Below are 113,112 nucleotides of genomic sequence, written 5' to 3'. Positions count from 1 at the left end.
GACCTTGTCGGGCAGGTGCAGCTTGTCGTGGATGTCCTGCTGACCGAAGCGAAGCAGCAGACCCGCCGCCGGCAGCACGGCGATCGGGAGCTGGAGACTGCGGCCGACCTTCTGCAGGCCCTGGAACAGACCGGATCCCCACTTCTTTGTGGGAGCCGCCGTTGTGGTGGCGGTTGTCATACTTCCTCCATCGGTGGTGGTCTACACCACTCAGTGGTGTAGACCTGTTGTACACGATGGGGGCGTTATAAGGAACCCGTCAATTCCGCAACAGGAGAATCACGTTTTGTACGCCGTCCGGGAACCGGCCGGCTAAGCCTTGGTGACGTCCTCCACCTCCTCCTCCGGCTCCCTCCCCGGGGTCTTCAGATCGAACCTCGTGATGGCGAACCGGAAGACCACGTAGTAGACCGCCGCGAAGCACAGACCGATCGGGACGATGGCCCAAGGTCTGGTCGCCAGGTTCCAGTTGATGACGTAGTCGATCAGCCCCGCCGAGAAGCTGAACCCGTCGTGCACCCCGAGCCCCCACGTCACCGCCATCGACACCCCCGTCAGCAACGCGTGCACCGCGTACAGCAGCGGGGCGATGAAGAGGAACGAGTACTCGAGCGGCTCGGTGATCCCCGTGACGAACGACGTCAGCGCCACCGACAGCATCAGACCGCCGATCTCCTTGCGCCGGTGCGGCTTCGCACAGTGCGTCATGGCCAGCGCGGCGGCCGGCAGCGCGAACATCATGATCGGGAAGAACCCGGACGTGAACTGCCCCGCGTCCGGATCGCCCGCCAGGAACATGTTGATGTCCCCGTGCACCGTCCGGCCGTCCGGCGTGGTGTAACTGCCGAACTGGAACCAGATGGGCACGTTCAGGAACTGGTGCAGCCCGATGACGAGCAACGCCCGGTTCGCGACCCCGAACACCCCCGCACCCCAGGCGCCGGCATCCCGCAGCCAGTGGCTGAAACTCTCCAGCCCGTCGCCGACCGGCGGCCACACCCACAGGCACAGCACCGCGAAGACGATCGCGACGAACGACATGATGATCGGCACCAGCCGCCGCCCATTGAAGAAACCCAGCCAGTCCACCAGCCTCGTACGGTGGAAACGGGCCCAGAAATACGCGGTCAGCAGCCCCATCGCGATCCCGCCGAAGACACCGGGATTCTGGAACGTGAACGTCGACACCGACCCGTCGCTCACCTGACAGCCGATCCCCGGCAGCGCCCTGGACCCACCCGGGCAACCCTCCGGGAACTGGTGCAGCACCCCGTAATAGACGAGGAAGCCCGCCACCGCCGCCAGCGCCGTCGACCCGTCCGCCTTCTTCGCCATCCCGATCGCGACGCCGACGCAGAACAGCAACGGAAGCCCGACCGACCCGTCGAGCAACGCGCCCCCCGCGCCCTGCATCACCTTGGAGACATCCGTCCAGCCAAGGCCCTGGTCCCCGAACACGTCGGGCTGCCCCAGCCGGTTCAGGATCCCCGCCGCCGGCAGCACCGCGATCGGCAGCTGCAGGCTCCGGCCCATCTTCTGCAGCCCCTGGAAAAGAACGTTCCACCGCTCCCGCGCGGGACTGACCGTGCTGTCGGCGCTCTCGGCACTCATGGGCGCGTCCTCCGGGCCGCTCGGCTCCACCCCAGGGGGTTTGGCGACCGCCCATCCGCTGGTGTAGACCAGTTGACGACGGTTCCGCCGCAGTGCTCGCCATCATTCGGCAGGCGCGGCACGGCCGCTCGAAAAGTTGGGCCAACTGTGGGTTACTGCGACAAAGCGGTTCGGATCAGGGAGAAGGAACATGGCCAGCAAGGCTGAGAAGATCGTCGCCGGCCTCGGCGGAATCGAGAACATCGACGAGATCGAAGGCTGCATCACCCGCCTGCGCACCGAGGTGCACGACGCCTCGAAGGTCGACGACGCCGCCCTGAAGGCCGCCGGCGCCCACGGCGTCGTCAAGATGGGCACCGCCATCCAGGTCGTCATCGGCACCGACGCCGACCCGATCGCCGCGGAGATCGAAGACATGATGTGAGCCTCCCGGCTCGTGCGAAGGGGCTTCTCCCGCCTCGGGACAAGCCCCTTCCGCCGCTCCGGATAGGCTCATGGCCATGTCTCGAATCGACGGCCGCACCCCCGAACAACTCCGCCCGGTCACCATCGAACGCGGCTGGAGCAAGCACGCCGAGGGCTCCGTCCTCGTCTCCTTCGGCGACACCAAGGTCTTCTGCACCGCCTCCGTCACCGAAGGCGTCCCCCGCTGGCGCAAGGGCAGCGGCGAGGGCTGGGTCACCGCGGAGTACTCCATGCTCCCCCGCGCCACCAACACCCGGGGCGACCGCGAGTCCGTCAAGGGCAAGATCGGCGGCCGCACCCACGAGATCTCCCGCCTCATCGGCCGCTCCCTGCGCGCGGTCATCGACTACAAGGCCCTCGGCGAGAACACCGTCGTCCTCGACTGCGACGTCCTCCAGGCCGACGGCGGCACCCGCACCGCCGCGATCACCGGCGCCTACGTGGCCCTGGCCGACGCCGTCACCTGGGCGAAGGAGCGCAAGCTCGTCAAGGCCGGCCGCCAGCCCCTGACCGGCACGGTCTCCGCCGTCTCCGTCGGCATCGTCGGCAAGGTCCCCCTCCTCGACCTCTGCTACGAGGAGGACGTCAGGGCCGAGACCGACATGAACGTCGTCTGCACCGGCGACGGCCGCTTCGTCGAGGTCCAGGGCACCGCCGAGGCCGAACCCTTCGCCCGCGACGAACTCAACGCCCTCCTCGACCTCGCCGTCGCCGGCTGCAACGACCTCGCCGCGATCCAGCGGGCCGCACTCGAAGCCACCCTCCCCGCAAAGTAAAGGGAACCCAAAATGCCGAGGTACGGCGGGGCAACCAGGGCGGGCGGCTCCGCGTCCCCATAGGTACGGGCGCACGGCGTGAAAACCGTGCGCTCGGCCAGTCGTACCCAACGGGAGGGGAACACCGTCATGGCCGCCAGCCGACGCAGAGGCCGTCACCGAGGCCGCAGCACCGCCATCGCCGCCGCAGCCGCGACCGCCGCACTCGCCGCCGCGCTGCTCACCGGCTGCGACGCCGTGAACAAGGCCCTGGACTGCGTCCAGACCGCCGACTCCATCGCCGACAGCGTCACCGACCTCCAGCAGGCCGTGGAGAACGCCGCGAACGACCCCACCCAGGCCGACGCCTCCCTCGACTCGATCCAGAACAACCTGAAGAAGATCGGCGACAAGACCGACGACGCCGACGTCAACAAAGCGGTCGACGACCTCGACAAGGCCGTGGACAACGTCCGCACGTCCATCAGGAACGGCGACTCGACCCCCGACGTCACCCCGGTCACCGACGCGGCCGGCGAACTGACCAAGGTCTGCACGCCGTAACCGCCGGGCCCGGGGCTTGGGATACTTCCTGCCATGACGACCCGCCTGATCCTCGCCACCCGCAACGCCGGAAAAATCACCGAACTCCGCGCCATCCTCGCCGAGGCGGGGCTGCCCCACGAACTGGTGGGCGCCGACGCGTACCCCGACATCCCCGACGTCAAGGAGACGGGCGTCACCTTCGCCGAGAACGCGCTCCTCAAGGCCCACGCCCTGGCTCAGGCGACGGGCCTTCCTGCGGTCGCCGACGACTCCGGCCTCTGCGTCGACGTCCTCAACGGAGCCCCCGGCATCTTCTCCGCCCGCTGGGCCGGCCGCCACGGCGACGACAAGGCCAACCTGGACCTCCTCCTCGCCCAGCTCTCGGACATCGCCGACGAGCACCGCGCCGCGCACTTCGCCTGCGCGGCGGCACTGGCGCTGCCGGACGGCACGGAACGCGTGGTCGAGGGCCAGCTGCGAGGCACCCTCCGCCACACCCCGTCCGGCACGAACGGCTTCGGCTACGACCCGATCCTCCAGCCGGAGGGCGAGACCCGCACCTGCGCGGAACTGACCCCGGACGAGAAGAACACGATCAGCCACCGGGGTAAGGCGTTCCGCGGGCTGGTGCCGGTGGTGCGGGAGCTGTTGGGCTGACGCAGGGCGGAGGGGCCGACCTGACGGACGGCCCCTCCCTGTGGGTGCGGCCGGTGGGACTCGAACCCACACGGGATTTCTCCCACGGGCACCTAAAACCCGCGCGTATCGCCTATTTCGCCACGACCGCCCCAAAACGGACATTCTCTAGAGCTGCCGTTTTGCTTCGCCCAGTGTACGGGGCTACGCCTTTCGACGTGCGCCTCCTCGGCACCAGGTGGCCGTGACCGCATGGCAGTTCGGGCACAGCAACCGCAGGTTGTCCCGTCGGTTGTCGCGCCAGTCTCCGTTGATGTGATCGACTTCCAGCGTCATGGGCTTTGCGAACCATTCGGGGCCTGTGCCGCACTCGGCGCACTCCTCCGGCACGCCGACTTCCAGAAGGGCCCGACGGAGCAGGTGGGTTCTGGTCCGGCGGATGCCGTCATGTTGGACCAGGATGTCCTCGGCGTTCCTGAGCGGTGTGGTGCCCGGCCCGCCGCGTTGATGTGCCTGCCCCAGGAAGTGCGAGGTGTCGATATCGACCTCGGCCACCCAAAGATGGAGCTGAGCGCGCAGCCTCCTGTTGTAGGGCTCCATCCCCAGGGCGCGGAGCGTCTCGGCGATGGAGGTCGCTCCTTCGACCGCTTGGCGCAGTGCGTCGGGGGCCGGTTTGGCAGGTGGTGTCTTCGCTCGCCTCTGACGGGGCATGTGCGCGACGTCGATCCCGAAGTGGTCGAAGCGTCGAAAGAGATGGCGGCGCAGTTGGCCATATGGCCGGGTGCCGAAGAAGGCGATGACCTCGTCGATGTCGGAACACTGCGCGGCTGCTTCGGCCAGCTGCTCTCTGGTGTACCGCACGCCGCTGCTCATGAAGCCCTGCCTTTGCCACGCCCCCGATAACTGTCCGTCGTCGAATGGCAGTTGGGGCACAGCAACCGCAGGTTGTCGATGCGGTTGTCGTGCCAGTTGCCGTCGATGTGGTCGACCTCCAGGGGGAGTGGGTGTCCTCGCCAGGCAGCGTCCGTGCCGCACAAGGCGCAGCGCTCCGGCACCCCCGTCGCCGTCATCGCCCACTTGAGTCGGTCGCTCGGAATGCGTCGGGCGCGATCCTCCGATTGTTCGACGAGCAAGCCCTCTGGGGTTCGCGGACGCCACGGCTTGCCCCGCTGTGTCGGCACCTGGAAATGCGACGTGTCGATCCCGTACGCCTTGATCCGGCGGCTGATGTGCGTGTGATGCCCGCCCACCACCTCCAGCCCCAGCCGGCGCAGCACCTCGCACATGTTCGTTGAGGCTGCCGCCGCCTCCTCCAGCACCTCCCGTGTCCACTTCACCCCCTCCCTCTCGAAGTGCGAGACATCCACTCCCAGCTTCTTCATCCGCCCGAGCACGTACCGCCGCGTCGAACTCCCCGGATCCACCCCCAACCGCCGCAACGCCTCCGACAACGTCCGCGCCCCTCGAGCCGCCTCCTCCAGCCGCTCCCTGGTGTACGCACTCGCTCCCATCGAGCCCCCTCCGATCCGGCCGCGCATTCGCAGCTCGTACGGAGTAACGAACCGGTTATCGGACAGTCACGCTCGGAGAAGGGAAACGGCCCGCGCCGGTCGCTCCCGGGGCGGGCCGTCGGTGGCAGGTGAGGGGGTCAGATGCCGAGGTCCTTGATGATCTTGGCTACGTGGCCGGTGGCCCGGACGTTGTAGAGGGCTCGTTCGACCTTGCCCTGCTCGTCCACGATGACCGTGGAGCGGATGACGCCCAGGTAGGTCTTGCCGTAGTTCATCTTCTCGCCGTACGCGCCGTAGGCGTCCAGGACCTTCTTGTCGGGGTCGGCGACGAGGGTGACCCTGAGGTTCTCCTTGTCGCGGAACTTGCCGAGTTTCTCCGGCTGGTCGGGGGAGACGCCGATGACGTCGTAGCCCGCGCCGGCCAGCAGGTCGAGGTTGTCCGTGAAGTCGCAGGCCTGCTTCGTGCAGCCAGGCGTCAGCGCGGCCGGGTAGAAGTAGACGATGACCTTGCGGCCCTTGTGGGCGGAGAGGGACACCTCGTTGCCGTCGGCGTCGGGGAGGGTGAAGTCGGGGGCTACGTCCCCGGGCTGGAGTCGCTCGCTCATCGGTCCAGCGTAACGGGGGGTCCTGACAGTGCGCGGGCGGCGAGAACTGACAGACTGTCCAGGACAGGGAGCACGGGAGACTTCGGAGGGCCCCACGGTGGCGGACACGTCGGACACCAGAACCCCGGCGCAGATCGAGGCGGACATCAAGCGGCGCCGCGATGTGCTGGCCGAGACGCTGGACGAGATCGGGGTGCGGGTGCACCCGAAGACCATCGTCGGCGATGCGAAGGCCAAGGTCGCGGCCAATGTCGATCACACGCTCGGGCGGGCCTACGTCCAGGTCAACCGGGTGGTGAGCGATGTGCGGGCCCAGTTCGTGGACGAGGAGGGCGCGCCGCGCCTGGAGCGGGTCGTGCCGGTCGCCCTCGTGGCCGTGGGCGTGGTCGGGCTGCTCGTGTTCGGTAGCCGGCGGCGTAGGAGCTGAGCGGAAACAGGTAGGTTCAAGGGCGTGAGCGCCAACAGAAACGACACCCATCACGACAAGCTGCCCATCCGCATGCTGCACGACCGGGTGCTGGTCAAGCAGGACACCGGCGAGGGTGAGCGGCGGTCGGGTGGTGGGATTCTCATTCCCGCGACGGCGGCCGTCGGGCGCCGGCTGGCCTGGGCCGAGGTGGTCGCGGTCGGGCAGAACGTGCGGACCGTGGAGCCGGGTGACCGGGTGCTGTACGACCCGGAGGACCGTGCCGAGGTCGAGGTGCGCGGGGTGGCCTATGTGCTGATGCGTGAGCGTGATCTGCACGCGGTGGCCGCCGACCGGTTCGAGGGCTCGGAGGACTCGACCGGCCTGTATCTGTGATTCAGTGACCGAAAGGGGCCTGGTGACTGCGGTCACCAGGCCCCTTTGTCGTGCCTTTGCTATTTTCGAAGGAGCCAGCCCGACGAGACGCGCCGTACCGGGACCGTGAAGGCAAAGACGACGCACCCCGTTCAGCGAAACGTCTCGGAGGTGCCTGTCATGGCCTGGGTTCTGCTTGTCGTCGCCGGTCTGCTGGAGGTCGGCTGGTCGGTGGGGATGAAGTACACCGACGGCTTCACCCGGCTCGTCCCCAGCCTGTTCACCGGCGGCGGGATCGTCGCCAGCATGCTGCTGCTCTCCTACGCCGCCCGGACCCTGCCCATCGGCACCGCGTACGGCGTCTGGGTGGGGATCGGGGCGGCCGGGGCGGCGGTGTTCGGGATGCTGGTGCTGGGGGAGCCGGCCACCGCCGCGCGGATCTTCTTCGTGTGCCTGCTGCTGGTCGCCGTGGTGGGACTCAAGGCGACCAGCGGTCATTGACCGGGCGGGGCGCCGGGCGGCTACTGGAATCCGAAGCCGCCGCCGTCGTCGCCCGCTGTCGTTCCGGTCGTGGTGCCGCCGTCGGTGGTCCCGTTCGTCGTACCGGTACTGGTGCCGTCGGTGGTGGTGCCGGTGGACGTGCCGGCGTCGGTGCCGGAGGTCGTCGTACCGGCGTCCGTGCCGGAGGTCGTCGTGCCGGACGTGGTGGAGCCGTCGGTGGTGGAGCCGTCCGTGGTGCCCCCGTCGGTGGTGCCCGCGGTGGTGGAGCCGTCCGTGGTCCCGCCGTTGTCCTGGCCGCCGCCGGTGGCGCCGCCGTTGTCCTGGTTCCCGCCGGTGGTGCCGCCGTTGTCCTGGCCGCCGGTGCCCGGGGTGGCCGGGTTCTGGGTGGCCGGGGCGACGGTCTCGGCGCCGGGCTGGAGGTCGAGGTCGAAGGCGGAGGCCACGACGCCCTTGAGGGCGGCCTTGGTGTACTGCGCCCAGATCTCGGTCGGGGCCCCGCCGCCGTTGATGCGTTGCAGGCCGAGCGCGCCGTAGAGCGACTTGTGGGCGGCCGTGACCGGGTCCTGGCCCATCACGGAGACGACGGTGGCGAGGTCGGGGGTGTAGCCCGCGAACCAGGCGGCGGTGTCCTCCTCGGCGGTGCCGGTCTTGCCGGCCGCGGGCCGGCCCGCGGCCTGGGCGGCGGTGGCGGTGCCGTTGTCGACCACGCTCTGCAGGATCGAGGTGGTGGTGTCGGCGGCCTGTCGGCTGACGGCCTGCTTGGTCGTCGACCGCGGCAGCTTGATCTCCTGCGTGCCGTCCTTGGTGACCTTCTCGACCATCGTGTACGCGCCGTGCTTGCCGTGGTTGGCGAGGGTGGCGTACGCCTCCGCCATGTCCAGGACGCTGGCGGTGGCGGTGCCGAGGGCGATGGACGGGTACGGCTGGAGGTCCTTGGTGTCGGAGGGGATGCCCAGGCCGACGGCGGTCTGCTTGACCTTGGACGGGCCGACGTCGACGGCCATCTGTGCGTACACCGCGTTCACCGACAGGTCGGTGGCCTTGCGGACGGTGATCTGGCCGTAGGACTTCTCGTCCTCGTTCTCCGGCGCGTAGGTGCCGCCGGGCCAGCCCTGGACGGCGCGCTTGTTGGTGCCGTCGTAGTAGGTGTTCGGGGTGATGGTCTGGCCGGACTGGGTGGTGGAGGCGTTGTCGACGGCGGAGGCGAAGACGAACGGCTTGAAGGTGGAGCCGACCTGGAAGTCACCGCGGGTCGCGCCGTTGGTGTACTGCTTCACGTAGTCGATGCCGCCGTACATGGCGACGACCTTGCCGGTCTTCGGGTCGACCGAGGCGCCGCCGGCGCGCACGTAGTTGTCGGCCTTGTTGTTCTTCTTGTCCAGCTGGGAGATCAGCTTGTCGTCGACCGCCTTCACGAAGGCGTTCTGCTTGTTCTTCTCGATGGTGGTGGTGATGCGGTAGCCGCCGGCCTCCAGGGAGTCGGCGTCGACGATCTTGTTCTTGATCAGGTAGCTCTTGACGGCCTCGACGAGGTAGCCGCGCTGCCCGGACATGCCGGTGGAGGCGGTCTGCTCCTTGGGCATCGGGAACTTCATGCCGGCCCGCTTCGACTCGCTGAGCCAGCCCTTCTTGACCATGCCGTCCAGGACGTAGTTCCAGCGGGCGACGGCCGCGGGCTTGTTCTCGGGGTGGGCGACGACGTCGTACTCGCTGGGCGCGTTGACGAGGGCCGCGAGGTAGGCGGCGCGGGCCGGGTCGAGGTCGGTGGCGTCCTTGCCGTAGTAGGCCTGGGCGGCGGCCTGGATGCCGTAGGCGTTGCGGCCGAAGTAGCTGGTGTTGAGGTAGCCCTCGAGGATCTCGTCCTTGGACTCGGAGCGGTCCAGCTTGATCGAGATGAAGAACTCCTTCACCTTTCGGGTGACGGTCTGCTCCTGTGCGAGGTAGTAGTTCTTCACGTACTGCTGGGTGATCGTCGAGCCGGACTGGGTGCCCTTGCCGGTCGCGGTGTTCCAGGCGGCCCGCAGCATCGCCTTGGGGTCGACGGCGGACTCGGTGTAGAAGTCGCGGTCCTCGGCGGCGAGCACGGCGTGCTGGGCGTCCTTGGAGACCTGGGCGAGGGTCACGTTCTCCCGGTTGACCTCGCCGTCGCGGGCCAGCTGGGAGCCGTCGGCGTACAGGTAGACGTTGGACTGCTTGGTGGCGAACGCGTTGGCCGTCGGGATCTTCACCATCGAGTAGCCGAGGAAGAACAGGCCGATCAGCAGGAGTATCCCGATCACGAAGGTGCCGAGCAGCATGCGCCAGGTGGGGACGATCCGCCGCCATCCGGTCCGCTTGGGCCGCTTCATCTTCTTCTCGCCCCCCTTCGTCTCCTGGACCGCCGTCGGCGGTTCTGTCGGGCCTTCGCCGCTCTGGTTCGGCTGCTGCGGCTGCGGCTCGTCGCTCATGGTGTGCGCGGACTCCTGTGGTGCGGTGCGTCGTACGTGCCGGCGGGCCGGTACGTCTTCGGCGCTAACGGCGCCTTCGTTACGGGAGGCTACTCATGCCTCCTTTGATGAAGACTGTCCCATCCGTCGATCAGTTCCCTGACCACGGCACGCATCGGGGTCGCCGAAACGTGTCGGGTGCGGGGGACGGGCGCCGTGCGGGCGAACTGGTAGGCGTGGTCACGGAGTTCGACTCCGGATCTGGGGTCTGTGAGCTCGGGCACTGTCCTTTCGGGGCCGGAAAACGGAAGGCGCGGCCACCTCGCCTGCGCATAGGCTGCTGCGCTTCGGGCCGACGGGCTGAGGAGGGCTGTGGCGTGGGTGCGGGACGGTTGTACCTCGCCGTGGCGGCGGGTGGTTTCCGACGGTATGCGACGTATCGGGCGGCCACCGCCGCCGGGGTGTTCACCAACACCGCCTTCGGGATCATTCTCGTGTACACGTACCTGGCGCTGTGGGACGAGAAACCGCACCTCGGAGGCTATGACCAGGCGCAGGCGGTCACCTATGTGTGGCTCGGGCAGTGCCTGTACGCGACGCTCGCCATCCAGGGCGGAGGCGTGGAGAAAGACCTGATGGAGCGTATCCGTACGGGTGAGATCGCGATCGATCTGTACCGTCCGGCCGACCTCCAGCTGTGGTGGCTGGCGACGGACGTGGGCCGGTCGCTGTTCCAGATGCTGGGCCGCGGGGTGATCCCCTTCGCCTTCGGCGCGCTGTTCTTCCCGATGGCCCTGCCGACGGACGTGGCGACCTGGGCGGCCTTCGCCGTCGCCCTGTTCCTGGCCATGGTCGTCAGCTTCGGCATCCGCTACCTGGCCGCGCTGAGCGTGTTCTGGCTGCTGGACGGCATGGGCGTCAACCAGGCCCTGATGGTCCTGGGGATCTTCTGCTCGGGCATGACCCTGCCGCTGAACGTCTTCCCGGGCGCTCTGGGCGACGTCGTACGGACCCTGCCGTGGGCGGCGCAGCTCCAGATGCCGGCGGACGTCCTGCTGGGGGAGACCGCTCCGCTGGGCGCGTACGCCTTCCAGGCGGCGTGGGCGGTGGCGCTGCTGACCGCGGGACGGCTGGTCCAGACGGCGGCGACCCGGCGGGTGGTGGTGCAGGGTGGCTGAGCGGGTCCTGGAAAGCACCGCCGGGCCGCGGGCGTCCCGGTCCGTGGAGGGGGTGCGGGCGTACCGGCTGATCGCCGGGATGTGGATCCGCTCCTCCCTGACCTACCGCGCGTCCTTCTTCCTCACGCTGTTCGGCAACCTGACGGTGACCGGCCTGGACTTCGCCACCATCCTGCTGATGTTCACGCAGGTCGACCGGCTCGGCGGCTGGACCATGCCCGAGGTGGCCTTCCTGTACGGCCTGTCCACGACCGCGTTCGGCTTCGCCGACCTGGTCTTCGGCTCGATGGACGTGCTGGGCACCCGGATCCGGGACGGCTCCTTCGACACCCTGCTGGTGCGGCCGGCTCCGGTGCTCGCCCAGCTCGGCGCGGACCACTTCGCGCTGCGCCGTCTCGGCCGGGTCGTGCAGGGCGGGCTGGTGCTGGGGTACGCGCTGTCCGCCGTGGACGTCGAGTGGACGGCGGCGAAGGTGCTGCTGGTGCCGGTGACCGTGATCAGCGGCGCGGTGATCTTCTGCGCGCTGTTCCTGGCGGGCGCGACCTTCCAGTTCCTGGCGCAGGACGCGGCCGAGGTGCAGAACGCGTTCACCTACGGCGGTACGACGCTGCTGCAGTACCCGCCGACGGTGTTCGGGCGGGACTTCGTGCGCGGGGTGACCTTCCTGCTGCCGCTGGCCTTCGTCAACTGGGTGCCGGCCGCGTATGTGCTGGGGCGGCCGTATCCGCTGCGGCTCCCGGAGTGGACGGCGTGGTCTCCGCCGCTGGTGGCGGCGGTGTGCTGCGTGCTGGCGGGCCTGGCGTGGCGGGCGGGGCTCAGGTCGTATCGGAGCACGGGGAGTTGAACGGAGCGCGGGGAGTTGACGGTGTTCATTGAAGTGGACCGGGTGGAGAAGGTCTTCGAGGTCCGGCGCAAGACCGGCTTCCTGAAGCGGGAACGCCGGCAGGTACGGGCGGTGGACGCGCTCTCCTTCACGGTGGAGCGCGGCGAGATGGTCGGCTACATCGGCCCGAACGGTGCCGGGAAGTCGACGACGATCAAGATGCTGACGGGGATCCTGACGCCGAGCGGCGGCCGGCTGCGGGTGGCGGGCATCGACCCGTCGCGCGAGCGCACGAAACTGGCCCACCGCATCGGTGTCGTCTTCGGTCAGCGCACCACGCTGTGGTGGGACCTTCCGCTGATCGACTCCTACCGGCTGATGCACCGCATGTACCGCATCCCCGACGCGCGGTACCGGGAGAACCTGGACCGGCTGGTCGAACTCCTCTCCCTGGAGAGCCTGTTGGACGTTCCGGTACGGCAGCTCTCGCTCGGCCAGCGGATGCGCGGCGACATCGTGGCGGCGCTGCTGCACGACCCGGAGGTGCTGTACCTGGACGAGCCGACGATCGGCCTGGACGTCATCTCCAAGGCCAAGGTCCGCGAGTTCCTGCGGGAGCTGAACACCGAGCGCGGCACCACGGTCCTGCTGACCACCCACGACCTCCAGGACATCGAGCAGTTGTGCTCGCGGGTGATGGTCATCGACCACGGGCGGCTGGTGTACGACGGTCCGCTCGACGGTCTGCACGAGGCGGGGGAGAGCGAACGGACCCTGGTGGTGGACCTGGAGCGGGAGCTGCCGCCGGTCGAGACGGGCGGGGCGGCGCGGGTGGTGAAGGTGGAGGGACCACGGCAGTGGCTGGCGTTCCCGGCGTCGGAGTCGGCGGCGCCGCTGGTGGCGCGGATCGCGGCGGAGTATCCCTTGGTGGACCTCTCCGTCCGGGAACCGGACATCGAGACGGTGATCGCGAAGATGCTGGGTTCCCTGGAGGCGCCGGGGACCTCCCTCGGGGCGCACGACGCCGTAGTGCCGGGCGACCGGAACTCGTAGTCTGCACTCATGACCGACGATGCCCCGGAGCTGCGTGCCTCCGACGCCGATCGCGAACGAGTCGCCGAGGTCCTCAGGGACGCCCTCGCGGAGGGGCGGCTCGACATGGAGGAGTTCGAGGAGCGGCTGGAGGCGACGTACAAGGCCCGTACGTACGGTGAGCTGACGCCGATCACGAGGGACCTCCCCGCGGTGGCCGGTTCGCCGTCGGTGTCACTCACCAAGCCGCCCGTGGACAGCGGCGGTTGGGGAGGCCGGATAGTCGGCGGCGAGGGCTCGTCCTCCTGGGCGGTGGCCGTGATGTCCGGCTTCCAGCGCAAGGGCCGCTGGACGGCACCCAGACGCTTCAACAGCCTCGTCTTCTGGGGCGGTGGCGAGATCGACCTGCGCGAGGCGAACTTCGCGGACCGCGAGATCGAGATCAACTGCGTCGCGATCATGGGCGGGATGAACGTGATCGTGCCGCCGGGTGTCGAGGTCGTGATGCGCGGCATCGGCATCATGGGCGGCTTCGACCACCGCGAGGAGGGCACCGCGCCGGACCCGGCCGCCCCGCGGGTGATCGTGACCGGCTTCGCCTTCTGGGGCGGCGTCCAGGTGGAACACAAGGTCACCAGGGCGGAACGGCAACGCCTCAAGGAAGAACGCCGCCAGGAGAAACTGGACCGCAAAACCTCCCGCCACGAGCTGCGCGAGGAACGCCGACAAGAACGAAGCCGACGAAGGCACGGCGACTACTGAACCTGTCAACCGGGGCGCATGCACCCGACCCAGGGGCGCGGGGCTGTGTCATCTGCGGCTCCGCCGCGTGGGCGCGAACGGCCCCCACCGGCCCGCGGCGAACCACCGGCAGGTCCGGCACCGCCGGACACCGCCGTCGCGGCTGATCGCCGTCGCGGCGGGATGATAGGCGGGGCGCTTCCTCACAGTTCCGTCGAGCCGCCGCCTCTCAGGTCGGTCAGGGCGAACGTGTCGGCCATCTTCGCGAACCCGCTGTCGTTCGGGTGGAGATGGTCGCCGGAGTCGTAGTAGGGGCGCAGACGGTTCGGCGCGTAGGGGTCCCGCAGCGCCTTGTCGAAGTCGGTCACCGCGTCGTACACCCGCCCCGCCCGGATCCGCTCGTTGATCTCCTGGCGAACCGTTTCCCTCGCCGGCGACCAGCCACGGTGGCCCTGGAAGGGCATCAGCGTCGCCCCCACCACCTTGAGCCCGCGCGCATGCGCCGCCCGGACCAGCCCGCGCAGCCCGGCGACGACCGCGTCGGGGTCGGCCGGCAGGCGGTTGCGCAGGATGTCGTTGATCCCGAGATCGATGACGACGACCTTGACGTTCGGACGGGACAGCACGTCACGGGCGAAGCGCCCGACACCGCTCTGGTTCTCCGCCGGCCGCCCGAGCCCGTCCGTGAGGACCTGGTTGCCGCTGATCCCCTCGTTGACCACGCTGTAGCGCGGGACGTCGTCACCCCCGGCCACGGCCCGCCGCAGCCGCCCCGCGAGCACGTCCGGCCAGCGCCGGTTCGCCCCCGGCGTCGAGGTGATCCCGTCGGTCAGCGAGTCCCCGAACATCACCACCGTGCCCACGGAGTCGTCGCTGAGCACGTCCAGCGCGGTGAGATACCGCCAGTACGGCGTCTGCCCGGTGTACGCGGACGCGCCCGCGTCCTGCGTACGGTCGCCGTCCGCGACGTACGACACCTGACGGGCCCGCGGGTGGTAGGTCACCGGCCCCGACGGCGTCGGGGAGTACGTCGTGACCAGCACGTCCGCGCCCCGCGGCACCCGGATCGCCACCGGGTCGCCGACCACCTGCCCGCCCGCCGGCACGACGACGGACGAGGAGCCGCCGAAGGTGAGCCGCCGCATCGTCCCGGCGTCGGCCGCCGCCGTGTCGTGGCCGGCCGCGAGGGCGATCGAGGCGTGGCCGATGGTGAGCGCCGACTGGCCGTACAGGTTGGAGAGCGTGATCCGGGCGCTGGTACCGGCCGCGGTCGTGTGCACGACGTTGCGCACCGACCGGCCCGCCAGCCCCTCCGTCTCGGTGCCCGGTTCGCCGCCGACCGGGGAGGCCGACCAGGCGCCGACCCAGTTGCCGGCCGATGCGGGCGCCGCCGAGGCGCCGTGGTGGCGGCCCCCGCCGCCCGTGACGGTGGCGCTCCGGGACGAGCCGTCGGCGGCGACGCCGGCGTAGAGGGCGGCGGACAGGGCCACGATCAGCGCGACGACCGCGCTGAGCAGGGCGTAACCGTGGTGACGCCGGGTCATGCGTGTTCAGTTCTCCTCGGACGACGGGCAGGCCGCTGACGGGCGGCCTGCCGGAGTTTTCCGAAGAGACAGACGGTGGGAACTCCTGTTCCGTTCCAGGAGTAGGTCAGGAAGGGACAATATGTGCGGGATCACCATGAGGGTGAGACCGGCTGCGAACGGGTGGAGCAGATGGAGGAACGTACGGAATCGCCGGACACCGACGGCCGCGCGCCCGGTCGGGCGGACGGCCAAGGGGACGGCCTCGGGGACGGCCGGGCGGGGAGCACCGCGTCCGGCACCCCGTCCTACAAGTCCATGAACGCCTTCACGCCCGCCGACGAGGAGCGCCAGCGCGGCGTACGGCGCATGAAGACCACGGCGACCGGCCTGCTGCTGCTCGTCGCCCTGGTGTACGTGCTGGCCAAGTGGGCGTCCGGCGCGGGCGCCGGCTCGTGGGCGGACTACGTGGCCGCGGCGGCCGAGGCGGGCATGGTCGGCGCGCTCGCCGACTGGTTCGCGGTGACCGCCCTGTTCCGGCACCCGCTCGGCCTGCCCATCCCGCACACCGCGATCATCCCGACGAAGAAGGACCAGCTGGGCGTCTCGCTGGGCGAGTTCGTCGGCGAGAACTTCCTCTCCCAGGACGTCGTACGGCAGCGGCTGCACGCCGTCGGCATCGCCGGCCGGCTCGGCGCGTGGCTGGCGGAGCCGAAGAACGCCGACCGGGTGACGGCGGAGCTGGCGACCGCCCTGCGCGGCGCCCTGACCGTGCTGCGCGACTCCGACGTGCAGGCCGTGGTCGGCGAGGCCATCACCCGGCGGGCCGACGCCCAGGAGATCGCCCCCGGCATCGGCAAGATGCTGGACCGGGTCGTCGCCGACGGCGGTCACCGGCGGGTCGTGGACCTGGTCGTCAGCCGGGCGTACGACTGGCTGGTGCAGCACGGGGACTCGGTGATGGACGCCGTGCAGGGCGGGGCACCGGGCTGGACGCCCCGGTTCGTGGACCGGCGGGTCGGCGAGCGTGTCTACAAGGAACTGCTGCGCTTCTGCGCCGAGATGCGGGACATGCCCTCGCACCCGGCGCGCGGCGCCCTCGACCGTTTCCTCTCCGACTTCGCGAACGACCTCCAGTCCGACACCGACACCCGGGCCCGGGTCGAGCGGCTCAAGGGCGAGGTCCTGGGCCGGGGCGAGGTGCAGGACCTGATCGCGTCCGCCTGGACGGCCGTACGGTCCATGATCGTCTCGGCGGCCGAGGACGAACGCAGCGAGCTGCGGCTGCGCGTCCGCGCCTCCCTGATCTCCCTGGGGGCCCGGATGGCCGGCGAGCCCAAGGTCCAGGACAAGGTCGACAGCTGGGTCGAGGGCGCGGCCGTGCACGTCGTGTCGACCTACCGCAAGGAGATCACCTCCCTGATCACCGACACCGTGGCGGGCTGGGACGCCGAGCACACCACCCGGAAGATCGAGGCGCACATCGGCCGCGACCTGCAGTTCATCCGGATCAATGGCACGGTGGTGGGGTCGCTGGCCGGAGTGCTGATCTTCACTGTGTCGCGGGCGCTGGGCGCGTAGGGCGCATCGATCGCCCGGAGCGGGGCACTCGGCCGGGGGTTTCGGTTCTCTCGCCGGCCGAGGAGGCGCGGATGGCTACGGGTGCGGACGTGGGCGTGGACGGGGTGGGCGGCGGCCAAGGCCGCGGCCGGACGATCACCTCCCGGATCCCGGCCCGCCTGGACCGTCTGCCCTGGTCCCGCTGGCACTGGACGATCGTCATCGGCCTGGGCACGGTCTGGATCCTGGACGGGCTCGAGGTCACGGTCGTGGGCAACATCGCGAGCCGCCTGTCGGAGCCGGGCAGCGGGCTCGCGATCTCGTCGTCCCAGGTCACCGGGACGGCGGCGGCGCTGTACGTGGCCGGCGCCTGCGTCGGAGCCCTCTTCTGGGGCCGCCTGACCGACCGCCACGGCCGCAAGAAGCTCTTCATGATCACCCTGGTGGTCTATCTCGCCGCCACCGCCCTGACCTCGCTCTCCTTCGCGCCCTGGTGGTTCTTCATCTTCCGGTTCCTGACCGGCTTCGGCATCGGCGGCGAGTACGCGGCGATCAACTCCGCGATCGACGAACTGATCCCGGCGTACTACCGGGGCCGCGTCGACCTGATCATCAACGGCAGCTTCTGGGTGGGCGCGGTCGGCGGTTCGCTGCTCTCGATCGTCGCGCTGAACACGGACTTCCTGGCGAAGGACGTGGGCTGGCGCCTGACCTTCGCACTGGGGGTGGTCCTGGGCCTGGTCATCCTGCTGGTACGACGCAACGTCCCGGAGAGCCCGCGCTGGCTGCTGATCCACGGCAGGGAACGGGAGGCGGAGGAGATCGTCTCCTCGATCGAGCAGCAGGTGGAGGCCGAGAAGGGCGAGCCGCTGCCCGAACCGGCGGGCGAGCTGGTGATCCACCAGCGCGCCGGCGTCAGCTTCCGCGAGATCGCCCGTACGGTCTTCCACGACTACCGGCGCCGGGCCGTCCTCGGCTTCTCCCTCTTCGTCGGCCAGGCGTTCCTCTACAACGCGATCACCTTCGGCTTCGGCGCGATCCTCACCAAGTTCTTCGACGTGCCGACGGGCGACACGGGTTACTACTTCGTGGTCATCGCGGTCGGCAACTTCCTGGGCCCCCTGCTGCTGGGCAAGCTCTTCGACACGGTGGGCAGGCGGGTGATGATCTCGTCGACGTACCTGCTCTCGGGGGTGCTGCTGTTCCTGACGGCGTGGCTGTTCGACCGGGGCGTGCTGACCGCGGGGACGCTGACGGCGTGCTGGTGCGCGGTGCTGTTCTTCGCGTCGGCGGGAGCGTCCAGCGCGTATCTGACGGTGTCCGAGATCTTCCCGATGGAGACGAGGGCGATGTCGATCGCGTTCTTCTACGCGGTGGGCACGGCGGCGGGCGGCATCAGCGGCCCGCTCCTGTTCGCCGACCTGACGGGGACGGGCAAGGTGGCCGACACCGTCCTGGCCTTCCAGATCGGCGCGGGCCTGATGTGCGCGGCGGGGCTGGTGGCGGTGGTGTGCGCGGTGAAGGCGGAGCGCCGGTCGCTGGAGGACATCGCCACCCCGCTGACGGCGGCGCCGCCGGGCGGGGCGGCGAAGGCCTCCGCGTAGTGGCGGCGGCAGCGGCTTGGGCCGCCCGGTGACCCGGCTGCGCCGCGCAAGGCGCGCGACCGGTGACCCGGCTGCGCCGCGCAAGGCGCGCGACCGGTGACCGGGCTGCGCCGCGCAAGGCGCGCGCCCGGTGACCCGGCGGCACGGCCCAGGGCGCGCGCCCGGTGACCCGGCGGCGCGGCCCAGGGGCGCTCAGCGGCCCAGTGACACCGCCGCCGCCAGGAAGGCGGCGCCCCCGCACACGGCCAGGGCCCAGCCCGCACAGCGCGCCCGCAGCCCGCGGTACCGCCGCTCGTACTCGCCCCGCAGGGAGACACACCGGGCGGCGATCCGTTCGAGGTCCTGCCGGGCGCGCTTGAGACTGTCCTCGACGTAGTGGCGTTCGACCTCGTCACGCTGGGACGTGGTCAGCCAGTCCAGGTGCCCGGTGAACTCCCGGGCCCGCTGTTCGGCCTCCGCGATCCTGGCCTGCCACAGCAGGTAACCCTCCACCTCGTCGGCGAGGTCTCCGTCGGTTCCCCGCTGCGGCCTGCCGCCCACCCGGTGTCCCGCGTCGGTCATGAGTGGACGCCGTGGGCCGCGGCCTCGGCCAGGGCGATGTCGGGGTGGTGCAGGTCGAACGCCGGGGACTCGCTGCGGATCCGCGGCAGGGTGACGAAGTTGTGCCGCGGCGGCGGGCAGGAGGTCGCCCACTCCAGCGAACGGCCGTAGCCCCACGGGTCGTCGACGCCGACCGGCTCGCCGTACCTGGCCGTCTTCCACACGTTGTAGAGGAACGGCACCATCGACAGGCCGAGCAGGAAGGAGCTGATCGACGAGATCGTGTTCAGCGTGGTGAAGCCGTCGGCCGCCAGGTAGTCGGCGTACCGGCGCGGCATGCCCTCGGCGCCCAGCCAGTGCTGGACCAGGAAGGTGCCGTGGAAGCCGATGAACAGCGTCCAGAAGGTGATCTTGCCGAGCCGTTCGTCGAGCATCTTGCCCGTCATCTTCGGCCACCAGAAGTGGAAGCCGGAGAACATCGCGAAGACGACCGTACCGAAGACCACGTAGTGGAAGTGGGCCACCACGAAGTACGAGTCGGAGACGTGGAAGTCCAGCGGCGGCGAGGCCAGGATGACCCCGGTCAGACCGCCGAACAGGAACGTCACTAGGAAGCCCGTCGCCCACAGCATCGGTGTCTCGAACGACACCGAGCCCTGCCACATGGTGCCGATCCAGTTGAAGAACTTCACCCCGGTCGGTACCGCGATCAGGAAGGTCATGAAAGCGAAGAAGGGGAGCAGGACACCGCCGGTGACGTACATGTGGTGCGCCCAGACGGTGATCGACAGGCCGGCGATCGAGATGGTGGCCGCGACCAGACCCATGTAGCCGAAGACCGGCTTGCGGGAGAAGACCGGGAAGACCTCGGTCACGATGCCGAAGAACGGCAGCGCGATGATGTACACCTCCGGGTGGCCGAAGAACCAGAAGAGGTTCTGCCACAGGAGCGCGCCGCCGTTCGCCGCGTCGAAGACGTGGGCGCCGAACTTCCGATCCGCCTCCAGCGCGAACAGCGCCGCGGCGAGGACCGGGAAGGCGAAGAGGACCAGGACGGCGGTCAGCAGCACGTTCCAGGTGAAGATCGGCATGCGGAACATGGTCATGCCGGGCGCGCGCATGCAGATGATCGTGGTGATGAAGTTGACCGCGCCGAGGATGGTGCCGAAGCCGGAGAAGGCCAGACCCATGATCCACATGTCGGAGCCGAGGCCCGGCGAGCGGATCGCGTCCGACAGCGGGGTGTAGGCGAACCAGCCGAAGTCGGCCGCGCCCTGCGGGGTGATGAAACCGCCGACCGCGATGGACGAGCCGAACAGGTAGAGCCAGTAGGCGAACATGTTCAGCCGCGGGAAGGCGACGTCCGGCGCCCCGATCTGCAGCGGCATGATCCAGTTCGTGAAGCCCGCGAACAGGGGTGTCGCGAACATCAGCAGCATGATCGTGCCGTGCATCGTGAACGCCTGGTTGTACTGCTCGTTCGAGATGATCTGCAGACCGGGGCGAGCGAGTTCGGCGCGCATGAGCAGCGCCATCACACCGCCGATCAGGAAGAACGCGAACGACGTGATCAGGTACAGCGTGCCGATCGTCTTGTGGTCGGTGGTGGTGAGCCACTTGATGACCACGTTGCCGGGCTGCCGGCCTCGCAGGGGCACCTCGCTGTCGTAATGCGGGACGGCCGAGTGCTCGGGGTCGTTGAGAACGGTCACCTGTGTGTGTCTCCAGACGCTCGCGGTTCACCCGCACCATGGCTGACTCTCCGGCCATCCTGGCCGCTCGGAGCGGGGAGAGGAGCCCCGAGCCGCCCGCCGTACGGCCGATCGGGCGGTCAGGACCCACGAGTGGAGCAAACCCGGCGCCGGTCCGGCCCCGGCGGACGGCGCCTACTCGGCCGGACGCCCCCGCTCTCGCCCTCGCCTCCGGAGCAGCAGCAGTCCGCCCGCCAGCGCGGTGATCCCGGTGGCCGCGGCCCATCCGACGACGTCACCGGACCCGGTGGCCGCGAGGTCGCCGCCCTTGCCCGGGGCCGACGGGGAGGACGACGCCGACGCCGACGTGGCTGCGGTTGCGGCTGCGGCTGCGGATGCGTCCGCGGATACGGAAGCCGGTGCCGACGCCGATGCCTTCGGAGTCGGGGAGGACGTCGCACCCCCTGCCGCCTCCGTCCGGTCCCGCGTGAACGTCAAAGTCCCGAAGCCCAGTTGGTCGTACCCCCCGCTGTTCGGCCCGTAGTCCCCGCCGCCGCCCTCCGGCGCGGCCTTCGCCGCGATCCGGGTGACGTACGTCGCCGGCAGTCCCCGCCGCTTGGTGTAGTGGTTGGCGATCATCGCCCAGACGGGGCGTGTCATCGACGGATCGACGCCCGCCGCGGCCGTCGCCGTCTCACTCCCCGACCACCCCCCGACCGCTCCCTTCCGCCGCGTGTTCGCGGTGTACGGCACCTGCCCGCCCATGCTCCACTTGGCGACGTACTGCGCCCCCTTGAGGAACCGGCTGTCGTCGTACCCGTACAGGTCGATCCCCTGGTTCCAGGCCATCTCGCAGAACGTGCCCATCAGCCCGACCCCGAGCAGCGCGTGCCCCTGGTCGCGCCCCGCCTCCAGCCACTCGCCCAGCCCGCCGCCCGCCTCCTCGTCGTACACGACGGGAATGGCGTTCCTGATCGCTCCGAGCCCGTCGCCGTGCTTGAAGTAGTCGACCGCGCGGGCGACCTGGGCCCGGTCGTCGCAGAAGATGCCGGTGGCCAGGACGCAGGCCATGGCGGCGAGGTCCCAGTTGGTCCAGTAGTTGGAGACGACGGCGCCGTTGTGCCGGACCAGGAAGTCGTCGCTGGGGGTGGCGAAGAGCTTGCTGAGCATCTCCTGGAACCGGGAGAGCTCGAAGTCCCCGTGGTCGCGGACGAGTTCGGCGGCGTTGGCGAACTGGTAGCCGTACAGCCCGGCGGCCAGGAACCGGTCGGCGGACCCGTTGACCGCGGTGAGGGTGGACGACCAGGCGTTGAGGACGGCGACGGCGGTGTCGGCGTACTCGCTCTCGCCGGTCACGCGGTAGCGCAGGGCGTTCTGGTAGGCGGCGTGGATGTCGTTGTAGAGCAGCGCGTAGTTCTCCGGGGTGCCCGAACCCCGGTAGACCACCGCCTGCGGCCGCGCCTGCCAGCCGCTCTGCGCGTGCCGGTTGGCGGTGAGCCGGGCGAACCCGGCCGTGTAGGGCGCGGCGCCCGCCCGCACCTTGGCGGCCATGCGGTCGAGATCGGTACGGGTGTGCAGCAGGCCGGGGTGGGCGAAGGCCCCGTCGGCCGCCGCGGCGGGCCGGACCGCCGCGGTGATCCCCGTGGCGGCACCCACCGTCGCTCCCGAGGCCTTCAGCAGGCTCCGGCGGCTGATCTGTCGAGTCATGTGCATGCCCTGGGAGACGGGCGGCAACGGCCCCGATAACAGAAACCAGGGGGGCGGATCAGGCGCCGGTCGTCGACCCCGGCCGCACGATCATCAGAACCGTCACGGTGGCCCAGAGGAGATTGAACACCCCGGTGAACATGGCGAGTCGGGCCGTTGCCCGCCGCGTCATGCCCGCCGTGCCGCCCTCCAGCAGCGCGCTCTGGCGAGGCAGTACCAGCGCGGCGAGGACGACCGCCGCGAGTGCGGTGAGCGCGATCGACGTGATCAGCCAGGCGCTGCCCAGCACATGCATATTGCTCGCCGTGGCGAACCCGAAGACGGGGACGACCACGCCGACGACGGCGTACACCCGGCAGATCCGGTACAGCAGCTGAAGGGTCTCGGCGGCGCGGACGTCGTCCGGCGCCTCGATGGCGCGGCGGGCGGCCGGCGGGAACATGCTGGCGGCGACGGTGACGGGACCGATCGCGACGATCGCCGCGAGGACATGGACGGCGAGGAGGAACTTGGTCACGGCCTCGACCGTAGGTGGCCGGAGGATCTTGCAGAAGCGGCGATACTGCCACTACTCGACGGATTCTCGCCAGCCGCACGTACCGCTGCCTCCGAATGTCCGCCCCCGGTTGGCGACAACCCGTCGACCGGGTACGTTCCTGCCATGCACACCGTCGCCGTCCTGGTCCTGGACCAGGTCATCCCGTCCGACTTCACCGTGCCGATCGACACCTTCGGCTGGGCCCGGCTGCCCGACGGCCGGGACGCCTACCGGGTCCGGGTGTGCGGACAGGCGGGCGAGGTGACCGCGGCGGGCGGCGCGTTCACGGTGAAGGCGCCGTACGGGCTGGACACGCTGGCCGAGGCGGACACGATCATCGTCCCGGGCGTCGCGGATCCCGCGTACGTCCTCCCGGCCGAGGTCGCCGACGCCCTGCGCGCGGCGGCGGCGAACGGCACCCGGATCGCGTCGGTCTGTGTCGGGGCGTTCGTCCTCGCGGCCACCGGCCTCCTCGACGGCCTGCGCGCCACCACGCACTGGGCCGCGGCCGACACCCTCGCCGCGCTGCACCCGGACATCGACATCGACCCGAACGTCCTCTACGTCGACAACGGCCAGTTCCTGACCTCGGCGGGCGCGGCCGCGGCCATGGACATGTGCCTGCACATGGTCCGCACGGACTACGGTTCGGCGGTCGCCGCCCACGCGGCCCGGATGTCGGTCATGCCTCTGGAACGGGAGGGCGGCCAGGCCCAGTTCATCGTCCACGACCAGCCGCCGGCGCCGGCCGGTGCCACCATGGAGCCGCTGCTGAGCTGGCTGGAGGACAACTGCGACCGGGACCTGACGCTGGAGGAGGTCGCGGCACGGGCCGGCATGAGCACCCGTACCCTCAACCGCCGCTTCCGCGACCAGACCGGCACGACCCCGCTGCAGTGGCTGCACCGGGCGCGGGTGCGCAGGGCACAGCACCTGCTGGAGACCACCGCACACCCCGTGGAACGCATCGCGACCCAGTCGGGCTTCGGCTCCCCGACGGCCTTCCGGGAACGCTTCCGCAGGGTGGTCGGCACGAGCCCCCAGGCATACCGCCGGGCGTTCCGCAGCGCGGACGCCTCCTAGCGGGAGTCCGCGTTCGGCCGTGCCCCGAAGGGGCGCCGGGGGTACCCCCGGCCGAAGGCTGGGGCAAAAACCGCGCGACCAGCCACGACGGTGCCGCGGTCGGTTGACGGCCAGGCGCGGCACCTCCGGCGGCGCGCCCGGCGCGGACGCCGCTCAGGCGCGTCGGTCGGCGACCGCCCAGGACGCCAGTGCCACCGCACCGGCCACGCCGAGGACGGACGGCCAGGCGCCGACCTTCTTGGCCAGCGGATGCGATCCGGCGAACGCGGCGACATACGCGACGGACAGTGCCCCGGCGGCCTTCCCGCCCGCCCGCTGCCGCCACTGCTGCGCGGCGACGCCCCCGGCGACGGCCAGCACGGCCCCGCCCAGCGGCCGCTTCTTCGTCCACCGGGCCACGCCGTACCCTCCGACGAGCCCGCTCGCGGCGATCACCGAACTGGGAACCCTGGCCATGCCTGTCTCCTTCTGCCACCTTCTGCCTGGTTTCCCGAGGCTAACCCGGCACCGGCCGCACCGACCGAACATGAGTCGACCCGTGTCAACCCGGGTCAACCCCGGTCCTACGAGGCGACGGCCACGGCCCTCATGACGTCCACTTGGGGCTGAGCGCGATGGCGCGCAGCTGCTTCATGGTCAGGGCCGGGGCGGTGCGGGTCGCGGCGGTCTGCTGGGAGCCGGAGTTGAAGGCGCTGATCACCACGCGGAAGCCGTCGGTGCGCATGGTGTCGACGGTCCACATCACCACCCCGTCGCCGCCCTTCTCCCCGGGCGCCTTCCGCTCCGCGACCCGCGTGCCGTCGGGGAGGGTCTCGGAGTCGGCCCCGAACAGCTGACCCGCTACATCGGACATGTTCGGCTGCACGTTGATCTGGACGAGGCTCCTGCCCTTGCCGTCGTCGACGACGACGTAGGTGAACTGGGAGTCGTCATCGGCCCCGTGCGCCACGACCTTCAGCCCCTTGGGGATCAGCGAGGCGAGGGTCTGCCGGATCGCCTTGCCGTTGCCGCCGTCGTCCGGCTCCGTGGACGGCTCCTGGGTCTGCCGGGGATCCTCCGGAATGGCGTCGACCACCCCACGCCAGTCCTCCGCGGCGGCGAGCACCTTCAACTGGGCGGCGGACAGGGGAGGCTGGGCCCGGCTGATCGGCGCGTCCTTCTCGGCGGCGGCGTTCCACTCGCTCACGGTGACGTGATGGCCGTCCGGGGTCACGAGGTTCGCGGTCCAGAGCTTGGTGTCCACCCGCCGGTCGGGATACTCGTACCCCTTCACGACGGTGACGACGGAAGCGTCGGGCAGATGGCTGGTGACACAACTGTCGTACGGGATGTAGACCTTGTCCGGGCACTGGAGGGCCTGCCGGGCGTCGGACCCGCCCGGCAGCACCCGGTTCACGGCGACACTGACGGCGGCGGCGCCGTGACCGTCGTCGTACACGAGCTGCGCGTACGGCGCCACGAGCGGCGCGTTCTCGTCGACGCCCCGCCCCTCCGCCTTGCTGAACCCGCCCTTCGGCAGCAGCCTCTCCAGCGTGCGGATCATGTCGTCCGAGGTGACGGCGCGGCCGGCGGGGGCGGTGGGGGACTGGGTGACGTGCGGGTTGGTGCTCACGGCGGCGGGCGGCCGTATGGACGACGACCCGCCCCAGGGCCCCAGCAGCGCCCCGCCCACGCCGGCCAGCGCGACACCGGCGGCGCCGCCCAGCACGGTGGTCCGCCGCCGTACCCGTAGCCGCCGCCCCCGCGCCGTACCGGCGGCGGCGAGCGCGCCCCGGTCCGTTTCGAAGGTGCCGCCCGCGTCGTGCAGGGCGGCGGAGAGCCGGAGTTCGAAGGGGTCGCTATTGCTGTCGCCGTCGCTGTGCTGCTGCTTCACGGGCATGACGAACCACCGTTTCCACAAGGTTGATGCGCTTGATGTCAGGAGCGGGCGTACTCGGCGAGGTCCTCGCCCAGCAGTTCACGCAACCGCGCGAGGGCGCGTACGCACCGCGTACGGACGGCGGCCGAACTCACGTTGAGGGCGTCCGCGGTCTCGTGTATCGACCGGTCCTCCCAGTACCGCAGGACGACGACGGCCCGGTCCTTGGCGGGCAGCCGCGCGAGCGCGTCGAGGAGGGTCAGCCGCAGCGAGGGATCGGCGCCGGTGTCGGCGAACTCGGGGAACGAGTCCCTGGCCCGCTCGCTGCTGCTGAACCGCCGCCGGTGGGCGAGGAAGGTCCGGGTGAGCACGGTCTGCGCGTACCCGGCGGGATTCCCGACCCGGGAGACCCGGCTCCACCGGAGGTAGATCCGCCCGAGGGCCTCCTGCACCAGGTCCTCCGCGAGATGGGTGTCCCCGGCGGTGAGCAGACAGGCGGACCGGTACATATGGCCCGCCCGCGCCGCGGCGAACTCGGCGAAGTCCTCCCCAGACCCCTGCCCCATCCGCAACCTCCCCCGTCCCCGGCGCTCTGCCGTTCCACTTCACTGATGCGGTGGGCCGGGGAAAATGTTTCAAAGAATTCTCAGGGACAGCTCATTGCTCCACCCCGCGTCCCCCGGGGCTCGGCAGCTCGGGTTCCTCGCGCATCCCGGGGGCGGCCCCGCGCCGCCCCCGGGGCTCGGCACCTCGGGTTCCCCGCGCACCCGGGGCTCGGCAGATCGGGTTCCTCGCGCGCCCTCGGGGCCCGCGCCCTCGGGGCCCCGCGCCCCACGGCCCGGTCACCGGGCCAGTGCCTCCCGTACCGCGTCGACGAGCGCGGACGCGCGCGGGTCCTCCGCCCCCTCCACGATGCTGTTCATGACGTAACCGAAGGCGATGCCGTGCTCCGGGTCGGCGAAGGCGAGCGACCCGCCCCGCCCGGGATGCCCGAACGCGCGCGGACCGGTCAGCGGGTTGGTCTCCACGGGCAGCATGTACCCGGAGGCGAACCTGATCGGGAACATGATGACCCTGTCCACGCCTGCGGCCTGTTCCGCGGTCGCGGACGCGAGCGTCTCCGGCGTGAACAGCCGCACCCCGTCCACCTCCCCGATCAACGCGGCGTACATCCGCGCCAGCCCCCGCGCCGTACCGATCCCGTTGGACGCGGGCAGCTCCGCGGCCTGCACCTCGGCCGAGTTGAAGTCGATCTCGGCCGGATCGGTGACCGCGAACGCCCGGTTGCTCAACGAGTCCGGATCCTGCAACGCCGCGACGAACTCCCGCGCCTCAGGAGGCACCACATCCAGCGGTACGGTGCTCAGATCGAACTCCGGCTTCGGATACACCATCCGGCTCACCCGACCGCGCTCGGCGGCCGGCAGCCCGATGAAGAAGTCCAGCCCGAGCGGCCCGGCGACCTCCTCGGCGAAGAACCGCCCCGGCGTACGCCCGGACACCCGCCGGATCACCTCCCCGACCAGCCACCCGAAGGTCCGCCCGTGATACCCGTGCGCGGTCCCCGGCTCCCACTCGGGCCGCTGAGCGGCGAGCGCGGCCACCATCGCCTCCCACCCCAGCGCCGCCTCCAACGGGACCGGCGGATCGACGGTGACCACCCCGGCCCGGTGCGACAACAACCACCGCACCGGGATCCCGGCCTTGCCGTTCGCGGCGAACTCCGGCCAGTAGGCGGCCACCGGCGCGTCGAGATCCAACTCCCCACGCTGGGCCAGCAGATGCGCGACGGTGGCGGTGGCTCCCTTGGTGGCGGAGTACACGAGCTGCAGGGTGTCCCGCTCCCACTCCCGCCCGGTCTCCGGATCGGCGACCCCGCCCCACAGATCCACCACGGGCCGCCCGTCCCGGTACACACATACGGCGGCCCCGACATCCCCGCGCCGCTCGAAGCCTGCGGCGAACGCCTCCCGCACGCCCTCGAACCCGGCCGCGACTTCCCCGTTGATTGTCGTCATGCCCTCATCCTGGCACCGCGGCCGTGCATGTCCATGCCCCACACGTACGGGTGGTGCCCAGGAGGCCGGGGCCCCTGGGACACCACCCGTACATCGGCGTGCCGTCAGCGGTGCGTCACGAGTCCGTGGCCGTGACGTCCGAGGCGTACACCAGGGAGACCCGGTGGTTGTACTGGATGGTGTACATCGCCTTGGCGCCGGTGACGACCGTGCCGCTGGACGGGAAGAAGTCGTCCGTGAGGGACGGCGCCACGGTGGCCACGTAGGCCTGGCCGGCCGGGACGGAGTACATGCTCAGCGCGGCCTGCGTCGACGGCGACAGGCCCGCCGGGTACTCGGCGGCGTCCGGGTAGCTGGAGCCGTACACCGCCACCGGGGAACTGCCGGCCGCCGTGATCACCTTCACCCCGTGGGCCGGCGCGGTGTTGCAGCCGTGCGGGTTGTAGAACCACACCTTGGCGCCGCTGAACCAGATGGCGGTCCAGTCGCCGTCCTGATCGGCGACCACGAACTGCTGCCCCGCCGCCGCGGTGCTGCCCCAGTCGTTGATCCGGTCGGTGCCGGCCGCACCGGGGTGAATCGCCTGGTCCCCGAAGAGGGGGGCGGTGTCGCTGGGCCCGGTGCGCAGGTAGACGAAGTTCGACGCCTGCTGCGTCTCGGTGCACGCGGTGGTGGCGCCGGTCGGGTCGTCGGAGGGGCAGATCTGGACGGTCTGCAGGTTGTCGGCGAAGCGGGGGGCGATCGTGACCACCGAGCCGACGGGACCGACGCCGTGCCGCCCGGTGTGCACTCCGAGCAGGCTCATGAGGTGGTTCCAGTCCCAGGACGGGCCCGGGTCCCAGTGCATGCCGGAGACGAGGGACGACTTCGGCCCGGCGACGTTGTCATGGCCGATGATGTGCTGCCGGTCCAGCGGTATGTCGAAGCGCGCGGCGAGGTACTTCACCAACTCGGCCGTGGCCTCGTACTGCGCCTCGGTGTACCAGGTGGCACCGTGCGCGGCGTAGCCCTCGTGCTCGATGCCGATCGAGTGCATGTTGGTGGAGTAGTTGCCCGCGTGGAAGGCGAGGTCCTTCGTGGGCACCATCTGCGTCACCGCGCCGTCGGAGGACCGCATGACGTAGTGCGCGGCGGCGCCGCCCGCCTGCTCGAAGGTGGTGATGGCGGCGTCGTACGAGCTCTCGGTGTCGTGGATGACGATGCTGTCGATCCGGATGCCGTTGGCGGGGCGGTTGGAGACCTGGCCGTTGGACGGCGACGCCGGCACGAAGGTGCAGGCGACCGTGGTCGGGCACTCGGTGGCGGTGTCCGCCGCGGACTTCAGATCCAACGAGGCCAGCTGACCGGTCGCCGGCGCGACATCGCTGTCAGCCGCCAGCTTCACGTGCTCGCCGTCGGCCGTGGTGCGGTGGGCGCCCTTCTTCACGGTGGCGAAGACACGGTCGGCGAAGGCCGTGGCGCCCTGCCGCGCGGTGGACTGGCTGTAACGGGCCACGGCCGCATACCAGTTGCCGGGATCAGCGGATACGGCGCCGGTCACGGCCTTCTGGTACGAGGCGAGCAGCGCCGCACCGCCACGGATGTTGGCGGTCGGATCGTCACGCAACTCCTTCACCGACAGCCCGGTCAGCTTCGCGGCGGCCTGAAGGGTGTGCAGGGCCGGATCGCCGGCAAGCTTCGCCAACTCCCCACGGCCCGCCGCGCCCGCGTCACCGCCGGCCATCATCGCCGGGGTGACGTCGGTCAGGTGCATCGGACCGTAGCCGCCGTCCGTGCTGTGCTGCCCGGCGTGCGTGTCCCAGGCGGACTCCTGGTACGCCACCGCAAGGAGCAGCTGACGCGGGACGTGGTACGCGTCCGCGGCGGCCGTGAAGTCCTGCTGCAGCGTGGTCGCCGCGACCGGGGTGCCACCGGCGGCCAGCGCCGGCACCGGCACGGCCGCCCCGCCCGCGACGGCGAGCGCGGCGACGGCGGTCAGCAGGGCCGGACGGCGGCCCTTCGACGCGTCTCCGCGTCTGGGATTGCTTGAGCTCATGAATGGGGCCTCGGACCTCGGAGGATTGAATGGCGGAATGGAGGATGCATGCGACGGGACATCGGTTCATCGACCGGACCGGTATGCGCACGACTCCGCGACCAACGCGGGGCTTCGCCCGTCGGCGCCTGGCAGTGGATGATCCCTCCCTGCGCGAAGGCGCGTCAACTTCACTTCACCAAACGGAACTTGAACGCACCCCAGAACCACGCACCCCGACGGGCCCCTCCAGGACCACGGCCGCAGCCACCGACAAACGCGCCGGAACCCTGCCCTAGCAGGCTCCGGAGCCCTGCCCGAGGGTCCGCCGGAAGAGACCGACATCGCGTCCGGCATCGCCACCCCGAACCGTACGCCCGGGGCGGCCACCCGTGCCGCTTGCCTCTCGCGGTCCCAGACCGAGCCGCCACGTCACCGACGCGACGAAGACCGACTCACCACAAGGCACCGGCCCGTTGGTCGGAACTGGCCCGGGCAACCCCCACCCGGACACCGCCGACCCCGTGAGCCGTGAAGCCTCCCCGGCCAACGGCCCCTCGCAACCCACGCAAGGGCCGTCCAACGCAAGCCCCACCGCATCCTTCCCGGCCGCCCGCTCGCTTCTTCCCCGTGCTGGAGTGAGCTGAGTCAAGGGTCGGCCGAAGGCCGATCGGCGCCAGCCGACGCGGACGCGCAGCGCAGCGGAGCGGGAGCGCCCTTTACTCGGCTCACGGAAGGACGACACTGAGAAAGAAGCGGGCGGCCGGGGGCACCTTGCAGCCGGCGGTTCGCCGCATGACCTTGATGCCCGCCCCTACCTCAGAGGCAGTTCAAGTCCCGGGCAACCCAAGACCGGACACCTGCGCGTGGACCAGCCTCTGCTCCCCACCGGACACCCGCAGTCCGAACGACTCCGGCCCGGGACACCCGGCAGAGTCGAAGGCTTCCACGACCTCCTCGACGCGCTCCCACAACCGCAACGGCCCGGCCTCCCGCACCTCCCATCCACCGTCGTACGGCGTGAGCGACGCGGCAGAGCCATGGACGACGTCGACCAGATGCACGACCTTGCCCACGGTGGTCATCTGAGCCTCGGGCACCGCGCACTGGGCGAGGAAGCGCAACTGGAACGCCTCCGGACCGGCAGCCGTGATCCGCTCCGGGCCGTACCGCGCCGGCCTGGCCTTCTCCGGCAGTCCGGCAGCCCAGTGGGCGGGGTTCCCGAAGACCGGAGCCGCGTGCGCCCGGACCGACATGAAGGAGACGGTGCCCGGCAGCAGCGGCCCCTCCGCCGTACCGTCCTCCGCCACCGTGAGGAGGACGCGCGCATAGCCGTACAACCAGCCCGACAGCGTGAGCAGGATCTTCCCGCCCGGTCGGGTCTGCGCGAGGAGTGCGCCGGGCACGGAACGGAACGAGCAGGCGGCCACGATCCGGTCGAAGCGCCCCTCGGGCCAGTAGCCGTAGCGCCCGTCCGCCACGGCCAGAGTCGGCGAGTAGCCGCAGCCGTACAGGGCGTCGGCCGCCACCGCCAGCCGGTCCGGATCGACGTCGATGCTCGTGACGTCGGCGGACCCGAGGCGCTCGCAGGCCAGCGCGGTGGAGTAGCCGCTGCCGGTGCCGATCTCCAACACCGTGTGCCCTTCACTCAGCTCGGCATCGGCCCACATCCTCAGGACGAGCGAGGGCAGGGTCGAGGACGAGGTGGGGGCCCCACCGTGCCGCACCTCGGGCGCGCCCCAGTCCGGCTCCCTGTCGTCGAACTGGGTGATCAGCGTGACATCGGAGTACGCGGCGGCCAGCCATCTGCCGTGGTCGAGTTCGGCGGTGACGGGCTCCCAGACCGTCAACCCGTGCTCGTCGGTCTTCCCGGCGGACAGATAGAACCCCGGCACGAACCGATGTCGAGGCACCTCTTCGACGGCGGTCAACCACCGGAGATCATCCACCGAGCCGTTCCGTGCGAGTTCCTTCGCCAACTTCCGTCGGAGCAGAACGGCACTGCTCCCGAGGTCGTTCGGTGTCGTCAAGGTCTTCGATGTCCTCTCGGCTCAGGATCTCGGCGAACGCGTCGGCGATGGCCGGGGCGTCCGGAAGCCAGCCCCACTGCCCGTTCGGATTGCACTCGATGGCCCACCAGTCCTCCGGAGCCGTCCCGTCGCCGGTGAGTGCGAAGTCGAAGCAGCCGAAGACCAGCCCGAACGAGGCCAGGTAGCTGTACAGAGCGGCCCGAACGGAGTCGGGCACGGCGACGGGGGTGTGGACGAGACGGTCCCAGTCACCCCGGCGCCAGTCCAGGGCGCCGTCCGGCGTGCTGATCCGTTGGGCGAAGACCCGACGCCCGACCACGGTGACCCGCACATCCCCGCTCTTCGGAATCTCGGCCTGAAAGAGATGCGCGGTCACCGAGACGGAGTCGTCCAGGGCATCGGCCTCGATCCGCTGGGCCCAGATCGCCCCGGCGCACCCGTCCTCCCCCACCGGCAACCCGCGGAAGGACTTGTAGATGACGCGCTCGTGCTCGGCCGCGAACTTCCGAGCCTCCTCCACGTCATTGGTGACCAGTGTCTCCGGAACACGCAGGCCTAGAGCGGCGAACCTCTGGAGCTGGGCGGGCTTGAAGTCGGCGCGGGCCACGGCGGCCGGATGGTTGACGTACAACGCACCCCGCAGACCGTGGAGCACACCGCCGAGCCCATGACGTGCCTCTGCGACGGCGAACTCCCTTGACTGTCGGGGCAGCTGCTGGAAGCGAGCGGTGTACGGGGTCGGCCGGCGACAGTAGACGGCTGTCACGGCCTCCACATCCACCTCCCGGCCGGCAGTACGCAACCGACCGCCCCACGTCGAGCCGCCGCCCTGCCCGAGCCGAAACCCGAAGACAAGGCCCGGCCCGACATCCCCCGGATCAACGCGTACGACGCCCGTGCCGCGCTCATTCAGGGCCTCGATGACCCGGTCCGCGGTGACGTCCTGCAATGCGGTGAGCACCAGAACTGTGCGCCTCACCTTTCAGTCCGACTCGTAGTCGGTCGTGTTGTCGTCCTGCGTCTGAGGCTGCGGCTGCTGGCCGTCCCCACCACCGGAAACCGAAGCCGTACCCGCCGTCTTCGACGTCCCGTGCTTCCCCATCTCGACCACCTGACCGGCGGCGTCCGTGTAGACGGCGGTCTGCGAGGCGGCATCCAGCGCCACGGACACGTACGACGGAGGCCCGACCGGCAGCCGATCGGTCACCAACCGCATGGCCCAGGGCGCCAGAACGGCAGTGGTCGTCATGTGATTGCTCACCATTCCCTTTCGATGTTCTTCGCGTAGGAGGATCAGACTTCCGAGCGCGCGGCCAGTCGTGACCGCCCTTTCCTGACCAGGGCCGTGATGGAACGCGGGGTGCACAGATCGCCCTCGTAGCGCGGCGGGACGAGCCAGTAGGTGCCCGGTGACTGCTGCCGGTCGAGCCGTGGCACGCCGAGGTAGGTGCCTTGCCCCAGACACGTGGCGATGTCGTCGTACGCCCAGACCAGACCGGCGTGCCCCTGGATCAGGGCGTAGTAGGTACCGCCGGCGAATCGGCGGTCGTAGATGATCGAGCCCCCCAGGAGAAGACCGAGGCAGACGGCGACATCGTCCGGGTCGCTCGAATCCACGGCGGCGTGCACCTCCTCGGACGCCATGCGCACCGCCGCGAACCGATCGCCGAGCGGTAACAGGGCGACACCCTGAACCGCCCACTCGTGCCAGGCCTGCGCAGGCGTCGGATGGGCTCGTGCGAGCCATTCGGAGATCGCTCTGTCCAGGGCCTCTTGTGTGTCCACAACCTGCCTCCTGTCTTGGGGACAATGCAAAGCGTCCAGTAACCGGGCGTCAGATTCGAGGACTTGAAAGGGTCACTGAAGGGACTCCATGGGGTCTTTCATGACTCCTTGGGGAGGATGCCCCGCTTGAAACAGGACCCGATGTGGGAGAGTTGAAGCAGCCGTAGCAGGAGGTGCTCCCATGCCGAGGCCCACCGGCAACGTTCGACTCAAGGCAGCTCGCGTAGCCGCGGGCTTCAACTCCCAGCAGCATCTGGCCGACGCACTCACCCAGCACGCCAAAGACATGGGCGTTCGCGGGTTGTCGATCGGTGTACGGCAGGTTCGCCGCTGGGAGTCGGACAACCCGCCTTGGCCGCAACCGGACTGCCAACGCGTTCTTGTGCACCTGCTCGGACAGAGCATGGAGGCGTTGGGGTTCACGCCGCCATGGGGTTCAGATGGGCCGCACCACGCGGAGCAGGCACGGCGTGCCCTGGTCACCGGAGGCCGGACAGTGCTGGGAGGCCGGGCATCACCGCCCCGCAAAGTCGCCGTGGCCCGTCAACCTTCCACGGCCGGAGCCGATTTCATGGCGGTGACCCGCTCGCACCGTCGGCTCTACTGGTCGGTCGCACCGGCAGAGCTGCACCCGGCCGTCGTCGCGCACGCGACGCTGGGATGCGCCCTGTTGCCGGAGACGACGGACTCGACACGTCGTGAGATCGCGGCCGCGATGGCGGAGACCTACCTCCTGGCAGGCCGTGTCGAGTTCTTCGATCTCCGCGAGCCGAGCACGGCCAACGACACCTTCCTGTCGGCTCTGCAGGCAGCGGGGGAGGCGGACGACGCGTTGCTCGGCTCGGCGATCATCGCCCACATGGCGTTCGTCCCGGGTTGGGCGGCGGATCGCGACGGCGCGCTCGAGCGTATGACGGCCGCGCGCACCTACGCCCGACGGGTTCCCGCCTCCGCCGAGTTCCTGGCCTGGCTGGACGCGGTGGAGGCCGAGTGCGAGACGAGGTCGGGCAACAGCCGTACCGCGCTGCACCTCCTCGGTCACGCGGAGGACGTCCTGACGGCGGGCAACGAACACCCGTCGCCGGAGTGGCTGGACTGGTTCTCCCCAGCCCGCCTGGCGGCCTTCAAGGGCAACACTCAGATGATCGCGGGCCACCTCCCTCAAGCCCGCGAAAGCCTGCTGCAAGCCCTGACCGCGATGACACCGGCCGAGGACAAGCAGCGCTCGGTGGTCTACGGCGACCTGGCGGCCGTAGAGGCGACATCCGGAAACCCGGAGCAGGCCTGCGAGTACGCGGGCAAGGCCCTCGACCAGTTGGCGGTCACCTGGTACGCGACCGGCATGGACCGGGTACGAGAGGTACGCCGTGCGCTCACGCCCCACCAGGCCGAGCGCTGCGTACGTGACCTCGACGACCGGCTTTACGACTGGTCGACGACGCTCAGCGCGCTGGGCCGTTGAACTGACTGATCAGGTCGGGCAGTTCGAGCAGTGTCTCGACCCTGAAGGTCGGCAGTTCTCTGGCCTCGCGGTCATTCCACTGGATGGTGGCCCAGGGCCCGCGGTGTACGAGAGCGGTCTGCATGCCGGCCTGCCGGGCGGGGCGGATGTCGTTGTCGCAGCGGTCCCCGACGTACAGGATCTCGCCGACGTCGAACGGCACGGCGTCGGCGACCCGCTTGAAGAACTCCAGGTCCGGCTTGCTGGCACCCCAGTCGTCCGACGTGCCGATCAGGTCGACGTCGTGGGAGAACAGCTTCCGCAGGATCCGCCCGGCCCGGACAGTCTGGTTCCCGGCGATCCCGAGCCAGAGCCCCGTGCTCCGCAGTTCGGCAAGCGCAGGCCGCACGTCGGCGTAGAGATCCTCCTCCCCGAAGGACTCCGGCAGCCCGGCGGCGGCCCGCTTCTCCCGCTCTCCGTAGAGGTCGAACCCGGGCCGGAACTCCTGGAACACCTCCCGGTAGTCCCGCCCCTGCGCGATCACGGCGCCGAACATCGCGTGGAAGGTATGCCGGGGCACACCGAGCCAGTCGGCCCAGGTCCCGTACTCCCTGGTCTCGTCCACCAGGCACTCACCTACGTCGAAGACGACTGCGTGAATCATGAGAGCAGGATAGCGATGTGCTACTCCGTGCTCCATGCGTCTGTCTCGACAGGTCAACCGTATCCGGCTGCTGAAATGCGGAATTCAATCGCGTAGATAGTTGTGGATTGCAGTCGCGATGGCCTTTCCTAGAGAAATTGGGACCGCGTTTCCGATCTGTGTTGCGATCTCAGTCTTCGTTCCGCACCAGCGAAACTCAAATGGAAATCCCTGGATGAGTGCCGCTTCGAAATGCGTAATAGGGCGATTCTCTGATGGGTGGAGGTAACGGCCTTTCTCAGGCTTGAAGAATTCCGTGCGGATAGTCACTGAAGGTTCGCCGAGGCGAAGTCTGCCCATGACGTCCCCAGTTCCGGAGTTGTGCTTGTCCCAACTCGATGTCGAAAGGTATTGGACATCTGTTTTTACGCCAGGCGGGTTCTCTTCCCTGAAATATGCAAACTTGCCGGTTTCGTCCAGGGTGTACCACCAGCCGCTAAGATGCTTACGGTTGCCGCCGGCCGGGATGTGGTTATATCGAGCCAGGGACAGGGTTTCTGGATTGCGGCCGAAATGTAGATCCTCGGTGCTGAAGATTCCAGGTAGTTCGACCTTCAGTTCAGGAATCATCATTTCGACTTCGGGGAGGTCTCGAAGTTTTCGTTTCGAGGACTCGCGGAAGATGTCGTCGACAGCCTCCCAATATGAGATTGCCGCATCGACGCTTTCGATTGGACGACTCAGCGCCGTCGTCCCCCTTGGGCGCCGGAAGTGCGATTTGGGGGGATAGGTCATTGTGCGACCGTTGTCTATGTCGCGTCGAACCCCGATGACGATGGCTCTACGTCGCGCTTGGGCTGCACCGTAGTCTGCGGCGTTGAGAAGGTAACGCTTGTTTTTCGCTTCCTCGGAATCCGTGGGCTCGCGGCCTGGGGGATCTACCAGCCGGTATTCGGCGAGCTTCCCCCCGCTCTTAATCTCATCCAGCAGGCTGCGAAATTCGTCTGACCTCAGAAAGCGATCGACATTCTCGATGACGAACACCTTTGGGCGGATTTCCGCAACGATGCGAACGTATTCCTCCCAGAGGCGGTTTCGCTCGGTACCCTTTTTTACGCGGTTCAAGGCCGAGAAGCCTTGGCACGGTGGACCGCCGACAACGACATCAGCGTGGAGAGCCTCCGGGGTTGGTTCCCAGTCCTCTATGTCTCCAATATGGATGCGGGTGGCAGGGACCCGCTTGTCCCGGCGAAGGCGTCCGAAGTTCACGGCATAGGTGGCGGCTGCGGCACGGTTGTGTTCGACAGCTGCGATGCTGTGAAAGACCGGCTTGCCACCCTTCCCGTCGGGGCGGAACTCGTGGAACCCCTGGGTGAACCCCCCGCAGCCGCTGAACAGGTCGACGACGGTGATGGGTTCGGAGGCATCGGAGCGGGGCTTGAGCATAGGGCGATCTTAGCTTCGTAGAGCGGCAGCGAGTGCCTGACCGACGGCTGCGGCCAGAGGAGGGGGCATCGCATGACCCACTTGGCGATACCTGGACGTCTTGCCGCCGAAGAGCTTCCACTCGTCGGGGAAGGCCTGGATCGCTGCGGCTTGTTCGACCGTTAGCTTGGGCAGTTCGTCCAGGGGGAAGTCGGCTCCCGGAGGGCCGTCCCCGAGACTGTTCCCGTTGACTCCGAGCGCAGCCCACGCCTTTTTACTGCCCGTCGGGCCGAGGTCGGCCCCGCCTCGGCGATCCGATCCGCCGACGAGGGCTGGGGCTATGCGATCGGCGTTCTTGACCCAACGTTCGGCGCCAGGCCAGCCGCCGGCAGACATGGACGGGCCGAGAACCTCACCCACGGTGGGGGGTGGCTGGTTGTGGGGTTGAGGCCATGTGAACCGTTCGAAGTACCGATGCCGGAGGGCGATCAGAAAGCCGCTCCTTCGGTTTTGAGGAACGCCGAAGTCTGCAGCGTTGAGGACATTCCAGCTGGTACGGAAGCCGGCCTCTTGAAGTTCGTGGTCAATCCACGCGCGGTCATCGGCGAATTCTGGCCCGTCGACCAAGTCGGGCACATTCTCAAGAAGAACGGCCTTCGGTCCAATTTGGCACGCAAGGTTGATCGCGGCACGCAGGACTCGTCGTTCCTCGCTGTCCTCCGTCCGCCCGACCGTCGCCGAGGACTTCACGCGGGGTAGCCCGCCGCTGACAAGATCGACCTTAGCCACGTCGGGACGCATGCCGGGCGTGAACTGCACCACATCCATGCATACGACGTCCCAAGTTGGTCGATTGAGGTCGACTGAGAAGCATGCGTCCGCCTTGCTGTCTATGAGCAATACCGGATCGAATCCTGCGCGTTCGAGGCCGAGTGCCTGACCTCCTGCCCCCGCGCAGAGTTCCAAGGACCTGAATCGAGGGATCGTCGGGAAGATCTGCGTGGGCAACAGCGTCTCGTCAGGGTTCGCGGAGGCGGTGGTGACTGTGGTGCTGCTTCGAGCAGCCACTGACTCCTGAACCACGTGTGTGGAGCCTGACGAGCGTCGGGGATGATGAGCGTCGACGGACTCCCGCGCAACGGCCCGCAACTCTGTGTCCAGAGCATGTTCCTCAATTGCGTCGAATAGTACGAACGGGGCGAGTCGGAGGAGACGTTTGAGGAAATCGCGGAGCGTGTCGCGTTCGTTCAGTCCGGTCAGGTCGAGATCTGCCCAGACCCGTAGAATCGCCCTGACCAGGTGAGGACTTCCGCCTAGTGCGGCACGACGGGCGTAGATCTGGTCGAATGCCGCCTCGCCGAGGATCTTCAGGGCGCCGTACGGCTCCGGTTCCTCCGAGGCTCGGACGAGCTGTGCTCTCCACCACAGCCGACCGAAAACGTGCCGGGTGAGGTCGGTACCGACCACTCGGTCCTTGGGGGGCTGCGGGTAGCGCCAGAAAGCTACGTCTGGAAGTACAACGAGAGCAAGGAAAGCCCAGACGTCGCGGGCCGCCGCTTCAGCAGGAACCATGCCCATCTCGGCGTGCAAAAGAGCAGCCAGACGAAGGTCGAAGTCGGCATTGCTTGCTCGGTCGGAATCGTTGGGGAAGCCGGCTTGCTTCGCGAGTTCCAGCACGCCACCGCGGAGTTCACGAAGTCTGTCTCCGGAAATCCGATCGCCACCCGTTGCCACGTACACTGCGGATTCGTGAGCGAACGCCACCCGAGTGGAAAGTTCCGTCGGTGTCAGAGTCCGGTACTCGTCGAATAGGGGTTTGGCCTGTTCGGCGAGGAGCCGAGGATAGAGAAATCCCATCAGGACACCTCGAAGATCTTGACGGCTGCCTGGAGGTCCGACGAGAACAGCGCCGGTGATTGCTGGTGACGGAGGCGTATGTCGGTGATCGACTGGTCGGGGAAAAGCTGGACGAAGAGGCTCAACAATGTGGCCCCCAGTGACTCATCGGGAAAGTCGGCGTCCTCCACGAAGTCCTCATGGGTCAGGGCATGTTCTACCATGATCCGGGCCGCGTCCGCGTACACGGCCGACAGGACTATCCGGTCCACAGGACGGGGTTTTCCTGCGTTTTGAAACGCGGTTGCAGTGACCGTGTTCTGCTCGTTGACGAGCAGCAGGAGCGCGCCCATGGTCGCACTTTCCAGGCCTCCGCTGATCTGCAGGTGCCATGCGGCGTTGTCGGGGAACGAAGTTCGAGCGAAGTCGATGATTGCCATGGGGAATTGCGGTGCGTCCCCTTGGAGGCGAAGAGCCTCGCGGTCACTCCACAGCACAGACCCGGCTCGTCTTGGTGCTGATGGACGAACGCCGGTCACGCGCTCGGCCAGGACGAGGGCGGTGTCCAAGAGCAAAAGGCCGCCAAGATCGGCACCACGCAACCGCACATCGAATTCGGATGAGCCCGTACCTGCTTCGGGAAGACGGATGTGCTGCGCGGGTCCGCTGAGATTGGAACCAGTGGCTGTCCAGACAACCGAAAGCATGAGAGGGGCGTCCACAGGTAGTCCGGTCTGCCGGCGAACGCGGTCCACGTCGACTCGAACTGCTCTGCGTAGGTGCAGATCCATTTGATAGTCCCAGTCGGGAAGCGCCTCTGGAAGGGGCACCTCGCCGTCCTCAACCACCAAGCGCCAAGGCTCAGAGGCTACAACGTCCTCGCTGGGCGCCCTGTAGGGAAGCACACGTCGAGTCATACTGTCCTCACGGCCTCGACCTTGATGCCGATCTCGGTCACGGTGTCGGGCGCAGGCCGCACCAATGCACGCCAGACCGACTCGCCGCCTTCCACCAAGTAGGGATCCCGAGTGTGGAGCCGCCCGGTCTCATCCTCCCAACCGATCAGTTCGGGCATGCTTGCTCCGATGGGCGGATCAGTCTCTCGGGCACCAGTTCCGGGCAAAGTGATTGCGAGGTCGATGTAGAGGCGTTGAGGGCCGGGCACGGGCAGTCGGAATTCTTGAATCAACACGGAAATGTCTCCGCGATCATCGAAGTACGGGTCACCGAGATATTGCACTCGCGGGCGGCGACGCACGCCACTGTGGGCGCCGTCGACCGACGAGCTCGGAAAGGGCTGGTCTCCACTCGGCAGTCCACCCTCCTCGGAGGTAGATTCACCTGCTGCCTCGCTCGTGACTCGTGAATCGGTGGTCGGACGGCCGGGTGCCCGGGAAGTGGTGACGTCGTGGGTCTCTGTCGGCCTGGTTGAGCCTGCAGCCATGATTTGCGGCTTGGAATAGGCGGTGGCGCCACCGATTCCCCAGGCGCCCCCCACAAGTCCCGAGAAGAGTGAACTGGCAGCTCCGAGCGCGACTTGGGTTGCTCCGGGGCGTGCAGTACCGCTCAAGGAGAGCAGTTGTTCCAGGGCTTCACTGATCCGTCGATACGTTGTCTGCACATAGGTGCTCTCGGGCCTGTCGAGCGACTGTGGATTCCATGCGTCGTGGGTGGGTGGCTCGGCCTTGGCGTACACCTCGTCCATGGATTCGTCGGCCCTGAACACTCCCGCGTAACCTTGATTTGTGCTCGGTGGCTTGGGCCCGGGGTGGTAGGTGACGACGAGTTCAGCAGGTCGCATCAGGCAGACATGATGGATCAGGTCGTCGATGTCCAGCATGAGCGAGGCGCGTGTTGGCTCGAGTGTTGGCATGATGCGCTTCACCAGCCCGAGTCGTCCCAGATATTTTCTAGGCTTGAGGCATTCGAGATCAATTCCGGCTGCACCGAGCATGGCCTCGTAGGCCGCGACGAACATATTGAGGGGACGAGTGGAACGTGGATCGGGTACGAGGTGCTGTACACCGTCGCAGACTACGGAGAAATTCATGGCAGGTGGGTCACCCGCAGTGGAGATCATTTTGGGCCAGAGATGCCAGGAAATGGTGTCACTCAGATAGTCCGCGGCTTGGGCCGGTTCAAGGTCGTCCAGGTTGGGGTCAACCACGGCAACGGTCGTTCCGGTCTCCTCCGGTCCGAACGCCCTCAGGCCGAGACGCTGAGCCACGGCTTCCGCTTCTTCACCCACCAAGGGTTCAACGACACTCCCCGCGGCGTCGCCCCACCAGTGCCTACCCGTGTACCGGCGATCGCCATCGGGGTAACTTTTCCAGAGCGCACAACCGATGAGTCGGGTTTCGTACGTTCCCACACGGGTCCGACAGCGGGAATGAACGATTACGGTGCCGGGCTTGGACAGCAGGTAGAAAATTCCCTTGCCGAAGCCGTAAGTGCCGCCGCCGAATGCCTTGTCGCGTGGCTCGCCGATGTTTCGGATGAACGAGACGAAGTCCCGGTCAGGGCCTACAGCGTTGTCTGCGCGCGTCGGACCGCCGAGACCACGGGTACCGCGATCGGACACGGCGAGCACGCGGATCGGGCCCCGCTTGAGTGTGTCGCGCAACGGAAAGTTCTCGGCGATGCTGGGCGCCCCTGCGAGAAGGAGCTCTCGCCATGCGGCAGTGTGTGCCGGTCCGACCGTCCACATGTCGATTCGGTAGTCCACGGGGCCTTGCGACTGCGTGAGGCGGGCGTCCCAGCTGTTCTGTGCGGACTCACGCACCAGGATGGTGAGGAGATCCAGTTCGGGCCGGCCGAGTTGATTGCGAATGCCCTCGGCGGCGCTCGCGCCCTCAGGAGGGTAGGGCTGGGAGAACCAGCGGGGGGCCGTCACGCAGACTCCTGAGTCATACGGTCGATCATTCGCGACACGGTCTCGGTTGTCATCGGCGCCGGTGCTTCTCCGGAAAGCTCGATGGTGTACTCAACGTCGAGCACAGAAATCGGCACACCTGCCTCAGTGAGTGACCTGGCGGTCAGAGATGGGAAGCCAGTCGCCACTTCGTACCAGCGTTCTTCATCGATGACGAAACGGACGTCGCGATATCGGTCGGCATCACCGGGCCGGTAACCAGCCTCGGCGAAGAGTGCGAGAAGTGCGCTCTCGTCGTCGGCGGAGCTAAGGGTTCGTTCGAGTAGTTCCAGGAAGCCGAGACCCCCTGATGTGGTTCGGTCCAGGCGAAACCAGGTCAGACACAGCAGTCCACCTTCGGGGGCATCGAGTTGGTCGAGCCCGTGGACCCGCAAGCGTCGCCCTTCGTTCTTTGTACTCGTCTTTACTTCGACAGCCAGGTGCCCATTTGAGAAGTCGTGACGGTGACCTTCCGGCCCGTGCCAGAGTCGGTGTGCGCTGGAATCCAGACGCAAGAGCCGGTCGAGTACGAGCAGTTCGCCGAAGAGACCCGCGAGCTGTGCCGGCCCGAGCACATCACCCTGTGGTTGGAACAGCGCCTTCCAACGGTCAAGAACCTGGTAGAGAGCCTTGACAGGGGCGCCGGAGGCCTTCTCCGTCGCGCTCAAGATTTCAGCACACAACTCCGTGAAGAGATCGTTCAAGTCCGAGCGTAGGCAGGCGAGGTCGGCGTACGTTTGATACGTCTCATCATCTTCCAGCGGGCGTTTGCGTAGTTGGAGGACGGGACCATTGAGAGTTGAACGTACCTTCAGGTGCGAGGGGACGGGTATCAGAACGTGACGGCATCCGTCGTGATCGACAGCGGCCACCAATGCACCCTGCCCTGTCGTCACTGGAAGTTGCGAGACGCGGAGGCGGCCCTCGCCACTGGCTGGAGCAGCCTCCAGTGCGGTCCAGTGTTCGTCTACGATTCTCCGGAAAGCGTCGCTGGTCACGCCTCCTCGCCCTCGAGGAGGCTGAAGTCCTCGTCTTCCAAAGGCACACCGGACAGGTTTGCGGATATGTATTTCTCTACGGTGCTGTCCCCATGTTGCGGATTCGGGAAGACGAGTCCGACGCCGATTACGTCTTCCTCTGCGTTCAGAGGGGCACGCAACTTTTTTCCTGGAGCGGGCTCGGACGTCTTGTCGATCGGATAAAGAACCAGGAGGCCTGCGTCCGGGAGCTGGACACGACGCTCGTCAATAATTCCCTTCTCAGTGAGCTTCGCCGTGTCCCCTGCCAGGTCCACGGCTGCGTCGCGGCGGCTCATGAGCGTCTTGATGTCGGCGAAGTCCGGGGTGGGCGTGGTTGTGGCCACGCGACTGCGGAGGTTGCGCCCGACGGACACCCCAGGGGCGAACTCGTAGGGATCGCCGGCAGAGCTCCCGACGATCGCAATGTTCCACCGGCGCAGGGAACCGGCGCTGACTCGTTTACGGATATAGCCGCTGATCAGTTCCGCGTCGTTCTCGGGTGATTTCTCGTGGAACTTGTACGACGCAAGGAAGTCAATCACGACGTCGTACGGCACGTCGCGGAGGACATAGCGCTCCTCCGAAGAGCGATCTTCTACTCGCACAGCATGCACCAAGGCTGCAGCGACGAGATCGCGCGCTGCGGCGGAGTTTCCACGGAGCCAGTCCGTGTTCGTGTGGAAGTAGTGAGTCTGAACCCTCTTCCCTGCGTACGAGGACGCGGCAGTGACCGCATCGCGCATCTTGGCGGCCGCAGTCACGCGAAGGGCCGGGTGGGTTCGTAGGCGCACGGCGAAGGTTAGAGGTGTCTCGGCCTCGGTGATGTATATATCGATGTCGCGGCGCATCTCGGTCTCGACCGTGGCAAGGTGCCGGAACCACTCGGCGAGTTCGTCGGTCATCCATATGCGGGGGAGATCAGCGTAGCCGTTCCGGAAGCCGAACCATCGCCCCATCTGGAGGAGGGTGTCGTAGGCGGAGACGGCACGCACGAAGTAGCTCACAGACAGGCCTTCGAGCGTGAGACCGCGAGAGAGGGTGTTGCCTCCGACGGCTATCGCGACGACTGGGCCGTTCTCGTAGTCGAGACGAGCCTCACTGCTGGAGTTGTCCATGACGATGCGGCAACTGCGGAGCGCACCGGGAAGTTCGGGCAACAGATCGTCGAACGAGATCTTCTTCTCGCCGAAGTCCTCGGCAGGGACACGTGCCGTCTCTTCGTCCCAAAGATCACGCAGTCTTGAGAGGAAGACCGCGTCGGTCAGGGTCTCCGCGGCCCGATTCAGCAGGCGCTGCAGTGGACGCTCAAAACTGTTGTGGACAGACGTGTTGACACTTGTGTGGATCAACATCGTGTTGTGCGGATTGCCAGTACGGCGGACGCGGCGCGCAGCCGTCACGAGCCAGAAATACTCGACGGCTCGGCGGAGTGTGTCGGTGATGACGGGCTCGAATCCCTCGACGTCGGCCTTTGTCTCCGGGCGGACGCATGGAACGTCGCCCTCTGGCACGGACCGGATCATGTCGTGGCCGTCGTCTACCTGGGCGGGATCTTCCCCGTCCAGTGCATAGCGACCAAAGAGGACTTCTGTGCCGAAGTGCCCTTCCGGCTTTGGTAGATTGACGACGAAGTCCCGCGGATAGAGATCCTCTGCGCTCGGATCGATCAGAAGGTTGGCGAACGGCGACGCCGTGTATCCGACATAGGCGGAACGCGGCAGGCTCTTCATCATGCTGAGGATCAACGGGTTGATGGACTTCGTCGCGACCGTGGCTTGGTCTGCCTCGTCATCAATGATCAGTGCCGGGCAGTCCTTCAGGTAGTCCGTTGCCTTGTCGAGCCACACGGCGAGTTTGCGCAGTACAGTCGCATTCTTCTTCACGACGCAGAGTACGTGCGTCTTGTTGCTGTTGCCGAAGTACGAGGCCGGATTCGCCGTAGGGGTGAAATCCTTGTCGAGGTCGGTCAGTTGGGACCACAGTGAGGGGTTGGGTTCCACGAGCTGCTGTACCAGACGGGCCTGAGTCTGGCGGCGAAGACCGTTGTGGATGCCCGCGAGCACAATGAACAGTTTGTACCCCCGGTCGGCGGCCTTGGCCATGACCGAGGTGAAGTTCGTGGTCTTGCCGGATTGGACGTAGCCGACTACGAGACCTCGTGTGGAGAAAGCCTTCTCCTTCGGGTGGTTCAGGAGCGAGACGACTCGAGTGGAGGAATCGTCCAGCTTCCTGATCGCAGTGTTCTTGGGCCACCCGTCCTTGAGCAGCAGATCCTCGATCGCGGGCCAGCACTTGTCTTTGGGCTGCGGTCCCGTGTACCAGGTGTCCCGGTTGCCAAGGACAACGGCGTGGGGCTCTTGGAGTTCCTTGATGCGTATCGTCTGCTGCTCGTGCCGATCCCGGATCTGCTGGATGACGTCCGAACGGACTCCCATGAGCTCCAGTCGCTTCACGGCCTCTGACGGCGGAAAGGCGTCCAAGATCGCCTTGAACGTCTCATACATGTCATCGAATTCGTCGGTCACAGGCCTCGACCGCCCCCGCTCTCGTTCGTCACGCTGACCGCGGTTGGAGCTCTGGCGTTGCCAGACGTCCCCGAGGCGCAGGTCGGCTCCCCGCTTACACAACTCCTACACAATAGGAGGTGCGCTGGTTGTTGATAAGTGAATCAGAGTCACGATTGTTTATCAGCGCCGTCGCTCTCGGTGAGATCGGATGCGCGAGGGAGCGTACGGGGGACTGCTTGAGCGGAGGCCAAAAGGGCTGCGATGCGGTGGGCCACGTCCGCAGGGGACTCGTGTTCCCAGAAGCGCAGGACCGTCCACCCCTCGACGGTGAGGTGCTTGGTCGTCTCAAGATCCCGGGCCATGTTCTTGTCGAGCTTCGTGCGCCACCATGCTGCGTTGGCCTTCGGCTGCGTCGCATGCTCGGGGCAGCCGTGCCAGAAGCAACCGTCCAGGAAGATCGCGACCTTGGCCCTACCGAAAACAATGTCGATCGTGCGGCGGGGCATGCCGGGGACCGGCACGTTCACCCGGTAACGAAGCCCCGCTGCGTGGAGGAGCTTCCGGACGGCGACCTCGGGGGCCGTGTCGCGAGACCCTTGGCGGCTCATGCGAGCGGAAACGCTGGGAGAGGGCGGGGTGACATCTGACACGAAAGCATTTTGCCGGCGATGAGGCAACCGTGTGCAGGGGGGAGAGGCCTTGTTGCCGGTCGGCAAGGAGTACCCCGTGTCGAAGGCCGGGGCCGCCCGCTTCTTTTTCAGTGTCGTGCCTCCGCGACCCGCCTCAAGGGCGCTCCCGCTCCGCTGCGCTCCGCGTCCGCGTCGGCTGCGCCGATGGCCCTTCGGGCCACCCTTGACCCGGGCCGCTCCAGCACGGGGTGGAAGCGAGCGGGCGGCCCGGGGAAAGTGGGCGGCTTGCCTGGGTGGGCCCTGGGCGGGGTGCGATCGCGGCCGGGGTTGGGGCGCGTCGGGTGGGCGGGGGCACGCCGGGTCGTCTCAGCGGGTGCGGAGGTGGGTTACGAACCGTGGCAGGCCTCGTACTGCTGGGTTTCGCCGCACCAGCACTCCGACGTCCGCTGCGGCGGCCAAGCCACCGCTCGCCCCCGCGCCGCCAGCGTCGTCGCGTACTGGGGGAGCAGGGTCGTGTCGGACGGGGACGAGCCCTCCGAGGCCGCGAAGGCCTCGTACGACGGGACCGTGGCCGTCACGATGCCCAGGTTCGCCGTGCCGGAGGCTGAGAGTTCGCGGAGGGAGGACTCTATGGTCGAGAGGTGTTCGGGGTGGGACGGGTACTCCGTGGACAGGTCCGGGTAGGCCGACAGGAGTTCCGTCAGTTCCTGCGCCGGCCAGTGCAGGACCGCTACCGGGAAGGGGCGGGAGAGGGCCTCGCGGTAGGTGCCGAGTTCCGCTCGGAGGCGGGAGATCTCCGCTTCCAGTTCCGCGGGGTTGTCCGAGCCGAGGGACCAGACACGCTTCGGGTCGTGGAGTTCGTCCAGGGAGATCGAGGACGAGTGGAGGGTGTCCGCGCGGGCGTCCCAGTCGTCGTGGGGGAGGCCCAGCATGCGGCGGACCCGGTGGCGGCCGATCAGCACCGGGTGCGTGGCGTAGGGGGGTTCCGCCACGTCCGTGAGGAGAAGGGTCGCCGCCTCCGTGAACGTGTCGTGCGCCGCTTCCAGCTCGTCGTGGGATTCCAGGGATTCGGCGATGATCACCCAGGGGGCCGGGTCCCGGGGGGACGCGGTGCGGATGCCGTCGATGATCGCGCGCGCCTCGGCCTCGTGGTCGTACTCCCACAGGTTCGACGCCTTCAGGGCGCGGACCAGTGGTGCGTTCTCCAGGGTGTCCGGGGTGGAGAGCAGGCGGTCGTAGAGCGCGGTCGCGGCGGGGCGGGCGTCGGACAGTTCCAGGTGGGCCGCGGCCTGGAGCAACAGGGCCTCGGCGTCCTCGGGGTACAGGCCGGCGGTCCGCTCCAGGCGTGCCGCTTCGGCGGAGTGGTCGACGTTCTCGGCAGGCGTGTCGGGGCGCATGAACGACACGGTACTGCCCGGCGGTGACAAAGAAGAGATACAGATGGGGGGCAGTCGGTTGCGAGGGGAGTCGTTCCGTGGAGTTCGCGTTCGGTGGGTGTGTCGTCGAGTGGCGGGGGCCTGCTCCCTACTACTTCGTGCCGGTGCCCGAGGAGGAGTCCGAGGAGATCCGGGCCGTCGCCGCCATGGCCTCGTACGGGTGGGGAGTCGTTCCCGTCGAGGCGACCGTGGGCGGGGTGGTCTTCGAGACTTCGCTGTTCCCGAAGGACGGCGGGTATCTGCTGCCGCTCAAGAGCGCGGTGCGCAGGCCGGAGGGGTTGGCGGCGGGGGACGAGGTGAGTGTGGAGATGCGCGTTCGGTTGCAGTAGTGGTGCCGGGGGCACCGTGGGTGGGCCGCGTGCCCCCGGCACCGGGTGCTTCTAGATCGTCACGCCGTCGATCTGCAGGGTCTGTACCGCCTTCGCCGGGACCGACACCGCCACCGTCTTTCCCGAGACGTACGTGTCCGAGTACGCCTTGTACGCGTCCCCGCCCGTCGTCACCGTGTTCCAGCGCGGGACCAGGCCGCCGGAGCCGCCGGTCACCGTGGTGAAGCCGGAGAGGTTGAAGGTGAAGGTCTGGGCGGAGGTGGCGGTGTTGAGGGCGACTATCACCAGGCGCTTCGCCGAGCTGTCGTAGGCCGCCACGGCATTGCTCACGCCCGTGTCGAGGATCTTCATCCCCGGGCGGATGTGACGGCTGAACTGCGCCATGACGTAGTACTTGGTGGTGACCGCCCCTGCCGCCAGGGTGTTCGCGTCGTACGCGATCATCGCCCAGTTCGAGGACGGGTCCATGACCTGCCAGTAGACCCAGGCGGTGGGGTGCAGCCAGCGGAAGTCGTAGAGGAGGTTGAAGGCGAGGGTGTAGCCGGTGCCGTCGTTGTCGCCGGTCTCGGAGTTCCAGAGGGCCTTGCCGGCCGTGGTGACGACGTCCGTGTAGAGGAGGTCGCGGCGGCCGCCCGAGCCCTGGTAGCCGTGGACGTTCACGCGGTCCACGTAGCCCTTGGTGGTGGCGGAGAAGGAGCTCCAGGTGGTGCGGGCCAGGTCGTAGCTCGTCTCGTCCGAGGCCGAGATCTTGGTGGTGGTCAGGCCCCGGCTGTTCAACTCGCTTCTCAGATAGGGAAGTACGGCTGCCTGGACCGTCGAGTCGATGTGGCAGCCCTCCTGGGTGCCGGTCGCCGTCCACCAGGAGGACGAGGGCTCGTTGAAGGCCTCGACCGTCGCGAAGTTCACGCCCCAGTTGTTCTTGGCGTACGACGCCACCGAGGCCAGGTGGGAGGCGTGCTGGCGGTAGTTCCAGGACTGGAGGTTGTTGCCGCCGTCGGAGGCGCCGGACGGGTTGTGGTTGTAACACATCCACCACATGGGGGAGTTGGCGAAGAGTTCGGCCGTCGCGCCGCGGTTCACCGCCTTCACGAGCATCGCGCGCTGGGTGGCGTCCGCGGTCCAGTGCCAGGCCGAGGAGGTGGGGTCCTCGTTGTTCCAGTCCTGCCAGTAGCCCTCGATCTGCTTGAACGCGGGGATGTTCGCGGAGGCGACCATCGATTCGCCGTTCACGCTGTTCCAGCTGCATCCGCCCAGGTTGTAGCGGGCGATGTTCAGGCCGAGGCCGGGGAGCGAAGTGCTGTTGTACGTCGTCGACTTGGTGGTGAAGAAGATGTCGGCGAAGTCGTCGCGGGCGCCGAAGACGTTCGCCCACCAGGCCAGTGAGGTGCCCCAGCCCTCCCAGGTGCTGTACGACGTCGACGGGCTGACGGCGATGGTCGCGTCGGCGCGGGCCGTGCCGGTGGCCAGGGCGCTGCCCAGGAGGCCGCCTCCCGCGGCGGCCAGGAGTGTTCTGCGTCGGATCATGGCTGTTTCTCAACCTCTCCGTTGCGGCTCAAGCGCCGGTTCCCGGACCGGCGTTGACTCGTCCCCCCGCATGCCATGACGAAGCATCGGGTGTGGCGTGTGAGGTTGTCGAGGGTTGCGACAGCGGTTTCTAAAACCCATGAAGGAAGTGATCGTGGGGAGAGGGAGGAGCGGTGCGGGGTCTCGCGGCCGGTGTCGTGATCTCACGGGCCGTGTCGTACCGATGTCGTGTACGACACGATCACGAGACCAGCGCGTGGGTACTGCTGCTCAGCGCCTCGTCTCGTACCTGGTCAGGACCACGCCGCCGGGAAACGTCCGCGTCTCCACCAGGTTCAGGTTCACCCAGCTGTCCAGCGCGGTGAAGAACGGCGTGCCGCCGCCCACCAGGACCGGCGCGGTGGCCAGCACGTACTCGTCGATCAGCCCGGCCCGCATGGCCGCCCCGGCGAGCGTCGCGCCGCCGATGTCCATCGGACCGCCGTCCTCGGCCTTGAGCCGGGTGATCTCGGCGACCGCGTCGCCGGTGACCAGGCGGGTGTTCCAGTCGACCTTGTCGATCGTCGAGGAGAACACCACCTTCGACATGTCCCGCCAGCGGCGCGCGAACTCGATCTCCGCCGCGGTGGCGCCCGGCTGCTGGTCGCCGGTCGGCCAGTAGGAGCTCATCGTCCGCCACAGCTTGCGCCCGTACAGCGACAGGTCGGTCGCCTGCAACTGGTCGGACCAGAACTGGAACAGCTCGTCGCTCGGCGGTCCGCTCCAGCCGATGTCGTCGCCGGGCGCGGCGATGTAGCCGTCCAGGGCCAGGTTCATCCCGTAGATCAGTTTCCGCATGACGCCAGCCTTCCGTGAGTCGGTCTCACGCGTACAGACCGGCGCGGCGCGGGAATCTCATCGGTGCGCGATGGCGCCGATCTGAGACCGATCTCGGGTGACATCGCGGGAGACGACAGAGAACCAGCAGGTCACAGAAGATCGACCTGTCATCGGAGGCGAGACCCTGCGAGCGGGAACCCCTACGGCTCTGGTGACTTGGCGGCGTTCGCCTTATCGTGCGGTGCCGGCTGGGTGTCGGTGCCGGCTGGGTGTCGGTACCGGCGGCGCGTCGGTACCGGCCGCGCGTCGGTACCGGCTGGGGTCGGTGGGAGGTGCGTGCGCGGTGCGAGTCGTGGGGCACGGCGACCGGCGGTGGCGGGCCAGGCGCCGGCGGGTGCTGTGGAGCGGGGGCGAACTCCTCGTCACTGTGGGCGTGGTGCTCATGCTCCTCGTCGTGCACCAGCTGTGGTGGACCAACCGGGAGGCGAAGCAGGGGGCCGAGCGGAAGGTGGAGGCGCTGGAGCGGGAGTGGGGGGACTCCGGCGGGTCCGGGGACCTGGGCGGCGAAGCGAAGGGCGACTCCGGTACGACCGGCTCCTCGTCGTCGTCCGCCCGTTCCGGCGCCGGCCGGCGGCAGTCGTCGTACACCACCCGGGTCGTCGCCTCCCAGGCCTACGCGATCCTCGTCATCCCCCGGCTCGGCCTCCGTGTCCCGGTCGCGGAGGGCGTCAGCAAGCCGAACGTGCTCAACCACGGGTACGTCGGTCACTACCCCGGCACCCAACAGCCGGGCCAGGCGGGCAACTTCGCGCTCGCCGGGCACCGGAACACGCACGGGGAGCCGTTCCGGTACCTTCCACGGCTCCGGCGCGAGGACACCATCGAGGTCGAGACCAAGGCGGCGACCTACACGTACACCGTGGACCAGATCCTGCCGCAGACCTCGTCCCGTGACTCCGGGGTCATCCGGGCCGTACCGCGGTCGATCGTGAAGCCGTCGTACGGGTACCGGGAGCCCGGCTACTACATCACCCTCACCACCTGCACGCCCGAGTTCACCTCGCGGTACCGGATGGCGGTGTGGGGGAAGCTGGTGTCGGTGCGGCCGCGGGGGTAGCCCGCTCGCGGTCTTTGCCGTCCCTTGGTTCTGTCCATACCTTCCGCATAACCGCCCTCCATAGTCTCTTGGGTTGGCATGTGCACAGCGTGAATACGGGGGTGGGTGGCATGTCGGACCTGAAGAAAGAAGCCGCGTCCATGCACAAGGCGGCCTCGGGGCTGCGTGGCGTGGGGCATCACACGGCGAAGCCGTTGCAGCAGTTCGAGGCGCAGTCCCATGACCTGGGTGCGCTGGGTGCGCTGGGCTCGCTGCTGGGGGCGAAGGGTGAGATAGAGCAGGGCATGACCACCCTGGCCAAGCTCACCAAACAGTTGGGTGAGGAGTGGGACGCGGAGGCGAAGCTGATCGGCGAGGTGTCCGACGCCTTCGATCTGCTGGACGTGCTGATCGCGGCCGCGGCCCAGGGCGAGAAGGGCTGATCCGGGCGTGGTCGACCTCAACCCCTTGCACTACATCAGCAAGTTCAACCACATGTTCGGCGACTCGGTCGCCAGTGGTCTTGAGTTCCTGGGCATCTCGGATCCGGCGGTGGACCCGGACGGGGTGCGGGAGATCGCGAAGAAGTGGCGGAGTCTGGCCTCGGGACTGGACGACGCGGCCACGGCCGCCGAGCGGTCGCTGCGGGGCGTGGAGTGGGAGGGCAAGACCGCCAAGGCGTTCGACAAGCGTTCCAAGGCGGCCCGCAAGCAGGCCACCGAGATGGCGCACGCGCTGCGTGAGGGCGCGAAGGCGCTGGACGACTTCGCGGACAAGGCACACGAGTTGCTGTCCGAGATCGGCGTGATGCTCGCGGAGATCGTCGAGTTCGAGATCGCGGGACTGGCGCTGTCGGTGCTGACCGCGGGCGCCTCGGACGTGGCCGCCACCCTGATGGCGGGCGAGCGGGCGCTGAAGGTGGTGGCGCTGGTCGGGCGGATCGAGGAGGAGGGCACCGCCCTCGGGACCGCCGTGCGCGGGATCATGGAGGTCATCCGGGGGGTGGAGCGGGCGCTGAAGGCGCTCAAGGAGATCCGCGGGGTCGCCGAGGTGGCCAAGCTGGCCAAGCAGGGCGCGACCTTCTCCGCGTTCACCACGCTGCTGGAGGATCCGGGCGCGTTCAAGGACCCGGAGAAGCTGGCGGGCATCCTCGCCGAGGGCGCGCTGATGGGCGTCGGGTTCGGGGTGCTGGGCAAGGCGCTGGGCAAGGGGTTGAAGGCGCTCAAGCCCTCCGAACTCGCCAAGCTGAGCAAGGCATTGAAGCTGGACGGCTCCGGCTTGTCCCGGTTGAAGCTTCGGCCCGATGAGTGGGAGAAACTGCCGGCCGGCATCCGCAATGCCTTGAAGGAATGCGAGCGCGACCCGATCGACGTGGCCACGGGCGACATGCTGCTGCCCCAGGTGGACGTCGACCTGCCGGGTGCTCTGCCGCTGGTCCTGGAGCGCACGCACCTTTCCTCTTACCGGTGGGGTGGCTGGTTCGGTCCCTCCTGGGCATCCACGCTCGACCAGCGTCTCCAGGCCGATGACGAGGGAGTCGTCTACACGACCTTCGACGGGGCCCGGCTGGTCTACCCGCTGCCCGACCCCGAGAGCGAAGGTCCCGTCTTCCCTGAGTTCGGCCCGAGACTGCCCTTGACCTGGGACCACGCCATCGACGGTGCCCTGCGCGTGGCTGATCCGGACAGTGGGCTGAGTTACGTGTTCCACAGCCCACGCCCCACGGATGACGACGAAGCGGTCGATCTGCCCCTCCAGATGATCGTCGACCGCAACGGACAGCACATCACTGTGCACTATGCGGCTGACGGCACACCGACCGCGGTCGTCCATTCCGGCGGCCACCACATTGCCCTCGACCGCCATCCAAGCCTGCCCCGCATCAGCCGACTCCGTCTGGTGGACAACGAGCGCATCGACGGCCAGGGCACTGTCCTGGTCTCCTACGGCTACAACGAGGACGGCCATCTGTCGGAGGTCACGAACTCCTCCGGAACGCCACTTCGCTTCACTTACGACGACGCCGGACGGGTCACCTCCTGGACCGACCGCAACAGGACCGCCTACACGTATGTCTACGACGAGCGGGGCCGGGTGGTTCGCACCGAGGGCAGTGACGGCTTCCTGGCCGGGACGTTCGACTACGACGAACACACCCGCACCACGACCGTCACCGACTCGCTCGGACACGTCACACGCTACGAGCACAACGAGGCACACCGCCTCCTCCGCAAAACCGATTCCCTCGGCCACGTCACCCATCAGGAATGGGATGCCGGGTACCGGCTCGCCGCGATCACCGATTCTCTGGGTCGCACCACCCGCTATGCGTACGACGAGCAGGGGCAGCCGGTCTCCGTCGTCCGTCCGGACGGCCACGCGACCTACGTCGCCTACAACGACCTGGGCCTGCCCCTGCGGGTGACCACCCCGGCCGGCGCCGTCTGGCAGTACGAGTACGACGGGCACGGCAACCGCACAGCCGCCGTCGACCCGTCCGGCGCCGCCACCCGCTACACGTACGACAGAGCAGGACACCTCACCTCCGTCACCGACCCGCTCGGCCACACCACACGGGTCCGCAGCAACCGCGCTGGGCTGCCCGTCGAGATCACCGATCCGGTCGGAGCGGTGACCCGCTATGCACGCGACGCCTTGGGCCATCCCGTCACCATCACCGACCCGCTCGGCCAGGCAACACATCTTGAGTGGACAGCCGAAGGCCACCTCACACGCCGGACCGATCACGTCGGGGCCACCGAATCGTGGACCTACGACGGCGAAGGCAACTGCACCAGCCACACCAATGCGGCAGGTGCCGTCTCCCGTTTCGAGTACACCCACTTCGACCTTGTGGCGGCCCGGACCGGCCCCGACGGCGCTCGCTACGAGTTCACGCACGACACGGAGCTGCGGCTCGCCAAGGTCACCAACCCCCAGGGGCTGACCTGGAGTTACTCCTACGACCAGGCCGGGCGTCCGACCTCGGAGACAGACTTCGACGGCCGCACCGTCACCTACACCCACGACGTGGCGGACCGGCTGACCTCCCGCACCAACCCACTCGGCCAGACAGTCGACTACGAGTACGACGTCCTGGACCAGGTCAGCCGCAAGGACGCTGACGGGACGGTCACCACCTTCACCTACGACCTCTCGGGTCAGCTCGTCGAGGCGGCAACCCCGGAAGCGGCCCTCTCGCTGCGCCGCGACGTCCTGGGGCGGCCGACAGCCGAGACCTTGAACGGACGTACCACCACGTACAGCTACGACAGATTGGGGCGCCGTGCGACCCGCACCACGCCCAGTGGCGCGACGAGCTCGTGGACCTACGACGCCGCAGGCCGCCCCACAGAGCTCACGACCGCGGGCCGGACCCTCAGTTTTGCCCATGACGCTGCGGGCCGCGAGATCACCCGGCGTCTGAGCGATGCGCTGACCATTGCGAGCGTCTTCGACGGCCTCGGCCGTCTCAGCGAGCAGTCGGTTACGGGTGCTGAGGGCCGGCTGCTACAGCGGCGCGCCTACGCTTACAGCCTCGGCGGTGACATCGTCCGTCTCGATGACCAGATCAGAGGCATCCGTCACTTCGGCCTCGACCCCGTCGGCCGTGTCACCACCGTCACCGCGGACGGCTGGAGCGAAAACTACGCCTATGACACGGCGGGCAATCAGGTCGCCGCCTCGTGGCCGGACACCCACCCCGGTGGAGACGCGATCGGGCCGCGCACCTACAGCGGCACCGCCATCACCCGTGCCGGAAACGTCCGTTACGAACACGATGCGGCCGGCCGTATCACCCTGCGTCACAAGACACGTCTGTCCCGTAAGCCGGACAACTGGCGCTACACCTGGGACGCCGAAGACCGGCTCACGTCGGTCACCACACCGGACGGCACGGTCTGGCGGTACATCTACGATCCCCTCGGCCGCCGCACCGCGAAGCTGCGCATGGCTCCGGACGGCGCGACGATCACCGAACAGATCACGTACGCGTGGGACGACACGACTCTCTGTGAACAGACCACGGTGTCAGAGGCGCGCCCTCATCCCGTCACTCTCACCTGGCACCACGACGGTCGGACTCCCCTCGCCCAGGTCGAGCGCATCACCGCAGCCGACGCGCCACAACACGAAATCGACTCCCGCTTCTTCACCATCGTCACCGACCTCGTCGGCACTCCCACCGAACTCGTCGACGAGCACGGCACGATCGCCTGGCACACCCTCACCACCCTGTGGGGATCGACGGCATGGAACCGCGACGCCACCGGGTACACACCACTGCGCTTCCCGGGGCAGTACCACGACCCTGAGACCGGCCTCCACTACAACTACTTCCGCCACTACGACCCCGAGACCGGCCGCTACCTCACACCTGACCCTCTCGGACTGACGCCGTCCCCCAACCCCGTCAGCTACGTCCACAACCCCCTCACCTGGACCGACCCTCTCGGACTCGCGCCATGTCCCAAGGCTCTCTGGGAGCAGAAGGCCGACTTCAGCAGCCAGAAGGTGCTGAGCAAGAAGTTCGACAAACACGCCGGAGACTTCGGCGTCACCGGCAATCGCAGCGGACAGACAATGAAGCAGTTCACACAGAACATGAGAAGCCACATACTCGCCGGCGACACGAAGATCTACCGCTTCAACTACCGGAACCAGGGTCAGGCCGTCGGGTTCATAGATCCGGGAACGAAGAAGATGGTCATGCTGCACACCGACGGAAAATTCTGGTCAGCATGGAAACTGGGCGACAAACAGTTCCAGAGCATCATTGACAAGGGATTCCTGACATAGAACGCCACGTGACGAACATGAAGAACCGTGACCTGATCCAGACGGTCCTGTCCGCTGACGGGGACTTCAGCAGCGACTGGCTGGCTTCCGCAGGCGGCAAAGTCGTCGTGCCCCTCCCCGTGCACGCCGGTCTGAGCCGCCCTACAGCTCTGCGCGTCGTGGCCGGCGCGCGGGAAGCAGGAGCCATGGCCGTCCTCGCCGCCTCGCTCGCCCCCGAGCGCCGCGACATCCAGGTGACGGAAGCCCCTCTCAGCACGGACGAACTTCTGGCTCTCGCTTCCCGCATGCAGGAGGGCTCCGAACTACTCCTGGCGGCCGACAATCTCCACGGCGCATTGCTGCCCAAGGCCGGGTACGCACTCCTCGCGGGGACGGCGCAGTTCATGCGCGGCGCGCTGTCCGAGGGCCCCGACAAGGCCAAGGCCGATTTCGGGCGGTACGCCCGGACGACACGGTCCGAACAACCGCACATCGTGGGAGTGGCTGCTGACTTCCCCCCACTGACCAGGGCATGGAAGTCCCCCGCCGACATCCCTGTGGACAGCCACACGGGACGGCAACTGACGCTGATGCGGGCACTCCTGGAGGATGCCGTCGACGGACCGGCCTATGCCCGCCAGTGGCTTGCCGAACGCCGCAACGCCATGGAAGCAGGAGAGCGTGTGAGCGACGCGATCGCCGGCGCGCTGGACGAGGTCTTCTACGCGCTGGAGGACTACACCATCGACCCGAGCCTCCGGGACGATGACGACCTGACCGACGGAGAACTGCGACAACACGTGGCGAATGCTCTGAGGCGACTTCGCGCTCTCAACTGAGACCAGGCAAGGATGGTCCACCGCTGTCCGGCCGACGGCTCCGGCAAACGCCGGCCGTGGAGATCCTTCGGGAGAAGGCCGCCGCAGGTGGTTTCATCGACGGCGACCCTGTTGTACGCGGTGGTGACGAGGAGCCGGGTGGCGTGGCTCCCGGCTGGAAGGTGGGCGGCTTCGCGCGCTGGGGTGTGACGGGTCACCAGGAGCTGGTCTGTTCCTGCGGCAGCCCCATGGAACTGCTCCTCGCCGTCGGCTCGGTGGAGTGGGAAGGGGTGCGGGGCAGCTGGAGGCCGCTCGAAGACGTCACCTCGGCCGGTGCCGAAGGAGCCGCTGCCAGGACTCCCAGGCGGGTGGTGGTCGGGCGAGGTGGCTCGCTCCTCGTCTTCGTGTGCTCGGCCGACCCCGCGCACGAACACCGCGTCAGCCTTCAGTGAGGTGCGCCGGCCCTCCGGTCAGCTCCGCTCCCGCACCCCCAGCACCGCCCCCGCCGCCAGCAGGGCCAGTCCCGCCGACACCGTGAGGGCGATGTTCGCGCCGTGGCCCGGGCCGCCGGCCGACGAGGTCACGATGGCGATCGTCAGGGCGACGCCCGCGCAGGAGCCGATGTAGCGGAAGGTCTGCTGGGCGCCGGAGCCCATGGCGGCGCGGGCGACCGGGACCGACTCGACCGAGAGCAGGGGCAGGGCGGCGTTCAGGAGGCCGCTGCCGATGCCGCCCAGGACCAGGCCGGGCAGCAGGCGTTGCCAGGAGCCCGAGTCGATGGCGCCGAGCATGGTCAGGACGCCGGCCGCGTGGAGGGTGAAGCCGACCGCCAGCTGCCGGCGGGGCGGGACGCGGCCGGCCAGGCGCTTGGCCTGGAGCGCCACCGTGAAGGACAGGCCCGACCAGAGCAGGAACAGCCACGCCGTGTCCAGCGGGGTCAGGCCGAGCACCTGCTGGAACAGGACTGGCAGGAAGCTGAAGAGGCCGATCACCGCGAAGCCCGTGAACAGGCCGCCGGCGGAGGAGGCCAGGAAGCTCGGGCGGCGCAGCAGGCCCAGGTCGATCATGGGGGTCGTGGTGCGGCGCTCCACCAGGGCGAAGACGGCCATGAGGACCACCGCGGCCAGGAACAGCAGGCCCACCTCGGGCCGCAGCCAGCCGTCACGGCCCAGGGTGAGCGCGGCCACCAGGGAGACCAGGGCCAGGCCGAAGGTGAGGGCGCCCAGGATGTCGGGGCGGCCGCCTCTCGGGGACCGGGACTCGGTGAGCGCCCGTGGTGACAGGGCCGCCAGCAGCAGCGTCACCGCGGCCAGGACGGCGTAGGCCACCCGCCAGTTGGGCAGCACGGCTGCCAGCAGCGGGCCCGTCGCGATACCGCCGCTGACGAAGGCGCCCCACACGCCCGTGGCGTGCAGCCGGCCGCGTGGGCTCGGGAAGGCGTGCACCAGCAGGCCGAGGCTGCTCGCCAGGATCGCCGCGCTGGCCGCGCCCTGGGCGACACGGGCCAGCGTGAACAGCCAGGTGGAGTCGGTCAGTGCGCCGAGGGCGGTGGTGATGCCCAGCGTCAGCGTGCCGAGCAGGAAGACCCGGCGGCGGCCGAAGTCGTCGGCGAGGCTGCCGGCCACCAGGAGGAGGGCGGCCAGGCCGAGCGGGGTGCCGTTGATCAGCCAGGCCTGGGCGGAGAGCGGGGTGTGCAGGTCGGCCGCGGTGTCCCGGAGGGTGACCACGGGCGCGGTGTACGTCATCAGGCTCACGGCGGTGGCCGCGCTGGTCAGGGCCAGGGTGGCGCGGGCCTGGGGCGTCGTGTCGGGGTGGGCTGCCGCGGGCCGGTGCCCGGCACTCGGCGCTTCCACCCCGGTGAGGGTTCGTTCATTGAACTCAGCCATGATGGTACCGTAGCACGGTAGGTTCGATGATTGAACCTAGATTTGGGGAGCTGACTAAGGTGGTCCCATGGCACTGGGCAAGGACTATGTGACGCAGGAGTGCTCGATCGCCCGCTCGCTGGAGGTCGTCGGCGAGCGCTGGACGCTGCTCGTCATCCGCGACGCGCTCTACGGCGTCCGGCGCTACAACGACTTCCTCGTCCACCTCGGCATCCCGCGCGCCGTCCTGTCGGCCCGCCTCAGGACGCTCACCGAGGAGGGCATCCTGGAGAAGCGCCGCTACCAGGAGTCGCCGCCCCGGGACGAGTACGTCATCACCGAGCGCGGGACCGAGCTGTGGCCCGCCCTGCGCGCCCTCGCCGTGTGGGGGCGCGAGCACCTCATGGACCGCCGGCTGCGGTACTTCCGGCACGCGGAGTGCGGCACCGAACTGGGTTCGTACGGCGAATGTCCCGCCTGCGGAACCGTCGTGCCCGTCGCCGACGTTCTCGTTACGCCGGGACCGGGGCTCGACCCGGACCCGGCGGATCCGGTCAGCCGGGCGCTGCTGAAGCCCAAGAGGCTCCTGGAGCCGCTGGAAACCGATCATGTATAAACGGCAGTGACCACAGGGAGGGGGGAGCGGACATGCGCGTGAACAGCCGTTGGATGCTGCCGCCCCGTCCTGCCGCCGTCCTGCTGCTTCTCCTGCTCGACCTCCTGCTGCTCGACTCCGGCAGCCTCTTCACCACCGTCGCCCTCGCCGCGACCGCCGCCGTCGGCTCGGCCCTCGCCGTCGCCGCCTTCCGCGCCGCGCGCTCCGCACCCGCCGTGCCGCCCACCCGGGTCCGTACGGCGATACGCGACCGGGCCCGGCGTACCGCCTTCCTGCCGCAACGCGACCCGGACGCCAGGGGCCGCAGCCGCCCCCGAGCCCCCGGGCACGCCCTCCAGGCGACCACCGCGTAGGACATCCCTCGCACCCTTCCGGGTGTCCTCGCGCGGGTCGTCATGCCGTCCCACCTCTTCACCCACGGCACGACGAGACCCCCGGAGGGCTCCCACCCATGTCCGTTTTCGCTGCCCTGGTCGAGCAACTCGCCGACCTGCTCCAGCCGTTCTTCCACGCCTCCGCGGCCGCCGCCGCGATCGTCCTGTTCACCGCACTCGTACGACTGCTCGTGCACCCCCTGTCCCGTGCCGCCGCCCGTGGCCAGCGCGCCCGGGCCGCGCTCCAGCCGAGGATCGCGGAGCTGAGGAAGAAGCACGGGAAGGACCAGCAGGCGCTGCAGAAGGCCGTGCTGGAACTGCACGCGGAGGAGAAGGTGTCCCCGCTGTCCGGCTGCCTGCCCGGACTGCTGCAACTGCCCGCGTTCTTCCTCCTGTACCACCTCTTCTCCAACTCCACGATCGGCGGCCATGACAACGGTCTGCTGAACCACTCGTTGCTGGGTGCCCCGCTCGGCGGCCGGGGAGTCGACGTCCTCGGCAACGGCTTCTGGGGTGCCGGGCCGGTCTATCTGGGGCTGTTCGTCCTTGTCGCCGCCGTCGCCACCTTCACCTTCCTGCGCACCAGGCGGGCGGCGGCGGGGGCGGGGACGGCCGTGAGCGGAGCGGAAGGCGAGCAGCTGCCGGGTCTGGGCGCGGTCACCAAGGTCACGCCGTACCTGTCGTACCTCACGCTGTGCACCGTGGCCGTGGTGCCGCTGGCCGCCGCGCTGTACGTGGTGACCAGTACGACGTGGAGTGCCGTCGAGCGCGCCGTGCTGTATCGATGAGGGCGGGCGTACGGTCCAGTACGTGAACAGGGTATTGCCCGCTGCACCCGCATCTCAGAGGATCGACCAGTCCTCCGATGGCTGCACCCATCGGCCGGGCGCCCGCTATCAAGGGAGATGGTGACGACCATGAAGCTGCTGCGAGTCGGTACGGCAGGAGCGGAGCGGCCCGCTCTGCTCGACACCGAGGGGGTCCTGCGGGACCTGTCGGGGATCGTCGACGACATCGACGGAGCCCTGCTCGCCGACGGGGCCGCCCTCGGGCGGGTCCGGGCCGCGGCCGACGCCGGCGAACTGCCCGCGCTCGACGCGAACGGGCTGCGGATCGGGCCGCCGCTGGGGCGGATCGGCAAGATCGTGTGCATCGGGCTCAACTACCACGACCACGCCCGCGAGACCGGGGCCGAGCCGCCGGCCGAGCCGGTGATCTTCTTCAAGGCCGCGGACACGGTCGTGGGGCCGAACGACACGGTGCTGGTCCCCCGCGGGTCCGTGAAGACCGACTGGGAGGTCGAGCTCGCGGTCGTCATCGGGCGTACGGCCCGTTATCTGGCCGACGACGAGGACCCGCTGGCGTACGTCGCCGGGTACGCCGTCGCCCACGACGTGTCCGAGCGGGAGTTCCAGATCGAGCGGGGCGGGACCTGGGACAAGGGGAAGAACTGCGAGACGTTCAACCCCCTCGGGCCGTGGCTGGTCACGGCGGACGAGGTCGGGGATCCGCAGGAACTGCCGCTGAAGCTCTGGGTCAACGGGGAGCTGAAGCAGGACGGGACCACCGGCGAGCAGATCTTCTCGGTCGCGGAAGTCGTGCGGTACGTCAGCCAGTTCATGGTGCTGTACCCCGGGGACGTCATCAACACGGGGACTCCGGCGGGGGTTGCGCTGGGGGCGCCCGAGCCGAAGCCGTACCTGCGGGGCGGTGACGTGGTGGAGCTGGAGATCAGCGGGCTTGGCCGTCAGCGCCAAGAGTTCAAAGACGCCTGAGGGGCGAGGGGGGGCTCTGCGCGGGCGGGTGCGGCTCCGTCGTGGTTGCTCGCGCAGTTCCTCCCCCAGCCTTCGGCCGGGGGTACCCCCAGCGCCCCTTTTCGTCGGCTACGCCTCCAGAAATCGCTCCAGCGCCTCCACCACGAAGCGGTGGTCCTGGAGTTGGGGGAGGCCGGAGACCGTCACCGAGCCGATCACGCCCGCGTTCTCCACGGTGATCGGGAAGGAGCCGCCGTGGGCCGCGTACGCGTCGGGGTCCAGGCGGGAGGACTCCTCGAACGTCGTGCCCTTGGCCCGGAAGCGGGCTCCCACCAGGTAGGACGCGGAGCCGTAGCGTTCCACCACCCGGCGCTTGCGGGTGATCCAGGCGTCGTTGTCGGGGGTGGAGCCGGGCAGCGCCGCGTGGAAGAGCTGCTGGCCGGCGCGGTGGATGTCGATGGCCACCGGGGCCTGCCGCTCCCGTGCCATCTCCACCAGCAGGGAGCCGAGGGCCCACGCGTCGTCGTAGGTGAACTGCCGGAAGACCAGAAGGCGTTCCTGCTTCTCCAGTTCGTCCACCGACGGGGTGAGTTCGGGGGTGGACCTGGGGGTGATCTGCGGGTGGTGCATCAGAGGGTCACCGTCACCTTGTCTCGCGCCGAGCGGCGGGCTGCTTCCAGTACGTCCAGGGCGGCGGCCGCCTCCAGCGCGGTCACCGGGTTGGGGCCCTCGCCCCGCAGCGCCCCGGCCACGGCCGCGTAGTACGCGGGATAGTCGCCGGGCAGGGTCGGCACGGCACGGCCGCCGCCGGTGACCGGGGACTCGCCGGCGCCGATCCTGCCGTACAGGGACTCCGGCTCGACACCCCAGCCGGCGCCCGGGCGTTCGCCTTCGCGCAGTGCCGCCTCCTGCGGGTCCAGGCCGTACTTGACGTAACCCGCCTTCGAGCCCAGCACCCGGAAGCGCGGGCCGAGCTGGGCCGCCGTCGCCGAGGCGTAGAGGTGGGAGCGGACACCGCTCGCGTGGGTGACGGCGATGAAGGTGTCGTCGTCGGTCTCGGCGCCGGACCGGCGGATCACCGACTCGGCGTACACCTCGGTGGCCGGACCGAAGAGGACCAGGGCCTGGTCGACGACATGGCTGCCGAGGTCGTAGAGGAGACCTCCGATCTCTGCCGGGTCGCCGGACTCGCGCCAGCCGCCCTTGGGCTGCGGGCGCCAGCGCTCGAAGCGGGACTCGAAGCGCCAGGGGTCGCCGAGTTCGCCCTGCTCGAGGAGGCTGCGCAGGGTCAGGAAGTCGTTGTCCCAGCGGCGGTTCTGGAAGACCGAGAGCAGCAGGCCGCGCTCCTCGGCGAGGGCGGCCAGTTCGCGCGCCTCGGCCGCGGTGCCGGCCACCGGCTTGTCGACCACGACCGGCAGGCCCGCCTTGAGCGCGGTCGCCGCCAGCGGGACGTGTGTCTTGTTCGGGGAGGCGATGACGACCAGGTCGAGCTCGTCGGCGCGGTCGAACAGCTCGTCGGGGCCGGCGACGGTCCGGACCTCGGGGAACTCGGCCTTCGCCTGCGCCTGCCGCTCGGGGTTCGAGGTGACCACCGTGTCCAGGGCGAGGCCCTCGGTGGCGGCGATCAGGGGGGCGTGGAAGACGGATCCGGCGAGGCCGTAGCCGATGAGGCCGACGCGGAGGGGAGTGGCAGCTGTCATGCCTCCCACTTTGGCAACGCTGTTGCCAAAGTGCAAGCGGCAGGGAGAATGAGTGGCGTGAACAGGACGAGAAGCGGACGACCGGGCGCGGCCGGCGCGAATCTGCTCGCCGTGCGCAGTCACAACACCGCGCTGGTGCTGGACCTGCTGCGCACGGCGGGGGAGGACGGCATCAGCCGGCTCGAACTGGCCGAGCGCACCGGGCTCACCCCGCAGGCGGTCAGCAAGATCACCGCACGGCTGCGCGAGGAGGGCCTCGCGGCGCAGGCCGGGCGGCGCGCGTCCACCGGGGGCAAGCCGGCCACCGTGCTGCGCCTGGTGCCGGAGGCCGCGCACGCGGTGGGGCTGCAGCTCGACCGGGACGAGCTGCGTGCCGTCCTGGTCGACCTCGACGGCACGGTCGTCGGCGAACGGCAGGGGGCACTGGACCTGGGCGCGGGGGCGGCGGCCGTGCTGGGGGCCGCCGCCGAGCTGGTCGGCGAGCTGCGTGAGGAGGTGCCCGAAGAGGTCCTCGGGGTCGGCGTCGCGGCGCCCGGGCCGCTCGACCACGTCCACGGTGTGCTGCACCGGGTCACCGGATTCCCGGAGTGGGACGGCTTCCCGCTGCGGGACGCGCTCGCGGAGCGGCTCGGGGTGCCGGTCGTCGTCGACAAGGACAGCAACGCGGCCGCCCTCGGACTCGCCGTCGGCGGCGAGAGCGGCTCCTTCGCCTATCTGCACCTCGGTACGGGCCTCGGCGCCGGACTGGTGATCGGCGACAGCGTGCACCGGGGGGCGCGGACCGGGGCGGGGGAGTTCGGGCACCAGGTCATCCAGCTGGACGGCCCTCCGTGCCACTGCGGCAACCGGGGCTGCATCGAGGCGCTGTGCCTGGCCGCGGTGGGTCGCGCGGACCCGGACGAGGCGGCACGGGTGCTGGGCGCCGGGGCCGCGAACCTGGCCGCGCTGCTCGACATCGACCTCGTGCTGCTCGGCGGCCGCACGGTCGCGGCCGCCCCGGAGACCTTCGTCCACGGCGTCGCCGCCGTCCTCGACGCCCGCGCCCGCCGGGAGGGCAGCCTGGGGACGACCGTCCCCGTCCGGCTCGCCCCCGGCAGCGACCGGCGGGTCGCGGAGGGCGCGGCCCAACTGCTGCTCGCCCCACTCTTCGGCCGCGCGGACGGGTGACCGCGGGGGGCTGGCCAGGGACGCCAGGTTGCCGTCGGCAGGGGGCTGATCGGGCGGAGTCGGTGTGCCCTCGCGGAGTGGCACCGGTCCGGTCCCGGTGTTGCCCGGCATGATCACATGATCATGCGACTGAGCACGTCCCTGTCCCTCTGCGTGGCCGCAGCCGCCGTTCTCGCCCCCGTGCCGTCGGCGACCGCCGCGCCTTTGTCGTCGTCGGAGACCACCGCCCCCGCCGACGCCTCCTGTGCGGGCGCCGACGAGCAGGGCTTCCCCCTCGCCACCCGCATCCACGACGGCCCCACGTCCTACGATGCCGGCGGCGGCTACGGCACCTGGTACCTGGACCTCACCAACACCACCGGCCGTACCTGCACCGACGTCCACCCGGTCGTCGTCCTCGTCGACGACAAACGGGCCCTCAAGCCGTCCCAGGCCGAGCTGGAGTTCTACGACGGCCCGCGCACCCGTCCGGTCCCCCTGACGGAGACCGACGAGTCCGAGCTGGTCGGCGTGTTCGACGGGGACGGCTTCCCGGGGCTCACGGTGGCGCCCGGAGCGACCGTCTCGGTCAAGGTCAGACTCGCCGTCACCTCCGACACCGGGCCGAACGCGGTCACGGCCAACGCGGCCGTCGTGCAGCGGCGGGGGTCGGACGGCGACTGGGTGGGGGAGTCGAACGACTACCGCTTCGGCATCGGCGGCGAACCGCCGCCCGCGAGCGTCGCCCCCGCCGTGCCCTCCATCGGTGCGGAGGTCGGCCCTGGGATCTCCCCAGGCGCCTCGCCGGGGACTTCCGCGGGGACCAGTCCGGACGCCAGCCCCGGCAGCAGCCCCCAGGCCACTCCGGGGCCGACCCCTGGGGTCACCCCGGAGGGCACCTCCACCGCCTCCCCGGGCAGCGCCCTGCCCTACGCCGCGGAGGCCGGGGAACGCGCCCGCGAGCTGGCCGGCACCGGCCTCGGCGCGACCCACGGGCTGCTCGCGGCCGCCGTCACCCTGCTCGCCGTAGGGGCCAGCGCGTTCCTGCTGGCCCGCAGACGGTGGTGAGCGGAGATCCACGCCCCCTCGACCCCTGGTCCGGCGCCCCCGGCCCCTCGACCCCTGGTCCGGCGCCCCCCGGCCCCACGGCCCCTGGTCCGGCGCCCCCCGGCCCCACGGCCCCTGGTCCGGCACCCCCCGGCCCCACGGCCCCTGGTCCGGCACCCCCCTGCCCCACGGCCCCTGGTCCGACGCCCCCTTACCCCACGACCTCCGGTCCGGCACCCCCCGGCCCCACGACCTCCGGTCCGGCGCCCCCTCTCCGGCGATGAACGCGCCGTCTGCGACCATCCCTCCGTGGACTACCCGAACGACCAGGCCCCCGGCGCCCCCGTCCGCTCCGGCATCCCGGAGCACGGCCGTATCCCGAAGTACTACGCGGTGAAGGCGCGGATCGACCGTCTCGTCGGCGATCTCGGGGAGGGCCATGTCATCCCCACCGAGCGCGATCTGTCGGAGGCGTACGGCGTCGCCCGCGAGACCGTACGGCAGGCGCTGCGCGAGCTGGTGCTGGAGGGCAAGCTGCGCCGGCAGGGGCGTGGCACGGTCGTCGCCGGACCCAAGCTGGAGCAGCCGCTCTCCCTCGCCAGCTACACCGAAGGCGTACGGCGGCAGGGGCGTACCCCCGGCCGTGGCCTGGTCACGCTCGACCGCTTCCCCTGCCCGTCCGCGCTCGCCGCCGAGACCGGCCTCGAACGCGGCGAGCCCGTCTGGCACCTGGAGCGCGTGCTGCTCGCCGACGACGAACGGGTCGGCCTGGAGAGTACTTACGTCGCCGTGGCCCGGGTGCCGCAGCTCGACACCGACTTCGAGCCCGATTCCTCCTTCTACGGCTACCTGCACGAGAAGGGCATCGAATTCGGGGACGCCGACGAGCGCATCGAGACCGTGCTGGCCACCCCGCGCGAGGCCCTGCTCATCGGCACCCCGCCGGCCCTGCCGATGCTGCTGATCCACCGGGTCTCGAGGGACACCGAGGGGCGGCCGCTGGAGCGGGTGCGGTCGCTGTACCGGGGGGACCGGTTCTCGTTCACGGCCCATCTGCGCGGCTGAAAAGTATCGATTCAGCCCGCTTTCGACCCGCTTTGAATATCACGAAGAGGTAACGGGTCTAGCCCAAACGTGATGACCAGTTCACGCTCTCGTTGTCAGCCGGTCCATTCCGGTTCCCCAGTCGCGAGGAGCGTGGCGGTCGTGAGAGTGACAGTCGTCGGAGCAGGCGTGGTGGGCACCATGCACGCCTGGCAGGCAGTGGAACGTGGCCACGAGGTCGTGCAGATCGAGCGCGAGGCCGAGGCCCGCGGCGCCTCGCTGCGCAACTTCGGGCAGATCTGGGTGAGCGGGCGCGCGGGCGGTGAGGAGCTCGAAACCGCGCTGCGGGCCCGGGAGCTGTGGGAGGAGATCGGCGGCCGGGTGCCCGCGCTCGGCTTCCGCGCCAACGGGTCGCTGACCCCGGTGCGCGGCGCGTACGAACTCGCCGTCGCCGAGGCCGCCGTGGCCCGCGCGGACGCGGCCGCCCGGGGCCACAAGCTGCTCACGGCCGCCGAGGCCCGCGCCCTGAACCCCGCCCTGCGCGGTGACTTCGACGCCGCCCTCTACTGCGAGCGGGACGCGGCCGTCGAGCCGCGCACCGCCCAGCTCGCCCTCCGCGCCGAACTGCTGAAGTCCCCGAACTACACCTTCCTGCCGGGCCGTGAGGTCCGCGAGGTGACCGGCCCCGGGACGGTCCGCGACGACCACGGCGACATCCACCACGCCGACGCCGTCGTCCTGTGCACCGGCGCCTGGCTCGGCGGCCTGGTCCGCGAGCTGGCCGGCCCCGGTCTGCCGGTGCGCCGGGTCCGCCTCCAGATGATGCAGACCGACCCGCTCGGCGAACCCCTCCCCACCTCGGTCGCCGACGCGGACAGCTTCCGTTACTACCCGGCGTACGCCTCGCCGGCCCTGGACGCCCTCAACGCCGGCCGGCCGCAGCCGGAGACGGCGGCCCTGCACCGTATGCAGCTGCTCATGGTGCAGCGCGCCGACGGCGGACTGACCATCGGCGACACCCACGAGTACGAGCACCCCTTCGCCTTCGACACCGTCGAGGAGCCCTACGAGCACCTCACCGAGGTCGTCGAGTCCCTCCTCGGCCGGCCGCTGCCGCGCATCCGGCACCGCTGGGCCGGGGTGTACGCGCAGTGCACCGACACCACCCGGGTGGTGCACCGGCAGGAGCTGGCCGACGGGGTGTGGCTGGTCACCGGGCCCGGCGGGCGCGGCATGACCTGCTCGCCCGCGATAGCCGAGACAACCGCGAACGAACTGGGCTGGTGAGAGAGATGGCAGACATGGCTGAGACGAACGACATGGCCGAGACGGCCGAGGACATCCGGCTCGTCGTGCTCGACATGGCCGGTACGACCGTCGCGGACGGCGGGCTCGTCGAGCAGGCGTTCACGGCCGCCGCCCGCCATCGGGGCGCGGACCCCGACCTCATGATCGACTACGTCCGCGCCACCATGGGCGAGTCCAAGATCTCCGTCTTCCGGCACCTGTTCGGGGAGGAGACCAAGGCCCAGGAGGCCAACCGGGCCTTCGAGGCCGCCTACGCCGAACTCGTCGACGGCGGCAGGGTGCACGCCCTGCCCGGCGCCCGCGAGACCATCGAGAAGCTCCGGGCGGACGGCCGTACCGTCGTCCTGACCACCGGGTTCGCCCGCGCCACCCAGGACGCGATCCTCGCCGCCCTCGGCTGGCGGGACCTGGTGCCGCTCACCCTGTGCCCCGCCGACGCCGGGGGCCGCGGGCGGCCGTACCCCGACATGGTCCTCACCGCGCTGCTGCGCACGGCCGCCGCCGACGACGTCCGTCAGGTCGCCGTCGTCGGCGACACCTCCTACGACATGCTCACCGGCGTCCGGGCCGGCGCGGGCCTGGTCGCCGGGGTGCTGACCGGCGCGCACGACGCGGACGCGCTGCGGGCGGCCGGGGCCACCCATGTGCTGGACTCGGTCGCGGGCTTGCCGGGAGTGCTCGCATGACCAGCGGTATCCGCTTCGACTCCGTCACGGTCGCCTACGACGGGAACGTCGCCCTCGACTCCCTCGACCTCACCGTCGCGCCCGGCGAGGTGATGGCCCTGCTCGGGCCGTCCGGCTCCGGCAAGACCACCGCGCTGCGGGCGGTCGCCGGGTTCGTACGGCCCGTCTCCGGGCGGGTGTTCCTCGGCGACCGTGACGTCACCGACCTGCCGCCGTACCGGCGGGGGATCGGGATGGTCGTCCAGCAGTACGCGCTCTTCCCGCACCTGCGGGTCGCCGACAACGTGGCCTTCGGGCTCAAGGCCCGCAGGACGCCCAGGGGCGAGACCCGCGAACGGGTCGCCGAGGCACTGGAGATGACCGGGATGGCGGCGTACGCGCGCCGCTATCCGCGGGAGCTGTCCGGCGGGCAGCAGCAGCGGGTCGCCATCGCGCGGGCGCTGGCCATCCGGCCGGAGGTGCTGCTCCTCGACGAGCCGCTGTCCGCGCTCGACGCGCAGTTGCGGTCCGGGATGCTCGCGGAACTGAGCCGGCTGCACCGTGAGTTGCCGGACGTGTCCATCCTGTACGTCACCCACGACCAGGTCGAGGCGCTGACGCTGGCGGACCGGATCGCCGTGATGGACCGGGCGAGGCTGCGCGCGTGCGGGACGCCGACCGAGCTGTACCGGGCGCCCGCCGACGAGTTCACGGCGTCCTTCGTCGGCGGGGCGAACCTGCTGCCGGTGACCGTGGGGACCGGGGGAGTGGACCTCGCGGGGGTCACGGTGAAGGTCGAGACGGGGGGTGCGGTCGCGGGCGCGCGGGCCACGTTGTGTGTGCGGCCGCATCTGGTGGGGCTGGGCCAGGGGCCCAATCAGCTCGCGGGCGTCGTGAAGGACGTCCAGTGGCGGGGCGCCACGCATCGCTTGTACGTCGAGGTGGGTGGACATGCGGTGATGGCTGATCTGCGGGAGTTGAAAGATCCGCCCGGGTTCGGGGACTCCGTGAGTCTGCATTTCGCGCCGGAGGATGCGGTGCTGCTGCCGGCGGGGGTCGGCCGTGACTGAGGTCGTGTCCAGGCTGCGGGCCGGTGGGGGCTTGGCGCGCAGTTCCCCGCGCCCCTTCGGGGGCGCGCTGCTCCTACCGCCAGTTGCATTGCTCGCCCTCTTCTTCCTCTATCCGCTCGCCCTCGTCGTCCAGCAGTCCGTGCAGCCGGACACGGGCGGCACCTCCTTCCAGGCGTACGCCGACGTCTTCGCCTCCGAGTCGTTCCGCAACGCTCTGTGGACCACCGTCTGGATCGCCGTCTCCGCCACCGTCGGGTGCCTGGTCCTCGGCTTCGTGCTCGCCCTCGTCATCGCCTTCGTCCCCTTCCCCGGGGCCGGAGCCGTCGCCCGCTTCATCGACGTCTACCTCTCCTTCCCCTCCTTCCTCATCACCCTCGCCCTGCTCTTCATCTACGGCACGACCGGGATCATCGGGTCCTTCCAGTTCCTGACCACCCCCTGGGGGGTGCTGCTGGCCGAGGTCACCTACTTCACGCCGTTCGTGATGCGGCCGCTGCTCGCCGCGTTCTCGCAGCTCGACACCGCGCAGCTGGAGGCGGCGTCGAGCCTGGGGGCGCGGGCGCCCCGGATCGTGCGGCAGGTGATCCTCCCCGAGGCGCTGCCCGCGCTCGCCGCCGGCGGGAGCCTGGTGCTGGTGCTGTGCCTCAACGAGTTCGGGATCGTGCTCTTCACCGGCGCCAAGGGGGTCACCACCCTCCCGATGCTCGTCTACAGCAAGGCGATCCTGGAGTCCGACTACCCGGGCGCCTGTGTCGTCGCCGTCGTCAACGTCCTGATCTCCGTTGGCCTCTACGGCCTCTACCGGATGGTGAGCCGTCGTGCTGGTGCATAGCCGCAAGGCCAGGTGGGCGGTGTGGGCGGTGTTCCTCGTCCTGTTCCTGCCGCTCTTCGCCCTCCCTCTGCTCGTCGTCCTCGGCGCCTCCTTCGCCACCCACTGGTCCGGCGTCCTGCCCTCCGGGGCGACCGTCGGCAACTTCCGTTCCGCCACCCGCGGTGACGCCCTCCAGGCGCTCACCACCAGCCTCGTCACCGCCGTCACCGCGAGCCTGCTCGCGCTCGCCGTCGGCACCTGGGCCGCGCTCGCCGCCCACACCCTCGGCAGGCGCCGCAAGGCCCTGGCCGACGCCCTGTTCGTGCTGCCGGTCGCCGTGCCGTCGGTGGTGGTCGGGCTGTCGCTCCTGGTGGCCTTCTCCAAGCCGCCGATGCTGCTCAACGGCACCCGGTGGATCGTGATCCTCGCCCACACCGTGCTGGTGACCGCCTTCGCCTACCAGTCGGTGTCGGCCGCCATCACCCGTCTCGACCCGGCCTACGAACAGGCCGCCGCCTCCCTGGGCGCCCGGCCCGCCCAGGTGCTCTGGCGGGTCCGGCTGCCGCTCCTCCTGCCCTCCCTCACCGCCGCCGCCGGCCTCTGCTTCGCCCTCTCCATGGGTGAGCTGAGCGCGACGATGATGCTCTATCCGCCCGACTGGACCCCGCTTCCCGTCCTGATCTACTCGGCCACCGACCGCGGCGCCCTGTTCGCCGGCTCCGCCCTCGCGGTGATCCTCATGGCGGCGACCCTGATCGCCCTGTTCGCCGTCTCGCGCGTCCGCAACCGCGCTTCGTACCGCTGATCACTGATCACTGATCCCTGATGACTGATCCGTGATCACTGATCACTGTTCGCCGATCCAGAACCCTTACCGACGCAAGGAGTCAGCCTCGCCATGCCCAGAAACACGCTCAAGATCGCCGTAGCGGTCTCCCTCCTGGCCACCCCGCTGCTCGCCGCCTGCGGCGGCTCCTCGGCCGCCGCCGACGAGAAGGTCGTCACCGTCTACAGCGCCGACGGCCTCAAGGGCGAGAACAACGACGGCTGGTACGACAAGGTCTTCGCCGACTTCCAGAAGCAGACCGGCATCAAGGTCAAGTACGTCGAGGGCGGCTCCGGCGAGGTGGTGCAGCGCGCCCTGCGGGAGAAGAGCAACACGCAGGCCGACGTCCTGGTCACCCTCCCGCCCTTCGTCCAGCAGGCCGACAGCAAGGGCCTGCTGCAGAAGTACGAGCCGAAGGACTCCGAGCTGGTCAGCGGTGCCGACAAGGCCGCCGACGGTACCTGGACCTCCGTCGTCAACAACTACTTCGGGTTCGTCTACAACAAGAAGGAGCTGAAGCAGGCCCCGACCACCTGGGAGGAACTGCTCGACGGCACGTACAAGAACAAGCTCCAGTACTCCACGCCCGGCGTCGCCGGTGACGGAACCGCCGTACTGATCAAGGCGATCCACGACTTCGGCGGCGAGCAGCAGGCGCTGGACTACCTGAAGAAGCTCCAGGCCAACAACGTCGGACCGTCCGCCTCCACCGGCAAGCTCGCCCCCAAGGTGGACAAGGGCGAACTGCTGGTCGCCAACGGCGACGTCCAGATGAACTACGCCCAGTCCAAGACCATGCCCGGCCTCGGCATCTGGTTCCCGGCCGCCCAGGGCGGCAAGCCCACCACGTTCGCCCTGCCCTACGCGGCCGGGCTCCTCACGGGCGCCCCGCACACCGAGAACGGCAGGAAACTCCTCGACTTCATGCTCGCGCGCAAGCAGCAGCAGGAGGTCAGCTCGATCGGCGGCGGCTTCAGCGCCCGCAGCGACGTCAAGGCCGTGGACGCCAACGCCATCGCGCTGACCAAGCTGATGGACGGCGTCGACGTCTTCGCGCCGGACTGGAACGACATCGACAAGAACCTCACGTCGTACGTCGCGGCCTGGAAGTCCGCCACCGGCAGCTGAGCCTTCCGGCCCGAGGCGACCGACGGGGTCGCGTTCACGCAGTCCTGACTAGGCTGGGGGCGTCGGTACGCCGTGGTTCCGGCGCCCCCAGTTCCCGCATGACCGCATGACCGCATGTACGCCATCCGCACGCCAGGAGACGCACCACATGGCAGACCGCAAGCCCATCGAGTCATGGCTCACCGACATGGACGGCGTCCTCATCCACGAGGGCGTCCCGATCCCCGGAGCGGACGCCTTCCTGAAGAAGCTGCGGGACTCCGAGAAGCCCTTCCTGGTCCTCACCAACAACTCCATCTACACCGCCCGTGACCTGCACGCACGGCTGCGCCGGATGGGCCTGGACGTGCCGGTGGAGAACATCTGGACCTCGGCCCTGGCCACCGCCCAGTTCCTGGACGACCAGCGGCCCGGCGGCAGCGCCTACGTCATCGGCGAGGCCGGCCTGACCACCGCGCTGCACGACATCGGGTACATCCTCACCGACCACGAACCCGACTTCGTGATCCTCGGCGAGACCCGCACCTACTCCTTCGAGGCGCTCACCAAGGCCGTGCGCCTGATCAACGACGGCGCCCGGTTCATCGCCACCAACCCCGACAACGTCGGCCCGTCCGCCGAGGGCGACCTGCCCGCCACCGGCTCGGTCGCCGCGCTGATCACCGCCGCGACCGGCAAGGAGCCGTACTTCGTCGGCAAGCCCAACCCGCTGATGATGCGGGCCGGGCTCAACGCGATCGGCGCCCACTCGGAGACCTCCGCGATGATCGGCGACCGGATGGACACCGACGTCCTGGCGGGCCTGGAGGCCGGGATGCGCACCTTCCTGGTGCTGTCCGGCGTCACCCAGCCGGACGACGTCGACCGCTACCCGTTCCGGCCCTCCGAGGTCGTGGACTCGATCGCGGACCTCGTCGACCGGATCTGAACCCCCGGCCCGAGCCGGGTCCGGCCGGCCGGGCAGCAAACCTGATCTCACCCGTACGGAGCAACAAGGCGCCCCCCGAGGATGCGGGGGCGCCCCGTGCGGGGGAGCCTCCAGATATCTGGAGGTTCACGATGGGCTCACTTCGCCTCACTCTCTGTTCCGGACTCCTGGCCTGCGCAGCCGGCCTCTCCCCGGCGGCCGCCCACGCGGCGGACGGCCAGGGAGTCACCGTGACCCCGGCCTCCCCGGCCCCGGGCTCCGTCGTGGCGCTGCGGGTGAGCGGCTGCTCCGGTACGACCGGCACCGCCTCCTCGGCGGCCTTCGTCTCGGACGCCGGCCTCGGAGGCTACGACGGCACCCTGGCCGGCCAGAGCCAGGTCCGCTCCACCATCGGCGCCGGCACCTACGACGTGAGGGTCACCTGCGCCGGCGCCGTCGTCAGCGGCACCGTCACCGTCGTAGGGCAGTCGGCCCTCGCGCAGTCCCAGGCCGGGCGGCCGGACGGGTCCGGCGTGCTGCCCGCCACACCGGTCGCGCCCGTGCACGCGGGCGGCGGCGGCACCGCGCCGCTCGCCTCGGTCGACCCCCGCTCCACCGGTCCCGACACCGCGCAGGCGGTCACCGGTCTCGTTCTCGCCGGGTTCGCCGCGGCCGCCGTCGGGATGCTGGGCGCCCGGCGGAGCCGCAGCTCACGCTGAGGAGACAGCACGACGATGTCCGACGACGAAACCGAACGACCCGCCGGCACCGGGCGGCTGCTGACCGGCGTGGCCTGGGCGATCCTGCTGCTCGGGCTGTGGCTGTGGGGCCGCGGGGTGACCGAGGTGCCCGACGGCATATCCGGCCCCACCACGGGTGACGTGGCCGCCGTCGGCCGCCCCGTCGGAGCCGAACTCCCGCCCGCCGCCAAGCCGTTGGCCTCGGCCCCGCCCGAGCGCATCGACATCCCCGACCTGGGCGTGCAGGCCCCCGTGGTCGCCCGCGGCCTCGACGCCAAGGGCGGGATCGACCCACCGCCCTTCGACCAGCCCGGCGTGGTCGGCTGGTACGGCTCCGGCACCGAACCGGGCACCGCCGGCACCGCACTCCTGGTCGGGCACGTCGACACCGAGACCCGGCCCGCGGTCTTCTACAAGATCAGCGCCCTGCGCCCCGGCGAGACGATCCGCGTGGTCCGCGCCGACGGCACGGTCGCCGAGTTCACCATCGACGACGTGCGAGTGCTGCCCCGCGACCACTTCGATGCCCAACAGGCTTACGGCGCCCACGAGTCGGGTCGCGCCGAACTCCGGCTGATCACCTGCGGCGGCACCTTCGACCGGACCACCCACAGCTACACCGCGAACGTGGTCGTCTCGGCGTACCTCACCGGAACCACCGTATAGAAGCCGCACCGGACGCACCTGGCCCGGTCGACGGTCCGCTCCCCTGAGACCGCCGGCCGGGCCGGTCCTCGACCGCGCGTGCCCGGGCTGCGGGAGTGACCCGGGTGCGGGCGCGGGAGGCTGGGAAGGCGGGCGGGGCCGGGCCGCCCGCAAGCGACTCTAGAGGGGAACCCGCGCCCGGGCCTAGGTTCGCGCTCGCCAAGGCTCCTCCCCGCCCGACGGGCCGGGCTGTAACAGCTCACCGACAAGGCCGGGCGATCTCGTGGCGAGTGCGGTGGGTATGTCACGATTGGGGCCTGGCGAAGTGCACCCAGGGGGGAATTGGATGTACGACAGCAGGGGGGCCCGGCCGCCGGCCTGGACTTGGGCGCTGGGAGCGGTGCTGCTGCTCGCCGGCTGCTCCTCGGGCACCGGCGGCGACGACCGGCCGGACCCCGCCGATCCGGGCGCGGCGATCACCCAACAGCCCAAGGGGGCGGACCCGTTCTGGGTGAACCCCGACTCCAACGCGGCCCGTCAGGTGAAGGCCTACGCGAAGGCCGGCAAGGACACCGACGCCGGGCAGATCCGCAAGATAGCGGAACAGCCGACCGGTGAGTGGATCGGCCCGGAGAACCCGGAGCAGGAGGCACGCGGTTTCACCGAGGCCGCGCAGAAGTCCGACCGCACGGCCCTCCTGGTCCTCTACAACATCCCGCACCGCGACTGCGGCCAGTACAGCCAGGGCGGCGCGGCCGACGGCGACGCGTACCGGGCGTGGATCGACGGGGTCGCCCGGGGCATCCAGGACCGGCCCGCGACCGTCGTCCTCGAACCGGACGCCGTACTCCACCTCGTCGACGGCTGCACCCAGGCCCGGTTCGCCGAGGAACGCTACGACCTGCTGCGCGACGCGATCACCGAGCTCAAGTCCCTCAAGAACACGAAGGTCTACCTGGACGCCGGGAACGCCGGCTGGGGCCACCCCGACCAGATCTACCAGCCCCTCCGACAGGCGGGCGTCACGGCGGCGGACGGCTTCGCGGTCAACGTCTCCAACTTCTACTCCACCCAGGACTCCATCACCTACGGCAGGCAGCTCTCGGAGAAGGTGGGCGACAAACACTTCGTCATCGACACCAGCAGAAACGGCAACGGCCCCTACACGGGGGGCGATCCGGCCGAGCGGTGGTGCAACCCGCCGGGCCGGACCCTGGGAGAAACCCCGACCACGAAGACGGCAGACCCCTTGGCAGACGCCTACCTGTGGGTCAAGCGCCCGGGCGAATCGGACGGCACCTGCAAGGGCGGCCCGCAAGCGGGCAATTGGTGGCCCGCCTACGCCTTGAAACTCGCGGAAGGGTCAAAGACCTAGGGGCGCGGGGCGTTGTCCATATGCGGCTCCGCCGCGTGGGCGCGACCAGCCACAGCGCTCCCGCACGCAAAAGAGATACGTGCGGGAGCGCCAGGGCAGAAAAAGCTACGGCACCTTCACCCACCGAGCCTCACTCGGCGTCCCCTGATCGTCGTCCGCGAACACCATGTACCACCCCGACGGCACCAGGTTCCGGTTCTTCGGTACCGTCACCGTGATCCGGTTCCCGGACGTCGTGAAGTCCAGCGCGACGGACCGCTGGTCCACATCGGTCACATGCGTGGTCGCGCTCGGCCGGATCAGCCGGACCTTCTTGATGGTCGAGGCGTGCTGGGACGTGAACGTCCCCGACCCGCCCCGGGCGATGGTCTGAGGCCCTCCGCTCAGCGACGGCCGTGAGTCCCGGTAGAGATACGGCGGTGTGTAGATCTCGATCCGCTGCTCGAAGACTCCCGGCTTGGTGTTGGCCCTGTCCGCGAACAGCGGGTTGGATCCGAAGAACATGACCCGGCCGTCGGGCAGCAGGATCGACCCGGAGTGGTAGTTCCGCCCCACCAGCGGATCGGCCACCCGTCTGAAGGAGTTCGTGGCGGTGTCGTAGATCCGCGCCTGCCGGATGTCGGAGTCGCCGCGCCCCCGGTAGTCCTCGGAGCCGCCCGACACCAGCACGGAGTCGTCCGGCAGCACCGAGATCTGCGGATACCGCGTCCCCTTCTCCAGCGTGGGCCCGTCCACGAACTTCGGCTCGGCGTCCTTCAGGTCGATCAGCCGCGTCCTGTTCGTGGACAGCGCGGACTCGCCGACCCCGCCGCCGCCGACGACCATGTACTTCTCGTCCTGCGCCGGAGGCAGCAGCACGGTCCCGGAGGTCTCCAGCATGTTCGGATCGCTCAGCCCAACCAGTTTCGTGAATTGGTTGGTGTCCACGTCCCAGATCCCGGGGTCGCGCCCGACGTCGTCCGGTCCGTACCCGGCGTTGGAGCCGGAGTAGAAGAGCTTGCCGTTCTGCAGCAGGAACAGCGCGGGGTAGGTCGGGAACTGGCGCTTGTACCTGGTGTACGTCCATTTCTTCGTCGCCGGGTCGAAGACCTCGTTCTTGCCCGGCACCAGCTGCCCGATGTCGTCGAGGCCGGAGACGCCGAGGACCTTGCCGTCCGACAGTGTGGTGAGCGTCGGATACCAGCGGGCCTCGTTCATCGGGTCGACCTTGATGTACTTCTCGGCGACCGGATCGAACTCGTAGGCGTTCTTGATGCCTTCGAAGTCCCGCTTGTCCATGCCGAGTTTGTTGGCGATGCCGTAGGTGTTGCGGGCGTCGGCGCCGGTCAGACCCTCGATGCGGTAGTTGTCCTGGGTGCCGGTCTCGTACCGGGTGCCCTCCTTCGGCGCCTCGACGACGACCCGCGCGTAACCGGGGTTGTTCCGCAGGAACCTGCCGGTCTTCTTGTCGAAGACCTTGGTCGCGCGCGGGATCAGCACCGAGTCGTCGGAGAGGAACGTCCTGCCGTTCCCCTTGCCGGTGAACCGGGTGCCCTGGGGCAGGGTCATCGGCTTGTCGGGGTTCTCGTTGTAGAGGATCATGACGCCGCCGGCCTTCTTGACGTCGCCCTTGAGTTTCTCGTACTGCTTGGTGCCGCCGGCGATCAGGATGTCGCCGTTGGCGAGCTGGGTGTGGCCGGTGCAGAACAGGTCGGCCGGGGTGGGCACCTTCTTGACCGTGCCCTTGACCGGGTCCCAGATCCGGCTGTCGTAGATCTTCGCGTCGAAGTTGTCCTGGTTGTTGCCCGAACCCGCGACCAGCAGCACTTTCCCGGTGTGCAGGAGTACCGCGTGGATGGTGTCCTGGCGGTACTCCTTCGGGAACTCGATGACGTCCCAGTGGCCGTTCTCGGCCTTGTACTCCGGTCTGTTGATCTTGTACTGGTGGTATTCCTCGGTCCCGAAGCGGTACACCCACGGCCCGTTCATCCCGGCCAGGGCGAGCACCACCGCCGCACCGATCGCGAGACGACGAGCCCGGCGGCCGCCGGCACTGTCGGTCATTCCTTGCGTCCCCCCAGCCCACCGAGCGCGATCCGCATGGTCTCCTCCGGGTTCCCGCCGCCGCCCGCGGGTGCCCAGCTGGGCCGCTGCTGCGGGGCGTGCGCCGCGCGGGTATACCCGGGCGGCACCGCGTCCTCCGGCTCGGCGGCGACCGCGGGTGTCCTGCTCTCCTTGCGCAGCGTGTACTGCCAGGCGAGGATCGGGGCCGCCGTGATGAGCAGCGCCAGCGTCGCCCAGGTGAGCATCGCCGGGTGCGCGTGGCCGCCGGCGAAACCGGCGGCGAGCGAGCCGCCGAAGACCAGGATGAAGAACCAGTGGATCCGGAAGGTGCCGAACAGCGTGTCCGGGCTGGCCGACTCGCCCTTGGGCGTGACCACGAACTTGCTCTTGCGGCGCAGCACGGCGTCCATCAGCGAGCGGGCGTAGATCGGCGCGGACAACGCCGACATCACCATGCCGGCCACCCCGCCGGAGCCCTCCGGCTCGTGCGGGGAGACGTTGTGCCGCCGGTTCCAGATGTACAGGCCGATCTGGAGCGCGGAGGCGTTGCCGTAGAGCATCAGCCACACGGTGGGGTCGATGTTCACACCCGAGGCGCCCAGGCCCAGGAACAGCGCGCAGCTCAGGGCCGCGAGGATCCAGTTGAGGGCCGACATCGGGTAGAAGATGATCATCATCGTGTAGTTGAAGAGCTTGCCCGGGGACAGCGTGAACAGGCCCTTCCAGTACTGCTTGAGGATCGTCTCGTAGGTCCCCCTGGACCAGCGCAGCTGCTGGGTGAAGAAGTCGGTCCAGGCGTTCGGGCCCTCGCCGACCGCGAGCACGTCCGGGGTGTACACCGAGCGCCACTTCTTGCCCGTCGCCGGGTTCCTGGTGCGGTGGATCTCGAAGCCGGTGGCCATGTCCTCGGTGATCGAGTCGTACAGGCCGCCGATCTGCTGGAGCGCTCTGATCCGTACGGCGTTGGAGGTGCCGACGAACATGGGCGCGCCGTAGCGGTTGCCGGCGCGCTGGATCAGGGCGTGGAAGAGGAACTGCTGGGACTCGGCGGCCTTGGTGATGGGGTTGTCGTAGTTGCCGTACACCTGCGGGCCGATCACGAAGCCGACGTCCGGGTCGCGGAAGTAGCCCAGCATCCGCTCCAGGTAGTTGGGCAGCGGGACGTGGTCGGTGTCGACGGAGGCGAAGAAGTCGTACTCGTCGCCGTGCTCCTCCAGCCAGGCGTTGTAGTTGCCGTGCTTGGTCTTCGCCCGGTGCGGGCCCTTGGGCCGGTTCCACTTCTCGACGCCCTTGCGGGTGAAGTGGTGCACGCCCAGGCGCGCGCAGACCTCCTTCACCTCCGCGTCGTCGCCCTCGTCGAGCAGCCAGACGTGCAGCAGCCCCCGGTGGCGCAGCCGGACGGCCGCCTCCAGGGTCCGGGTGACCATGTCGAGGGGTTCCTTGCCGGGCACGAACGTGGTGATGAACGCGACCCGGGTGCCGGTCTCCGGGACCACCGGGACCGGGTCGCGGGCGACCAGGGTGGCGTGCGCGTTGGACAGCACGTTCATGCAGCGGAAGAACTCGATCAGGCCGATCGACACCAGCATCACGATGTCGAGGGCCGGCAGGAAGTCGTAGGCCGGGTAGTCGCGCTGGGTCCAGTGCTCGGGCTGCAGCAGCCAGGTCAGCAGGACCAGCGAGAGCAGCGGGGCGGCGCCCAGCATCAGGGCGGCGCGCAGGCGGTGCGGTTCCTGGGAGAGCAGGGAGCGGTACTGCACTTTGTACGGTGTGCTCGGATCGGGCTGGGTGAGGGGCCCCGCGAGCCTGCTGTAGTGCTCGTAGTCGTATCTGGGCAGTGTCTTCTTGATCCGGCGCAGGGCGCCGGTGGTGCCGCGGTGTGCGGGTACGCGGAGCTGTGTGGTCTGTGACGGGTCGTATGGCTGTGACGGATCGTGTTCCTGCTGCCGGGCGCCCGTCGGCGTCGACGTCATGAGTCATCCCCCCACACGCGCAGATCAGCGCGTGTCTGTCGGTCCCACCGCCCGGTCGGATCCCCCTCGATCAGGCCGGGCGCGTCAATGGCGGGGCACAGTCGTTCCACAGATATGGACACGGACCGTGACCGTCCGGTTCCATGATGCCCCCCTCGGCATCGATTCATGACCGGGGCCCCTCAACCCCGCAGATCTGGCAACCGGTTACCTACCCCCCAAGTGCCGCGAATCATCGGCACTTTGGACATCCAGGGTTCTACGGTGCCGAGCATGATCGCAAGAGCGAAACACGGTGTTTACCGATCATAGGTGTTCATTGCGGAACCCGTGGTGATTGTGTGGATCGACCGTGTCGGTAATTGACAAAATGGTGCACACGGTTCCGAAGTGGCCTCGTGTGGCCGGCGGGGTGTACGCCAGAAGGCCCCCCGCTGCTGCGGAGGGCCTTCTGGGTGTCTGTGCGCCGCCAGGGACTCGAACCCCGGACCCGCTGATTAAGAGTCAGCTGCTCTAACCAACTGAGCTAGCGGCGCCTGCTGACAGCGAGAACTCTACCCGACGGAGGAAGGTGCTCCCGACCGGCGGCCACCGGGGGGACCCCCGTCCGTCCCCGGCCGTACATCATTCGGACCGTCAGCATGCGCACCGGGACGACAGTTGGGAAACTGATCAATGTGCACAGTCCCGGACATATCAACACGAAGTGTGAGGGGAATCGCATGGCGGCCCCGGTATTCGAGGAATTCGACCCCGCGAACGACTGCGAATGCCCCGGATGCGTCCACTGGCGGCGGGTCGGCCCGTACCCGCTGACCGGGCGTTTCGGCGGCCACCCGGCCGCCCGGGGCGTCCTGGTCGTGGCCGCCGCCGCGTCCGCCGCCCTCGCCGCGAGCACCCCGACGGCCGCCGCCCACAGCACCCCGCCGGCCCCCCACCGGCCCACCGCCCCCGCGGACGGCGAGCCCGACACCCCGCAGGGCGCCAAGTCCCCCCTGCACGGACCCGGCGGCAAGCCCGCCCACGGCCCCGTCACCACGCCCCCCATCACCCGCACCGAGATCATCAACCGGGCCAAGACCTGGGTCACCGCCAAGGTGCCGTACAGCATGTCCCTCTACTGGACGGACGGATACCGGCAGGACTGCTCCGGCTACGTCTCGATGGCCTGGAAGCTGACCGGGAACGAGTGGACGGGCAGCCTCGACCAGTTCGGCACGAAGATCACCAAGGCGGAGCTCCAGCCCGGCGACATCCTGCTCTTCCACAACCCGGACAACCCCGAGAAGGGCTCCCACGTCGTGCTCTTCGGCGGCTGGACGGACTACACGCACACCGCCTACACGGCGTACGAGCAGACACCCCCGAACGCCCGCCGCCAGTCCACTCCCTACGCCTACTGGAGCAACTCCGCCAAGTACGTTCCCTACCGCTACAAGGGCCTGATCGCGGACCCGGGCACGGCCGGCGCCGAGGCCGGGAAGACGGCGGTGCCGTTCCCCGGCGCGGCCTACTTCGGTCCGGGCGCCGACAACAAGTACGTCACCCTGCTCGGCCGGCTGCTCATCGCCCGGGGCGGCGGCGGCCACTACGCCAAGGGTCCGGGGCCGGTCTGGGGCGCCGCGGACCAGCAGGCCACCCGGGCCTTCCAGCTCGCCCAGGGCTGGACCGGCGCCGCCGCCGACGGCCTGCCTGGGCCGGGCACCTGGGAACTCCTCGCCACCGGCAGGGGCAAGAGCATCAAGCCCGCCGCCACGGCCACGCCCGTCCCCGCCTCGCACGGGGTCACGGGCTACCCCGGCAAGAACTACTTCCGTCCGGGCGCCGCCAACGACTACGTCACCCGGCTCGGCAGACAGCTGATCAAGAAGGGCTTCGGCCGTTTCTACACCGAGGGTCCGGGCCCGGCCTGGGGCGAGGCCGACCGCAGGGCCGTCGAGGCGTTCCAGCGCAGCCAGGGCTGGCGCGGCGGCGCGGCCGACGGCTACCCGGGGCCGGAGACCTGGCGCCGCCTGTTCCTGTAACGACCCGACGATCACGTGACGCATCTGGCGCGGAGGCTGGAGGCAGGCATGAGTACCACGACCGCACACACCCCTGAATCGGACGACCCCCTGGAAGGCGGGCCGCCCACCCGGCCCGTCCCCCGGCTGATCCAGAACGAGGCCACCACCGAGATCCCGGTCCACCTGCTGTTCCGCGACGACCCCGACCCGGTCTCGGTCCCGCTGAAGCCCGCCGTGGTCGGCCGCCGGCAGGGCACCGGCGAACAGCCCCGGCTGCGCCGGCCGGCCCCGGCCAAGCCGCGGCCGGTCGCCGCCGTCGACCCCGAACTGGTGGAGCGCCCCGCCCGGGTGCTGCCCGGCGCGGCCGGGGTGGCCGCCGGGCTGGCCGGGACGGCCGGGAGCCTCGCCACTTCCTGGTGGGCCGGAGTGCTGCCCCCGCTCGCGGCGCACGCGTTGCGCCTTCCGGCGTACGCGGGCGCGGGACTCGGGCCGGCGCAGTGGGCCGCGTACGCCGGAGCCGGCGCGCTCGGCCTGTTCGGCTTCGCCGGGCTGGCCCGCGGCGCGACCGGACGGGCCTGGGTGCTCGGCCTGTTCGGCCGCTACCGGGGGACGGTGCGGCGCACCGGCCTGCTCTGGGTCAACCCGCTGCTGCTGCGCCGCCGCGTCGACGTCCGGCTGCGGCACTGGCGCAGCGAGGAGATGCCGGCGGCGGACGGCAACGGGGTCGCGCTGCGGGTCGTCGTCCTGGTGGTGTGGCGGGTGCGGGACACCGCGCGGGCGGTGCTCGGCCTCGACGACCACGAGACGTACCTGCGGGAGTGCGTGGAGGCGGCGCTGGCCCGGGTGCCGGTGGAGGTGCCCGGCCGGACGCGGGGCTCGGTGGAGATGGCCGCCGACGCGCTGACCCGGCTGGTGGCGAAGGACGCGGGCGGGATCGGCCTGGAGGTGTTCTCCGTGCAGCCGGTCCGGGTGGAGTACGCCCCGGAGGTCGCCGCGGCCATGCACCGGCGCCGGATCGCCGCGCTCGACGCCCAGCAGCGGTCCGGGATGCTCGCCTCCGTCGTGGACTCCGTCGAGGACACGGTGACCCGGCTGACCATGCGCGGTCTGGTCGAACTCGACGACTACGAGCGCAAGGTGCTGGTGCGGGACCTGACGGTGGCGTTCTGCTCGGGACGCTCCGACTCCGCACCCTGACGCGCGGGGATGGGTCGTTGATATGGACACGGTCAACTGATGGCAATAATCTGGGACTTGGTCTAGACCTGCACGGCTCACAGAACCTCCCCCACGTTCTCCAGGAGCGGCAGCATGCGTAAACGGACCAAGATCTCGGCCGTCGTGCTCGGTGTGGCGACCGCCGGAGCCTTCGCGCTCTCCACCGGCGGTGCCAGCGGGCACGGCTACACCGACCTCCCCATCAGCAGGCAGAAGCTCTGCGCCAACGGCACCGTGACCAACTGCGGCGACATCCAGTACGAGCCGCAGAGCGTCGAGGGCCCGAAGGGCTTCCCGGCCTCCGGCCCCGCCGACGGCCAGCTCTGCAACGGCGGGCTGAGCAGGTTCGCCCAGCTCAGCTCGCCCACGACCCCGGCGGGCACGGCCTGGCCGACGACCAAGGTGACGGGAGGTCAGTCGTACACCTTCCGCTGGCAGTTCACCGCGATGCACGCCACGACCGACTTCAAGTACTACGTCACCAGGCAGGGCTGGAACCAGAACCACGCCCTCGCCCGTTCGGACCTCAACACCACCCCGTTCCTCACCGTCCCCTACAACGGCCAGCGCCCGCCGGCCACCCTCAGTCACAGCGGCACCCTGCCGACGGGGCTGAGCGGTCACCACGTGATCCTGGCGGTCTGGACGATCGCCGACACGGGCAACGCGTTCTACGCCTGCTCGGACGTCACGTTCTGACCGGCGTCGTTCGACGGCTGGGTAACATCCGGCTGATCTGAGCTTCGCTTGAGGACCTGCAGCAGGCCGCGAGGGTACGTTCCCGCCACGCCGGTCGGTCGGACCGGTGTTCGGAACCGGGGGACTGCCATGGGCCTGCTGCAAGCGTTCTTCTACGTCATTCCCGGCATCTTCGTCGTTCTCGGGGTTCTCGGGTTGGTCAGGACCCTGAAGCGGTCGCGGCAGATCAGCCGGACGTGGCGGTACGGCCGTACGGCCGAGGCACGCTGTCTGCGGTCGTACACGACGACCAGCGGCGGCAGCGGGGACACGTCCGTGACGACCACGCTGCATCACGTGTACGAGTTCACGACGGCCGAGGGGCGCACCGTCCGCTTCGACGAGAGCAACGGGCGCTCCACCGTCGTCGAGGGTGACTTCGTCACGGTGTACTACCTGCCGGAGACCCCGGAGAAGGCCACGGTACAGCCGCCCGCGCCGGGGAAGCTCGTCGCGGAGACCGGGTGCCTCCTGGTGTTCCTGCTGGTCTTCATCGGGTTCGCGGTGGCCTTCATGGCCGGGGCGCACTTCGCCTTCTCGGACGGGGGGACGGACCTGGGGCCCGGGCCCGCGGAATGGACTCCGTGAGTGCCGGTGAGGCCGTGGGCCTCCGCGGGCCGGTGGGGGCTTGTCGCGCCCACGCGGCGGTAGCCGCGAATCGATCCAGCCCCGTGCCCGTGGGGTATCGATCTGACGGAGTGTCAACTAATCTGCCTCTTCATGGCCTTCGAAGGGCGCACGATCGCCGAAGCAGTCGCCGCCCGATGGGGTGACCACCGGCCGGGACTGTGGTTCGAGGAGCAGGTGCTGACGCATCACGAGGTGGCCGGCGGTGCCGCCGCCCGCGCGGCCCTGCTGCGGGATCTGCTGCCGCCCGGTGCCGTGCCCCATGTGGGCGTGCTGCTCGACAACACCCCGGAGTTCCCGCTCTGGCTGGGGGCCGCCGCGCTCGCCGGGGCGGCCGTCGCCGGGGTCAATCCGACCCGGCGCGGGGCCGAGCTCGAGCGGGACATCCGGCACACCGAGTGCCCGGTGCTGGTCACCGAGCGGGCCCAGCTGCCGCTGCTCGCCGGGCTCGAACTGCCCGGCGTGCGCCTCCTGGTCACCGACGATCCGGCGTACGGTGCACTCCTCGCGCCCTACCTCGGCGCCTTCCCGGACGCCTCGCGGGCCACCCCCGGCGACCGGATCCTGCTCTACTTCACCTCCGGTTCCACCGGCGCCCCGAAGGCCGCCCTCTGCTCCCAGGGCAGGCTCGCGGCGGCCGGGCGGTCGCTCGCCGGGCAGTTCGGGATCGGTCCCGACGACGTGCACTACATCTGCATGCCGATGTTCCACGGCAACGCCGTGATCGCCGACTGGGCACCCGCGCTGACGGCGGGCGCCGGGGTGGCGTTACGGCGGCGGTTCTCGGCGTCGGGATTCCTGGCCGACGTACGGCGCTACCGGGCGACCTACTTCACCTATGTCGGCCGGGCGGTGCAGTACATCCTCGCCACCGAGCCACGCGCCCACGACCGGGACAATCCGCTGCGGCTCGGCTTCGGCACGGAGGCCGGGGCGGTGGACGCGGCCGCCTTCGAGGAGCGGTTCGGGGTGCGGCTGGTCGAGGGGTACGGGTCGTCGGAGGGCGGGGCCGCGATCCAGTGGTCGCCGGGGACGCCCGGCGGGGCGGTGGGGCGGGCGGCGCCCGGTCTCGTCGTGCTCGACCAGGAGACGGGGGCGGAGTGCCCGGCCGCGGCCTTCGACTCGGGGGGCCGGCTGCTCAACGGGGAGCAGGCGATAGGGGAGCTGGTGAACCGGGCGCCCAACCCCTTCGAGGGGTACTGGCGCAACCCGGAGGCGGAGGCCGAGCGGCGCCGGGGAGGCTGGTACTGGACCGGGGACCTCTTCTACCGGGACGGGGACGGCTATCTGTACTTCGCGGGGCGTACCGACGACCGGATCCGGGTGGACGGGGAGAACCTGGCCGCCGCGATGATCGAGAACATCGTGGCGCGGTACGAGGGCGCGGACGCCGTCGCCGTGTACGGGGTACCGGACCCGGTGACCGGGGACCAGGTGATGGCGACCGTCGCCGGGCGGTTCGAGCCGTTGGACTTCGCCGAGTTCCTGCTGGCCCAGCCCGACCTCGGGACGAAGATGGCGCCCCGGTTCGTGCGGGTGGTGGAGCGGATGCCGGTGACGGCGACGAACAAGATCCAGCGGGCCGCGCTGCGGCGGGAGGGGGTGCGGTGTGCCGACCCGGTGTGGTGGCGGCCGCCGGGCGAGCAGACCTACCGCAGACTGACCGCCGAGGACGCCGAAGGGCCCCTCGTCTCGCCGAGGGGCCCTTCGGCGGGGGGTGTGGGTGGCGGATCCCCCACCGCGCGCGGCGCAGCCGCGCAATGACAGAGAGGGCGAGCCAGGTCCGCGTTCCCGCGGACGAGGCTCGCCCTCGTCATCGTGCGCCGCCAGGGACTCGAACCCCGGACCCGCTGATTAAGAGTCAGCTGCTCTAACCAACTGAGCTAGCGGCGCATGACTCTCGCCGAACCGTCCGATCACTGTCTCGCGGCTGGCGACGAAGAAAATACTACCTGGTCCGCGGGGGTGCTTCCGACCAGCCTCGGAGGGAAGCCGCCGGCTCAGATGGCGAGGGAGAGCAGCAACGGGGCCGCGCTGCGGTTCAGGGCGTCGGCGGCCTGCCGGAGCCGGTGCGCGTGCTCGACCGGCAGGGACAGGGCCAGGCAGCCCACCGACGAGCCGGCGGTGATCGGCACCGCCGCGCACACCGTGCCGATCGCGTACTCCTGGAGATCCAGGACCGGCACCGTCGGCGGCTGGGCGGCCAGCCGGGAGAGCAGCAGCCTGTCGTTGGTGATGGTGCGCGAGGTGAGGCGGGCCATCTTGTGCCGGGAGAGATGGTCCCGGCGGCCGTTGTGGTCGAGCTGGGTGAGCAGGCTCTTGCCGATCGCGGTGGCGTGCGCGGAGGAGCGGAAGTCCACCCACTCGTTGACCGCGGGGGTGCCCGGGCCGGCCGCGTACGGGCCGATCCGCACCTCGCCGTCGACGTACCGGCTGAGGTAGACCGCCGCGCCGACCGAGTCGCGCAGCCGGTCCAGGGTCACCTGGAGCTGCTCGCCGAGGGCGCGCTCCCGGTCGTGCGCGGAGCCGAGGCGGCGCAGGGTCTCGCCGGTGACGTAGGCGCCGTCGGCGATCTGCTCGACATAGCCCTCGCGGCGCAGCATGCGCAGCAGCGCGGTCAGCCGCTCGGGCTCGAGGCCGGTCCGGCGGGCCAGCTCGGTGTCGGTGACGCCGTCGGCTTGCCCCGCCACCGTCTCCAGGACGCGCAGCGCGTCCTGGGCGGAGTGGTACGGGGCGGTCGGCTCGTGCTTCAGCGCCACGGTGAATCCCCCTGCGCTCGCTCGGCGATGCTGCTCCGGCAGCACTGCTTGGGCCGTGATCCGGACAGCGGATCCTCTCCACGATAACGGGCCGCAGGCCGAAACGGAGGGGGTGTCGGCGAGATTCCGGCCCTCCCAACTGCGGCGAAGACCCGTTGGCATATGTCAGCGGAATGAGCTGACCGCCGGACCTCGGGTGATCGAGCGTTCACTTCCTGTAATCATGCCGCCGCACCGGGAATCTTTTACGACGGTTCATGGTGGGACGCTTACAGCACCGCGCTGAGGAACTCCCGGGTCCGCTCGTGCTCGGGCTCGCTGAAGATCCGCTCCGGCGGGCCCGCCTCGATGATCCGGCCCGCGTCGAACATCAGGACCTGGTCGGAGATGTCCCGGGCGAAGTTCATCTCGTGGGTCACGCAGAGCATGGTGATGTCGGTGGTGCGGGCGATGTCCCTGAGCAGGTCGAGGACGCCCGCGACCAGCTCGGGGTCGAGCGCCGAGGTCACCTCGTCGAGGAGCAGCACCTTCGGCCGCATGGCCAGCGCCCGCGCGATCGCCACCCGCTGCTGCTGGCCGCCGGAGAGCTGGGTCGGCCGGGCGTCGGCCTTGTCGGCGAGGCCCACCAGGTCGAGCAGTTCCCGGGCGCGCGCCTCCGCCTCCTCCTTCGGCAGGCCGAGCACGGTCACCGGGGCCTCGGTGAGGTTGCGCAGCACGGTCATGTTCGGGAACAGGTTGAACTGCTGGAACACCATCCCGATCTGCTTGCGGACCTCCCGCAGCTCCTTCTCCGACGCCGGGAAGAGCCGCTGCCCGCCGACGGTGATGGTGCCCGCGTCCGGCTTGGTCAGGGTCATCAGCATCCGCAGGATCGTGGTCTTGCCGGAGCCGGAGGGCCCGATCAGGGTGACGTGCCGGCCCGCCTGCACGGTGAGGTCGAGGCCGTCGAGGACGGTGTTGTCCCCGAACCGCTTGGTCACCCCCTCGATGCGGATCAGCTCGGTGGACGTCGTATCGGCGGTACTCGGCTGCTTGCTGGTCTCAACGGACAAGGCGACGCTCCAGGGTGCGCAGAAGAAGGGAGGCGAGGTAGGAGATGACGATGAAGGCGACGCCGATCACCGTCACCGGCTCGGTGAACTGGAAGTGCTGCTGGGAGAAGAGCCTCGCCTGCCCGAGCATCTCCAGGACGGTGATCGACATCAGGATCGGCGTGTCCTTGAGCATCGAGATCACGTAGTTGCCGAGCGGCGGCACGACCCGGCGCAGCGCCTGCGGCAGGATCACCACCGTCCAGGTCCGGCGCGCCGGCAGGTTCAGCGCCGTCGCCGCCTCCCACTGGCCGACCGGCACGGCCTCGATACCGGCCCGGTAGACCTGCATGGTGTACGTCGAGTAGTGCAGGCCGATCGCGAAGACACCGGTGGTCAGCGCGGAGAACGTCAGCCCCCACTCGGGCAGCACGTAGAACAGGAAGAACAGCTGCACCAGCAGCGGGGTGTTCCGGACGAACTCCGTCACCACGCCCACCGGCCAGCGCACCCACCTGGTCGGGGTCCGCATCAGCAGCGTCCACACCAGCCCCAGCGAGAACGAGATCAGCGAGCCGAGGACCAGCGCCTCCAGGGTGACCAGCAGGCCGTCCCAGAAGTGCGGCATGAACTCGCTGACGGCACTCCAGTCCCACTTCACGCGACACCACCGACCCCGGTCGTCTGCGCACGCTTGGTCTTACGTGCCGTCTCCTCGTTGCCCGGGTCCTTGCCGATCCCGGCCTTCAGCCGCTTCTCCAGGCCGCGCATCAGCCGGGTGATGACGAACGCGATCACGAAGTAGATCAGCAGCAGATACGTGTAGATGTGCGCGCTCTCCTGCAACGCCAGGCGCACCAGGTTCCCGCTGAACGCCAGGTCGCCCATGCCGGTGATCGACACCAGCGCGGTGCCCTTGAGCAGTTCGACGAGCAGGTTGCAGAAGGAGGGGATCATCTCCGGCACCGCCTGCGGCAGCAGGATCAGCCGCAGCCGCTGCCAGGGCGTGAAGCTGAGCGCGATCCCGCCCTCCCGCTGTGCCGGGTCGACCGCGTTCAGCGCCCCGCGCACGATCTCCGTGCCGTACGCGCCGTAGGTCAGCCCGAGTGCGAGGGTGCCCGCCCACAGCGGCACCAGCTGCCAGCCGAAGGCGACCGGCAGCACGAAGAACACCCAGAAGATCATCACCAGTGCCGAGGTGCCACGGAACACCTCGGTGTAGAAGCCGGCGAGGAACCGGACGAACCAGAGCCGGCTGGTCCGCGCCACGCCCACCACGAAGGCCACCGCGGTCATCAGCAGCCCGCTCAGCACGAGGAGCTGGACGGTGGTCCAGACGCCCTTGAGTACGAGGTCCCACAGTCCCGAGGTCATCCGCTCTTGCCTCCCCCGCACAGCTCCTTGGCCGTCAGGTCGGTCATCTCGGCCTGGGTGAAGCCGAACGGCCGCAGGATCCGGAGCAGTTCGCCGCTCTTCTTGAGCTTGCGCAGCTCCACGTTGAAGGCGTCCCGCAGCTTCGTCTCGGCCGACCGGAACGCGAACGCGCCCCCGTCCACGTGCGGCTTGCCGTCGAGGAGCGGCGCGAAGGGCTTGGTGGCCTCGGCCTTGGCGGACTTCTTGACCACCTCGCGGACGGTGACCGCGGTCCCGGCGAAGACGTCCACGCGCCCGGCCTCCACGGCGTTCAGCCCCGCGACCTGGTCCGGCACGATCAGGATGTCGCTCTCCTTGTATCCCGCCTCGACCGCGTACTGGATCTCCGCGTACCCGGTCCCGGTGGCGAACTTGGCCTTCTTGGCGACGACGTCCTTGTAGTCGTGCAGCCCCTTGGGGTTCCCCTTGCGCACGACGAACGAGTCGAGCATCTGGTAGTCGGGATCGGCGAAGATCACCTGCGCGCAGCGCTCGGGGTTGACGTACATCCCGGCGGCCACGACGTCGAACTGCTGCGAGTTCAGCCCCGGGATCAGCGAACCGAACTCGGTCGGCACCGGCTGCACCTTGTCGACCCCGAGCCGCTTGAAGATCGCCTTCGCCAGCTCCGGTGCCTCACCGGTGAGCTGACCGTCCTTGTCGATGTACCCGAAGGGAATCTCACCGGCTATCCCGAGCCGTACGACACCCTGGGCGCGCAGCCGTTGCAGCAGGTCACCGCCGTCGGTGCCGGCCGCGGTGGCCACGCGGGTGCAGCCGGCGGCGGCGAGTGCGCCGATGGCGGCGGCACCCGCGAGCACCGCACGCCGAGTTTGTCTGGATTCATACCCAGATGTGTCTGTCTCGTTCCCAAGTGGTGGAGCCATGGCGGCGCGGCTACCCGGGGCCAATCGACTTATGCATCATGGATGACATGGCCGATCGATTCATCGAAGTCTCGCTGGTCGCCCGCGGAGTCCGGGCCACGGCCCGGCTGCTGGACGACCGGGCGCCGGTGACCTGTGCCGCCGTCTGGGACGCCCTGCCACTCGCCGGCGACGTCTACCACGCGAAGTACGCCCGCAACGAGATCTACGCTCTTTTCCCGCCATTCGCGGCGACGGAACCGCCCCTGGAGAACCCGACCGTCACGCCCATCCCCGGCGACCTCTGCTACTTCTCGTTCGCCGGCGCGGAGTTGGGCACGAAGGCCTACGGCTACGACCGCGAGGTACGCCCCGGCACCACGGTCGTCGACCTGGCCCTCTTCTACGAACGCAACAACCTGCTGCTCAACGGCGACGTGGGCTGGGTGCCGGGAATCGTGTGGGGCGAGGTGGTGGCGGGCCTGCCGGACCTGGCCGAGGCCTGCAACGACCTGTGGCGGACGGGGGCGGCGGGGGAGACCCTGGCCTTCCGCAGGGCCTAGCCACCCCCGCCCGCCGTGCTTCAGTCGGTGACCACGGACGTGTTGAGGCCCTTGGCGTAGTGGTTGTGCGCGATCCGGATGCCGGAACTGCCGTGGAAGACGAACAGCGGTGAGGTGTACGGCGGTTGGCCGGCCGCGGCCAGGCGGCGGACCGTGTTGCCAGTGAAGGTGAACCCGCCGACGCTCTTGGCGTTGACCACGGTCACGTCACCGATGTCGAACGCGTTGTCCTCGACCTTGATGTGGTGGTGCACGGGGTTCGCGGGGTCGACGACCTGGTTGGTCGGCTCCACGAAGACGACCGGGCCGCTGGGCCGGGTGAAGGTGTTCCCGCGGATCGTCAGGTCGGAGACCGGCCCGGACTCGTACCACTGGTAGGCGTCGGCGGAGACGTAGATGCTGGCCATCGACATCCCGTCGAACCGGTTGCCGGTGATCAGGACGGGCTTGCGGGTGGTGACCAGCACCCCGCGGGTCGGCACGTTGCGGAAGACGTTGCCGGAGATGAGGACCGACGGGGTGGCCGTGATGTTCTCGACCACCGTGCCGCCGGTCTCGACCCCGGCGGGAACCGGCCGGTCGAAGGTGACGGTCATCGTGGTCAGCGACTTGGTGTGGTCCGTACCGCTGGGCCCGTCGACCGCGGTGACCCTGGCGTGCGCGTCCGGCAGCGGGGTCATCGTGGTCTTGGTGGTGAACTCGGCCTCGTCGCCCGGGGCGAACTGCGGGAACCCGGCGGTCTGCGGGTGTTCGTAGGCGAGGGTGAGGGTGCGGGGACCGGGTTTCCCGACGACCTCCAGATAGGTGCCGTGGATGTTGATCGGGTCGTCGTGGGGGCCGTCGAAGAGGCTCCGGGTGATCGAGACCTTCCCCTTGACGCCGGACATCTGCACGAAGTCCGCGAAGGAGGCGGTGGAGCGGCCGGACCTCGGGTCGGGGGCGAAGTTCACCCTGTCGATGGCGATGTTCTCGCTGAACTGCCCCACCACGCCGAAGGACTGCAGGTAGTAGGCGTTCATCGAGCGCATCGTGACGTTCTTCGACTCCCAGATGAAGGCGCCCGGCTCGGTCCGCTCGATCAGGCGCATCTGGTAGACGAGACCGGCGTCGGCCGGCCGCTGCGCCCCGCCGTAGTCGATCCGGATCCGGCGTCCGCCGAGGTCGGTGACCGCGGTGACGTCGTTGAACAGCGGGTTGTCCGCGCGCCAGGACCGCTGTGCCGCGGGGTCGTGGATCTGGGTGTACTGGAGTCCGTCGACCCCCGACCAGTACGGCTGCCCGGTGGCCGGGCTGGTCTCGCCGAGCCAGGTGATGTGCGTGCCGTCGACCCGGTACGGGCTGCCGGCCGGGATCGACAGGACACGGTAGGCGTGCCCGTCGCGCACCCCGGTCTCGGCGACGGTCGCGTCGATGACCTCGGGGGCCGCGTAGTCGAACGAGAAGTTCTGGAACGTCACATCGGTCGAGCGGATCGACGCGAACGCCGTCTGGAGACCGTGGTACTCGAGCTTGGCCCCGCCGCCGTCGACGGTGACGTCGTGCATGTCCTCGATCAGCAGCCCGATCTTCTTGTCCCGGTAACGCTGGTCGGCGCCCACGGTGTTGGACACGTACAGCTCACGCGTCTCGGCCCGCTCGGGATAGAGCTGGTAGGTCCCCTTCGAGAAGACGATCCTGACCGGCCGGTCGAGGCTCCTGGCGTGCCGCAGCGCCGCGGCCACCGCGGGCGCCGAGTCCGTCCGGCCGGTGGGGTCGGCGCCGTAGTCGTCCACGTCGACCACCACCGGTGCCGCCTTCGGCGCCGCGGCGACAGGAGCGGCCGCCCCGCCGCCGAGCAGCGCGAGCGCCACCCCGAGAAACGCGAACCGAGACATGGGTATAGTCCCTCCGGAGCATGCATGAGCGATGAAATACCCGATGAATAGTGGGAGTTACCGCCGATGATCCGGCCGGATCTCCGTGCAGAGTCTGCATAGATCCGATGTCTGGGTCAATGGTCCCGACGGGCAGGTGCCACCGCCGCCGTGCTCGCGCGGATCACCAGCTCGGGGTCGAAGAGGAGTTCGCCGACGGGGACCTCGCGGTTGCCCACCAGGGCGAGGACACCGCGGGCCACCTCCGCGGCCAGGCGGTCGGCCGGCTGACGGACCGTGGTGAGCGGAGGGTCGACGAAATCCATGATCATGGCGCCGTCGTAGCCGACGACCGACACGTCGCCCGGGACGTCGTACCCCTGGCGGCGCGCGCCGCGGATCGCGCCCAGGGCCATGTAGTCGCTGGCGGCGACGATGGCCGTGGCGCCCCGGCCGAGCAGTGAGATCGCGGCGGACTGGCCGCCCTCGACGGTGTAGGACTGCCGGACCACCCACTGCTCCGGATCCTCGACCCCGCGCTTGACGAGCGAGGAGACGAAGCCGCTGACCCGGCGGTCCGCCGGGCGGTTGCCGACCGGGCCCGACGCCATGCCGATCCGGCGGTGACCGAGGCGGTGCAGATGGTCCACGGCGAGTTCGGCGGCCAGCAGGTCGTCGGTGGAGAAGACCGGCACGTCGCCCACGCCCTCGAACTCGCCGTTGACCCCGACGAACGGGATCCTGCGGGAGCGCAGCAGCTCGTACGCGGCCGGGTCCGCGCCCTCGATCGTGTTGCTGGCCGACAGGAAGACCACGGCGGCCACACCCCGGTCGGCGAGGGAGGTCACGAAGTCCAGCTCCTGCACCCCGCCGGGGAAGCACGGGCACAGGACCGTCTTCAAGCCGTGCGGGGCGAGCGTGGACTCGATCCGTTCGCAGACGTCGGCGAAGAACGGGTTGGAGACGAACTCGGTGATGACCGCGATCAGCTGCCCCCGGGTCTGCCGCTCGTACCCGAGGTCGGCCATCGCCCGCTCGACCGCCTCACGGGTCTTGCGCGCCACACCCTGACGCCGGTTGATGACCCGGCTGACGGTGGCCTCGCTCACCTGCGCCCGCTCCGCGACCTCGGTGATGCCCACCTTCATGACGGCCCGCCCTACCTCGCTTGCACGAATGAGATGAAAACTTTCAGCGCATCATGCCATGGAAAACGGCAGCAGGTCTGCGGGTCTTGCAGGTTTCTTCTGCAGGACCATTGAAGCGCTTCTCCGGGCCCTGTTAGCTTGCGGCCACCGCTCGGCCGCCCCACCCGCCCGACCGCAGTGATCGAGACCGGAGACCCGATGAAGCCCTCAAGGCTCATGCTGCTCACCGCCGTTGCCCTGCTCGCACCGATGGCCCCCACCGTGTCGGCCGAGGCGGAACCGGGCCCCCGCCCCCAACTCGCCATCCCCGACCCCGGCTTCGAGAACGGCGGCACCGGCTGGACCTTCGGCCCGGGCACCGGCGTCGGCACCGGCAACCGGCACGGCGGCACCCGCTTCCTCTACCTCGACGCCGGAGCCGGCAAGAGCGCCCGACTCACCCTCGTGGCACCCCGGAACGGCAGCTACGACTTCTCCGCCTGGGTCGGCAGCGCCGGCACCGGCGGCACGTACACGGTCCGGCGCAACGGCGAGACCGTCGGCACGGTCGACCTGCCCCAGCACGCCGGCTACGCCCGCTACACCATCAGCCGCGTCGACCTGAGGACCGGCGACCGGCTGGAGATCGCCTTCGGCTCCGGCAGCTCCTGGGTCAACGCGGACGACCTGATGATCTCTCCCGCCGCACCGGCCGACCCGAAGGTCACCTCGTCCGACCCCGAGGTCGCCGAGATGTTCGCCTGGGCCCAGAAGAAGGCCAACAGCTGGGTCCAACTGCCCGGCACGACAGGCCCGGTCAACGTCGACGAGAACCAGACCGGCGGCACCGGCACCGCGTCGTACGAGCCCACCTACTGGGCCGGATACGCCAACCGCAGCGCCTACTACTCCCGCGACATGACCCACCAGCTCGCCGGCGCCCACCTCATCGGCCTCGACGCCGAGAACGAGACGATGCTCCGCTCCTACGCGGCGTCGGCCACCGCCGAGCACAAGTACTTCCCGGTGTGGTCCCTCAACTTCGACGCCAAGACCTACCTGAGCATTGACTACAAGAACCCGGACGACTTCGTGCGCGAGGTGCCGGCCACCTTCGAACTCGTCGAGAAGGCGGCCCAGGCCTACCTGTGGACCGGCGACCGCAGATACGTCGACGACCCGGTGCTGTGGGACTTCTACCGGCACGCCACCGAGCAGTTCATCGACCTGCACAACTCCGCCAAGGACAACGGCAGGGTCAAGGTCGCCGAGGGCACCGGGCAGGGCATCTTCGAAGGCGCCGCCAGCTACAACGAGCAGGACGGCGACGGCCTCGCCGAGGCCGGGGACGGCATCGCCTCCGAGTACCAGGCGTATCTGGCGATGGCGGTCCTCGCCCGCGGCAAGGGCGACACCGCGCTGGCCAGGACCTACGACAAGCGTGCCGCCGACCTGAAGACGTACTTCAACGACGACTGGAGCGGCACCGGCAGCGGCGCCGACATGGTCCGCGCCTACACCCTGTCCGGCACCCCGGTCACCGGCTGGGGCAAGGAGAACAGCGTCTTCATGCCGATGAAGCAGATCATCGACCCCGGCCCGCGCAACGACGCCTACCTCGACTACATCGAGAAGCAGGAGCTGGGACCGGAGGGGTCGCCCAACATCGAGTCGACGACCTACCTGCCCGACATGTTCTTCCGGAACAATCGCAACGACACCGCCTGGCAGTGGATGCGGAAGATCTACGGCGAGCGGGAGACCCAGCACGTCAACTCCAGCCAGGGCCCCGACGGCGACTACCCCGAGGTGTCGTTCACCCTGGTCAGCCAGACCATTCAGGGCCTGATGGGCATCACGCCGGACGCCCCGGACCACAAGGTGACCACGCAGTCTCAGCTGCCGTCCGGCATGAAGTGGCTCCAGGCGGCGGACGTACCCATCGGCACGGGCACCGTCACCGTGCGGCACGACGGCGCGACGAGGACCACGCTGACGAACAACTCCCGCAAGACCTCCTACAGGTGGGAGGCCCGCTTCCCCGGCGTGCACAGCAGGATCGAGGTCGACGGCGTCCCCCAGCGGGTCCGCACCAAGAAGGTCGACGGCGTGACGTACACGTACGCGACACCGACGGTACGGGCGGGACGGACGGCGGTGGTGCAGGTGACCGGCTGAGGCGCGGGCCGCTCCCCGGCGCGCTCCGTCAGACCACGACGGCGCCGCCCGGCGGTACCGAAGCCGCGCCCGCCTCGTACAGCGCATGGGCCGCCCGCAGCACCAGATCGTCCCGGTGACGGGCGGCCACGAGCTGCAACCCCACCGGCAGCCCGGCCCCGTCCACTCCCACGGGTACGGTCGCGGCCGGCTGCTGGGTCAGGTTGAAGGGGTACGTGAACGGAGTCCACCCCGTCCAGCGCCGGAACCCGGCGTTCTCCGGCACCTCCGCCCCCGCCTCGAACGCCGTGATCGGCAGGGTCGGTGTGACCAGGAGGTCGTACCGCTCGTGGAAGAGACCCATCCGGCGGCCCAGGTCCATCCGGACGTCCACCGCGGCCAGATACTCCAGGGCACTCAGCCGGGCCCCCTGCCCGCAGATCTCCCGCAGCCCGGGATCCAGCAACTCCCGCTGCTCGGGGGAGAGCCGCTGGGTCACCCGGGCCGCCCCCGCGAACCACAGGGCGTGGAACGCCTCCACCGGGTCGCTGAAGTCCGGGTCGGTCTCCTCGACGTACGCACCCAGTTCGGCCAGCCGCGTCACCGCCCGCCGTACCGCCGCCGCGACCCCGGGACCGACCGCCACCTGGCCGCCCAGCGTCGGTGAGAACGCCACCCGCAGTCCGCGCACGCCTCCGGAGAGGCCCGCCGTGAAGGGACCCGGGGCGGGACCCAGCGCCGACCAGTCCCGGGCGTCCGGTGTGCCGATCACGTCCAGCAGCAGTGCCGCGTCGGCCGCGTCCCGAGTCATCGGGCCCACGTGCGACAGCGTGCCGAAGGCGCTCGCGGGGTACAGCGGGACGCGGCCGTATGTCGGTTTCAGGGCGAAGACTCCGCAGAACGCCGCCGGGATGCGCACGCTGCCGCCACCGTCCGTGCCCAGCGACAGGGGCCCGGCGCCCAGGGCGACGGCCGCCGCGCTGCCCCCGCTCGAACCGCCGGCGGTGCGGGAGGGATCGTACGGGTTGCGGGTGATGCCGGAGAGCGGGGAGTCGGTCACGCCCTTCCAGCCGTACTCGGGGGTGGTGGTCTTGCCGATGAACACCGCGCCGTGTTCGCGCAGCCGGGCGACCGAGGGCGCGTCCTCGTCCCAACTCCCGTCAGCCGAGATCGTCCTGGAACCGCGCAGGGTCGGATGGCCGCGCATCAACAGGATGTCCTTGACCGTCACCGGGACGCCGTCGACCAGTCCCCTCGGTTCGCCCCGCCGCCACCGCTCCGCCGACTCCGCCGCCTGCGCCAGGGCGTCCTCCTCGGTGAGGCGGACGAAGGCGTTGACCTCCGGCTGGATCCGGGAGGCCCGTTCCAGGGCCGCCCGGACGGCCTCCACCGGGCCGAACTCCCCCGAGCGGTAGCCGTCGAGGAGTTGCCGGGCGGTGAGGTCGGTGAGGTCGGTGAGCTGCATGAGGGGCACCCTCCCGGGAGTCAGTGACCGGGCACGTAACCGCGTTTCTTGTCGACCACGTTCAGCAGAGACCTGCCCGCCGCCCACCGCTCGTACAACTCCACGAACTGAGTGCCCAGTTCGTCCCGCCAGCCGACCGTGTCCCCGCTCATGTGCGGCGAGACGATCAGGCCCGGCACGTCCCACAGCGGGCTGTCGGCGGGCAGCGGCTCGGTGGTGAGGACGTCCAGGGCCGCGGCGGCGATCCAGCGCCGGGTCAACGCCCGCACCAGCGCGTCCTCGTCGACCAGTTGGCCGCGGCCGACGTTGATGAAGCAGGCAGAGGGCTGCATCACGCCGAAGCGGTGCGCGTCGAACATGCCGTACGTCTGCTCGGTCAGCGGCGCCGCCGCGATCACCCAGTCCGCGCGGGACATCAGCCGGTCCAGGTCGCCGGGGCCGTGGATGCCGGTACGCGGGACACGGCCGACCAGCGCGGTGGTGATGTCGAGTGCCTTGAGGGTGCGGACGATCGCCCGGCCGATCGGGCCGGAGCCCACCACGCACGCGCGGGTGCCGCCGACCCGGCGCGCCTCGCGGTGCCGCCAGGTCCGCTCCCGCTGGAGGCCGAGGGTCTGGGGGAGGTCCTTGGCGATCGCGAGGACCAGCGCGGCCACGTACTCGGCGATGGGCCGGTCGAAGACCCCGCGCGCGTTGGTGACGACCGTGTCGGACGCGGCCAGTTCGGGGCACATCAGATGGTCGACGCCCGCGCTGGCGGTGTGCACCCACCGGGGCCGCGGTCCCGTGCCCGGCCAGGCCTCGCGGACGGCGTGCGAGGCGAAGTCCCAGACGAGCAGGACGTCCGCCTCGGGCAGCCGGGCCGCCAGGCCCGCCGCGTCCGTGTGCACGATCCGTGCGTGGCCGGTGAGCCGGCCGAGCCGCGGGGGCGGGTCGGCGTCGAGGATCAGCACGGTGGGCGGGGCCTGCGTCATCGAGGGGACGGCTCCCTACGTCTGGCATGCACGGATTGACCACGCTCGCACCCGAACCTACCTTCGTCAACACGGACGTACCCGCCGACCGTTGCCCCTCCTCTCCTGACCTGAGGCCGGTGACTTCCCATGGACGTCTCTTTTCTGGGCGGACCCCGCCCCCAGCGCGGTGTCGGCGTCGTGGCGCCCTTCGACTTCGCGCTCGATCGTGAACTGTGGCGCTGGGTGCCCGACGACGTGTCCCTGCACCTGACCAGGACCCCGTTCGTGCCCGTCGAGGTCAGCCTCGACCTCGCGCGGCTGGTCAGCGAGCACGAGACGCTCGGCGACGCGGTGCGCGCGCTGACCGCCGTCGCCCCCGAGGTGGTCGCCTACGCGTGCACCTCCGGCAGCTTCGTCGGCGGCATCGCCGGGGAGCGCGCGATGTGCGAGGCGATGACCCGGTCCGGTGCGGTGCCCGCGCTCACCACCTCCGGTGCGCTGCTCGACGCGCTGACCGCGCTGGGCGTACGGCGGCTCGCGCTGGTCACGCCCTACACGGTCTCGGTGACGCGGGTCCTCGAGGAGTACGTGGCGGAGGCGGGCGTCCAGGTCGCCGGCTGTGCGTTCATGGGGCTGACCCGGCACATCTGGCAGGTGCCGTACCGGGACGTGGTCGCCATGGCCCGGCAGGCGGTACGGCCCGGGGCCGCCGACGCCCTGTTCATCTCCTGCACCAACCTGCCCACCTACGACGTCATCCCCCAGCTGGAGGCCGAGCTGCGCGTCCCCGTTCTGTCGGCCAACCAGGTCACGATGTGGGCGGCGCTGCGCAGGCTGGGTACCCGAGCCGTTGGGCCCTATCAGACGCTGATCGGTCATCCGGACGGATCGGCGCCACGGGAGTGGCCCGTACTGCCGGAAGAACAGCAGGAAGGGTGGACATGACAGCGCTCGGAATCCTCTATCCGGGGCACTCCGCGGAGGACGACTACCCGCGCATCGAACAGCTCCTCGGCAGCGACGTCCGGGTGGACGTCGTCCACACCGACATCGGCGAGGACGCGCACCGGGTGGACGCGCTGCGGGAGATGGGATCGGCACGGCGGCTGGCGGCCGGAGTGGACGAACTGCGGCTCGCGGGCGCGGACGCGGTGGTGTGGGCGTGCACCAGCGGAAGCTTCGTGTACGGCTGGGAGGGCGCCCACCAGCAGATCCGGGAGCTCGCCCAGGCGGCCGGGCTGCCCGCGTCGTCCACGTCCTTCGCGTTCGTGCACGCGGCGCGCGAGCTCGGGGTACGACGGGTGGCGGTCGGCGCGACCTACCCGGACGACGTGGCCCAGCTCTTCGCGGACTTCCTGCGGGCCGGGGGCCTGGAGGTCACCGGGGTCCGCTCGTCGGGGATCGTCACGGCGGCGGAGGTGGGGACGTGGGGGGAGGAGGAGGTACTCACGCTCGCGCGGACCGCGGACGCCTCCGGCGCGGAGGCGGTACTCCTCCCGGACACGGCACTCCACACGGTGGCCCATCTTCCACTCCTGGAGAAGGCGCTGTCCAAGCCGGTCCTCACGGCGAACCAGGTGACCGTGTGGGAGGGCCTGCGGCTGGCCGACCGCCGGCTGAACGAGCCGGCGCTGGGCACCCTGTTCACCCGCCAACCGATCGTGCAGGCCTGACGGACTCCCCGTACCAGGGGGCTCCGCCCCCTGGACCCCCAAGCCCCACCGCCCACCCACCACCCGCCTCGGCCGGCACGAGGGAGCCGTTCGGGGGCGGGGCGGGGGGGGTGTGGGCTCGGTCGGGGTGAGGGAGCTGTCCGGGGGTGGGGGGGTGTGGGCTCCGGTCGGGGTGAGGGAGCCTTCCGGGGTGGGGAGGTGTGGGCTCGGTCGGCTGAAGGAGGCGTTCGGGGGTGGGGCATGGCGGGTCGGGCGGTGTGGCCGGGGCGGGGAGGCCTGGGCGTGGGCGAGGAAGCCGGCCGTGGTGTCGGGAATAAGCGGAGCCATCCTCCTGTTATCGCCCTCCAGTACAGCTCACGGCCGTAAATCAGGAGGCTCTCACCGTGTCGGCAGACGAGATCCGGGGCATCACGCACGGGACCGCCCCCGTCCCCCTCTCCGTACTGGACCTGGTGACCGTCGGCACCGGCAGTACCGCCAGCGACGCCCTGCGCACCAGCGTGGAGCTCGCGCGGCTCACCGAGGCCCGCGGCTTCCAGCGGTTCTGGGTCGCCGAGCACCACTCCATGCCGGGTGTGGCCTCCTCCTCGCCCGCCGTGATCCTCGCCCACCTCGCCGCCCACACGGAGCGCATCCGGCTGGGTTCGGGCGGTGTCATGCTGCCCAACCACGCCCCGCTCGTCATCGCGGAGCAGTTCGGCACGCTGGAGGCGATGGCCCCGGGGCGGGTCGACCTGGGTCTCGGCCGGGCACCGGGCACGGACGGGGCCACCGCGGCCGCCCTCCGCCGTACCCAGACCCTCAACGAGGGCGCCGACGACTTCCCCCAGCAGCTCGCCGAGCTCACCCGGTTCCTGGACGACGACTTCCCGGACGGGCACCCGTACCGCCGGATCCACGCCATCCCGGGCCCCGTCCAGAGCACCAGCCCCGGCGGTGTGCAGTCCCCGCACCGGCCGGTCGTCTGGCTGCTCGGCTCCTCCGGCTTCAGCGCCCGGCTCGCCGGCATGCTCGGGCTGCCGTTCGCCTTCGCGCACCACTTCTCCGCGCAGAACACCATCCCGGCCCTGGACCTCTACCGCGAGTCCTTCACCCCGTCCGCCGTCCTCGACGAGCCGTACGCCCTCATCGGCGTCTCCGCGCTCGCCGTGGACGAGGAGCGCGAGGCCCGGCGCCAGGTGCGGGCCGGTGCGGTGAACATGCTGCGGCTGCGCACCGGACGCCCCGGTCTCTTCCCCGACCCGGACGACGTCGAGAAGCACGAGTTCTCCCCGATGGAGGAGGAGTTCGTGCACTCCTGGACCGCCAACATCGTGCACGGCACCGCCGACGAGGTGCGCGCCGGTCTCGACGACCTCCAGAAGCGCACCGGCGCCGACGAGCTGATGCTCACCACGCACGCCCACCGCGGCGAGCTGCGCCTGCGCTCCTACGAGCTGATCGCCGACGCCTACGGTTTGCCGACCGGGGTGTCCGCGTAGGTCCGGGTGCCCAGCAGCTCGGAGATACGATCCGGCGTCACCGGCCGGGAGTACAGCCACCCCTGGCCGGTGTCGCAGCCGATGTGCCGCAGCCGCGAGGCCTGCGCCGAGGTCTCGACGCATTCGGCGGTGACGGTGAGGCCGAGCCGGTGGGCCAGCTGGATCATCGCCTCCACCACGACCTCGTCGGCGGGGTTCGGACGGTCGCCCGGGTCGTCGTACTGGAAGCCCCGGACGAAGGAACCGTCCAGCTTGAGCACCGACACCGGGAGCCGGCTGAGGTAGGCGAGGTTGGAGTAGCCGGTGCCGAAGTCGTCGATGGCGATGCGGACGCCCATGTCGCTGAGGGCCTGAAGGGCCTGCAGCGGCCGGCCGGCCGAGCCCATCACCGCCGACTCCGTCAGCTCCAGCTGGAGCAGGTGCGGCGCCAGGCCGGTCTCCGCCAGGGTCTCCGCCACGTCCGCCACCAGGTCGGAGTCCCAGACCTGGCGCACGGCCACGTTCACGCTCACGAAGATCGGCGGCTCGCCGGGGTGGTCCAGCTGCCACCGGCGGGCCTGCCGGCAGGCGGTGGTCAGGGCCCAGCGGCCGAGCGGGACGATCGAGCCGTCCTCCTCCGCCAATCCGATGAACCGATTCGGCGTTAGTGTGCCGAACTGCGGGTGGTTCCAGCGGACCAGGGCTTCGACCCCGCTCAGCCGCCCGTCCTCCATGCCCACCAGCGGCTGGTACTCGAGCACGAACTCGCCGCGCTCGATGGCCGGGCGGAGGGTGGAGGAGAGCGCCTGACGGGTGACCAGGTGGGCGTTGCGCTCCGGGTCGAAGAGCGTCCAGCGGGACTTGCCGTCGGCCTTCGCCCAGTAGAGGGTCGTGTCGGCGGCCTGCATCAATCCGGTGGCCGTCGTACCCGCCGCATGGCGCTCCACCACCCCGATCGAGGCCGACAGGGAGAGCCGCTGGCCGGCCAGGTCGAACGGCGCCTGGAGGGCTGCCAGCGCCGACTCGGCCAGATCGGCCAGCTGCTCGGTGCCCGTCGAGTCCTCGACCAGCAGGGCGAACTCGTCGCCGCCGAGCCGGGCCACCAGCGGCACCCCGGCCCGCGCGAAGCCGGCGTCGTCGGCGATCCGGGTCAGCCGCTCGGCGACGGCGGCCAGCAGCCGGTCGCCCACCCGGTGGCCGAGGGTGTCGTTGACCGCCTTGAAACCGTCAAGGTCCAGGTAGCACAGGCCGATTCGGCCGGTCCCGCTCTGCTCGTACGACTCCGCCTCCAGCGCGGCCGAGAGCCGCTCGAAGAACAACGTCCGGTTGGGCAGCCGGGTCACCGGGTCATGCATCTGCAAGTGCCGCAGCCGGGCCTGGAGTTCGCGGCGGGCACTGATGTCGGAGACCGACATCAGCACGCCCGGGGCGTCCTTCGCCAGCGGGGAGACGGTGACCTGGACCCAGAGCGAGTGCCCGTCGGGGTGCTTGAGCCGACGGGCGCACCGCAGCTTGGCCTGCCGGCCGCGCAGCACCTCGCGATAGGCGTGCCAGGTACGGGCGTCGGAGGCCAGGTCCACCAGATCCGCGGCGATCCGCCCGGTCAGGCCGGCCGGGTCGGCGCCGATCAGGCTGCCGAACGCCGCGTTGGCGGTGCTGACCAGGCCGTCGCGGTCGACGACGGCCATGGGCAGCGCGGCGGCGGTGAAGGCGTGCTCGTATGTCTTCGCATCCGGCGTCGCGCCCGGCGGCTCTGTCGGCGCTTTCGTGTCTGTCGTCTGTGTCGCCTGTGGTGTCTCGCCTGTCTTCGGGTCGGCCGTCTGGTTGTACGACTTCCGACAGATGTTGTCACTCTCTGTGACGGCGGACCGGTCGAGGTCTGCCGCGGGCGTCGGCCCTTCGGACGTTCCGCTCACCGCTCGCTCCCGCAGTGCACTCGATCTCTGTCCGTGCAGGAAAGTGTGCCGATCATAGAGGCTGGCCCGAGGGCCTTCCAGCCACTGTCCAGTGTCCACGATGAAGCACCGGTTCTGACAGATCGTTTCTGCCCGCACCTGGACGGGTTCTTGAGTCGTCTGGCCACTTGTGACGTTCCGTGAGTTTCCCGGGGTGTCGGCCGTTCGGGTTCCTCACCCTTCTGGTGCAGATAAACAGGTCATAAGACGACAAACTCGCACAGGCTGGGTGGCGGTGTCCCGCGAACCGTCCCGGAGGTCCTTCCGTGCCGCGTCTCCTGCTGCGCAGCACCGCCGCCGTGTTCACCACGATGTCGGCGCTCGTCGCGACGACGATCCTGACCGGACCGTCGGCCGCCGAGCCGTTCTCCACGGCTCCCTGCGCCCTGCACCGCACCGATGCGCACCACTCCGAGGGCGTCGACACCTGGAACGCCGACTACACCCGCCCCACCCACGCGCTCTCGGCCGTGATGGTCTTCCTCTCCTTCCCGGACGCGCCCCCGCGCACCACCCCGGCGGAGCTGGTCGCCGACCACTTCCCGGCCACCAGCCGCTACTACGAGCAGGCCTCCTACGGGAAGTTCACCATCCGGCCGCACCCGTTGACGCACTGGCTGCGGATGCCCAGACCCTCGGTCACCTACGGCATGAAACGCGACTGGAGCCTGGTGCTGCGGGCCGCCTACCTGCGGGACGCGTTCGCGGCGGCCGATCCCGAGGTCGACTTCTCGCGCTACGACGTCGTGTACTTCGTGGCCGACCCGGACGCGCCCGGCGTCGACTCCGACGCCACGAAGGTGGTCAACCTGGAGGTCCCGGTGCACGTCGACGGCACGGACGTGCGCCGGGTCGTCACCGTCTTCGAGAAGCATCCGCCGGACCGGCTGGTTCTCGCCCATGAGACCGGGCATGTCTTCGACCTCCCCGACCTCTACCACCGCCCGGTGGACGGCAAGGGCGACTGGGACACCTACGTCGGCGACTGGGACCTGATGGGCAGCCAGTTCGGGCTGGCCCCGGACCTCTTCGCCTGGCACAAGTGGAAACTCGGATGGCTGGATCCGCGCCAGGTGGTGTGCGTCCGGGGGGCCGCGCCGACCCGGCTGACCCTGGAGCCGCTGTCCGCGGGACCCGGGGTGCCTGCGCAGGGCGCCGCGGGCGCGCCGGCCTTCGGGCTCGGCGACGGAACCAAACTGGCGGTGGTGCGCACCGGGCCCGACACCGTGCTGGCCTTCGAGGCGCGGGGCGCGTCCGGCAACGACAGCGCGGCCTGCCGGGAGGGCATCCTCGTCTACCGGGTCCGCGACGAGACGGCCTCCGGCGGCGGCCCGATCGAGGTGATCGACGCCCATCCGCGCACCGAGGCCTGCTGGGAGAACTCCGTGTACCCGCCGCTGGCCGACGCCCCGGTCGCCCTCGGCGAGAGCTTCACCGTCCCGAGGGAAGGCGTGCGGGTCGAGGTGGAGGGGCGGACGGCGTCCGGCGCGTGGAATGTGAAGATCACGCCGAGGGAGCTGGACTGACACGCGCGGGTGACGGGGGCGCAGGGGCGACGCGGTCGGAAAGGCGACGAGGTCAGGAGAGCGACGAGGTCGGAAGGTTGACGGGTTCGAAAACGCGAAAGGCCAAGCTCACAGGAGCTTGGCCTTTCGCCTACTTCGCGTGCGCCGCCAGGGACTCGAACCCCGGACCCGCTGATTAAGAGTCAGCTGCTCTAACCAACTGAGCTAGCGGCGCCTGCTGACGTCGTAGACCTTAGCATCCTGATCGGCGGGAGGAAAAATCGATATCCGCACGGCCGAGCGGGCGGCCCGTACCGCGGCCCAGAGCAGGATTTCCGGTCCGGGGAGCCAGGGGTGCCGGGTGTCCGGGGCGACCAGCCAGCGCGTGCCGGCCGGCGCGGCGGACCGGTCACCGTGCGGCGCCGGGACGGTCACCGCGTCGCCGGTGCCGTGGCACAGCAGCGGCGGGACGGCCTGGCTGCGGCCGCCCCACTCCTCCCAGCCCAGCAGCGACGGCAGCCGGGCGGCGGTGCCGGGGGCGGCGAACAGGAGCATCCGGCCCCGGAACACCGCGACCGGCCCGGAGCCCGGTCCCTCGTCCCACAGCCGGTCCAGCATGCGGCGGCCGAACACCGCCGGGGTGTTGACCACGTCGAACACCGAGCCGCAGGGCAGCACGACCGGGGCGTCCGGCCGCTCCTCCCAGAAGGCGAGCGTGCTCCGCGGATACGTTCCTGCGGAGGCGAGCCAGGCGGCTCCGTCGGGGATGACCCCGGCGGCGTCGGAGCGGTCGCCGGGGCCGTGGAGAGGCGTCTCGTGCGGTGTGCTGCTCATAGGGAATTGATACCCATCGTGAGACCGCGCTCGCCGTGAGTTGCGGAAAACCGGGACGGGATGGGCCGGAGGGAGTATCTTGCCCGCCTGGCACCCGTCTGGCATATGCCGGGTGCGGCGCCCCGCTCCGCGGAGACCGCTAGAGGGGCTCTGCCGGCTCCGCGTCCTCGCTGCCCTTCAGCAGGTCCCGGCCGAACTCGACCATCTTCTTCGCGTAGTCCTCGGTCCATTCGGCTCGCGCGGCGATGTCGGCCGGGGTCAGACGGTCGAAGCGGCGCGGGTCGGCGAGCTGGGCGGCGGCCATGGCCTGGAACTCCACCGCCCGGTCGGTGGCCACGCGGAACGCCTGGGTCAGCTCGGTCGCGCGCGCCAGCAGCGCCCCGGGGTCGTCGATCGACTCCAGGCCGAAGAAGTGCTCCGGGTCGGCGACCGCTGCGACCGGCTCGAAAAGCAGGTGCGCGGGGCGTAGCCGCGGTTCGTTCCGACGCGGCGTGGGCTCCGCCATGTCTGGTCCTCCTCGTACGGTTCGATGCCTACGGTTCGATGGCCACCGTCCATTCTCTCGCGCCCACGCAAGCCCACCCCAAGGCCGCCGGGTGACTCTGCGCTCACCAGCACCGTTCTCAGGGGCGCCAGGGCACGCGGTGTTCGGCGAGGTGGGCCAGGACCGCGTGGTTGGCCTCCCAACCGTCCGGGAACTTGACGAGGGTTCCCAGTTGGACCGGTTCTGTCGAGGGGTAGTCGTCCAGGAGGTCGGTCACGCCGGCGCGGCAGATCACGATGCAGGCCTGGCGGTGCCGGGAGGCGAGGACGCACAGGCGGCCCGTCTCCAGGTGGAAGGCGGTGGCGTCGGGGCGGCCGGAGAGCGGGTGGAGGACGACCGTCACGTCGTACTCGCGGCCCTGGAGGCGATTCGCGGTGTCGACCGTGATGTCCGTCACGCCCAGCTCCGCCAGGGCCGCGCGGACCGCCGCCGCCTGGTCCCGGTGGGCCGTGCCGACGGCGATCCGGTCGGCGGTGAGGGGGGACGGATCGGGCGAGCGTTCGGAGAGCGCCGCCCCGCCCCGGTCGAGCAGCCGTCGTACCACCGTCGCCACCGCCCGGACCGCCTCCGGGTCGGTGCGCGGGGTGTGCCGGGCGGGCAGCTCCAGCAGGCCCCAGCCGGACTCGGCCGCCTCGTCGATCACCCGGTCGGGCCCGGAGCCGTCGGAGGGCACGGCGAAGGCCAGCCGGCGGTCGCCGTGGTCGGTGCCGCTGCGGAACGGGGTGTACGGGTAGAACGCGCCGGAGACGAGCGGGGCGGCGGAGGCGGGGAGGCGCCAGGAGACCGGGAGGCGGTGCTGCGGGAGGCCCGGGTTGTGGGCGAGGAGGGTGGAGACGGCCGAGGCCGAGGGGTCGTACGACAGGCCCGCCCACTGCTCGCTGCCCACCGTCGCGAACGGGTCCAGCTGGCCGGGGTCGCCCACGAACAGTGCCCGTTCGAACAGCCCGGCGACGGCGAGCAGCGAGTCCGAGCGCATCTGGTACGCCTCGTCGACGATCGCGTGCCGCCAGGGCTCGTCCACCGTGACGTGCGCCCACTTCGCGGCGGTGGACAGCACCACCGGCGCCTCCCGCAGGTCGGCCGCCTTCGCCGACTTGCGGACGTTCGGCAGGTCGTCCAGTGCCTTGTCGTACGGGTCGGCGTCACTGCTGTGCAGCCGGCCGACGGGCAGCTCCGGGTTCTTCTCGGCGAGCCTGAGGACCAGGTCGTCGACCTGCGCGTTCGTCTGCGCCACCACCATCAGGGGGCGGCCCGCGGCGGCGAGTTCGAGGGCCGCGCGGACCACCAGCGTGGACTTGCCGGCGCCCGGCGGGGAGTCCACGACCACACCCCGGTCGGTGCCGTGCAGGGTGTCGTGGAGGATCGCGTCGGTGGCGCGGGTGGCGGCCGCACCCGGGTCGAAATCGACGTCGGCGGTCACAGCACGTCCTCCTCGGTCACCGTGTCGGCCGCCTCCGCCGCGGCCTCGCCCGGCGGGCCGCCGTGGGTCCACGGGGTCGCCTCCGGGTCGGGCAGCTTCGCCCCGCCGCGCTGCTCGTGTTCGAACAGGGTGAAGGTGAGCCGGTCGCCCTTCTCCGGGACCGACCCCTCCTCCGGCTCCCTGCCCCGGCCCATCTTGTCCAGGACCCGGAGCACCAGGACCCCCTCGGCCTCGTACCCGACGAACTCCATGGACTGCGGCTTGCCGCCCAGCGAGCGGTACGCCTTCGCGCGCTCCCCGAGATGCGGCCGGTCCTCCGTGCGCAGGGTCACCAGCGGGCGCGGGCTGGGCCGCTTGCCCTCGCTGTACGCCATGACCACATCGAGGACCTCGCCCGCGAACGCCTCCCCGGTCAGCCGCCGCCCCGCCATCACCAGCGGGTCGTCGAGCGCCTCCTGGGCGTCCAGCCGGGCCTGTTCACGCTCGCGGGTGGCCAGCTTGTTGGCGGCGGTGACCGCGTCGTCGCGGCGCGGCTGAGGGGGCTCGCCGGCCAGCACCCGGTCCCGGTGGCCGGTGAACGACCAGCGGTCGCGGGTCCACCGCTCCTCGACCCGGGCGCCCTCCGGCAGCCGGTGCAGCAGGTCGAGCCCGCTCCAGACCGCGTCCCAGGTGGGCCGGGTCCGGCTCGCGACGAGGTCGCGGATCTCCTGCTCGGCGGCGGTGAGGATCGCCAGCCGGGTGTCGGCCTGCAGGCCGTCCTCGGCGCCGGCCAGGGCGGTGCGGGCACGGTCGTACCGTTCGAAGGCCGGGGCCAGCAGCTTGTTGTCGAACGCCGGGTCGGTGGCCGGGCCGGCCGGCGGGCACAGCAACTGGCCGTCGCCGTCCCGGGCGAGCTCGGCGAGGCGCGCCGCTTCCGCGCCCGTGCTGTCGCCCGGCGGGCTGATCCAGGCGAGCAGTGCGCCCAGGTGCTGGTCCTCGACGCCGGACTGCCCGGTCGCCCAGTGCCGGGAGAGCAGGTCCGTCATGGCGAGGAGGAGGGAGGAGCCGGGGACGCGGGCGCGCTCGCCGAAGTGGGTGAGCCAGCGGCCGAGCAACGGCACCCGGGGCGGGGCCGGGTAGGGCGCCTCCGGGTCCTGCTCCGCCGTGCGCCGGAAGCGCGTCGACCGCCCCAGCAGCCGTACGTACTCGATGCCCGCGCGGCCCGGGACGATCAACTGGGGCGCGTCCGCGCACAGTTCCACCTCGACCTTGACCCGCTTGCCGGTCTCCGGGTCGGTCTCGGTGCGCTCGGCGGCCTCGACCGAGCCGGCGTAGGACTCCAGGTACGGCAGGACGACGTCGGCGAGCTCGGCGAGGAACGCGAACCGCAGGTCACGGTCGCGTGGCTGCGGTACGACCAGCAGGCGCGGGGCGTCCCGGTCGGTGCCGACCAGGGCGCCGAGGGGCGCACCCGCCTCACCCGAGGTGGTGAGCGGCACGAAGACGAGGGGGCGCTCGGACAGGTGCCGGTGGCGGACGGTCGCGGCCGGCTGGGCGGTGCCCGTGCTCACGGCTTCGAGCCGGGCGAGGGTGGTGATCAGGGACACCTGGCCCCCTGGGCGCTCAGCGCTTCGGTGCGCAGGGCCGCCGCCCGGCGCAGGGCCGCCACCGCCGGGTCGTCCGGGTCGCCGCTGTCGCCGCGCGCCGCCGACAGGACGTCCTCGACGGTGGTCAGGCCGCCCAGCTCGGCCCGGACCGCACGGCCGAGCGTGGTGACCTCGTCGGCCGCGCGGGAGCGCTGCCGGCAGTGGAAGGCCAGTTCGCAGGCGGACAGGCACTCGGGCGCATAGGCCGCCGGGACCGCTTCGACGGCCGCCGTCAGCTGCTCGGCGGGCAGGCCGGGCGCGAAGCAGGTGCCCTCCGGGAGGGTGTCGGCGATGTCCTGGATGCGGGTGAGCCGGGCCAGCTGGCGGGCGGTGACCGCGCGCTGCTTGCGGACGTCGACGGCGGCGGCGGTGGGCAGGTTGGAGAAGTCCTTGGGGCAGACCAGCAGCACGTCGTGCCGTACCCGGGGGGCGGGGTCGAGGCGGGCCGCGACCTCCTCGAGGGCCAGCACGTACACCGCCGCCTGCCGGGCCGCGGCCCCGACCTTCGCCGGGTCCGCCGAACCGTCGAGCATGGGGAAGGACTTGATCTCGACGACCGTCCAGCTGCCGTCGGGGTGCACGACCACCGCGTCCGGCTCCAGGAACGCGGGGGAGCCGGCCACCTGGAGGGCCAGCATCGGGTGGTCGAGGAGTACCCAGCCGCCTGCCTCGCCCGCCTCGCGCAGCGCCAGTGCCGTACGGGCCGTACGCCCCTCCGGGCCGATCGCGGTCAGGTCGGGCACGGCGGCCCGCTCGGCCGGCTCGGCGCCCGGGTCGAGGTGTTTGCGCACCAGCCGCAGCAACTCCGCCCCGCCGTCCGCCTTGACCTTCGCCTCGAAGGCGTTGCCCCGGGTCAGCGCGAACTGGGACTGGCCGAAGGCCGACGGTGCGCCGAGGGCGTTCGCCAGCGCGGTCTTGTCCACCCCGGCGCCGTCCAGGATCGCCCGCCGCCGGCAGCCCGGGTTCGCCGCGAGCGCCGCCAGTGCGCGCGCGTCGAGGGCCTTGGCGGGGACGTCGGGGCCGCGCAGCTCAGCGAGCTGGTGCCGGAGCGCCGTCCCCCGCGTCGGTGGGGGCGGGGTCCGGTTCGGCTCCGGAGGCGAGCCGGGACTCGCGCTGCGATGGAATGCGCTCACCCGCCGAAGTCTGGCATCCGCCACTGACAATCGGGGAACCTGTGCCGCCGGAGCGGGCTGCGACCAGTGAGGTGCCCTGGGTCACCCGGACCCGGACGAAGTCCGCGGCCCGCATCACGTACGGCGCGATCAGGTAGCCGACGCCCATCACGAACACGCCCGCGACCGCGTCCAGGAAGTAGTGGTTGGCGGTGCCCATGACCACGATCGCGGTCAGCAGCGGGTAGGCCACGCCGAGGACCTTGGTCAGGCGGTTGCCGCCGTGACGCCAGAGCATGACCCCGCACCACAGCGCCCAGCCGCAGTGCAGGCTCGGCATCGCCGCGTACTGGTTGGTCATGCCGCCGAGGCCGCGCGGGGCGCTGGCGTCACCGCCCCACCAGCCGTACGAGCTGTACTGCGCCATCGTGTCGACGAAGCCGTACTTCACGTCCAGCAGCCGGGGCGGGCAGGTGGGCAGCAGCGTGAAGCCGATCAGGCCGATGAACGTGGACGTCATCAGCCAGGTGCGGGCCCGCCGGTAGACCTCGGCGCGCCTGCGGAAGAGAAAGACCAGGATCACCGGGGTGATCAGGTAGTGCAGCGAGGCGTACCAGAAGTCCGCGGGTATGCCGAGCCACGCCTCCCGCGTGAACAGGCGGTTGAGCGGGTGCTCGGCGTTGAGGTGCAGGGCCTTCTCGATGCGCAGGATCGCCAGGCCGTGGTCGACGGCGGTCGAGGTGTCGCCGCGCGCGAGCAGGCGGCCGGCCGTGTAGCAGCCGTACACCAGCAGGATCAGCGGCAACTCGGTCCACCAGCGGAGTCGGGTCGGCGCAGTCACCTCGGTGCCCGGTTTCTCGGTCTGCGGCATCCGACTGCCTCCCCCTTCTCGTCCCTGTCCGCGCGGCACCCGGCGGGCCGACCGTGACACTTTACGTTGCGCGCATTCCCGCCCATGCGGGGTGCTCAGCCCTCAAAGACGCGGAGACCGCCCGCCGGGTTGCCCGTTCCCGGCGCGTTCCCAGGGTGGGTGATGATGGAGGTGTCCCGCTTCCGAATTTCTCCCGAAGGGTTCGTTCTCCATGGCACCGCGCATCCTGCTGGCCCGGCACGGACAGACGGAGTGGTCGCTGTCCGGCAAGCACACCGGCAGGACCGACGTACCGCTCCTGGAGGAGGGCCGGCGAGGGGCCAAGCTGCTGGGCGAGCGCCTGCACCGGCCGCCGTACGACGGTCTCGCGGACGCCGAGATACGCACCAGCCCGCTGGCACGCGCGCGTGAGACGTGCGAACTCGCCGGGTTCGGCGAGCGGGCCGAGCGGTGGGACACGCTGATGGAGTGGGACTACGGGGCGTACGAGGGCCTGACCCCGGCGGAGATCCAGGCGGCCCGGCCGGGCTGGCTGATCTGGCGGGACGGCGTGCCCGGGGGTGAGTCCCTGGCGGAGGTGACCGCGCGGGCGGACGAGGTCGTCGCCTGGGCCCGCTCGGCCGATCGGGACGTACTGGTGTTCGCCCACGGGCACATCCTGCGGTCGATCGGGGCGCGGTGGCTGGGCCTGCCGCTGGACTTCGCGGCACGGATCCGGCTGAACCCGACGTCGCTGTCGGTGCTGGGGTGGGCCTACGGCGAGCCCGCGATCGAGAACTGGAACGACTTGGGGCATCTGGTCGGCTGACGGTGCGCGGGGGCGGGGTCGCTTCCGGCGCTCGCCGGGTGCCGCCTGCGCCCACCCGTGCCCCAAGCGGCACGACTGCCCGCAGGCTGGGTCGGCTGACAAGACGCCCGCGGCTGAAGCGCCCCGTCAGGGGCGCGGGGAACTGCGCGACCAGCCCCCACGCACCCGCACTCGAATCCCGGCCCTAGACGACCCGCGGAGTCGACGCGTGCCGGTCCAGGAACTCCTGGACCCCGCCGGCCCGCCGATGCGGCAGCAGCACCCGCGCCGTACCCGCCAGCATCCCCTGGATCCGTGACGACTGGACCTGGTCCAGCAGGTCCAGGACCCGCAGCCCCGCCCTCGCCGCCTCGTCGGGACGCCCCCCGCGGGCGAGGTCGTCCGCGAGTTCCGCCGTGTACAGCGCGATGTTCCTGGTGAAGTGCGGATCCTGCAGCTCGGCGGCCCTGCGCGCATGCCGCGAGGCCCGCCGCCAGTCGCCCAGCATGGACCAGCACTGTGCTTCCAGGCCCTCCAGCTCGGCCTCTCCGTAGAAGCTCATCCACTCGGGGTCGGCGTCCGAGTGGCCTCGCTCGAAGAGGGCCTGCGCCCGGACCAGGGCCTGCTCACAGCCGGTGCGGTCGGCGAGCCCGGCCCAGCCGCCCGCCTCGCGCAGCGCGAGCAGGGACATCAGGCGGGCCGAGCCCAGCGGCCGGCCGACTCGCTGCGCGGCCTG

Annotated in this window: 103 protein-coding genes, 4 tRNA genes and 1 riboswitch (2 of these 108 only partly in view); of the genes, 50 read left to right on the top strand and 57 right to left on the bottom strand. The window is 70.0% G+C overall.

Features of this window, described 5'->3' with window-relative positions; translation table 11 throughout:
* Together ACWDGI_RS07410 and ACWDGI_RS07405 are read right to left on the bottom strand one after the other, a co-directional pair.
* Positions 1-180, bottom strand: partial view of a PTS transporter subunit EIIC gene (locus ACWDGI_RS07410; protein WP_450756265.1) — the 5' end (the start) only. 1,068 nt of this gene lie to the left of the window's left edge; only the first 180 of its 1,248 coding nucleotides appear in the window; its start codon is at positions 178-180; its stop codon lies beyond the left edge, outside the window.
* Positions 181-312: 132 nt separating this feature from the next.
* Positions 313-1,611, bottom strand: a complete 1,299-nt coding sequence (locus tag ACWDGI_RS07405; protein WP_450756263.1) for a PTS transporter subunit EIIC — start codon at positions 1,609-1,611, stop codon at positions 313-315.
* Positions 1,612-1,801: 190 nt separating this feature from the next.
* Here ACWDGI_RS07405 and ACWDGI_RS07400 point away from each other — a divergent pair, with 190 nt between their 5' ends.
* The 4 genes from ACWDGI_RS07400 to rdgB all read left to right on the top strand — a co-directional run bounded on the left by ACWDGI_RS07400 (position 1,802) and on the right by rdgB (position 4,034).
* Entirely contained in the window at positions 1,802-2,035 is a 234-nt protein-coding gene (locus ACWDGI_RS07400) for a glucose PTS transporter subunit EIIB (RefSeq protein WP_234544142.1), read from the top strand.
* A 76-nt stretch (positions 2,036-2,111) separates the two neighbouring features.
* Positions 2,112-2,852, top strand: coding sequence for a ribonuclease PH (gene rph / locus ACWDGI_RS07395; protein ID WP_450756261.1), 741 nt, complete (start codon positions 2,112-2,114; stop codon positions 2,850-2,852).
* 129 nt (positions 2,853-2,981) lie between these two features.
* Complete coding sequence (locus ACWDGI_RS07390; RefSeq protein ID WP_450756259.1) at positions 2,982-3,395, top strand: hypothetical protein; 414 nt, start codon at positions 2,982-2,984, stop codon at positions 3,393-3,395.
* A gap of 33 nt (positions 3,396-3,428) precedes the next feature.
* On the top strand, positions 3,429-4,034 hold the full coding sequence (gene rdgB / locus ACWDGI_RS07385) for an RdgB/HAM1 family non-canonical purine NTP pyrophosphatase (protein WP_450756257.1): 606 nt from the start codon (positions 3,429-3,431) through the stop codon (positions 4,032-4,034).
* Between the two features lie 45 nt (positions 4,035-4,079).
* Here the strand turns inward: rdgB and ACWDGI_RS07380 are convergent.
* The 4 genes from ACWDGI_RS07380 to bcp form a co-directional block, all read right to left on the bottom strand.
* Positions 4,080-4,164 (bottom strand) — tRNA-Leu (locus ACWDGI_RS07380).
* 53 nt (positions 4,165-4,217) lie between these two features.
* Positions 4,218-4,886: an HNH endonuclease signature motif containing protein gene (locus tag ACWDGI_RS07375; RefSeq protein WP_450756255.1), complete on the bottom strand. Its 669-nt coding sequence runs from the start codon at positions 4,884-4,886 to the stop codon at positions 4,218-4,220.
* Positions 4,883-5,524, bottom strand: a complete 642-nt coding sequence (locus ACWDGI_RS07370; protein WP_450756253.1) for an HNH endonuclease signature motif containing protein — start codon at positions 5,522-5,524, stop codon at positions 4,883-4,885. The genes ACWDGI_RS07375 and ACWDGI_RS07370 overlap by 4 nt, the downstream gene beginning before the upstream one ends.
* A gap of 137 nt (positions 5,525-5,661) precedes the next feature.
* Complete coding sequence (bcp, locus tag ACWDGI_RS07365; protein WP_450756251.1) at positions 5,662-6,129, bottom strand: thioredoxin-dependent thiol peroxidase; 468 nt, start codon at positions 6,127-6,129, stop codon at positions 5,662-5,664.
* 97 nt (positions 6,130-6,226) lie between these two features.
* On the opposite strand from bcp, the gene ACWDGI_RS07360 reads away from it, so the two are divergent.
* The 3 genes from ACWDGI_RS07360 (at position 6,227) to ACWDGI_RS07350 (ending at position 7,411) form a co-directional block, all read left to right on the top strand.
* Positions 6,227-6,556 (top strand): DUF3618 domain-containing protein, encoded by a 330-nt coding sequence (locus ACWDGI_RS07360; protein WP_450756249.1) that lies wholly within the window; start codon positions 6,227-6,229, stop codon positions 6,554-6,556.
* 72 nt (positions 6,557-6,628) lie between these two features.
* Positions 6,629-6,931, top strand: a complete 303-nt coding sequence (locus ACWDGI_RS07355) for a GroES family chaperonin (protein WP_076089203.1) — start codon at positions 6,629-6,631, stop codon at positions 6,929-6,931.
* Between the two features lie 53 nt (positions 6,932-6,984).
* Positions 6,985-7,058, top strand: a riboswitch (guanidine-III (ykkC-III) riboswitch).
* A 32-nt stretch (positions 7,059-7,090) separates the two neighbouring features.
* The gene (locus ACWDGI_RS07350; RefSeq protein WP_450756247.1) at positions 7,091-7,411 is read left to right on the top strand and encodes a DMT family transporter; all 321 of its coding nucleotides are present in this window, start codon (positions 7,091-7,093) and stop codon (positions 7,409-7,411) included.
* Positions 7,412-7,431: 20 nt separating this feature from the next.
* On the opposite strand, the gene ACWDGI_RS07345 is transcribed toward ACWDGI_RS07350, so the two are convergent.
* Positions 7,432-9,858 carry a transglycosylase domain-containing protein gene (locus ACWDGI_RS07345; protein WP_450756245.1) on the bottom strand — a complete coding sequence of 809 codons (2,427 nt, stop codon included), beginning with the start codon at positions 9,856-9,858 and terminating at the stop codon, positions 7,432-7,434.
* A gap of 356 nt (positions 9,859-10,214) precedes the next feature.
* Between ACWDGI_RS07345 and ACWDGI_RS07340 the strand changes: the two genes are divergently transcribed.
* From ACWDGI_RS07340 to ACWDGI_RS07325, 4 genes are all read left to right on the top strand, one after another.
* Positions 10,215-11,015: an ABC transporter permease gene (locus ACWDGI_RS07340; RefSeq protein ID WP_450756243.1), complete on the top strand. Its 801-nt coding sequence runs from the start codon at positions 10,215-10,217 to the stop codon at positions 11,013-11,015.
* 79 nt (positions 11,016-11,094) lie between these two features.
* Positions 11,095-11,859 carry an ABC transporter permease gene (locus ACWDGI_RS07335; protein ID WP_450756523.1) on the top strand — a complete coding sequence of 255 codons (765 nt, stop codon included), beginning with the start codon at positions 11,095-11,097 and terminating at the stop codon, positions 11,857-11,859.
* Positions 11,860-11,874: 15 nt separating this feature from the next.
* Positions 11,875-12,891 (top strand): ABC transporter ATP-binding protein, encoded by a 1,017-nt coding sequence (locus tag ACWDGI_RS07330; protein ID WP_450756241.1) that lies wholly within the window; start codon positions 11,875-11,877, stop codon positions 12,889-12,891.
* A 9-nt stretch (positions 12,892-12,900) separates the two neighbouring features.
* Positions 12,901-13,632 (top strand): DUF1707 SHOCT-like domain-containing protein, encoded by a 732-nt coding sequence (locus tag ACWDGI_RS07325; protein WP_450756239.1) that lies wholly within the window; start codon positions 12,901-12,903, stop codon positions 13,630-13,632.
* Between the two features lie 182 nt (positions 13,633-13,814).
* On the opposite strand, the gene ACWDGI_RS07320 is transcribed toward ACWDGI_RS07325, so the two are convergent.
* Entirely contained in the window at positions 13,815-15,155 is a 1,341-nt protein-coding gene (locus tag ACWDGI_RS07320) for an SGNH/GDSL hydrolase family protein (RefSeq protein WP_450756237.1), read from the bottom strand.
* Between the two features lie 297 nt (positions 15,156-15,452).
* Here ACWDGI_RS07320 and ACWDGI_RS07315 point away from each other — a divergent pair, with 297 nt between their 5' ends.
* A complete protein-coding gene (locus ACWDGI_RS07315; RefSeq protein ID WP_450756521.1) occupies positions 15,453-16,715 on the top strand; it encodes a DUF445 domain-containing protein in 1,263 nt (420 codons plus the stop codon).
* Positions 16,716-16,786: 71 nt separating this feature from the next.
* On the top strand, positions 16,787-18,298 hold the full coding sequence (locus tag ACWDGI_RS07310; RefSeq protein ID WP_450756235.1) for an MFS transporter: 1,512 nt from the start codon (positions 16,787-16,789) through the stop codon (positions 18,296-18,298).
* A gap of 192 nt (positions 18,299-18,490) precedes the next feature.
* Here ACWDGI_RS07310 and ACWDGI_RS07305 read toward each other — a convergent pair whose 3' ends face one another.
* From ACWDGI_RS07305 to ACWDGI_RS07290, 4 genes are all read right to left on the bottom strand, one after another.
* Entirely contained in the window at positions 18,491-18,859 is a 369-nt protein-coding gene (locus ACWDGI_RS07305; RefSeq protein ID WP_450756233.1) for a cytochrome C oxidase subunit I, read from the bottom strand.
* Positions 18,856-20,550 (bottom strand): aa3-type cytochrome oxidase subunit I, encoded by a 1,695-nt coding sequence (gene ctaD, locus ACWDGI_RS07300; protein WP_450756231.1) that lies wholly within the window; start codon positions 20,548-20,550, stop codon positions 18,856-18,858. Before ctaD ends, ACWDGI_RS07305 begins: the two co-directional genes overlap by 4 nt.
* A gap of 174 nt (positions 20,551-20,724) precedes the next feature.
* A complete protein-coding gene (locus ACWDGI_RS07295; protein WP_450756229.1) occupies positions 20,725-22,236 on the bottom strand; it encodes an alginate lyase family protein in 1,512 nt (503 codons plus the stop codon).
* 58 nt (positions 22,237-22,294) lie between these two features.
* Positions 22,295-22,753 (bottom strand): hypothetical protein, encoded by a 459-nt coding sequence (locus ACWDGI_RS07290; RefSeq protein ID WP_450756227.1) that lies wholly within the window; start codon positions 22,751-22,753, stop codon positions 22,295-22,297.
* A gap of 144 nt (positions 22,754-22,897) precedes the next feature.
* Here ACWDGI_RS07290 and ACWDGI_RS07285 point away from each other — a divergent pair, with 144 nt between their 5' ends.
* Positions 22,898-23,857: a GlxA family transcriptional regulator gene (locus ACWDGI_RS07285; protein ID WP_450756225.1), complete on the top strand. Its 960-nt coding sequence runs from the start codon at positions 22,898-22,900 to the stop codon at positions 23,855-23,857.
* A gap of 153 nt (positions 23,858-24,010) precedes the next feature.
* Here ACWDGI_RS07285 and ACWDGI_RS07280 read toward each other — a convergent pair whose 3' ends face one another.
* From ACWDGI_RS07280 to ACWDGI_RS07240, 9 genes are all read right to left on the bottom strand, one after another.
* A complete protein-coding gene (locus ACWDGI_RS07280; RefSeq protein ID WP_450756223.1) occupies positions 24,011-24,313 on the bottom strand; it encodes a hypothetical protein in 303 nt (100 codons plus the stop codon).
* Between the two features lie 130 nt (positions 24,314-24,443).
* On the bottom strand, positions 24,444-25,736 hold the full coding sequence (locus ACWDGI_RS07275; RefSeq protein WP_450756221.1) for a hypothetical protein: 1,293 nt from the start codon (positions 25,734-25,736) through the stop codon (positions 24,444-24,446).
* A gap of 38 nt (positions 25,737-25,774) precedes the next feature.
* Positions 25,775-26,281, bottom strand: a complete 507-nt coding sequence (locus tag ACWDGI_RS07270) for a SigE family RNA polymerase sigma factor (RefSeq protein ID WP_450756219.1) — start codon at positions 26,279-26,281, stop codon at positions 25,775-25,777.
* Positions 26,282-26,557: 276 nt separating this feature from the next.
* Complete coding sequence (locus ACWDGI_RS07265) at positions 26,558-27,733, bottom strand: serine hydrolase domain-containing protein (RefSeq protein WP_450756217.1); 1,176 nt, start codon at positions 27,731-27,733, stop codon at positions 26,558-26,560.
* Positions 27,734-27,848: 115 nt separating this feature from the next.
* On the bottom strand, positions 27,849-29,768 hold the full coding sequence (locus ACWDGI_RS07260) for an N-acetylmuramoyl-L-alanine amidase (RefSeq protein ID WP_450756215.1): 1,920 nt from the start codon (positions 29,766-29,768) through the stop codon (positions 27,849-27,851).
* A gap of 809 nt (positions 29,769-30,577) precedes the next feature.
* Positions 30,578-31,777 carry an ATP-grasp peptide maturase system methyltransferase gene (gene tgmC, locus ACWDGI_RS07255; protein WP_450756213.1) on the bottom strand — a complete coding sequence of 400 codons (1,200 nt, stop codon included), beginning with the start codon at positions 31,775-31,777 and terminating at the stop codon, positions 30,578-30,580.
* A complete protein-coding gene (gene tgmB, locus ACWDGI_RS07250) occupies positions 31,689-32,738 on the bottom strand; it encodes an ATP-grasp ribosomal peptide maturase (RefSeq protein ID WP_450756519.1) in 1,050 nt (349 codons plus the stop codon). The genes tgmC and tgmB overlap by 89 nt, the downstream gene beginning before the upstream one ends.
* Positions 32,739-32,759: 21 nt before the next feature.
* On the bottom strand, positions 32,760-33,026 hold the full coding sequence (gene tgmA / locus ACWDGI_RS07245) for a putative ATP-grasp-modified RiPP (RefSeq protein WP_450756212.1): 267 nt from the start codon (positions 33,024-33,026) through the stop codon (positions 32,760-32,762).
* 44 nt (positions 33,027-33,070) lie between these two features.
* On the bottom strand, positions 33,071-33,562 hold the full coding sequence (locus ACWDGI_RS07240; protein ID WP_450756210.1) for a hypothetical protein: 492 nt from the start codon (positions 33,560-33,562) through the stop codon (positions 33,071-33,073).
* Positions 33,563-33,743: 181 nt separating this feature from the next.
* Here ACWDGI_RS07240 and ACWDGI_RS07235 point away from each other — a divergent pair, with 181 nt between their 5' ends.
* Positions 33,744-35,024, top strand: a complete 1,281-nt coding sequence (locus ACWDGI_RS07235; protein WP_450756208.1) for a transcriptional regulator — start codon at positions 33,744-33,746, stop codon at positions 35,022-35,024.
* Here ACWDGI_RS07235 and ACWDGI_RS07230 read toward each other — a convergent pair.
* From ACWDGI_RS07230 to ACWDGI_RS07190, 9 genes are all read right to left on the bottom strand, one after another.
* A complete protein-coding gene (locus tag ACWDGI_RS07230) occupies positions 35,005-35,667 on the bottom strand; it encodes an HAD family hydrolase (RefSeq protein ID WP_450756206.1) in 663 nt (220 codons plus the stop codon). The genes ACWDGI_RS07235 and ACWDGI_RS07230 overlap by 20 nt on opposite strands.
* 84 nt (positions 35,668-35,751) lie before the next feature.
* Positions 35,752-37,092: a DNA cytosine methyltransferase gene (locus ACWDGI_RS07225; protein ID WP_450756204.1), complete on the bottom strand. Its 1,341-nt coding sequence runs from the start codon at positions 37,090-37,092 to the stop codon at positions 35,752-35,754.
* A 9-nt stretch (positions 37,093-37,101) separates the two neighbouring features.
* Positions 37,102-38,928, bottom strand: coding sequence for a DUF6339 family protein (locus ACWDGI_RS07220; protein ID WP_450756202.1), 1,827 nt, complete (start codon positions 38,926-38,928; stop codon positions 37,102-37,104).
* Positions 38,928-39,758 (bottom strand): hypothetical protein, encoded by an 831-nt coding sequence (locus ACWDGI_RS07215; protein ID WP_450756201.1) that lies wholly within the window; start codon positions 39,756-39,758, stop codon positions 38,928-38,930. Before ACWDGI_RS07215 ends, ACWDGI_RS07220 begins: the two co-directional genes overlap by 1 nt.
* 62 nt (positions 39,759-39,820) lie before the next feature.
* Entirely contained in the window at positions 39,821-41,800 is a 1,980-nt protein-coding gene (locus ACWDGI_RS07210; protein WP_450756199.1) for a hypothetical protein, read from the bottom strand.
* Positions 41,797-42,816, bottom strand: coding sequence for a PD-(D/E)XK motif protein (locus ACWDGI_RS07205; protein ID WP_450756197.1), 1,020 nt, complete (start codon positions 42,814-42,816; stop codon positions 41,797-41,799). The genes ACWDGI_RS07210 and ACWDGI_RS07205 overlap by 4 nt, the downstream gene beginning before the upstream one ends.
* Complete coding sequence (locus ACWDGI_RS07200; protein WP_450756195.1) at positions 42,813-45,362, bottom strand: Z1 domain-containing protein; 2,550 nt, start codon at positions 45,360-45,362, stop codon at positions 42,813-42,815. Before ACWDGI_RS07200 ends, ACWDGI_RS07205 begins: the two co-directional genes overlap by 4 nt.
* A 149-nt stretch (positions 45,363-45,511) precedes the next feature.
* Entirely contained in the window at positions 45,512-45,952 is a 441-nt protein-coding gene (locus tag ACWDGI_RS07195; RefSeq protein ID WP_450756517.1) for a very short patch repair endonuclease, read from the bottom strand.
* A gap of 407 nt (positions 45,953-46,359) precedes the next feature.
* On the bottom strand, positions 46,360-47,370 hold the full coding sequence (locus ACWDGI_RS07190) for a hypothetical protein (RefSeq protein WP_450756193.1): 1,011 nt from the start codon (positions 47,368-47,370) through the stop codon (positions 46,360-46,362).
* A 77-nt stretch (positions 47,371-47,447) separates the two neighbouring features.
* Between ACWDGI_RS07190 and ACWDGI_RS07185 the strand changes: the two genes are divergently transcribed.
* On the top strand, positions 47,448-47,738 hold the full coding sequence (locus ACWDGI_RS07185; RefSeq protein WP_450756191.1) for a DUF1905 domain-containing protein: 291 nt from the start codon (positions 47,448-47,450) through the stop codon (positions 47,736-47,738).
* Positions 47,739-47,789: 51 nt separating this feature from the next.
* Here ACWDGI_RS07185 and ACWDGI_RS07180 read toward each other — a convergent pair whose 3' ends face one another.
* Together ACWDGI_RS07180 and ACWDGI_RS07175 are read right to left on the bottom strand one after the other, a co-directional pair.
* Positions 47,790-49,262, bottom strand: coding sequence for a beta-1,6-galactanase (locus ACWDGI_RS07180; protein ID WP_450756189.1), 1,473 nt, complete (start codon positions 49,260-49,262; stop codon positions 47,790-47,792).
* Between the two features lie 270 nt (positions 49,263-49,532).
* Complete coding sequence (locus ACWDGI_RS07175; RefSeq protein ID WP_450756187.1) at positions 49,533-50,099, bottom strand: dihydrofolate reductase family protein; 567 nt, start codon at positions 50,097-50,099, stop codon at positions 49,533-49,535.
* Positions 50,100-50,424: 325 nt separating this feature from the next.
* On the opposite strand from ACWDGI_RS07175, the gene ACWDGI_RS07170 reads away from it, so the two are divergent.
* From ACWDGI_RS07170 to ACWDGI_RS07150, 5 genes are all read left to right on the top strand, one after another.
* Positions 50,425-51,198: a class E sortase gene (locus tag ACWDGI_RS07170; RefSeq protein ID WP_450756185.1), complete on the top strand. Its 774-nt coding sequence runs from the start codon at positions 50,425-50,427 to the stop codon at positions 51,196-51,198.
* A 110-nt stretch (positions 51,199-51,308) separates the two neighbouring features.
* Positions 51,309-51,620, top strand: coding sequence for a hypothetical protein (locus ACWDGI_RS07165; RefSeq protein ID WP_450756183.1), 312 nt, complete (start codon positions 51,309-51,311; stop codon positions 51,618-51,620).
* A 7-nt stretch (positions 51,621-51,627) separates the two neighbouring features.
* The gene (locus ACWDGI_RS07160; RefSeq protein ID WP_450756181.1) at positions 51,628-55,977 is read left to right on the top strand and encodes a DUF6531 domain-containing protein; all 4,350 of its coding nucleotides are present in this window, start codon (positions 51,628-51,630) and stop codon (positions 55,975-55,977) included.
* Positions 55,978-55,994: 17 nt separating this feature from the next.
* On the top strand, positions 55,995-56,795 hold the full coding sequence (locus ACWDGI_RS07155; RefSeq protein WP_450756515.1) for a colicin immunity domain-containing protein: 801 nt from the start codon (positions 55,995-55,997) through the stop codon (positions 56,793-56,795).
* 56 nt (positions 56,796-56,851) lie between these two features.
* Entirely contained in the window at positions 56,852-57,226 is a 375-nt protein-coding gene (locus tag ACWDGI_RS07150) for a hypothetical protein (RefSeq protein WP_450756179.1), read from the top strand.
* A gap of 18 nt (positions 57,227-57,244) precedes the next feature.
* On the opposite strand, the gene ACWDGI_RS07145 is transcribed toward ACWDGI_RS07150, so the two are convergent.
* Complete coding sequence (locus ACWDGI_RS07145; RefSeq protein ID WP_450756177.1) at positions 57,245-58,660, bottom strand: MFS transporter; 1,416 nt, start codon at positions 58,658-58,660, stop codon at positions 57,245-57,247.
* 67 nt (positions 58,661-58,727) lie between these two features.
* Here ACWDGI_RS07145 and ACWDGI_RS07140 point away from each other — a divergent pair, with 67 nt between their 5' ends.
* From ACWDGI_RS07140 to ACWDGI_RS07125, 4 genes are all read left to right on the top strand, one after another.
* Entirely contained in the window at positions 58,728-59,255 is a 528-nt protein-coding gene (locus ACWDGI_RS07140) for a winged helix-turn-helix transcriptional regulator (protein ID WP_450756175.1), read from the top strand.
* A 32-nt stretch (positions 59,256-59,287) separates the two neighbouring features.
* Complete coding sequence (locus tag ACWDGI_RS07135; protein WP_450756173.1) at positions 59,288-59,608, top strand: DUF6412 domain-containing protein; 321 nt, start codon at positions 59,288-59,290, stop codon at positions 59,606-59,608.
* Positions 59,609-59,706: 98 nt separating this feature from the next.
* Positions 59,707-60,417 (top strand): YidC/Oxa1 family membrane protein insertase, encoded by a 711-nt coding sequence (locus ACWDGI_RS07130; RefSeq protein WP_450756171.1) that lies wholly within the window; start codon positions 59,707-59,709, stop codon positions 60,415-60,417.
* 129 nt (positions 60,418-60,546) lie between these two features.
* Positions 60,547-61,404 (top strand): fumarylacetoacetate hydrolase family protein, encoded by an 858-nt coding sequence (locus tag ACWDGI_RS07125; RefSeq protein WP_450756169.1) that lies wholly within the window; start codon positions 60,547-60,549, stop codon positions 61,402-61,404.
* A 108-nt stretch (positions 61,405-61,512) separates the two neighbouring features.
* On the opposite strand, the gene ACWDGI_RS07120 is transcribed toward ACWDGI_RS07125, so the two are convergent.
* A complete protein-coding gene (locus ACWDGI_RS07120; RefSeq protein WP_450756167.1) occupies positions 61,513-62,013 on the bottom strand; it encodes a heme-degrading domain-containing protein in 501 nt (166 codons plus the stop codon).
* Positions 62,013-63,083 carry a Gfo/Idh/MocA family protein gene (locus ACWDGI_RS07115; RefSeq protein WP_450756166.1) on the bottom strand — a complete coding sequence of 357 codons (1,071 nt, stop codon included), beginning with the start codon at positions 63,081-63,083 and terminating at the stop codon, positions 62,013-62,015. Before ACWDGI_RS07115 ends, ACWDGI_RS07120 begins: the two co-directional genes overlap by 1 nt.
* Before the next feature lie 48 nt (positions 63,084-63,131).
* On the opposite strand from ACWDGI_RS07115, the gene ACWDGI_RS07110 reads away from it, so the two are divergent.
* The 13 genes from ACWDGI_RS07110 (at position 63,132) to ACWDGI_RS07050 (ending at position 75,795) form a co-directional block, all read left to right on the top strand.
* Positions 63,132-64,250 carry an ROK family transcriptional regulator gene (locus ACWDGI_RS07110; protein ID WP_450756164.1) on the top strand — a complete coding sequence of 373 codons (1,119 nt, stop codon included), beginning with the start codon at positions 63,132-63,134 and terminating at the stop codon, positions 64,248-64,250.
* Positions 64,251-64,373: 123 nt separating this feature from the next.
* Positions 64,374-65,297 (top strand): hypothetical protein, encoded by a 924-nt coding sequence (locus ACWDGI_RS07105; protein WP_450756162.1) that lies wholly within the window; start codon positions 64,374-64,376, stop codon positions 65,295-65,297.
* 288 nt (positions 65,298-65,585) lie between these two features.
* On the top strand, positions 65,586-66,341 hold the full coding sequence (locus ACWDGI_RS07100) for a GntR family transcriptional regulator (protein ID WP_450756160.1): 756 nt from the start codon (positions 65,586-65,588) through the stop codon (positions 66,339-66,341).
* Positions 66,342-66,482: 141 nt separating this feature from the next.
* On the top strand, positions 66,483-67,607 hold the full coding sequence (locus tag ACWDGI_RS07095; protein ID WP_450756158.1) for a TIGR03364 family FAD-dependent oxidoreductase: 1,125 nt from the start codon (positions 66,483-66,485) through the stop codon (positions 67,605-67,607).
* Positions 67,608-67,621: 14 nt separating this feature from the next.
* Positions 67,622-68,314, top strand: coding sequence for a phosphonatase-like hydrolase (locus ACWDGI_RS07090; RefSeq protein ID WP_450756156.1), 693 nt, complete (start codon positions 67,622-67,624; stop codon positions 68,312-68,314).
* Entirely contained in the window at positions 68,311-69,363 is a 1,053-nt protein-coding gene (locus ACWDGI_RS07085; protein WP_450756154.1) for an ABC transporter ATP-binding protein, read from the top strand. The genes ACWDGI_RS07090 and ACWDGI_RS07085 overlap by 4 nt, the downstream gene beginning before the upstream one ends.
* Positions 69,326-70,195, top strand: coding sequence for a 2-aminoethylphosphonate ABC transporter permease subunit (locus ACWDGI_RS07080; RefSeq protein WP_450756152.1), 870 nt, complete (start codon positions 69,326-69,328; stop codon positions 70,193-70,195). Before ACWDGI_RS07085 ends, ACWDGI_RS07080 begins: the two co-directional genes overlap by 38 nt.
* Positions 70,182-70,979 (top strand): ABC transporter permease, encoded by a 798-nt coding sequence (locus ACWDGI_RS07075; RefSeq protein ID WP_450756150.1) that lies wholly within the window; start codon positions 70,182-70,184, stop codon positions 70,977-70,979. Before ACWDGI_RS07080 ends, ACWDGI_RS07075 begins: the two co-directional genes overlap by 14 nt.
* Positions 70,980-71,072: 93 nt before the next feature.
* The gene (locus ACWDGI_RS07070) at positions 71,073-72,128 is read left to right on the top strand and encodes a 2-aminoethylphosphonate ABC transporter substrate-binding protein (RefSeq protein WP_450756148.1); all 1,056 of its coding nucleotides are present in this window, start codon (positions 71,073-71,075) and stop codon (positions 72,126-72,128) included.
* Between the two features lie 148 nt (positions 72,129-72,276).
* On the top strand, positions 72,277-73,056 hold the full coding sequence (locus ACWDGI_RS07065; RefSeq protein WP_362573980.1) for an HAD-IIA family hydrolase: 780 nt from the start codon (positions 72,277-72,279) through the stop codon (positions 73,054-73,056).
* 131 nt (positions 73,057-73,187) lie between these two features.
* Positions 73,188-73,754: a hypothetical protein gene (locus tag ACWDGI_RS07060; protein ID WP_450756146.1), complete on the top strand. Its 567-nt coding sequence runs from the start codon at positions 73,188-73,190 to the stop codon at positions 73,752-73,754.
* 15 nt (positions 73,755-73,769) lie between these two features.
* Entirely contained in the window at positions 73,770-74,441 is a 672-nt protein-coding gene (locus ACWDGI_RS07055) for a class F sortase (RefSeq protein ID WP_450756144.1), read from the top strand.
* Between the two features lie 325 nt (positions 74,442-74,766).
* On the top strand, positions 74,767-75,795 hold the full coding sequence (locus tag ACWDGI_RS07050; RefSeq protein ID WP_450756142.1) for a glycoside hydrolase family 6 protein: 1,029 nt from the start codon (positions 74,767-74,769) through the stop codon (positions 75,793-75,795).
* A 105-nt stretch (positions 75,796-75,900) separates the two neighbouring features.
* On the opposite strand, the gene ACWDGI_RS07045 is transcribed toward ACWDGI_RS07050, so the two are convergent.
* The 3 genes from ACWDGI_RS07045 to ACWDGI_RS07035 all read right to left on the bottom strand — a co-directional run bounded on the left by ACWDGI_RS07045 (position 75,901) and on the right by ACWDGI_RS07035 (position 80,347).
* Positions 75,901-77,838 (bottom strand): galactose oxidase-like domain-containing protein, encoded by a 1,938-nt coding sequence (locus tag ACWDGI_RS07045; RefSeq protein ID WP_450756140.1) that lies wholly within the window; start codon positions 77,836-77,838, stop codon positions 75,901-75,903.
* Positions 77,835-79,811: a glycosyltransferase family 2 protein gene (locus ACWDGI_RS07040; protein WP_450756139.1), complete on the bottom strand. Its 1,977-nt coding sequence runs from the start codon at positions 79,809-79,811 to the stop codon at positions 77,835-77,837. Before ACWDGI_RS07040 ends, ACWDGI_RS07045 begins: the two co-directional genes overlap by 4 nt.
* Positions 79,812-80,273: 462 nt before the next feature.
* Positions 80,274-80,347, bottom strand: a tRNA-Lys gene (locus ACWDGI_RS07035).
* Between the two features lie 186 nt (positions 80,348-80,533).
* Here ACWDGI_RS07035 and ACWDGI_RS07030 point away from each other — a divergent pair.
* From ACWDGI_RS07030 to ACWDGI_RS07010, 5 genes are all read left to right on the top strand, one after another.
* On the top strand, positions 80,534-81,835 hold the full coding sequence (locus tag ACWDGI_RS07030) for a peptidoglycan-binding protein (RefSeq protein ID WP_450756137.1): 1,302 nt from the start codon (positions 80,534-80,536) through the stop codon (positions 81,833-81,835).
* A gap of 48 nt (positions 81,836-81,883) precedes the next feature.
* Positions 81,884-83,014, top strand: a complete 1,131-nt coding sequence (locus ACWDGI_RS07025; RefSeq protein ID WP_450756136.1) for an SPFH domain-containing protein — start codon at positions 81,884-81,886, stop codon at positions 83,012-83,014.
* Positions 83,015-83,128: 114 nt separating this feature from the next.
* Positions 83,129-83,734 (top strand): lytic polysaccharide monooxygenase auxiliary activity family 9 protein, encoded by a 606-nt coding sequence (locus ACWDGI_RS07020; RefSeq protein WP_450756134.1) that lies wholly within the window; start codon positions 83,129-83,131, stop codon positions 83,732-83,734.
* 129 nt (positions 83,735-83,863) lie between these two features.
* Complete coding sequence (locus ACWDGI_RS07015) at positions 83,864-84,361, top strand: DUF3592 domain-containing protein (protein WP_450756132.1); 498 nt, start codon at positions 83,864-83,866, stop codon at positions 84,359-84,361.
* 132 nt (positions 84,362-84,493) lie between these two features.
* Positions 84,494-86,164 carry a long-chain-fatty-acid--CoA ligase gene (locus tag ACWDGI_RS07010; RefSeq protein WP_450756130.1) on the top strand — a complete coding sequence of 557 codons (1,671 nt, stop codon included), beginning with the start codon at positions 84,494-84,496 and terminating at the stop codon, positions 86,162-86,164.
* Between the two features lie 55 nt (positions 86,165-86,219).
* Here ACWDGI_RS07010 and ACWDGI_RS07005 read toward each other — a convergent pair.
* The 6 genes from ACWDGI_RS07005 to ehuB all read right to left on the bottom strand — a co-directional run bounded on the left by ACWDGI_RS07005 (position 86,220) and on the right by ehuB (position 90,490).
* Positions 86,220-86,293, bottom strand: a tRNA-Lys gene (locus ACWDGI_RS07005).
* Between the two features lie 107 nt (positions 86,294-86,400).
* Positions 86,401-87,159, bottom strand: coding sequence for an IclR family transcriptional regulator (locus ACWDGI_RS07000; RefSeq protein ID WP_450756129.1), 759 nt, complete (start codon positions 87,157-87,159; stop codon positions 86,401-86,403).
* Between the two features lie 269 nt (positions 87,160-87,428).
* Complete coding sequence (gene ehuA / locus ACWDGI_RS06995) at positions 87,429-88,211, bottom strand: ectoine/hydroxyectoine ABC transporter ATP-binding protein EhuA (RefSeq protein WP_450756127.1); 783 nt, start codon at positions 88,209-88,211, stop codon at positions 87,429-87,431.
* Complete coding sequence (gene ehuD / locus ACWDGI_RS06990) at positions 88,201-88,851, bottom strand: ectoine/hydroxyectoine ABC transporter permease subunit EhuD (protein WP_450756125.1); 651 nt, start codon at positions 88,849-88,851, stop codon at positions 88,201-88,203. Before ehuD ends, ehuA begins: the two co-directional genes overlap by 11 nt.
* Positions 88,848-89,564 (bottom strand): ectoine/hydroxyectoine ABC transporter permease subunit EhuC, encoded by a 717-nt coding sequence (ehuC, locus tag ACWDGI_RS06985; RefSeq protein WP_450756123.1) that lies wholly within the window; start codon positions 89,562-89,564, stop codon positions 88,848-88,850. The genes ehuD and ehuC overlap by 4 nt, the downstream gene beginning before the upstream one ends.
* Positions 89,561-90,490, bottom strand: a complete 930-nt coding sequence (gene ehuB, locus ACWDGI_RS06980; protein ID WP_450756121.1) for an ectoine/hydroxyectoine ABC transporter substrate-binding protein EhuB — start codon at positions 90,488-90,490, stop codon at positions 89,561-89,563. The genes ehuC and ehuB overlap by 4 nt, the downstream gene beginning before the upstream one ends.
* A gap of 47 nt (positions 90,491-90,537) precedes the next feature.
* On the opposite strand from ehuB, the gene ACWDGI_RS06975 reads away from it, so the two are divergent.
* Positions 90,538-91,032 carry a DUF3830 family protein gene (locus tag ACWDGI_RS06975; RefSeq protein WP_450756119.1) on the top strand — a complete coding sequence of 165 codons (495 nt, stop codon included), beginning with the start codon at positions 90,538-90,540 and terminating at the stop codon, positions 91,030-91,032.
* A gap of 20 nt (positions 91,033-91,052) precedes the next feature.
* On the opposite strand, the gene ACWDGI_RS06970 is transcribed toward ACWDGI_RS06975, so the two are convergent.
* Positions 91,053-92,906: an alpha-1,3-galactosidase-related protein gene (locus ACWDGI_RS06970; protein WP_450756117.1), complete on the bottom strand. Its 1,854-nt coding sequence runs from the start codon at positions 92,904-92,906 to the stop codon at positions 91,053-91,055.
* Positions 92,907-93,022: 116 nt separating this feature from the next.
* Complete coding sequence (locus ACWDGI_RS06965; RefSeq protein WP_450756115.1) at positions 93,023-94,033, bottom strand: LacI family DNA-binding transcriptional regulator; 1,011 nt, start codon at positions 94,031-94,033, stop codon at positions 93,023-93,025.
* 198 nt (positions 94,034-94,231) lie between these two features.
* On the opposite strand from ACWDGI_RS06965, the gene ACWDGI_RS06960 reads away from it, so the two are divergent.
* Positions 94,232-96,190, top strand: coding sequence for a hypothetical protein (locus tag ACWDGI_RS06960; protein ID WP_450756113.1), 1,959 nt, complete (start codon positions 94,232-94,234; stop codon positions 96,188-96,190).
* Between the two features lie 28 nt (positions 96,191-96,218).
* On the opposite strand, the gene ACWDGI_RS06955 is transcribed toward ACWDGI_RS06960, so the two are convergent.
* On the bottom strand, positions 96,219-97,634 hold the full coding sequence (locus ACWDGI_RS06955) for an amidase (protein WP_450756111.1): 1,416 nt from the start codon (positions 97,632-97,634) through the stop codon (positions 96,219-96,221).
* 20 nt (positions 97,635-97,654) lie between these two features.
* Positions 97,655-98,608 (bottom strand): D-2-hydroxyacid dehydrogenase, encoded by a 954-nt coding sequence (locus ACWDGI_RS06950; protein WP_450756110.1) that lies wholly within the window; start codon positions 98,606-98,608, stop codon positions 97,655-97,657.
* 129 nt (positions 98,609-98,737) lie between these two features.
* On the opposite strand from ACWDGI_RS06950, the gene ACWDGI_RS06945 reads away from it, so the two are divergent.
* The 3 genes from ACWDGI_RS06945 (at position 98,738) to ACWDGI_RS06935 (ending at position 101,744) form a co-directional block, all read left to right on the top strand.
* A complete protein-coding gene (locus tag ACWDGI_RS06945; protein WP_450756108.1) occupies positions 98,738-99,535 on the top strand; it encodes a maleate cis-trans isomerase family protein in 798 nt (265 codons plus the stop codon).
* Complete coding sequence (locus ACWDGI_RS06940; protein WP_450756106.1) at positions 99,532-100,263, top strand: maleate cis-trans isomerase family protein; 732 nt, start codon at positions 99,532-99,534, stop codon at positions 100,261-100,263. Before ACWDGI_RS06945 ends, ACWDGI_RS06940 begins: the two co-directional genes overlap by 4 nt.
* Before the next feature lie 383 nt (positions 100,264-100,646).
* Positions 100,647-101,744 (top strand): LLM class flavin-dependent oxidoreductase, encoded by a 1,098-nt coding sequence (locus tag ACWDGI_RS06935; protein ID WP_450756104.1) that lies wholly within the window; start codon positions 100,647-100,649, stop codon positions 101,742-101,744.
* On the opposite strand, the gene ACWDGI_RS06930 is transcribed toward ACWDGI_RS06935, so the two are convergent.
* The gene (locus tag ACWDGI_RS06930; RefSeq protein WP_450756102.1) at positions 101,714-103,639 is read right to left on the bottom strand and encodes a putative bifunctional diguanylate cyclase/phosphodiesterase; all 1,926 of its coding nucleotides are present in this window, start codon (positions 103,637-103,639) and stop codon (positions 101,714-101,716) included. The two genes, ACWDGI_RS06935 and ACWDGI_RS06930, sit on opposite strands and share 31 nt — an antisense overlap.
* Before the next feature lie 350 nt (positions 103,640-103,989).
* Between ACWDGI_RS06930 and ACWDGI_RS06925 the strand changes: the two genes are divergently transcribed.
* Positions 103,990-105,204 (top strand): M6 family metalloprotease domain-containing protein, encoded by a 1,215-nt coding sequence (locus ACWDGI_RS06925; RefSeq protein ID WP_450756513.1) that lies wholly within the window; start codon positions 103,990-103,992, stop codon positions 105,202-105,204.
* A 140-nt stretch (positions 105,205-105,344) separates the two neighbouring features.
* On the opposite strand, the gene ACWDGI_RS06920 is transcribed toward ACWDGI_RS06925, so the two are convergent.
* The 7 genes from ACWDGI_RS06920 to ACWDGI_RS06890 all read right to left on the bottom strand — a co-directional run bounded on the left by ACWDGI_RS06920 (position 105,345) and on the right by ACWDGI_RS06890 (position 111,589).
* Positions 105,345-105,418: transfer RNA gene (locus ACWDGI_RS06920), tRNA-Lys, on the bottom strand.
* Positions 105,409-106,017, bottom strand: coding sequence for a bifunctional DNA primase/polymerase (locus ACWDGI_RS06915; protein WP_450756100.1), 609 nt, complete (start codon positions 106,015-106,017; stop codon positions 105,409-105,411). Before ACWDGI_RS06915 ends, ACWDGI_RS06920 begins: the two co-directional genes overlap by 10 nt.
* 139 nt (positions 106,018-106,156) lie before the next feature.
* Positions 106,157-106,522: a hypothetical protein gene (locus ACWDGI_RS06910; protein WP_384477583.1), complete on the bottom strand. Its 366-nt coding sequence runs from the start codon at positions 106,520-106,522 to the stop codon at positions 106,157-106,159.
* Between the two features lie 118 nt (positions 106,523-106,640).
* A complete protein-coding gene (locus ACWDGI_RS06905) occupies positions 106,641-107,981 on the bottom strand; it encodes an AAA domain-containing protein (RefSeq protein WP_450756098.1) in 1,341 nt (446 codons plus the stop codon).
* Complete coding sequence (locus tag ACWDGI_RS06900) at positions 107,978-109,567, bottom strand: hypothetical protein (RefSeq protein ID WP_450756096.1); 1,590 nt, start codon at positions 109,565-109,567, stop codon at positions 107,978-107,980. Before ACWDGI_RS06900 ends, ACWDGI_RS06905 begins: the two co-directional genes overlap by 4 nt.
* Positions 109,558-110,739 (bottom strand): hypothetical protein, encoded by a 1,182-nt coding sequence (locus ACWDGI_RS06895; RefSeq protein WP_450756094.1) that lies wholly within the window; start codon positions 110,737-110,739, stop codon positions 109,558-109,560. Before ACWDGI_RS06895 ends, ACWDGI_RS06900 begins: the two co-directional genes overlap by 10 nt.
* The gene (locus ACWDGI_RS06890; protein ID WP_450756092.1) at positions 110,636-111,589 is read right to left on the bottom strand and encodes a phosphatase PAP2 family protein; all 954 of its coding nucleotides are present in this window, start codon (positions 111,587-111,589) and stop codon (positions 110,636-110,638) included. Before ACWDGI_RS06890 ends, ACWDGI_RS06895 begins: the two co-directional genes overlap by 104 nt.
* A gap of 211 nt (positions 111,590-111,800) precedes the next feature.
* On the opposite strand from ACWDGI_RS06890, the gene ACWDGI_RS06885 reads away from it, so the two are divergent.
* Positions 111,801-112,397, top strand: coding sequence for a histidine phosphatase family protein (locus ACWDGI_RS06885; protein ID WP_450756090.1), 597 nt, complete (start codon positions 111,801-111,803; stop codon positions 112,395-112,397).
* 184 nt (positions 112,398-112,581) lie between these two features.
* On the opposite strand, the gene ACWDGI_RS06880 is transcribed toward ACWDGI_RS06885, so the two are convergent.
* On the bottom strand, positions 112,582-113,112 hold the final stretch of the coding sequence (locus tag ACWDGI_RS06880; RefSeq protein ID WP_450756088.1) for a hypothetical protein. The gene runs 948 nt beyond the window's last position; 531 of the gene's 1,479 nt are visible here — the last part of the coding sequence; its start codon lies beyond the right edge, outside the window; its stop codon occupies positions 112,582-112,584.

It is taken from the genome of Streptomyces sp. NPDC001220, assembly GCF_053597895.1.
This window is presented reverse-complemented; position numbering and strand designations above follow the sequence as displayed.

Excerpts from the sequence above, each read along its gene's own strand:
- ACWDGI_RS07270 (WP_450756219.1), bottom strand. The coding sequence starts at position 26,281 with ATGGGGCAGGGGTCTGGGGAGGACTTCGCCGAGTTCGCCGCGGCGCGG.
- ACWDGI_RS06885 (WP_450756090.1), top strand. The coding sequence starts at position 111,801 with ATGGCACCGCGCATCCTGCTGGCCCGGCACGGACAGACGGAGTGGTCG.
- ACWDGI_RS06955 (WP_450756111.1), bottom strand. The coding sequence starts at position 97,634 with ATGCAGCTCACCGACCTCACCGACCTCACCGCCCGGCAACTCCTCGAC.
- tgmA (WP_450756212.1), bottom strand. The coding sequence starts at position 33,026 with ATGACGACCACTGCCGTTCTGGCGCCCTGGGCCATGCGGTTGGTGACC.
- ACWDGI_RS07275 (WP_450756221.1), bottom strand. The coding sequence starts at position 25,736 with ATGCCCGTGAAGCAGCAGCACAGCGACGGCGACAGCAATAGCGACCCC.
- ACWDGI_RS07085 (WP_450756154.1), top strand. The coding sequence starts at position 68,311 with ATGACCAGCGGTATCCGCTTCGACTCCGTCACGGTCGCCTACGACGGG.
- ACWDGI_RS07135 (WP_450756173.1), top strand. The coding sequence starts at position 59,288 with ATGCGCGTGAACAGCCGTTGGATGCTGCCGCCCCGTCCTGCCGCCGTC.
- ACWDGI_RS07315 (WP_450756521.1), top strand. The coding sequence starts at position 15,453 with ATGAACGCCTTCACGCCCGCCGACGAGGAGCGCCAGCGCGGCGTACGG.
- ACWDGI_RS07050 (WP_450756142.1), top strand. The coding sequence starts at position 74,767 with ATGTACGACAGCAGGGGGGCCCGGCCGCCGGCCTGGACTTGGGCGCTG.
- ACWDGI_RS06915 (WP_450756100.1), bottom strand. The coding sequence starts at position 106,017 with ATGAGCAGCACACCGCACGAGACGCCTCTCCACGGCCCCGGCGACCGC.
- ACWDGI_RS07175 (WP_450756187.1), bottom strand. The coding sequence starts at position 50,099 with ATGCGGAAACTGATCTACGGGATGAACCTGGCCCTGGACGGCTACATC.
- ACWDGI_RS07105 (WP_450756162.1), top strand. The coding sequence starts at position 64,374 with ATGCGACTGAGCACGTCCCTGTCCCTCTGCGTGGCCGCAGCCGCCGTT.
- ACWDGI_RS07070 (WP_450756148.1), top strand. The coding sequence starts at position 71,073 with ATGCCCAGAAACACGCTCAAGATCGCCGTAGCGGTCTCCCTCCTGGCC.
- ACWDGI_RS07060 (WP_450756146.1), top strand. The coding sequence starts at position 73,188 with ATGGGCTCACTTCGCCTCACTCTCTGTTCCGGACTCCTGGCCTGCGCA.
- ACWDGI_RS07110 (WP_450756164.1), top strand. The coding sequence starts at position 63,132 with ATGAGTGGCGTGAACAGGACGAGAAGCGGACGACCGGGCGCGGCCGGC.
- bcp (WP_450756251.1), bottom strand. The coding sequence starts at position 6,129 with ATGAGCGAGCGACTCCAGCCCGGGGACGTAGCCCCCGACTTCACCCTC.
- ACWDGI_RS07280 (WP_450756223.1), bottom strand. The coding sequence starts at position 24,313 with ATGGCCAGGGTTCCCAGTTCGGTGATCGCCGCGAGCGGGCTCGTCGGA.
- ACWDGI_RS07195 (WP_450756517.1), bottom strand. The coding sequence starts at position 45,952 with ATGAGCCGCCAAGGGTCTCGCGACACGGCCCCCGAGGTCGCCGTCCGG.
- ACWDGI_RS06975 (WP_450756119.1), top strand. The coding sequence starts at position 90,538 with ATGGCCGATCGATTCATCGAAGTCTCGCTGGTCGCCCGCGGAGTCCGG.
- ACWDGI_RS07140 (WP_450756175.1), top strand. The coding sequence starts at position 58,728 with ATGGCACTGGGCAAGGACTATGTGACGCAGGAGTGCTCGATCGCCCGC.
- ACWDGI_RS07405 (WP_450756263.1), bottom strand. The coding sequence starts at position 1,611 with ATGAGTGCCGAGAGCGCCGACAGCACGGTCAGTCCCGCGCGGGAGCGG.
- ACWDGI_RS07145 (WP_450756177.1), bottom strand. The coding sequence starts at position 58,660 with ATGGCTGAGTTCAATGAACGAACCCTCACCGGGGTGGAAGCGCCGAGT.
- ACWDGI_RS07320 (WP_450756237.1), bottom strand. The coding sequence starts at position 15,155 with ATGACCCGGCGTCACCACGGTTACGCCCTGCTCAGCGCGGTCGTCGCG.
- rdgB (WP_450756257.1), top strand. The coding sequence starts at position 3,429 with ATGACGACCCGCCTGATCCTCGCCACCCGCAACGCCGGAAAAATCACC.
- ACWDGI_RS07165 (WP_450756183.1), top strand. The coding sequence starts at position 51,309 with ATGTCGGACCTGAAGAAAGAAGCCGCGTCCATGCACAAGGCGGCCTCG.
- ACWDGI_RS07090 (WP_450756156.1), top strand. The coding sequence starts at position 67,622 with ATGGCTGAGACGAACGACATGGCCGAGACGGCCGAGGACATCCGGCTC.
- ACWDGI_RS07030 (WP_450756137.1), top strand. The coding sequence starts at position 80,534 with ATGGCGGCCCCGGTATTCGAGGAATTCGACCCCGCGAACGACTGCGAA.
- ACWDGI_RS07055 (WP_450756144.1), top strand. The coding sequence starts at position 73,770 with ATGTCCGACGACGAAACCGAACGACCCGCCGGCACCGGGCGGCTGCTG.
- ACWDGI_RS07025 (WP_450756136.1), top strand. The coding sequence starts at position 81,884 with ATGAGTACCACGACCGCACACACCCCTGAATCGGACGACCCCCTGGAA.
- ACWDGI_RS07305 (WP_450756233.1), bottom strand. The coding sequence starts at position 18,859 with ATGACCGACGCGGGACACCGGGTGGGCGGCAGGCCGCAGCGGGGAACC.
- ACWDGI_RS07010 (WP_450756130.1), top strand. The coding sequence starts at position 84,494 with ATGGCCTTCGAAGGGCGCACGATCGCCGAAGCAGTCGCCGCCCGATGG.
- ACWDGI_RS06890 (WP_450756092.1), bottom strand. The coding sequence starts at position 111,589 with ATGCCGCAGACCGAGAAACCGGGCACCGAGGTGACTGCGCCGACCCGA.
- rph (WP_450756261.1), top strand. The coding sequence starts at position 2,112 with ATGTCTCGAATCGACGGCCGCACCCCCGAACAACTCCGCCCGGTCACC.
- ACWDGI_RS07345 (WP_450756245.1), bottom strand. The coding sequence starts at position 9,858 with ATGAGCGACGAGCCGCAGCCGCAGCAGCCGAACCAGAGCGGCGAAGGC.
- ACWDGI_RS06925 (WP_450756513.1), top strand. The coding sequence starts at position 103,990 with ATGTCGGCGCTCGTCGCGACGACGATCCTGACCGGACCGTCGGCCGCC.
- ACWDGI_RS07375 (WP_450756255.1), bottom strand. The coding sequence starts at position 4,886 with ATGAGCAGCGGCGTGCGGTACACCAGAGAGCAGCTGGCCGAAGCAGCC.
- ACWDGI_RS07310 (WP_450756235.1), top strand. The coding sequence starts at position 16,787 with ATGGCTACGGGTGCGGACGTGGGCGTGGACGGGGTGGGCGGCGGCCAA.
- ACWDGI_RS06940 (WP_450756106.1), top strand. The coding sequence starts at position 99,532 with ATGACAGCGCTCGGAATCCTCTATCCGGGGCACTCCGCGGAGGACGAC.
- ACWDGI_RS07155 (WP_450756515.1), top strand. The coding sequence starts at position 55,995 with ATGAAGAACCGTGACCTGATCCAGACGGTCCTGTCCGCTGACGGGGAC.
- ACWDGI_RS06950 (WP_450756110.1), bottom strand. The coding sequence starts at position 98,608 with ATGACGCAGGCCCCGCCCACCGTGCTGATCCTCGACGCCGACCCGCCC.
- ACWDGI_RS07350 (WP_450756247.1), top strand. The coding sequence starts at position 7,091 with ATGGCCTGGGTTCTGCTTGTCGTCGCCGGTCTGCTGGAGGTCGGCTGG.
- ACWDGI_RS07265 (WP_450756217.1), bottom strand. The coding sequence starts at position 27,733 with ATGACGACAATCAACGGGGAAGTCGCGGCCGGGTTCGAGGGCGTGCGG.
- ACWDGI_RS07120 (WP_450756167.1), bottom strand. The coding sequence starts at position 62,013 with ATGCACCACCCGCAGATCACCCCCAGGTCCACCCCCGAACTCACCCCG.
- ACWDGI_RS07045 (WP_450756140.1), bottom strand. The coding sequence starts at position 77,838 with ATGACCGACAGTGCCGGCGGCCGCCGGGCTCGTCGTCTCGCGATCGGT.
- ACWDGI_RS06910 (WP_384477583.1), bottom strand. The coding sequence starts at position 106,522 with ATGGCGGAGCCCACGCCGCGTCGGAACGAACCGCGGCTACGCCCCGCG.
- ACWDGI_RS06965 (WP_450756115.1), bottom strand. The coding sequence starts at position 94,033 with ATGAAGGTGGGCATCACCGAGGTCGCGGAGCGGGCGCAGGTGAGCGAG.
- ACWDGI_RS06970 (WP_450756117.1), bottom strand. The coding sequence starts at position 92,906 with ATGTCTCGGTTCGCGTTTCTCGGGGTGGCGCTCGCGCTGCTCGGCGGC.
- ACWDGI_RS07225 (WP_450756204.1), bottom strand. The coding sequence starts at position 37,092 with ATGCTCAAGCCCCGCTCCGATGCCTCCGAACCCATCACCGTCGTCGAC.
- ACWDGI_RS07180 (WP_450756189.1), bottom strand. The coding sequence starts at position 49,262 with ATGATCCGACGCAGAACACTCCTGGCCGCCGCGGGAGGCGGCCTCCTG.
- ACWDGI_RS07260 (WP_450756215.1), bottom strand. The coding sequence starts at position 29,768 with ATGAGCTCAAGCAATCCCAGACGCGGAGACGCGTCGAAGGGCCGCCGT.
- ACWDGI_RS07080 (WP_450756152.1), top strand. The coding sequence starts at position 69,326 with ATGCGGTGCTGCTGCCGGCGGGGGTCGGCCGTGACTGAGGTCGTGTCC.
- ACWDGI_RS07220 (WP_450756202.1), bottom strand. The coding sequence starts at position 38,928 with ATGGGATTTCTCTATCCTCGGCTCCTCGCCGAACAGGCCAAACCCCTA.
- ACWDGI_RS06945 (WP_450756108.1), top strand. The coding sequence starts at position 98,738 with ATGGACGTCTCTTTTCTGGGCGGACCCCGCCCCCAGCGCGGTGTCGGC.
- ACWDGI_RS06960 (WP_450756113.1), top strand. The coding sequence starts at position 94,232 with ATGAAGCCCTCAAGGCTCATGCTGCTCACCGCCGTTGCCCTGCTCGCA.
- ACWDGI_RS07400 (WP_234544142.1), top strand. The coding sequence starts at position 1,802 with ATGGCCAGCAAGGCTGAGAAGATCGTCGCCGGCCTCGGCGGAATCGAG.
- ACWDGI_RS07015 (WP_450756132.1), top strand. The coding sequence starts at position 83,864 with ATGGGCCTGCTGCAAGCGTTCTTCTACGTCATTCCCGGCATCTTCGTC.
- ACWDGI_RS07125 (WP_450756169.1), top strand. The coding sequence starts at position 60,547 with ATGAAGCTGCTGCGAGTCGGTACGGCAGGAGCGGAGCGGCCCGCTCTG.
- ACWDGI_RS07285 (WP_450756225.1), top strand. The coding sequence starts at position 22,898 with ATGCACACCGTCGCCGTCCTGGTCCTGGACCAGGTCATCCCGTCCGAC.
- ACWDGI_RS07065 (WP_362573980.1), top strand. The coding sequence starts at position 72,277 with ATGGCAGACCGCAAGCCCATCGAGTCATGGCTCACCGACATGGACGGC.
- ACWDGI_RS07295 (WP_450756229.1), bottom strand. The coding sequence starts at position 22,236 with ATGACTCGACAGATCAGCCGCCGGAGCCTGCTGAAGGCCTCGGGAGCG.
- ACWDGI_RS07235 (WP_450756208.1), top strand. The coding sequence starts at position 33,744 with ATGCCGAGGCCCACCGGCAACGTTCGACTCAAGGCAGCTCGCGTAGCC.
- ACWDGI_RS07115 (WP_450756166.1), bottom strand. The coding sequence starts at position 63,083 with ATGACAGCTGCCACTCCCCTCCGCGTCGGCCTCATCGGCTACGGCCTC.
- ACWDGI_RS07335 (WP_450756523.1), top strand. The coding sequence starts at position 11,095 with ATGTGGATCCGCTCCTCCCTGACCTACCGCGCGTCCTTCTTCCTCACG.
- ehuC (WP_450756123.1), bottom strand. The coding sequence starts at position 89,564 with ATGACCTCGGGACTGTGGGACCTCGTACTCAAGGGCGTCTGGACCACC.
- ehuB (WP_450756121.1), bottom strand. The coding sequence starts at position 90,490 with ATGGCTCCACCACTTGGGAACGAGACAGACACATCTGGGTATGAATCC.
- ACWDGI_RS07130 (WP_450756171.1), top strand. The coding sequence starts at position 59,707 with ATGTCCGTTTTCGCTGCCCTGGTCGAGCAACTCGCCGACCTGCTCCAG.
- ACWDGI_RS07230 (WP_450756206.1), bottom strand. The coding sequence starts at position 35,667 with ATGATTCACGCAGTCGTCTTCGACGTAGGTGAGTGCCTGGTGGACGAG.
- ACWDGI_RS07370 (WP_450756253.1), bottom strand. The coding sequence starts at position 5,524 with ATGGGAGCGAGTGCGTACACCAGGGAGCGGCTGGAGGAGGCGGCTCGA.
- ACWDGI_RS07040 (WP_450756139.1), bottom strand. The coding sequence starts at position 79,811 with ATGACGTCGACGCCGACGGGCGCCCGGCAGCAGGAACACGATCCGTCA.
- ACWDGI_RS07355 (WP_076089203.1), top strand. The coding sequence starts at position 6,629 with ATGCTGCACGACCGGGTGCTGGTCAAGCAGGACACCGGCGAGGGTGAG.
- ACWDGI_RS07190 (WP_450756193.1), bottom strand. The coding sequence starts at position 47,370 with ATGCGCCCCGACACGCCTGCCGAGAACGTCGACCACTCCGCCGAAGCG.
- ACWDGI_RS07325 (WP_450756239.1), top strand. The coding sequence starts at position 12,901 with ATGACCGACGATGCCCCGGAGCTGCGTGCCTCCGACGCCGATCGCGAA.
- ACWDGI_RS07390 (WP_450756259.1), top strand. The coding sequence starts at position 2,982 with ATGGCCGCCAGCCGACGCAGAGGCCGTCACCGAGGCCGCAGCACCGCC.
- ACWDGI_RS07020 (WP_450756134.1), top strand. The coding sequence starts at position 83,129 with ATGCGTAAACGGACCAAGATCTCGGCCGTCGTGCTCGGTGTGGCGACC.